The sequence below is a fragment of the Amycolatopsis sp. NPDC102522 genome, from assembly GCF_055584485.1.
Genome location: NZ_JBVJLY010000007.1, coordinates 55,398 through 166,960, shown reverse-complemented (window position 1 = coordinate 166,960; position 111,563 = coordinate 55,398). Strand labels below are relative to the sequence as shown.

The following is a 111,563-nucleotide window of genomic DNA, read 5'->3' as shown; positions in this document are numbered from 1 at the left end:
GCTCTGGGCCCGGACACCGGCGGCGAGCGGTCCGCCAAGGTCTGGCGACGGCACGCGGAAGCGCTGCTTTCGGTCGACGGCACGCTGGACGAGGTCGTCGACGCGATCGACAAGGCCTGGGAGCTGGTCGAACACACCGAGGCGAGTTCCGCGCGGGCCTGGGTGCTCGCCACCAGGGCGGGGATCCTGCGGCTGACCGACAGGCACGACGAGGCGCTGCAGTGCGCGCTGGCCGCGGTCGCCGACGCCAAGGCGGTCGGCGCGGGCGGGGCGGAGGCGGCGGCGCTGGTCTCGCTCGGGACGCTGGCCGATTCGGCGGGCGACATCGAGCAGGCACGGGAGCGGCTGCGCCAGGCCGAGCGGAAGGCCAGGGACTCCGGCGCGCTCAACGGTGAACTGCGGGCGCTGCACTTCCTCGGGCTGAGCTACGACGACAGGGCCGAGATCCACTCCGCGCTGAAGTACTACGCCAAGGGCATCGCGCGCGCCAAGGAGACCGGGCTGACCTGGAGTTCGTTCGGGGTCGAGCTGCGGACCAAGCACCTCATGCTGCGATACGTCAGCGGGGACTGGCCGGAAGACGACGACGCCGGCCGCGCCGCCCGCGGTGTCTCGAGCGTCGTCGCCGGGCGGTTCCTGGGGATCTGGGCGCAGTTCGTCGTCGCGCGCGGCCGGTTCGCCGACGCCGACAAGATCCTGCCCAGCCTGCATCGGCACTGGAGCGCGGATTACTCGATCGCGCTCGCGTCGGGGGACGCCGCCATCCAGCTCGCGTCCTGGCGGGGAGACCACGCGGGCGCGGTCCGGCAGGCTCGCGAGCTGATCGACTGGCTCGAAGAGGTCGAGCCCGCGGTGCTCGGCGGGATCCGGATCAGCGTGCACGGCCTCGCGGCCGCCGTCGCGCAAGCGGCCGGGGCCCGGGTGCGCGGGGATCTGGCGACGGTCGAGGCCGCCGTGGAATCGGGGGAGAAGCTGCTCGCCCACGGGCGACGCTGCGCCGAACTCGGCATCCCGCGTTCGGTGTCACTGGGCCCGGAGGCGCTGGCTTGGCTCGCCCGGCTGGAGGCGCTCGGCAGCTGTCTGGGCGGCGCGGGCGACCCGGCGTTGTGGGCGAAGGCCGTCGAGGCGTTCGGGTACGGCGCGGTGTACGAGCAGGCCATGTGCCGCCTGCAGCACGCGAAGTCCCTGCTGGCTTCCGACGGTGACACCGCGCTCGCCACGTCGGAGCTGCTGGCCGCGCACGCGGTGGCCGATCGGCTGGGCGCGTGCCCGCTGCGCGAGGCCGTCCAGGAACTCAGCCACCGGGCGCGTGTCGAGCTTCCCGGGGCGCCCGCGGCGCCGCGCCGCGACGTCGTCGACCCGCTCACCGACCGCGAACGGGACGTGCTGGAGCGCGTCGCGCTCGGCCGGACCAACCGGCAGGTCGGCGAGGAGCTGTACATCAGCGAGAAGACGGTGAGCGTCCATCTCTCGCGGGTGATGGCGAAACTCGGCGCGAGCCGCCGGGCCGAGGCCGTCGCGATCGCCTACGACCGGGGCCTCTTGGCCGCGCCCACCTCTTCCTAGCCGCTCGGGTCAGCGGCGCGGGAGGCGGCGAAGCGCCTTGAGGCTCAAGCTCAGGCTCCGTGCCCACAGCTTCGGCGGGATGCCCCGGCCCGGGCGCAGCGGCATCCCGCGCTGCACCGCGATCGCCTGGGCTTCGGTGTACTTGAGCAGGCCTTCGGCACCGTTGCGCCGCCCGACACCGGACTCCTTCATCCCGCCCATCGGCAGTCCCACGGTGCCGAAAGTCGCCGCGAAGCCCTCGTTGACGTTGACGGTTCCCGCCTTCAGCCGCGCCGCGACCTCCCAGCCCGCCCGGCCGTTGCGTGACCACACGCTCGCGTTCAGCCCGAACTTCGTGTCGTTCGCGCGCTCGATCGCCTCGGTGACGTCGGTGTAGCCGTAGATCGACACGACCGGCCCGAAGGTCTCCTCGGCGAACAGCTTGACGTCCTCGGTGACGTCGGTGAGCACGGTCGGCTCGTAGAACAGCGGGCCGAGGTCGGGCCGGGCCTTGCCACCGGTGAGCACCTTCGCGCCCTTGGACCGGGCGTCCTCGACGTGCGCCGACACCGTCGCCAGCTGGTCTTCCGAGGTCAGCGAGCCCATCTGTGCCTGGTAGTCCAGCGCGCCCCCGAGCCGCAGCGCGGCCGTCTTGGCGACGAAGGCCCGTGTGAACTCTTCCCGGATCGACTCGTGGACGTAGATCCGCTCGACCGAAACGCACAGCTGGCCCGCGGAGGAGAAGCACGCGGTGACAGCGCCCGTCGCGGTCTTGGCGACGTCGGCGTCGGGCAGCACGATCATCGGGTTCTTCCCGCCGAGTTCCAGCGAGTAGCTCGTCAGCCGCTCCGCCACCCTCGCGGCGAGGCCCTTGCCCGTGGGCGTGGACCCGGTGAAGCACAGGTAGTCCGACTCCTCGACCAGCGCGTCGCCGATCCGCGAACCCCGGCCGAGCACGATCTGCCAGACACCGGCGGGCAGCCCGGCCTCCTCGGCGAGTTCTTGCAGCCACAGCGCCGAGAGCGCGGTCTGGTTGTCCGGCTTCTGCACGACGGCGTTGCCCGCCGCGAGCGCGGGCAGGACGTCCATCGCGGTCAGCGCGAGCGGGTAGTTCCACGGCGAGATGATCCCGACGACGCCCTTGGGGTGCCGGAGTTCGCCGACCTTCGTCAGCACCGGGATCAGCCCGGCGGCGCGACGCGGCGAAAGAATCTTCGCGCTGTGCTTGCCGTAGTAGGCGGCCACGAGCGCGGTGGCGCTGACCTCGTCGAAGGCGTCCATCCGGGCTTTGCCCGCCTCGATCTGCACGAGGTCGAGTGCCTCTTCCTGGCGCTTCAGGACCAGGTCGTGCAGGCGGATCAGGATGCGCTGGCGCTCTTCGACCGGACGTTCGGCCCACGAGCGCTGTGCCTCCCGCGCCTGGTCGAACACGGCGCGGACGTCGGCGTCGGTGGCCTGGGGGAGGGTCGCGATCGGCAGACCGGTGAACGGGGCGCGCATCTGGACCGGCGCGGAGTCCTCGCCACCCACGACCCGCCGCACGAGCCGTTCCGCCCTGGCCACGGCCGGAGCGCCGGGGAGGCCGCCGATGGTGGCCGATCCTTCGGTGTGCTGGCCCGCGCTCGCCGGTGTCGTGCTCGTCATGCCGTCTCCGTTCCATGCCGCGTGGAGCCGGGAGGTGCCACGCAGAGCCCAGGTGTTACCGACGAGTACAGCATACTGCCGGTATGGAGACTGTCCACCGACGATGTGAATAAGTTTCACGTATTGTCGGGTTGAGGCGGATTGTCGAGGGACGGGCGCAGGATGTCCTGCTGCTGCAACGCCGACCCCGCGGGCGGAGTCGGCGGTGACGGCGGTTCGTAGGCCTGCGGTTGCTGCGGAAAGTGCTGCTGAGGGGCCGCGGGCGGGTAAGTGGTGTAGGCGACCGGGTAAGGGGCCTGCTGGGGCGCCGCGGGTTCACGCCGGTTGGCCACGATCGCCAGCCCGATGGTGAGCAACGCCACGAGCCCGCCCGCGAGCAGGATCCAGAATCCGCTCCCCGTCCCGTAGCGCGAGACGAACCGGCCGGTGTCCTGCCCGAAGCTCAAGCTCGCCGCGATGTCCATGCCGAGCATCCAGACGCCGACCGCGGTCCCCGCCCCGCCGGCGACCAGCAGCGTCCTCGACGTCGTCGCGGCGGGCGAACCCGAACTCCGCCGGTACGAGGCGAAACCCACCGCGGCCCCGGCGAACAACGTCAGCGCGGCGGCGGACAGCGGGATGCCGTAGCGGGCGACATGGGTCTTGTCGTAGAACTCCTTCTCCTCCGCCGACGGTGCGATGTCGAAACTCCGCGTCCAGCCGGTCTCGGCGAACTTCGACACCGGCTTGCCGTCGGAGAGCTGCTCATAGGTCGACTGCGGAAGAAAGGTCGCGACGAGTACCAGCAGTCCGGCGAAAACCCCCATCATCGCGGCGAACAACCGGGGGAGCCGCGCGTCCGACGGCGGTCGTGAGGCCGCGACGGGAATTTGGACGGGCTGCATTGCGCCGAACGGGCCAGTGGGTTGGTACGGCTGCTGCTGCGGCGCGCTCATGGTCGGCTCCTCCGCCGGTTTTGTTGTCCAGCAAGGAATTCCACCACGGATCGGCCGTCGAGATAAGTGTCACCTGTGCTCTGGTCAAGGCCTTTCTCGCGTGCTACGCGTTTTTGGCGTTCGGCGCCTAGGCCGGAAGTTTCGGCCAGGCGACCGCGGCCAGCTCCCTGGCGATGCCGCACGCGTCCGGTGCCTGCACGGCGAGAACGGCGTGCTCGACCTTGTCCGCGAGGGCGCCCGGGCCGGCGATGTGGCCGGTGAGCACCGTGCAGCCGCCGGAGACCTCCTGCACGAAGGACTTACGCCCGGCCAAAGTCTCTTCGAGAACCGCGGCCGAGGCCTTCGGGCGCGGGCCGAGGCCGAACTCCAGCCGGACGAGCCGTTCCCCGTTCGGTTCGCTCCACAGGCATTGGTGCCGGGACAGATCGCCCTTCCCGGAGACCGCGGCACCCAGCCGGGCGGACACCTCGGCGTCGGACCACAAGGCGGAGCAGGCGTCGAGGCGTGCCAGTGATTTTCCGAGGTAGTCCAGATGGTTCGCCTGCTTGCCGGCCGCGAGAGCGCGGGCGGCGCTTTCCGCGGTTTTCGTCGCCACGTCGAGCGCAGGGGATCCGGTGGCTTCGCGGGATTCGAAGAACGTGCCGACGCGCAACGACGAGTCGTCGGCGAAGAGCAGATGGAGCACGGGCTGGCCCTGGAGGTCCGAGCGGACCAGGCGCAGGCCGCGGGGGAGTGCCGACTCGGCGACCGGGGTGGCGCCGGCGAGACGTTCTTTCGCCCGGTCTTCCGGGAACCCGAAACTGATCAGGGCGTTCCCGGCCCGGAACGAGCAGGCGCCCATGCTGAGCGTCGGTGTGGACTCCAGTCGCCGGGTCTTCCCGATTTCGGGGAAGTCCAGCAGGCCGCAGAAGTCCACGGTCGTGGGATCGCCGAGCGCCGCGCTCAGCGTCAAGGGTTCCGAAGGCAGAGGTGCCGGAGCGGGCGGCGGCGTGGCCGCGCAGCCGGTCAGTGCGAGAACGGCCGCGGTCAGTACGGCGAACGCCGTCGATCTCCCCATGGCCGAAGCCTACGGGGCGGCGTTCTCGTACAACATCACCGCGACCCGCTTCCATTCGTCGAGCAATTGCCGCCGCCGCTTCGGATCGCCACCGAGTTCGGCGTCCAGCGCCAGCCCTCGGGTGAGGTTCACGGTCAGCCAGAACAGGATCTCCGCGCGTTCCTTCGGCAGGTCCCCGGCGACCGCGGTGATGTGTTCCAGCGTCGAACGGCCCAAGGCCTTGTCGACCGGGCGGATCGCCTCACGCAGTTCGGGGTCGGTCCGTGCCGCGACCCACAGCTCCGTGGCGGCCGTGGACAGCGTGCCCGAGTAGCCCTCCCACAGCAGGTCGATCGCCGCCGCGACCCCCGAAGCGCCGCCGGGGAGTGCCGAGATCGACGTCGCGAGCCGTCCTCGCAGCTTCTCCGTCAGATGCTCGACGGCGGCGGCCATGAGTTCGGCCTTCGCGGAGAAGTGATGTTGCACGGCGCCCTTCGAGACCCCGGCGCGGGCGCAGATCTCCTGGACCGAGGTGCGCGCATAGCCGAGGTCGACCAGGCAGTCGATGGTCGCGTCGAGCAGGGCGGTGCGGGTCTGCTCGCGCCGCTCGGCCTGGGTGCGGTGCGTCCTGCCGATCACGCTCACCGGACCTGACCCCCTTTACGTGCAACTCGGTACGGATGTACATTCCGAATGGAACTTACATCCTAAGCGTCATGTTTTCCAGGTCCGATCAGGAGGCGTTGGCCGTGCCCTTGCAGATCCAGAAGAGTTCGTGGAGCACGACGGAGCTCGAAGACCTCCGGGACCTTGCCCGGACCTTCTGCCAGAAGGAACTCGCCCCGAACCAGGAGCGCTGGGCGGCGGAGAAGAAGGTCGACCGCGAGCTGTGGACGAAAGCGGGCGAGGTCGGCCTGCTGGCACTGTCCATCCCGGAGGAGTACGGCGGTGGCGGCGGCACGTTCGCCCACGAGGCCGTGCTCTACGAAGAGCAGGCCCGTTCCGGCGACAGCGCCTGGGGCGTCACCGTCCACAATGGAATCGTGGCGCACTACCTGCTGGAGTACGCCAACGAGGAGAAGAAGCGGGAGTGGCTGCCGAAGTTCGCCTCCGGTGAGATGGTCGGCGCTGTCGCGATGACCGAGCCCGGGACGGGTTCGGATCTGCAGGGCATCAAGACCCGCGCGGTGCGCGACGGCGACCACTACGTGATCAACGGCGCGAAGACGTTCATCACCAACGGTTTCCACGCCGACCTCGTCGTCGTGGCGGTGAAGACCGACCCGGACGCGGGCGCGCAGGGGGTCTCCCTGATCGCCGTCGAGACCGACACCCCGGGCTTCAGCCGCGGCCGCGTCCTCGACAAGATCGGGCTCAAGGGCCAGGACACCGCGGAGCTGAACTTCGACGACGTCCGGGTGCCCGTCGCCAACCTCCTCGGTGACCAGGAGGGGCTCGGCTTCATCCAGCTCATGCAGCAGCTGCCGCAGGAACGGCTGATCATCGCCGTCACCGCGGTCGCCGGGATGGAGGCCGCGATCGACCAGACCATCGCCTACACCAAGGACCGCCAGGCGTTCGGCCGTCCGATCTACAACTTCCAGAACACGAAGTTCAAACTCGCCGAGGCCGCCACCGAGGCCGCGGTGTCGCGCGCGTACCTCGACCAGTGCATCGAACGGCATCTGCGCAAGGAACTCGACGTGCAGGGCGCGGCGATGGCGAAGCTGTGGACCACCGAACGGGTCAACAAGGTCGTCGACGACTGCCTGCAGCTCTTCGGCGGCTACGGCTACATGTCCGAGTACCCGATCGCGCGCGCGTGGGCCGACATCCGGATCTCCCGGATCTTCGGCGGCACCAGCGAGATCATGAAGGAAATCATCTCCCGCACGCTCTGAGAAACCGTTGGCGCAGAAAGGAAAGACGTGGCGAAGAAGGCCGGTCCGCTGAGCGGGCTCAAGGTCGTCGAACTGGCCGGGCTCGCCCCGGCGCCGTTCGCCTGCACGATCCTCGCCGATCTCGGCGCGGAGGTCGTCCGGATCGACCGGGCGACACCGGGCAACGACGTCATCGGCTTCCCGAACGATCCGCTCGCCAGGGGCAGGCGGTCGATCGGGATCAACACCAAGACCCCCGAGGGGGTCGAGCTGGTGCTGAAACTCGCCGACGACGCCGACGTGCTCATCGAGGGTTTCCGTCCGGGCGTGGCCGAGCGGATGGGGATCGGGCCGGAGCAGGTCCACGCCCGCAACCCGCGGCTGGTCTACGGCCGGATGACCGGCTACGGCCAGGACGGCCCGCTGGCGACCGTCGCCGGGCACGACATCAACTACCTCGGCATCTCCGGCGCGCTCGAACCCATCGGGCACGCCGGGCAGCGGCCGGTGGTTCCGCTCAACCTCGTCGGCGACTTCGGCGGCGGTGGCCTCCTGCTCGCGATGGGGGTGCTGGCGGCGCTGTTCGAACGCCAGTCCTCCGGCATGGGACAGGTGGTCGACGCGTCCATGGTGGACGGCGCGGCGCTGCTGACCACCAGCCTGCACGGGCTGCTGGACTCCGGGCTGTGGCCGGGCGGGCGCGGCGAGAACATGCTCGACGGCGGTGCGCCGTTCTACGACACCTACGAGACCGCTGACGGCAAGTACGTCGCCATCGGCGCGATCGAGATGCGGTTCTGGGGCGACCTGGTGAAGGTGCTCGGCCTCGATCCCGAACAGATCCCGGTCCACGTCGACAAGAACGAGTGGCCGAAGCTGCGCGAGATCGTCGCCGAGGCCGTCGTGAAGCACACCCGTGACGAACTGGTCGCGAAGGCCGAGGGCACCGACGCGTGCCTGACGCCGGTGCTCGCGCCGGGGGAGGCGCCGTCGCATCCGCACAACGTCGCGCGCGGCACGTTCGTCGACGTCGGTGGCATGAAGCAGCCCGCACCCGCGCCGAGGTTCGACCGCACGCCGGCCGAGACACCGGAACCGCCGCGGCCCAAGGGCGGCGACACCGCCGAGGTCCTCGCGGAACTCGGGGTGGACGCCGACGGCCTCGAACGGCTCAAGGCCGCGGGCGCCATCGTCTAGGGACGTTCCGGGCCGGGGCCGAGATCGGACCGCAGCATCGAATAGAGGATGTGGTCGCGCCAGGCCCCGTCCCGGAACCCGTAGCCGCGCAGCACACCCTCCCTGGTGAAGCCCGCCTTCGTCAGGGAGCGCTGCTCGGCGGCGTTGCCCGCCTCCGTCGACGCCTCGACCCGGTTCATCTGGGTGTGCGCGAAGAGGTAGCGGACCAGCAACCGCTGGGCCTCGGTGCCGTAGCCGTGGCCGCGGGCCTCGGGGATGAGCACGAGGCCGGCGTTCCAGCAGTACGACGTCGACCCGGTCCTGGTCTTGTGCCACGAGACGAAACCGAGCCGCCGCCCGTCGAGCTCGATCATCAGCATCCCGTTGTCCGCCGCGAGCATGCCGGTCTCGGTCCAGCGGCGGCGCAGGAAATGCGGGTCGTGCCAGCCGTGCCACTCGAACGTGCCCGCGGCCTGGGGATCGTTCGTGAGTGCTTCGAGCATCGGCAGGTCGCCTTCGGACACCGGTCTGAGCGCGACTCCGGTTTCGGTCATCCGACAGACATTAGGGCCGGAGGCCGCCAAAGCTGCCGTGACGCCCCGCGCCGTCACTGAACCGGCTGGCGCCTTCGACGGCCTCTTCGGCGAGCCCGCCGCCTGCCAGCGCGTTCGAGAACTCGGCCCGCATCGCCTCGTCCTCGGTGAGCCCGTACTGGCCGTACGCGGACGTCCGGTCCGCGCGCAGGCAGGCTTGCGGGAACGCGGCCAGGTCACGCGCCAGGGCTTGCGCGGCCGCCAGGGCCTCGCCGTCGGGCACGACCCGGTTCGCCAGCCCGATCGCGAGCGCCTCGGCGGCGTCGACCGGCCTTCCGGTGAGGATCAGGTCCATCGCCCGCGAATGCCCGATCAGGCGGGGGAGGCGCACCGTGCCGCCGTCGATCAGCGGCACACCCCAGCGGCGGCAGAACACCCCGAAGACGGCCGTGCTGTCGGCGACGCGCAGATCGCACCACAGCGCCAGCTCCAGGCCGCCCGCGACGGCGTGCCCGCGGACAGCGGCGATCACCGGCTTCGACAGCGTCATCCGCGTCGGCCCCATCGGCCCGTCACCCACCGGATCGAGTGAGTTCGAGCGGTCGGTTCCGATGGCCTTCAGATCGGCTCCGGCGCAGAAAGCGTCACCCGAACCGGTGAGGACGGCGACCGCGGCCTCTTCATCGGCGTCGAAGGCGCGGAACGCGTCCGCCAGCGCGGCCGCGGTCGGCCCGTCCACCGCGTTGCGGGATCCGGGCCGGTTCAGTGTGACCGTCGTCACCGGCCCGTCCCGGTGGACGAGAACGTTTTCGCTCATCGATCGCTCCCTCGGGGAAACCGGGTGGGCAACAAGGCCCGAATTTCCTTAAAGTGGTGACAAAGTCCGCAGTGCGCGCGGAGTCATCGTCTGGACACTACGGTGTGATGGGATGGAGCCATGTCGCCCGGCTTGAAGAAATTCGTTGTGATCGCTGTCGTCGCGCTCGTGCTCTTCTTTCTGATCAGCAAGCCGACCCAGTCCGCCGACGCCGTCCACACCGCGCTCGGCTGGCTCCGGTCCGGTGCCGAGGCCATCGTGACGTTCGTGCGGAGCCTCTTCTCCTGACCTGCCGCCCACTTCCACCGGTGTCCCTGACGACGCCGGTGATCACCGTGCGCATTCACCAGCGGTTATCACTCTGAGTCACCCACCTCGGATTTCGGTCAGCCGACTCGACCATCCGGGTGGATTGCCCCCGAAAACCCGCTGGTCGACGAATTCGTGCCCTGGAAGCTCTGGCGGAATAGACCTCCGCGCCCCTACGGTGCTCACATTGCGTGATCGGTTGGTTCGCCAGACGCCGGAGCCGGCCTCCTGGGGATGCGTTTCCGCAGGTGCAAGCCCCAGGCAGCGGAAACTTTCAGCCGGGCAAGTAAGTCAGGACTTGTCAGTCGGGGAATCATGAGGAGGCAGGGATGACCGGAGATCCCGGAGTCGATGCGTTGATCCGGCAGTGGGCGGCCGAGCGTGAGCAAACCCCGGAGGAGCAGGAGACGGACAGGATCGCGTCCGCGTGGCTCGCCGACGCACCCCGTCAAGCTCCCGGTATCCCCGGTCAGCGGCAGCAGTCCGGCCAGGCGCGCTGGGCGCCGGTCGAAGCCGCCGACCCCGGCTATCTCGACGCCATGAGCAGCCGTCTTCCGGACGTCCCGCGTGACCTGCTCGTCGCCGCCGCGGGCTGGTGGCAGATGGTCGGCGGCGTCGCCGAGGCCGAAGCCTGGTGGGACGCCGGCATCAGCCCGCTCGACCAGCGCGCTCTCGACTACCGCGCGGCCGGGCTCTCGCCGTCGGACCTGAGCCGTCGTCTCGGCCCGATGACCGTTTTGCAGCACCTTCGCCGCGGCAGCGCCCCCGCCTGGTGCGTCGCACGGCTGGCGAGGCAGCAGAAGTCCGCTTGACGAGAACTTCTCGCACGCGCGGGTGAACCGGCGTGGCAAGGGCGATCTCGGCTACCGCGTAACGCTAACCTGCGCGGGCTCGTTGTTCGAGCATCGGTCGTGATCGCCGCCCACGCTGGAGGACTCGCTTCGTGCGCACCACCCCGGAAAACGACGAACTCGTCGCCGACCCGGCCACGCCCGCTCCGCCACGCCGCGGGGTGGGCGCCGCCGTACTCGGCAGGCTGGTGATCGTGCTGGCCGTGCTCGGCCTCGCCGGGGGCGGGATCTGGCTCGTGACCAAGGCGTCCGCGCCGGTCGCGAGCCCGACGACGATGGAGATCCCCGCGCTGCAGGTCAAGGCGGCGGACGTCAAACCCGGCTCGATCGCCCCGGTGAACGCCACCCTCGCGGGTGGCGGCACCCAGCAGACCACGCCGCAGCAGGTGCAGCCGAAACCGGGCAAGGATCCCCTGGCCACCTGGTCCGAGCGGGCGGCGCAGGCCACCGGCATCCCGGCCAGGGCGCTGCTCGCCTACGGCAACGCCGAGCTGGCGATGCGCCAGATGCAGCCGAACTGCAAGATCTCGTGGGCCACCCTGGCGGGTATCGGCCGGATCGAGTCGAACCACGGCCAGTACGGCGGCGCCGTCCTCGGCCAGGACGGACGGCCGTCGAAGCCGATCATCGGCGTCCCGCTCGACGGGTCGCCCGGCGTCAAGGCGATCGGCGACACCGACGGCGGCCAGTTCGACGGCGACGCGGCCGTCGACCGCGCGGTCGGCCCGATGCAGTTCATCCCCAGCACCTGGCGCCGCTACGCCGCCGACGGCAACCGCGACGGCGTCGGCGACCCGCAGCAGATCGACGACGCTTCGCTGGCCGCGGCGCGCTACCTGTGCGTGAACAACCGGGACATGTCGGCCGCCTCGGGCTGGTGGCAGGGAATCCTGTCGTACAACAACTCGACCGAGTACGCGCAGAAGGTCTTCGGGCTGGCGGACGACTACGCGAAGGGCGTGGCCGCCTCCAAGTGACCTGACGGGCGTGGTGACGGCGCCCCGGGACAGCCGGGACCAAGGTCCCGAGCGCCCAGGTCGGCGAAGTTTCGCCCCGCGCCCAGTGCTAGCGTCGATGTGTGCCCGCTTCGTCCGTCGCCCTGCGCCGTCTCGGCATCGCCGGCGTCTGCCTGGTGAGCCTGGCGCTGTGCTGCGGGCTCGCCTGGTGGCAGTGGGAGCGGTTCTCCTCGGCCAGCGGGACGTTCCAGAACCTCGGCTACGTCCTGCAGTGGCCGCTGTTCGGGCTGTTCCCCGCGTTCATGTTCTGGCGGATCCGCACACTCCGCCGTCGCGCCGCCGAGGCCGACGCCCAGGAGGCGGTGGCCGAGACCGCCGTCCCCGAGGTGCCGACGCCCAGGCAGCGGCGCGCCCCGGCCCCGCAGCCGCCCGAGGACGACGAGCTCGCCGCCTACAACCAGTACCTGCGCGAACTCAACGCCCGCGACAAGTAGTCCCCAGAGAGGTTCGAGACCCTATGACCACCCGAACTGACGACGCCGCCCCGGCCCGCCCGGTCTCGCTGGGCGGACCGCTGATCCGGTTCCGCGTCGCGGCGTACGCCACCGGTGTGGCCCTGCTCGGACTGGTCGTCGAGATGGTGCTGCAGTACGTCTTCGGTGTGGAACTTCCCCAGTTCGTGAAGATGATCCCCATGGTCCACGGCGGGCTCTACCTGATCTACCTGCTGCTCGCGGTCGACCTCGCGATCAAGGCCCGCTGGTCGATGAAGGGCACCCTGCTCGTGCTGATCGCCGGCTGCATCCCGTTCTTCTCCTTCGTGATGGAACGCAAGGTCACGCACAAGATCCAGGCGGGCGCGAAGCTCTAAGCGGTCCGGCGCCGGAAGCTCAGCGCCACCAGGAACGACAGCGCCGTGACCACGGCGGCGGCGGTGAAGGCCGCGGTCATCCCGTCGACGGTGGTCTCCGCCGGGTTCCCCGACGGCGTCCGTGTCACCGCGCCGAACACGGTGATCAGGATCGCCAGCCCCAGTGTCGCCCCGACCTGCTGCAACGTCTGCAGAGCCCCGCCCGCGGCACCCGCGTCGTCGGTGGGCACCGTCGCCATGATGATCACGCTCAGCGGGGAGAACGCCAGTCCCGCGCCGACGCCCATCAGCAGCATCGGCCCGAGCAGATGCGAGAAGTACCCGCTGTCGGTGGTGAGGGTGGTCAGCCAGACGACCCCGCCGGTCATCAGCGCGGTCCCGGTCAGCGCGAGCGGTTTCGGCCCGAACCGGGGGAGCAGCTTCGGGATCAGCCTGCTGAGCCCGAACATGCAGACCGCCATCGGCAGGAACGCGAAGCCGGTCTCCAAGGCGGCGAAACCCGCGATGTCCTGCAGGAACTGGGTCAGGAAGAAGAACATCGACATCATGGCCATCGGCCCGAGGAAGAAGTTGACGTAGGCCGCGGCGCGGTCGCGTTCGGCGAACAGCCGCAACGGGATCAGCGGTTCGCTCACCCTGGTCTCGATGGTGACGAACGCGGCCAGCAACGCCAGCCCGGCGGCGAGGGAGCCGAGGGTGATCGTGTCGCCCCAGCCGTTCGAGGCCGCGTGGGTGAAGGCGAACACGAGCGAGCCGACGCCGAAGGTACCGGTGAACGCGCCGGGAAGGTCCAGCCGCGCGCGCCGTCGAGGCGGATCGGCGACGTACCGCGAGGTGAGCAGGACGATCGCGAGCCCGAACGGGACGTTGATGTACAGCGCCGCGCGCCACGAGACCCATTCGGTCAGCAGCCCGCCGAGCAGCAGGCCGATCGCGAAACCGCCGCTGGACATCGCCGAGAACAGCGCCAGCGCGCGCACCCGGGCTTTGGCTTCGGTGAACGTGCTGGTGATCAGCGCCAAGGTGCTCGGCCCGGCGAGCGCGGCGCCGACGCCTTGCGCGACCCGGGCCGCGATCAGCATCTCCGCCGAACCGGCGAGGCCGCCGAGCAGGGAGGCGGCGGTGAACACGGCCGTGCCGACGACGAACATCCGGCGTCGGCCGAACAGGTCGCCCGCCCGTCCGCCGAGCAGCAGCAAGCCGCCGAAGACGAGGCTGTACGCGGTCATCACCCAGGACAGGCCTGTCGCGGTGAAGCCGAGTTCGGACTGGATGCGGGGGAGCGCGACGTTCATCACCGTCGCGTCGAGGATGAGCATGAGCTGGCAGGTCAGCACGATCGGGAGGACCAGCCGGTGCGGAGGCGGTGAGGCCACGGCCGTCTCCGGCCTAGGCTCGGTACGCAAGGATCGCTCGGTCAAGGAATACTCCAAAGACGTAACGAGATGAAGCGGAGAGACTCTCCACTTGAGGTCGTGAGCGATGATATGGAGACTGTCTCCGCTTACGCAAGTGAATTCGGAGAACGTCTCCGTTTTCGTCGCCCGAGGAGGTGCAGATGGACACGGCCGATCCGGCCCGCCCCATGCGCGCGGACGCGCGGCGCAACTACGAGCGCATCGTGGCCGTCGCGAAGGAGGCCTTCGCCGCTGACGGCGTGGACGTGCCCGCCGACGACATCGCCAAACGCGCCGGGGTCGGCGCGGGCACGTTGTACCGGCACTTCCCGACGCGCGACAAACTGATCGAGGCCGTCTACCGCGACGAGATCGACGGGCTGGCGCAGCAGGCCTACGACCTGCTCGAAGAGCTGCCGCCCGGGAAGGCGCTCGAGACGTGGCTGGCCACGCACGTCATCTACGTGGTCGAGAAGCACGGGCTCGCGATGACGCTGAAGGCGTCCGTCGACGCCGGGTCCGAAGTCTTCGGCTGGTGCCAGTCACGGCTGCGGGCCGCGGCCGACACGATCGTGAAGGCGGCTCAGGACGAGGGCGTGATCCGGCCCGATGTCGCCGGCGTCGACATCCTGCGGCTCGGACACGGGGTGGGCTCGGCCGCGAGCAAGGCTTCGCCCGAGGACACCCAGCGGCTGCTCACGATCGTGCTGGACGGCCTCCGGACGCAATGAAAGGTCCTTTCCTTGCGAATTTCGCAAGGAAAGGACCTTTCATAGCGCGCGCGTCAGGGGAGTCAGGAGCCGATCCCGGTCAGGGACCGCACCTCCATCTCGGCGTGCTTGACCGGGTCGGCCTTCGACCGGCCGACGAAGGTGCCCACGATCCCGCACAGGAACGAGAACGGGATCGACACCAGGCCCGGGTTCTTCAGCGGGAACCAGTGGAAGTCGACGCTCTTGATGATCGAGTCCGCGGAGCCGGACATCACCGGCGAGAAGAACACGAGCACCAGGCTCGCGATCAGCCCGCCGTAGATGCCCCACAGGGTGCCGGTGGTGTTGAAGCGTTTCCAGAACAGCGAGTACAGCAGCGTCGAGAGGTTCGCCGACGCCGCGACGGCGAACGCCAGCGCCACCAGGAACGCGATGTTCTGCCCGTTCGCCAGGATGCCGCCCACGATCGCGAACGCCCCGACGGCGACCGCGGTCAGCCGGGCGACCCGGACCTCCGCGGCCGGTTCCGCCTTGCCGCGTTTGAAGATGTTCGCGTAGACGTCGTGGGCGAAGGAGGCCGACGCGGTGATCGTCAGTCCTGCGACGACGGCGAGGATGGTCGCGAACGCCACCGCCGAGACGATGCCGAGCAGGAGCGTGCCGCCGATGTTCAGCGCGAGCAGCGGCGCCGCCGAGTTCTCCCCGCCCGGCGCGTTCTTGATCGTCTCCGGGCCGACCAGCGCGGCCGCGCCGAAGCCGATGACCAGGGTGCAGAGATAGAAGACGGTCATGCACGCGGTCGCCCACACCACCGAACGCCGCGCCTCGCGCGAATTCGGCACCGTGTAGAAGCGCATCAGCACGTGCGGGAGCGCGGCGGCACCGAGGACCAGTGCCAGTGCCAGCGAGACGAAGTCGAGTTTCGTGACCTCGCTCTTGCCGTACGAGCCGCCCGGCTGCAGCAGTTCGTCGCCGAGCGGGCTGTTGTCGGCGGCGGCCGAGAGCAGGTTCGAGAAGCTGAAGCCGAACTTGCCGAACAGGAACACGGTGATCAGGGCACCGGTCAGCAGCAGGATGGTCGCCTTGATGATCTGCACCCACGTGGTGCCCTTCATCCCGCCGACCAGCACGTACAGCACCATGACGACGCCGACGACGCCGATCACCAGCGCCTGGCCGATGCCGCCGTGGATGTCCAGCAGCAGTGCCACCAGCCCGCCGGCGCCCGCCATCTGCGCGAGCATGTAGAAGAAGGAGATCACCAGTGTCGACGTCGCGGCCGCGGCGCGGACCGGGCGCTGCTTCATCCGGAAGCTCAGTACGTCGCCCATCGTGAAGCGGCCGGTGTTGCGCAGCAGTTCCGCGATCAGCAGCAGGTCGACCATCCAGGCGACGAGGAACCCGATCGAGTACAGGAAGCCGTCGTAGCCGTGGATCGCGATCGCCCCGGCGATACCGAGGAACGACGCCGCAGAGAGGAAGTCACCCGAAAGTGCGATGCCGTTCTGTCGTCCGGTGAAGGCGCTGCCCGCCGCGTAGTAGTCCGAAGTGGACGAATTGCGTGTACTGACGCGGTACACCACATACAGGGTGATCGCGACGAACAGCGCGAACACCGCGATGTTCAGGGCCGGGTTGTTGTCGGCGATGCTCATCGCTCACCCGCCTCGACCGAGGCCCTCAGCTGCTCGACCTGTGGGTCGAGCCGCTTGTTGGCGAACTTGAGGTAGGCGATCGTGATCAGGATCGTGCTGGCGAACTGGCCGAGCCCGAGCAGGATCCCGACGTTGACCTCGCCCCACACCTTCTGACTCATGAAGTCGTGCGCGTAGGCCGCCAGCAGCACGAACGTCATGTACCAGGTGAAGAACAGCAGGCTCATCGGGAACACGAACCGCCGGAAGGTCTTGCGCAGCGCGACGAATTCCTTGCCGTGCTGGATCCGGTCGAAGTCCGGGCCGGTGCTGCGCGGTGGTGGGGGAGCGGACTGACGCCCGCGGACGAACAGTGCGGGCATCTGCCCGGTGTCCTCCAGGGCGTTGCTCGCCGCGAAAGGACGCGCGACGTCGGGCATGGGTTCCTCCGGGGCTTGCTTGCATCCGTGGCGCGGTACGGGAGCGCACATACTAACTGCGGCTTCACGCGTGCTGAATAGGCGACCCCGCTTCCACGACAGTGGGTGCCGGTATTCGTTTTCGCGTCGGAATAGTGTTCCCGGAATTCGTTTCGGTCGAAATGATCCGGCTTTTCTCACTCGTATTAGTGAGGCGGATTGTCACGCGCGGTCGTCGCCCAAACGGCCCACTGCGGCAAACGATGGACGACGACCACGCTGTGTCGCTCATATCGGTGACAGATCGTAGTTTCGCTTCCCGGGCGGGACGGGCTTCGCTACCGTGCGCGCCACCCCGTACCGGCGACGATCTCCCGGTTCACCGGGTGTCCCGAAAGAAATCACCACGTCGGGCGACATCTTGCCGACGTGGGCGACAAGGCCACAACATCGGGCACATATTTGGGCTTGACCCACCCGTTGGGGGCACGGAAAGTAGTTCGACCGGGCGACGTAGCTACCGTACGTAGGCTGATCGGGTGATGAGGGCACCCTGTGTATCGACGCAAGTTGTAACCGGAATTCCCTCGTTTGTGACGCGCGGACGGATTTCGGGCCTTGTACATCGTTCGGGCGTGCACTTTTCGCTGGTCAGAACCCGTGTACTCGACAGAATTGACGGCACCCGGATTGGTGTACGATTCTTTGGCCCGGCTGACCCGCAGTGATCGATTGGCAAAGAAAAGTTGATCTCGACGACCATGCACTTCGCAGGTTGCGACCTGCACGTGCAGGTGCAAGACCTCCCGAAGCGGACCGGTGTTCCTGGGGACACCCGGATCGCCGGACGGGGCCCCTCGCGTCGCGATCGATCACGTGGTCAGGCCGGGGCCGAGTTCTCCGCAGGCAGGCGCCTCGCGGGAACGGACGCCTCAGACCGTGCCAGGACGCCGGACAGGGAGTCACCTACGTGACCGTTGCAGGAGAAGGCCAAGTGCCGGTCGGGGAGCTGCTGGGACGCACTCCCCGGCCCTCTCGATGGGCCACCGGCTGGCGTGCGCTCGTGCGCTGGCGGGACTGGAGCCTGCCGGTGAAGCTGTCGGCCGTGACGCTGGTGCCGATCCTCATCGCGCTCGCGCTCGGCATCGCCACCATCGCCGGCCAGGTCGGCCGTTCCGACGGCTACCAGCGGCTGGACCGGCTCGTCGCGCTGAGCGGGCAGATCCGCACCCTCGCCGACGGGCTCGGCCGTGAACGCACCCAGTCCGCCGCCGGGCTGACCGCCGGCACCGTCGGCGGGACCCTCGAACTCGGCTCGGCCCGCGCCGACGTCGACACCGCCATCCCGCTTTACGGGGCCGCCGCGTCCAGAGCCGTCGAGAACGAGCCTTCGCTCAACCAAGCGCGCGACGCCGCGGCCGTCCAGCTGGACAAGCTGGCCGACATCCGGCAGCGGGCCTCCGCCGGGCAGCTCGATCCCGTCCAGGCCATCGGCGAGTACACCGACATCACCACCGCGCTGCTCGCCCTCGACACCGCGTTGTCCGCGGGCGCCAGCGAAAACGTCCTCGGCGGCACTCCCGCCGCGCTGCACGATCTCGCCGTGATGAAGGAACAGCTGTCGCTGAGCCAGGCGCTGGTCTCCTTCGGCATCGCCCGGTCGAGCCTCGCGCCGAGCGAGCTCGACTTGCTGCGCACCGCCGAACTGCGGCTGTCCGACCGCCTCACCGACTTCCGTGCCGCCGCTTCGGCACAGCAGCGCCAGGAGTTCAGCGCCGCCGTCAGCGACGCCGCGATGGAAAACCGGGACAGGCTCGCGAAAACCGCCCTCGGCGAACAGGGCACCCCGGCCACACAGGCGTTCCGCACGATGTCCGCGCAGGGCTGGACCGACGCGTCGACCGCCGTGATCACCAAGGTCGGCGAGGTCGCGAACAAGTTCGGCGGCGAGACGAGCGCGGTGTCGGCCGAACTGGTCGACGAGGCCAGCAGCGGCGCGGGCCTGCTCGCGGTCCTGCTGTTCGGCGCGATGGTGCTCGCCGTCGCCGTCGTCTTCCTCATCACCCGCCAGTTGCTCCGCTCGCTGAAGGTGCTGCGCGCCAGCGCCCTCGACGTCGCCGAGAAGCAACTGCCCGACGCGGTCCGCAACATCCAGGAGGGCCGCTCGCAGGGCACCGACGTGCACCCTGTCCCGGTCGGCGGCGACGACGAGATCGGCGAGGTCGCCAGGGCCTTCGACAAGGTGCACCACCAGGCGCTGCGCCTGGCCACCGAGCAGGCCTCGATGCGGACCGGCTACAGCAACGTGTTCGTCAACCTCTCCCGCCGCAGCCAGAGTCTCGTGCAGCGGCAGCTGCAGCTGATCGAGCGGCTGGAGCGCGACGAAGAGGACGCCGACCAGCTCGCCACGCTGTTCCAGCTCGACCACCTCGCCACCCGCATGCGCCGCAACAACGAGAACCTGATGGTCCTCTCCGGCGCCGAGCCGGGCAGGCGGTCCGGTCAGCCGGTCTCCGCCACCGACGTGGTGCGCGCGGCGGTGTCCGAAATCGAGCAGTACCAACGGGTCACCGTGCAGAACCCGCCGCCGGTGCGGCTGGTCGGGTACGCGGCCAACGACCTGATGCGCCTGATCGCCGAACTGCTGGACAACGCCACGGCGTTCTCCGCCCCGGAAACCCACGTGACCGTCGCGACCAGGCTCGTCGACGACGGCTCGTTCGGGATCGACATCCTGGACAAGGGCATCGGGATGAACGAGGCCGAGGTCGCCGAGGCCAACACCCGGCTCACCGAAGCACCCAACATCGACCTCGCCACCTCGCGCCGGATGGGCCTGTTCGTGGTCGGGCGGCTGGCCAGCAGGCACCGCATCGGTGTCTCGCTGCACGGCGGCAAGGACATCGTCGGCGTGCGCGCCACCGTCTCGGTCCCGGCGGACCTCGTGATGGTCCCGCCCGGGGGAGATCCCGGCCCCGCCACCGGCCCGATCACCCAGCGCCTCGCGCCGCTGCCGCCGCAGCAGCCGGGCGGCCTGCCGCGCCGTCAGCGTCCCGCGACGAACGGCTCGCGGCCCGCGGCGCCGAGTGTTCCCTCGCAGGGCGGCGAGCGCTGGCCGTCGGCGAACGATCTGGCCGGTCACACCAAAACCGGGGTGAACGGGCACAGCAGGACACAGGAGCCGCGGCCGCCGTCGAATCTGGAGATCTCGGGAACGGCGCTGTTCAGCCCGATCCCCCAGGACGAGACGACATCGCCGCCCGCGCAGCCGCCTGCCCCGCTGCCGCGACGGCCGGAACCCGAGCCCGAGCCGGTCGCCAAGGAACCGGAGAAGCCCGACGCGTCCGCGCCGGCTTCGGCGGAAGGCGAGCTCCCCAGCGGCAAGGAACTGTTCGAGGCCAAGAACAGCACCACGCTGAGCGAATGGTGGAGCCAGGCGACCACGCCGCCCCCGGCCGCTCCGACGGCGCCCACCGGGCCCACAGCGCCCACGGCGTCGGAGACGACGCCGATCTTCGACGAGATGCTTTCGGCGTGGTTCCGTTCGCCCGCGCCCGCTCCGGAAAAGCCCGCGGTCAAACCCACGGGCAAGGTGGAGAAGCCGGGGAAGAAGGAGCCCGAAGAGAAGAAGACGGCCGAGCCCGCTCCCGCCGCGGAAGCCGGTTCCGCCACCGAGCAGGAAGCCCGTAACTGGGACTTCGCCAGTGACAAGGCCTTCCGCACAGTCCAGGAGGTCTCCCAGAACGCCCCGTCGACGTTCACCCAGGCCGGGTTGCCGCGCCGTCGCAAGGGCGAGCAGCTCCTGCCGGGCAGCGCGGCGTCGTCGGTCCCGGCCGCCCAACCCGACACCAAGTCGGAACTGCCGGTCCGCGACCCGGTGAACGTGCGCGGTCGCCTGAGCAGTTTCCAGCAGGGCGTCCAGCGAGGCCGCAAGGAGGCGGCGGACAAGGCGGCGCCTGCCACCGCGCAGCTCCCCGCCACCCAGCCGGACACGGCACCCGAGCCCGCTCCGGCGCCCGAGCCCGCGAAGGCGGTGCAGTCTTCGGAATCGGTGGAGCCGTCGGAGACGGTCTCGCGTCCGGTGGCATCGCCCGCCGCGTTGCCGAGCCGGAAACCCGGCAAGAAACCGCAGGCAGCGACGCCGGAACCGGAGCCGGTCGCCGCCACCGAGAAGACCGATGCCTGGAACTTCGGCTCCGACGAAGGCTGGAAAGCCGCCCAAGCGGTGTCCCAGTCCGTGCCGTCGAAGATGACTTCGGCAGGATTACCCAGGCGCCGTCGCGGGGAGCAACTGCTCCCGGGCAGCGTGGGACCTCCCGCCGGGGCGGTCACCCCCCGACCACAGCGGGACGCGCACGACGTGCGCGGTCGCCTGAGCAGTTTCCAGCAGGGCATCCAGCGCGGACGGCACCACACAGCCCAGGCGACCGAAGCCAACCACGAAACCCTGGAGGGTGAATGAATTCGCCGAACCCGGCCCAGCCCCAGCAGAACCAGTTCGGGTGGCTGGTGAACGACTTCGCCGAGCGGGTACCCGGAGTGGCGCACGCCGTGGTCGTGTCGGCGGACGGCCTCCTGCTCACCGCGTCCAGCAGGCTCCCGCTGGACAGGGCCGATCAGCTGGCCGCGGTCGCGTCCGGCCTGGTGAGCCTGACCCAGGGCGCCGCCCGCTGCTTCGAGGCGGGCGCGGTCAACGAGACCGTCGTCGAGATGGAACTCGGCATCATGGTGCTGATGTCGATCAGCGACGGTTCCTGCCTGGCGATCCTCGCCGCCCCGAACTGCGACATCGGTCAGGTCGCCTACGAGATGACGATGCTCGTCGACCGCGTCGGTCAGATCCTCACGCCGGAGCTCCGCGCACAATTGCAGGGCGCCGGTGGGTCGCTGATCGGCGAACCGGTGGGATGATGTCCCGATGAGCACCGGATCCGGATCCTTCGGCGAACCGCCGGGGACGGGTGAATACCAGCCTCCGTACGCGGGGGCTGCTCATGCTGCCGGTTCACGGGACGACGGCACCTTCGCCGACGTCTTGAACGGCTTCACCCTGGATTCGGGCCGTGGTCGTCGGAAGCGCAAGAAGAACAAGCAGTCCGAAGATGCCTCTGTTCCCCAAGCGGGCGGAGCACACGCCGCCGGGGAATCGGCAGTCCCGCAGCCGACCGATCAAGGAGACCGCGTGACCTCACTTGCCTCTCCACCCGACAGCGGCGCAGGCGCCGTCGGGCCGAGACCAGGTGGTCTTTTCGACCCGGGTCCACCCAGTGGCGAGTTCATCATGCCCGCTGTCTTCGAGCAGGCGTCGTCGCCGTTCGAAGAGACGGCGATCGTCCGTCCCTATGCCCTCACCGGCGGCCGGACCAAGGCGAACTACGCTCTCGAGCTGGAGACCCTGATCTCCACCAAGGACCACGTCGCCGCGGGTAGCCTCCCCTCGGTGGTCATGGAGCAGATCGAATGTATTTCGATCATCGAGGAGTGCCGGACCCCGCGTTCGGTCGCCGAGATCGCGGCGACCCTGCGCGTACCACTGGGTGTGGCACGCGTGCTGATCAGCGACGCGGCGGACGCGGGACTGGTCAGCGTGCACAAGACGATTTCGGGCAATGACGGCGCCGAGGCACATCTGGTGTTGATGGAAAGGGTTTTGAGTGGACTCCGTCGGCTTTAAGGCACCGCGGGACACCGCGCCCCCGACCATGACATCCGCGAAGATCGTCGTGGCGGGTGGCTTCGGTGCGGGTAAGACGACCTTCGTCGGTTCGGTGTCGGAGATCGTCCCGCTCACCACCGAGGCGATGATGACGGACGCCAGTCGGGGGATCGACAACCTCGACCAGACGCCCAACAAGTCGACCACCACGGTCGCGATGGACTTCGGCAGGGTCTCCCTGGACGCGGACCTGATCCTCTACCTGTTCGGCACGCCCGGGCAGCAGCGGTTCTGGTTCATGTGGGACGACCTCGTCCGCGGCGCGATCGGCGCCGTGGTGCTGGCCGACACGCGACGGCTGGCCGATTCGTTCGCGCCGATCGACTTCTTCGAGGACCGGGGCCTGCCCTACATCGTCGGGGTCAACACCTTCGACGGCGTCCTCGAACACGACATCAACGACGTGCGTGAAGCGTTGTCGATCGACCCCAACATCCCGATCGTCCGCTGTGACGCCCGGGAACGGGAGTCGACGAAGCAGACGCTGATCACGCTGGTCGAGTACGCGATGCGGCAGTGGATCGCGTTGCGCGCGAGCAACTCGAGGTGATCCCGACGGCGGCAGCGTAGGGGCTGCCGCCCCGGTTTCACGCCAGTTCGTAGGTCAGCAGGACCGCGCGCCCGTCGAACGTGCGGGTGCCGGTCAGCCGCAGGTCCGTCCGGGCGACGCCCCGGAACACCTGCTTGCCGCCGCCGAGCACCACCGGGTGCACGACCACGTGGATTTCGTCGACCAGACCGCGGTCGGCGAGCGCGGTGGCCAGCTCGGTCCCGCCCGTGAGCAGCAGATCCTTGCCGGGCTTGGCCTTGAGATCGGTCATCCGTTCGGCGAGGTCACCGCCGACGACCTCGGTGTTCCAGTCGGCCTTTTCCAGGGTCCGCGAGAAGACGATCTTCGGCGTCTTCCGCCAGATCGGCGCGAAGTCCAGGTCGTGCGGGTGGTCCGACAGCGTTTCCGCCTGCGGCCAGAACGACGACATCATCTCCCAGACCCGCCGCCCGTAGACGAAGGTGTCGGCGCGGTCGACCAGTTCCTTCGAGTGGCCGGACAGTTCGGGGCCCATCGCGGGCCAGTCGAACTCGCCGTCCGGGCCCTCGATGTGGCCGTCGACCGAGGTGTGGACGAAGTAGACGAGCTTGCGCATGGGGTGATCCCTCTCGGTGTGGCGCCCGCTTCCCGGGCGCCGGACACCGAGGGGTCGGAGCGGGTCCCGGGTTCTCGACACGGCTTGCCCGCATTCAGAGGACTAAACGCGGTACTCGTCGTGCCGCTTCCACCAGTGGCCCGGACCGTCCGTCCCGCGGCCGGACTCCTCCCAGGCCTCCTGCCGCCCGAGCGGCGTCAGATCCAGGTATCGCAGCGTCCCCACCAGCTGGTCCCCGCCGCGATCCGTGGTGAAGTAGGTCCGGTACACCTCGTCGCCGTCGCGCAGGAAGACGCTGATGCCGAACCCGCCGTCGATGCCGCAGTCCGGGTTGAAGCCGTCGAGGGTCGAGACCCACGGGACGGTCCAGCCCATCCGCTCCTTGTACCGCTCGATCTCGGGCAAGGTCGCCGGCGCGACCACGGACAGCGTGGTGTCGCGGGCGTGCAGATGGGCGAGGTGGCCGATGTTGTCCACGACCATCGAGCAGCCGGGGCAGCCCGCCTTCTGCCCGGGAGCGAGCATGAAGTGGTAGACGATCAGCTGACGTCGTCCCTCGAACAGTTCCAGCAGCGTGACCCGGCCCTGGGGGCTTTCGAATTCGTACCCGCCGTCGAAGCGGACCATCGGCAGCCGTCGCCGTTCGGCGGCGACCGCGTCCGCGGCCCGGGTGAGCTCCTTTTCCTTGGCCAGCAACGCTTCCCGCGCGATCTGCCAGTCTTCTCGCGAGACGATGTCCGGCAGCGTGGTGGTCTCAGTCATTCTTGTCGCCTTTCCGCAGCTCGGCCAGGTGCTGCTCCATCCGGTCGAAGCCGCCTTCCCAGAAGTGCCGATAACGTTCGACCCAGTCGGAGACCTCGCCGAGCGGGGCGGCCTCCAGTCGGCAGGGCCGCCATTGCGCCGTCCGGGTCCGGCTGATCAAGCCCGCGCGTTCGAGGACCTTCAGGTGTTTGGAGACGGCCTGGAGGCTGACTGGAAAGGGCTCGGCCAGCTCGTTGACGCTGGCCTCGCCGGTGGAGAGACGGGCGAGGATCGCCCGCCGGGTGGGGTCCGCCAAGGCGGCGAACGTGGCGCTGAGCTGATCAGTGGTCATCGCTGCTCAATCAATCGGTTGTTTAACCTTTTGGTTGAATATACTGGTGCGAGTTGATCTGTCAAGGACTAGTGAGAGCGCCATCACGCAAGTGGGTGGGTTTAAAACAGTAGGAAGTCCTAGTATTTTGGAGAGATGAGCAGCGACCTGCACCGGCCCGTGAACCCCGTTCGGTTCGTGACGGCGTCGAGCCTTTTCGACGGGCACGACGCGTCCATCAACATCATGCGGCGCATCCTGCAGTCGCAGGGCGCGGAGGTCGTGCACCTCGGGCACAACCGGTCGGTCGACGAGGTCGCCACCGCGGCCATCGCCGAAGACGTCCAGGGCGTGGCCATCAGCGCCTACCAGGGCGGGCACGTCGAGTACTTCAGCTACCTGGTCGAGCTGCTCAACGAGCGCGGCGCGGGGCATATCAAGGTGTTCGGCGGGGGCGGCGGCGTCATCGTCCGCGAGGAGATCGACCTGCTGCACTCGCGGGGTGTCGCGCGGATCTTCTCGCCCGAGGACGGCTACGAAATGGGCCTCCCGGGCATGATCAACCTGATGATCAAGGCCTGCGACACGGATCTGTCCGCGCAGTCGCCGGGTTCGCTGGACAAACTGCTTTCGGGTGACATCCCGGCGTTGTCCCGCGTCATCACGCAGCTTCAGCGCGAGGCGCTGCCGCAGGACTGGCTCGACAAGATCGCCGAGACCGCCAAGTCGCGGACCGTGCCGGTCCTCGGCATCACCGGAACGGGTGGTTCGGGCAAGTCGTCGCTCACCGACGAGCTGATCCGCCGGTTCCGGCTGGACCAGGAGGACAAGCTCCGCATCGCCGTGCTCGCCGTCGACCCGTCGCGCCGCAAGGGCGGGGGAGCGCTGCTCGGCGACCGCATCCGGATGAACTGCCTCGACGGCAGCCCGGTGTACTTCCGCTCGCTGGCCACCCGGACCACCAGTGGCGAGATCCCCACCGGGCTCTCCGAGTCGATCCTCGCCTGCAAGGCGGCGGGCTTCGACCTCGTGATCGTCGAGACGCCGGGTATCGGCCAGGGTGACGCCGGCATCGTCGACTACGTGGACCAGTCGCTGTACGTCATGACGCCGGAGTTCGGCGCGGCGTCGCAGCTGGAGAAGATCGACATGCTCGACTTCGCCGACGCCGTCGCGATCAACAAGTTCGAGCGCCGCGGCGCCGAGGACGCCCGCCGCGACGTCGCGCGCCAGCTCGTCCGCAACCGTGAGGCGTTCAGCTCCTCGCCCGAGGAGATGCCGGTCTACGGCACCAGCGCCGCGAAGTTCAACGATGACGGCGTCACCGCGCTCTACCAGCACCTGCGCGACACTCTCGCCGAGCGCGGCCTGACCGTCTCGCCCGGCGTGCTCCCGAAGGTCGAGGGCAAGGTTTCGACCGACGCCAGCACGATCATCCCGGCCAACCGGACGCGCTACCTCGCGGAGATCTCCGACACCGTCCGCGGCTATCACACCAAGACCGAGCAGCAGGTCGCCGCGCTCCGCAAGCGTGAGCACCTCGCCGTCGCCAAGGAGGCGCTGGCCGCCGTCGACGCGAGCACCGACGCGCTCGACGGGCTGCTCGCCGCTGCCGAGTCCGATGTGGACGGTGAGTCGACGAATCTGCTGGCGCGCTTCGGCGAGCTCGCGGAGTCCTACCGCGCCGACGAACTGGTCGTGAAGATCCGCGACAAGGAACTGCACACCCAGCTCTGGCGCGACACGTTGTCCGGCAACCGGATCCCGCGCGTGGCGCTGCCGCGCTACACCGAGTCCGGCGAGCTGCTGTCGTTCCTGCGCCGCGAACACCTGCCCGGATACTTCCCCTACACCGCGGGCGTCTTCCCGTTCAAGCGCGAGGGCGAGGACCCGGCGCGGATGTTCGCCGGCGAGGGCGACCCCTTCCGCACCAACAAGCGGTTCAAGCTCCTTTCGGCGGACTCCGAGGCGAAGCGCCTTTCGACCGCCTTCGACTCCGTGACGCTCTACGGGCACGACCCGCACACCCGCCCCGACATCTACGGCAAGGTCGGCACCTCCGGCGTCTCCATCGCGACGCTGGAGGACATGGAGGTGCTCTACGACGGCTTCGACCTGACGTCGCCGAGCACTTCGGTGTCGATGACGATCAACGGCCCGGCGCCGACGATCCTCGCGTTCTTCCTCAATACCGCGATCGACCAGCGCGTCGAGGCGTTCAAGGCCGAGCACGGCCGCGAGCCGTCCGAAGCCGAGGCCGCCGAACTGCGCGAGTGGGCGCTGCGCAACGTCCGCGGCACCGTGCAGGCGGACATCCTCAAGGAGGACCAGGGGCAGAACACCTGCATCTTCTCCACCGAGTTCAGCCTGCGGATGATGGCCGACATCCAGGAATGGTTCATCGACCACGGCGTGCGGAACTTCTACTCGGTGTCGATCTCCGGCTATCACATCGCCGAGGCCGGGGCGAACCCGATCTCGCAGCTGGCGTTCACCCTGTCGAACGGCTTCACCTACGTCGAGAGCTACCTCGCGCGCGGGATGAGCATCGACGACTTCGCGCCGAACCTGTCGTTCTTCTTCTCCAACGGCATGGACGCCGAGTACACGGTGCTGGGCCGGGTCGCGCGCCGGATCTGGGCGGTCGCGATGCGGGAGCGCTACGGCGCGAACGAGCGCTCGCAGAAGCTCAAGTACCACGTGCAGACCTCGGGCCGTTCGCTGCACGCGCAGGAGATGAGCTTCAACGACATCCGCACCACGCTGCAGGCGCTGTGCGCGCTCTACGACAACGCGAACTCCTTGCACACCAACGCCTTCGACGAGGCGATCACGACGCCGTCGGAGAGCTCGGTGCGCCGGGCGATGGCCATCCAGATGATCATCAACAAGGAATGGGGCCTGTCGAAGAACGAGAACCCGCTGCAGGGTTCGTTCATCATCGACGAGCTGACCGACCTGGTCGAAGAGGCCGTCCTGCTGGAGTTCGACCGGATCTCCGAACGTGGCGGCGTACTCGGCGCGATGGAGACCGGCTACCAGCGCGGCAAGATCCAGGACGAGTCGATCCTCTACGAACGCCAGAAGCACGACGGCACGTTGCCGATCATCGGCGTCAACACCTTCCGCAACCCGCACGGCGGCGAGAACGACGTCGAGGTCGAACTGGCGCGGGCGACCGAGGACGAGAAGGTGTCGCAGCTGCACCGGCTGGAGGACTTCCAGCACCGGCACCACGCCGACGCGCAGGTCGCGCTCAAGACGCTGCGCGAGGCGGCGACCCGGGGCGGGAACCTGTTCGGCGTGCTGATGGACGCGGCGCGGGTGTGCTCGCTCGGTCAGATCACCGAGGCGTTCTTCGAGGTGGGCGGGCAGTACCGGCGCAACGTCTAGGGTGCGTTTCACAAGTCTGTTCGCGGTCTTCGCGCCCAGGTGTCCCCTGACGGCACGGGCGGATGCGCCCGAGTACAAACCCGGTACGAGGGCGATCCGCCCGCACCGTCAGGAGCCACCTGGATCACGAAGCCCATCGAACAGACTTGTGAAACATGCCCTAGCGGCGCGGGAATATCGCGCGGCGTGTTCGGGTAGTTGCTGAACATGCAGATCGGAATCGCCACCTTCATCACCGACGAAGGCATCAGGCCGGACGTCCTCGCCGCCGCCGCCGAGGAGCGCGGGTTCAGCTCGCTCCAGATCGCGGAGCATTCGCACATCCCGGTCAGCCGGGAATCGCAGTATCCGGGCGGTGGCGAGCTGCCGCGCGTGTACTACCGGACGCTGGACCCGTTCGTCGCGCTGACGGCGGCGGCCGGCGCCACGTCGAACCTGAAACTGGGCACCGGGGTCGCGCTGCTGCAGCAGCGCGACGTCATCCACACGGCGAAAGAGGTCGCCTCGCTCGACCTCGTCTCGCGGGGCCGGTTCATGTTCGGCGTCGGCGTCGGGTGGAACCGGGAGGAAATGCGCAATCACGGCACCGACCCGAAGACGCGGGGCGCGCTCGTAGACGAACAGCTCGCCGCGCTGAAGGAGATCTGGACCAAGGACGAGGCCGAGTTCCACGGCAAGCACATCGACTTCGACCCGATCTTCGCGTGGCCGAAGCCGGTGCAGAAGCCGCATCCGCCGATCTACATCGGTGGCGCGGGGGAGAAGGCGCTCCGGCGGATCGCCGCCTTCGGTGACGGCTGGCTGCCGCACGCCCACACCCCGGCCGAGGAACTTCGCCGGGCGCGCCAGTGGCTGGCCGACCAGGGCCGGAGCGACGTCAAGTTCTCGGCGTTCGGTGCCTCCCCGGAAGAGGACGCGTTGAACAACCTGGTGGAGGGCGGCGTCGACGAGGCCACCTTGTTCCTGCCGACCGAGCCCGAAGCGGCCACACTGGAACGACTCGACCAGTACGCGAAGGTCGCTGAGAGCTTTCGAAAGGGGCAGCAGGCGTGACTGAGGTTCAAATCGGCTTGGCCGCGGCGCTCGAGCAGTTCTCGCCGCGCGAGTCGATCCGGCTGGCGGCGCTGGCCGAACAACACGGGTTCTCCGGCCAGATGGCCGCCGACCACTTCCAGCCGTGGGTCCCCCAACAGGGTGAAGCTTCCTTCGTCTGGAGCGTGCTCGCCTCGCTGGCGGAGAACACCACCGGCGACCTCGGACCGGGCGTGACCTGCCCGTCGTTCCGGCTGCATCCGTCGATGGTCGCGCAGGCCGCGGCGACGCTGGAGGCGACCTACCCGGGTCGGACCTGGCTCGGCATCGGCTCCGGTGAGGCGCTCAACGAGCACGTCATCGGCGGCTACTGGCCCGAGGCGCCCGAGCGCGTGCGGCGGATGTTCGAGGCGCTCGAGGTCATCCGGAAGCTGTTCACCGGCAAGGACGTCAAGCACAGCGGCGAGTTCTTCAAGCTGCACACCACCCGGCTGTGGACGCTGCCGGACGAGCCGCCGCCGATCTACATCGCGTCGGCGGGCCCGTACACCTCGCGCAAGACCGGCGAACTCGCGGACGGGCTGATCACGCCGGGCGCGTCGATCGAGAAGCTGGCGGGGATCCTCGACAACTTCGGCACCGGCGCGCGCAAGGCGGGCAAGGACCCGGACTCGATGCCGAAGCTGCTGCAGGTGCACCTGTCGTGGGCCGAGGACGACGAGACGGCGTGGGCCAACGCGATGGACCAGTGGCCCAACGGCGGCATGAAGTTCCCCAAGGCCGACATCCGCTCGCCGTTCGACTTCGCGCAGATGGCGAAACTGGTACGGCGTGAGGACTTCGAGGGCCGCATGGTCGTCTCGTCCGACCCGGACGTGCACCGCGCGGCACTGCAGAAGTACGTCGACGCCGGCTTCAACCGGATCTACGTCCACAACGTGGGCCGGAATCAGGACGAGTTCATCGAGACCTTCGGCCGGGACGTGCTGCCGAAGCTGACCGCGTAACGCGCCTGAAGTACGTGAAGGACTCCTTCATTGCGCCTAGCGCAGTGAAGGGGTCCTTCACGTACTTGGGGGAGGTGTGAAGGTCGAGTTTCTTCGGCTGAGTCGCGGGAAGGGGTCCTTCACGGACCGAACCTGCGATCAACCGCAGCCAGAATCCGGTAGGTACCTAAGACACCCTTGGTTCTAGCCGTCCTTGCCACTCGCGAGGTTGTCAGACGTTCTTGTCCAGCAGCAGGTGCACCGAGAGCTCCAGCCGGTTCGCGACGTCGGCGGCGGAGGCGCGGCGGGTCACCCAGGCGACCAGGTTCGCCATCCAGACGTCGGCGATCACGTGGAAGATGTCGCGATCGGCCTCGGTCGGGTCTTCGATGCCCATGGCCTTGGCGAACATGTTCTCCATCAGCCGCCCGACCTGCTCGACCTCGGCGGCCGCGGTGGTGTCGGCGAACATGAAGGCGCGGACCATGGCCTCGGTGAGGTGCGGGTCTCGCTGCATCAGCCGGGTGTTGCGGCCGAGGACGACCATGAGCCGCTCGCTCGGGGTGTCGCCGGGGATGGTCGCGCGGTCGAGTTTCTCCTGCGCGCGCTCGAATTCCCTGGCCAGCCCGGAAACCAGCAGGTGGATCTTCGAGGGGAAGTAGCGGTACAGCGTGCCGAGCGCGACGTCCGCCTTCTCGGCGACAGCCCGCATCTGGACCGCGTCGTACCCGCCCTTCGCGGCGAGCGTCAGGGTCGCGTCGATGATGCGGCGCCGCCGGTCGCGTTGTGCCGCGGAGCCGAGTTCCTCGCCGCCCAGAGCGGAGAGACCGTTGCCGCTTCGCGCCTTCGCGCTCGTGGGCGCCTTGGCCTTCCCTGGCATCGCCACGTCCCCCTTCATCGAACGATCTTCGTAACTTGTTCCACTTTCCCCGCGTAGCGTACCTAAGCGGACGAACTGTTCAAGACGTGACCCACTGGGCAAGAAACTGTAACACGTTCTACACTCGCGGGTAGGTCTGCGAGGAGGTCCCACCCGTGTCGATCGCGCTCACCGAGGAACAGGCGGCGCTGGCCGCGTCGATCCGGGCCTGGGCGGCTTCCGCCCGCCCCGTCGACGCCGTCCGGAGCGGCCGGATCGCGGAACCGCCGCCAGGGCTGGCGGAACTCGGCCTGTTCGGCGTGGCGATTCCCGAAGACGTCGGCGGAGCCGGCGGCACGCTCGCCGATCTGGCCGCCGGGCTCGCCGAAGCGGCCGAAGCGCTCGTGCCCGGTCCAGTCCTCGGGACGGCGTTGGGTGGTGCGCTGCTCGCGACGGTTCCCCAGGCCGCCAAGGAGATCCTGCCCGGTCTCGCGGACGGGACCGAACGGCTGTCGGTGGTGCTCGGTCCGGGTTTCCGCGTCTCCGGTTCGGTCGTCGACGGCGAGTCGGGTCCGGCTCTCGACGTTCACCCGTCGGCGTGGACGCTGGTCTCCGACGGCGACGTCTCCGCGCTCATTCCACCCGGGACGTCCGGAGTGGACATCGAGGAGTGCGACCCGTTCGACGTGTCCCGGCCGGTCGGTCGTGTCCGGTGCGCGAAGGTGCGCCCCGAAGCGGTTTTCGAGGCGCTTCCCGTTGACGCCTACGCCGCCACGCTCGGTGCCGCCGAAGCCGCGGGGATCGCCCGATGGTGTCTTCGGACCGCTGTCGAGTACGCGAAGGTGCGAGAGCAGTTTGGCCGTCCCATCGGGTCTTTCCAAGCGATCAAGCATCTGTGCGCGGAGATGCTCTGCCGTGCCGAAGCCACCGACGCGCTCGCGTGGGACGCGGCGAGGGCGGCCGAAGACCCCGCGCAGCACGCCCTGGCGGCGGCGGCCGCCGCGGCCAGGGCGCTCGACGCGGCCGTGGCCAACGCGAAGGACTGCATTCAGATCCTCGGCGGGATCGGCTTCACCTGGGAGCATGACGCGCACTTCTACCTGCGCCGCGCCGTGGCCCTGCGGCAGTGGCTCGGCGGGTCCGCCCGCTGGCGCCGCCGCGCCGCCGAACTCGCGCTGCGCGGCGACCGCCGTACGTTGAGCGTCGAGGTCGGGGAAGACGCCGGACTCCGTGACCTGGTAGGGGAAATCGCCGCCCTGCCTGAGCCGAAACGACGCGTCGCGCTGGCCGATTCGGGCCTGCTGGCCCCGCACTGGCCCGCGCCGTACGGCCGGGGCGCCACGGCCGCCGAACAAGTGCGGATCGACGCCGCCCTCGCCGGTGCGGGCGTCCGCCGCCCCGATCTGGTCATCGGCGCCTGGGCCGTGCCGACGCTGCTGGAACACGGCTCCCCGGCCCAGCGCGAACGGTTCGCCGCGCCCACCTTGCGCGGCGAGATCACCTGGTGCCAGCTGTTCAGCGAGCCCGAGGCGGGCTCCGATCTCGCGTCACTCCGCACGACGGCCCGGCGTACCGACGGCGGCTGGCTGCTGAACGGCCAGAAGGTGTGGACCTCGCTCGCGCGCGAAGCCGATTGGGCGATCTGCCTGGCGCGCACCGATCCGGACGTGCCGAAACACAAGGGGATCACCTACTTCCTCGTCGACATGACCGCCGAGGGGATCAGCACGCGCCCATTGCGCGAGATCACCGGCGACGCCGTCTTCAACGAGGTGTTCCTCGACGACGTCTTCGTCCCGGACGACATGGTGGTCGGCGAGGTCGACGGCGGCTGGAGGCTCGCGCGGACGACGCTGGCGAACGAGCGCGTCGCCCTCGGCAGCGGGTCCGCGGTGGGGGAGGGCGTCGAAAACCTGCTCGCCACCCTCGGCGATGACGCGGATCGGGAGCGGCTCGGCGCACTGATCGCCGACGGGAGCGCGTGTTCGGTCCTGGACCTGCGGGCGACGCTGCGGCGACTCGATGGGCAGGACCCGGGTGCCGAGTCGAGTGTGCGCAAGCTGCTGGGTGTCCGGCATCGGCAGGTGGTGGCGGAGTTCGCGCTGGAGGCGCTCGGCGACGACGCGCTCGTGGCCGGTGACCCCGCGCAGCACGAGTTCCTGCTGACCCGGTGCCTCAGCATCGCGGGCGGTACCACGCAGGTGCTGTTGTCCTTGACGGCCGAGCGGCTGCTGGGACTTCCACGGTCCTGAAAGTCCCGGTCACGGCCGTTTCGCGTGCTATGAAAGGCCCGTTACTCGCAAATTTTGCGAGTAACGGGCCTTTCATAGCACCGCCGCCGGCCCGCTGTCGGTCCCGTGCTCTAGCGTGCGGGGCGTGGAGTTCGGCACAGGAACCCAAGCCACCTTCGTCCCCTCGGATCCCCCGCGGGACGGTGTACTGGCGCTCTGGGGAGACGGCACAGCGGGTGACACCGCGATCGAACTCGTGCTGCCGGTGGGAAAGGTCTTCCGGCGCACGAAGGTCGACGCGGCGCTCGTCCCGTTGTCACGTGCGATTCCGCGGCTGCTGACAGCGGACGGCGAGCTGAGCCCGGCCATCGCCGCGTGGTCGGCCGTCGCCGAGGCCGGGGTGAACCTCATCGCCCGCGGCAGGCTGCTGCCCGCGGCGTCACCCGGCGGGGTGGATTCGTGGCGGGTCGGCCCGCTCGACGTCGCCGACGAGGAGATGCTGCGCGGGCTCGCCGCCGCGTTGCCGCCCGAGGCGCACGCGCTGCCGTTGTCCGGGCTGAAGCGGATCCGGCTGCACTCGCCGGAGTCGTTGATCCGCGCGTTCTGGGACGCGACGGCGGACGTGCTGGTCCGCACGCCCGCCGCGAGCGTCGCGGCGGGCGGTCCGGCGTTCGCCTCGGCCGAGCCGACGCTGGTCGGGCCGGACGGTGCCGCGTGGCTGGCGGAACTGAGCGCCCGGCAGGCGCAGGGCGCGCACCTCGTCCTGCGCATGGAGGTGCACGAGCCCGAGAGCCCCGACGAAGAGCCCGCTTTCGCGGCCGTTCTCGCCGTGCGAAGCGCCGTCGATCCGAGCTTGATCGTCGAAGCGGCGACACTGTGGGACGCGCCCGAAGCCATCCTGGAGCGGATGGGCGAGCAGGTCGAGACGCAGTTGCTGCTCGGTCTGCGCCGTGGCGCCAGGGCGTGGGCGCCGCTCGGCCGCATCCTCCAGTCGGCCGCGCCGACCGAGCTGGCGCTGGAGTACGAAGAGGTCGTCGACCTGCTGACCCACGGCGACGCGGCGCTGGGTGGCGCCGGCATCGAGGTGCAGTGGCCGAAGGATCTGTTCGCGAACGAGCTCAAGGCGAAGGCGAGCGCGACGCAGGCCCCGGGCAGTGTCACCGGTCCCACGTTCACGCTCAAGAGCCTGTTGCAGTTCCGCTGGCGGCTGAGCCTCGGGGACGAGGAGCTCACCGACGCCGAGGTCACCGCGCTCGCGGAGGCGAAAAGGCCGCTGGTGCGGCTGCGGGGCAAATGGGTCAAGGTCGACGCGCGCCTGATCGCGAAGGTGCGCGCTCATCGCACGAAGAAGCTGTCCGGGGCCGAGGCGCTGGCCGCGGCGCTCACCGGCGAGCTGGAGCTGGACGGCGAGAAGGTCGAGTTCACCGCCCCGTCGGCGGTGACGGGCCTGCTCCAGCGCATCCGTGACAGCGCCGCGGAACCGATCGAGCAGCCCGCCGAACTGAAGGCCACCCTGCGGCCGTATCAGAAAGCGGGTCTTGCCTGGCTGGCGACGATGACCGAGCTCGGCCTCGGCGCGTGCCTCGCCGACGACATGGGGCTGGGCAAGACGATCCAGCTCATCTCCCTGCATCTGCACCGCCGTCCGCGCGGGGAGGGGCCCACGCTCGTCCTGTGCCCGACGTCGTTGCTGGGCAACTGGGAACGCGAATTCGCCCGGTTCGCGCCGGACATCCCGGTACGCCGGTTCCACGGCGGTGGGCGGCATCTCGACGAGGTCGCGCCGGACGAGGTCGTGCTCGCCACGTACGGCGTTCTCCGCCGGGATCGCGCGGCACTGTCCGAAGTGGACTGGGGGATGATCGCCGCCGACGAGGCGCAGCACGTCAAGAACCCGCTTTCGGTCACCGCCAAGGAACTGCGGAAGATCCCGGCCGCCGCGAAGGTCGCCCTGACCGGGACACCGATGGAGAACCGGCTCACCGAACTGTGGTCCATCATCGACTGGACGACGCCGGGTCTGCTCGGCTCGCTCGACGGGTTCCGCCGCAAGGTCGCCCGTCCGATCGAACGCGACCGGGACCTCGCCGCGACCGAACGACTGGCCGCGACCGTGCGGCCGTTCCTGTTGCGCCGCAAGAAGACCGACCCGGACATCGCCCCCGAACTCCCGCGCAAGACCGAGACCGACCGGTTCGTCCCGCTCACCGCCGAGCAGACGACGCTGTACGAGGCCGTGGTCCGGGAGAACCTCGCGATGATCCGCGAGCTGGACGGGATGGCACGGAGCGGACAGGTGCTCAAACTGCTCACCGAACTCAAGCAGATCTGCAACCACCCGGCGCAGTACCTCAAGGAACCCGGTGCGCTGCACGGCCGTTCCGGCAAGCTCGCCGCCTTCGAGGAACTACTCGACGTCATCCTTGACGAGGGCGACAGCGTGCTCGTGTTCAGCCAGTACGTCCAGCTGTGCCGCCTGCTGGAGAAACGCCTGGCCGAACGCGGGCTGCCGGCGATGCTGCTGTCCGGGTCGAGCACGCCCAAGGCGCGGGAGGAGATGGTCGCCCGGTTCCAGGCGGGCGAGGTTCCGGTGTTCCTGCTTTCGCTGAAGGCGGGCGGCGTCGGGCTCAACCTGACCAAGGCCACCCACGTGATCCACTACGACCGCTGGTGGAACCCGGCGGTCGAGGACCAGGCCACCGACCGCGCGTACCGGATCGGGCAGGACAGGCCGGTCCAGGTGCACCGGCTGATCGCCGAAGGCACGCTCGAGGAGCGCATCGCCACGGTGCTGGAGACCAAACGCGGGCTGGCCGACGCGGTCATCGGCGCGGGAGAGAACTGGATCACCGAACTGTCCGACGACGAACTCGCCGACCTCGTCCGGCTCGGGGAGACCTGATGCCCGGCGCGACCGGACGGAAACGGCGCACCTTCGGCAACACCTGGTGGGGCGAGGCGTGGGTCGAAGCCCTGGAAGACCGCGCCAAACTCGACCCGAACCGGCTGCCGCGCGGGCGCACGTACGCGCGCAAGGGGACGGTCAGCAAGCTCGTGGTCGGCGTGGGCGAGGTGACGGCCTGGGTGCAGGGCAGCCGGGCGGTGCCGTACCGGGTGACCATCCACATGCGGGCGTTCACCGAGGCACAGTGGGAGAGCCTGCTCGGCATGGCCGGTTCCCGGCTAGGACACGTCGCCGCCCTGCTCGACGGCGAACTGCCCGGTGAGCTGGCCGAGGACGCGCGGGCCGCCGGCGCGGACCTGCTGCCCGGTCCCGGTGACCTGCGCCCGAAGTGTTCGTGTCCCGACAGCGCGAACCCGTGCAAGCACGTCGCCGCCGTGTACTACCTGGTCGCGGACGAGGTCGACACCGATCCGTTCGTGCTGTTCCTGTTGCGCGGCAGGCCGAGGGAAGCCGTCCTCGCGGAACTGCGGGCCCGCCGGGCCCCCGCGAGCGAGCCGGGCAAGCGGGTGCGTGCCCCCGCCGCGCCCGGGGTGGACCCGAAACGCGCCTACACCCGGCGGATAGCCGCACTGCCGCCGCGACTGGCCGTCCCGGGCACGGTCGGCCCGCCCGCGGTCCTGGACCTCGATCCGCCGCATCGCACGGGCTGGAGCAGTGACACGTTCGCGGAACTGGCCGCAGACGCTGCCGCGCGGGCCTGGGAACTGCTGGTCATGGGGCCCGAGCGCGAGGCGGAGCTGTCGTTCGAGGAAGACCTGGCGCGCCGGGCGGCGGCGGTCGATCCAGGCATGGTCGCCGAACTCGCGGAGGCCGCCGGGGTCGGGGTGCGGGAGCTGGCTGTCTGGGCGCAGGCGTGGCGTGAGGCGGGCCGTGGCGGGATGGCGGTGGTCCGGGAGGTCTGGCCGCCAGGGCAGGCGCCGCTCGCGCAGGCCAAGGCGGACCTCGTCGAATCGGGTCTGCCGGGTGCGCCGAAGATCTGGCGGAACCGGATCACCCAGGGCGGCCTTCAACTGCGCTACGGCCGTGACGAACGCTGGTACCGCTTCGTGCGCGACGGCGAGGGCTGGCGGGTCGACGGCCCGCCGTCCACGCGGCCGACGGACGTGATCTACCCGCCCTAGACCCGCCGCGTTTCGTCCTCTGGTTGCGGTCCTTGCTCGTGCAACTACCGCAATTGCGCCGGTGGGTGGGTCCGGTGACTCCACTCCAGGAACCGCTCCACCCCGCGGACCACGTGCGCGCTGCGGATCGAGGGGAAGACGTCGAAGGCGTGCTGCGCGCCGGAGATCTCCGCGTACGCGACTTCCCGCTGGGACTTCTCCCGTAGACGCCGCACGAATTCGCGGGCCTCGCCCACCGGCACCAGCGAGTCGTGGACGCCGTGGATGACGAAGAACGGCGGCGCGTCCTCGGTGATCCGGTCCAGCGGCGACGCCGCGATGTAGTCGTCGAGGAAGTGCACCGGATCCCTGTCCGCCTCGAAGACGTGCCGGGCGATCAGTGTCTTCAGCCGGGTTTGGCTGGAGCGCCGCCCGCTTGTCGCGGCGAAGTCGTACACGCCGTAGTGCGGGGCGCACGCCTGGATGCTCGTGTCCGCTTCGGTGAAGCCGGGCTGCAGTGCCGGGTCGTTCGCGGTCAAGGCCAGGAGCGCCGCGAGGTGCCCGCCCGCCGAACCCCCGGTGACGGCGACGAAGGACGGGTCGCCGCCGTAGGACTCGGCGTTGTCCCGGATCCACGCCAGCGCGCGTTTCGCCGCGACGATATGCGCCGGCCAGCGGGCGGCGGGGGAGAGCGGATAGTTGATCGCGAAGCAGATCCAGCCGCGTTTGGCCATGTGCAGCATCAGCGGCAGACCCTGCTGGTCCTTGTTGCCGATCACCCACGCGCCGCCGTGCACCTGCAGCAGGATCGGCGCGCCGGTGACCGGCTCGCGCGGGGCGTAGACGTCGAGCAGGAACCGTTTCCCGCCGGGCGCGTAGGCGATGTTCCGGGTCCGCCGGACCTCCGGGTCGCGCATGCGGAACGGCATGGCCAGCTGGCCCCAGGGGGTGGCGAGGTCGGTCGGGCTCGGCGGGTGCCCGAGTTCGCCGGCGTAAGCCTCGCCGATGCCTTCGGCCAGCGCTGTCTCGATCTCGTCGCGGGCTCGCTGGGACTGCGTGATCAGCGCGCCCAGTCCGGCCGCCGACGCCGCCGCGAGCGCGAGTCCGGCCTTGCTCGATCCGCCCCGGTGCCGAGCGACGTGTGCCGCCGCGTCGGCCGCGGTGAGCGCGAGCAGATGCGGGGCGAGCTCCCCGGTGAGCCAGCCCGCGAAGAACGCCGGGACCGCCGTCCGGGCACCTCTCGGCGGCTTCAGCGCGTTCGCGGTGAGCGCGAGCTGGAGTGCCTGGCGGACGACGAAACTCGGCTGCATGGGCACCGATCCTACCGTCGGGTGACCGCCTAGAACCGGTTGCAAAGTTCACTTAAGGTGATTCTTATGCAGAGATTGAGCGGTCTGGACGCGAGTTTCCTCTACTTGGAGACACCGGCCCAGGTCCTGCACGTATGCGGGCTGCTCACGTGCGACGGTTCGACCATGCCCGGCGGCTACGACTTCGAGCGCTTCAAGGAGAAACTGGCCGAACGGGTCCAGTTGATCCCGGCGTTCCGGCGCAAGCTGCACAATCCACTCTGGAACCTGACGCATCCGGTCTGGGTCGAGGACGAGGATTTCGACCTCGAGGCCCACGTTCACCGGATCGGCGTCCCCGCGCCCGGTGACCGGCGCGAACTGGCCGAGCTGTGCGCCCACATCGCGGGACAACGGCTGGACCGCGCGCAGCCGCTCTGGCAGCTGTACGTCATCGAAGGCCTGGCGGACGGCGGGATCGCGGTCCTGCTGAAGATGCACCACGCCAGCGTCGACGGGGTCAGCGGCGCCAGTCTGATCACCTATCTCGCCGGCCTCGAACCGGACGCGCCGCCGCCGGAGATCGCGCGTGACGATCGCCACAACGGGGGCGTTCCCGGCAGGCGCGCGTTGCTCGGCGCGGGGCTGACGTCGTTCGCGAAACGCCCGGTGGAGGTGGTGAAACTTCTCCCGGACCTGCTCGAACTGGTGCCGAAATGGCTCGGTAAAGCTTTGCAGGGCAAGGGAATGCCGGTTCCGTTCACCGCGCCGCGCACGTCGTTCAACGGGACGATCACGGCGCACCGCAGCGTCGCGTACACCTCACTTGACCTCGACGAGGTCAAGCGGATCAAGAACGCCTTCGGGGTGACCGTCAACGACGTCGTCCTCGCGGTCGTTTCCGGCGCGCTGCGCCGTTTCCTGCGCGAACGCGGCGAACTGCCGGAAGATCCGCTGGTGGCGACCGTGCCGGTGTCGGTGCACGGACGCACCGAACGCGACCACGGCAGCAACAAGGTCTCGGCGTTCTTCGCGTCGCTGCCCACCCATCTGGAGGATCCCGCCGCGCGGGTGTTCATGCTCGCGGAGTCGAACAGGCTCTCCAAGGACCACCACCACGACATCCACGCCGACATGCTCGGAGACTGGGCCCAGTTCTCGGCGGCGACCATGTTCGGCCTCGCGGTGCGCGCGTATTCCGCACTGCGCCTGGCCGAACGGCATCCGGTGGTGCACAACCTGGTGGTGTCCAATGTGCCCGGCCCGCCGCTGCCGCTGTACCTGCTGGGCTGCCGGATCACCGGGCTCTACCCACTCGGCCCGGTGTTCCACGGCGCCGGGCTCAACGTCACCGTGCTGTCCAACGCGGGCCGGGTCGACGTCGGCCTGCTCGGCGCCCGGGAACTCACCGGAGACCTGTGGCCGCTCGCCGACCACTTCCCCGGCGCTCTCGAGGAACTGCTCGAAGCCACGCCCTGAGCTTTCGCGCCGCCTCCGTTTCCCGTGGGGGTTGCCGTCCGGGCTCCTTCCGGTTAAGACTAGAACAGGTTTCAGTATTGTGCCCGTTCGCCCCGGTGAGGAGCCAGTGTGGACTTCCAGTTCGACGAGACGCAGACCGAGGTCACCGCGCTGACCGCGCGCGTGCTCGGCAAGGAGCGCGAGCCCGCGGACACGTGGCGCGCGCTCGCCGACGCCGGTCTGCTCGCGCTGGCGCTGCCCGCCGAACTCGGCGGTGACGGCCTCGGCGTCGCCGAAGTCGCCTTGGTGCTGACCGAACTCGGCCGCGTCGCCTCGCCGACTCCCGCGCTGGCGTCGCTGGCCTTCGGTGTCCTGCCGGTCGCGGCGCTCGGCGGACCGGATCAGCGTGCGTCGCTGCTCCCGCCTGTCGCCGCGGGTGAATCCGTGCTCACCGCCGCGCTGCACGAACCTTCCGCGCCGTTCACCACCCGGCCCGCGACCGTCGCGGAATCGGCCGGGGACTGGCGGCTGAGCGGGGTCAAGGTCGGTGTGCCGTTCGCGGCGGAGGCCACCCGGATCCTCACGCCCGTCTCGCTGCCCGGCGGTACCGGCGTCTTCCTGATCGATCCGCGGGCCGACGGCGTGACACTGACCCCGACGAGAACCTCTTCCGGCACACCGGACTACACGGTGACGCTGGACTCCGTGATCGTCACCGACGCCGATCTCCTCAACGGGCACGGCCCCGGCGAGTCGATCGCGACGCTGCACCGGTTCGCGCTCGCGGGCACCGTGGCGTTCGGCGACGGACTGCTCGCCGGCGCGCTCGCGCTGACCACCAAGCATGTCGGCGAACGCGAGCAGTTCGGGCGCCCGCTGGCGGCGTTCCAGGCGGTGGCGCAACAGATCGCGGACGTCTACGTCGCGTCGAGGACCGTCCAGCTGGCCGCGCGTTCGGCGGTCTGGCGGCTCGCGGCGGGGCTCGACGCCGAAGCGGAACTCGACATCGCGGCGTACTGGCTGGCGGAGGAGGCGCCCGAGGCGCTGGCCGTCTGTCATCACCTGCACGGCGGGATCGGCGTGGACGAAACGTATCCGCTGCACCGATTCTCGTCGGCGGTCAAGGATCTGGGACGAACGCTCGGCGGCGCCTCGCATCGGCTGGCCGCCTTGGGCGAACTGGTGGCGGGGTGATGATGCTGATCGAACTGACCGCGGCGCAGCAGCAGCTGCGAACCGAACTGCGCAAGTACTTCGCCGGACTGGTGAGCGCCGACGAGCGGCGCGCGATGCTGCGCGAGCGGCACGGCCCGGTGTACCGCGAGATCGTGCGGCGGATGGGCCGTGACGGCTGGCTCGGCGTCGGCTGGCCGGAACAGTACGGCGGCCGGGGTTTCGGCGAGATCGAGCAGCACCTCTTCGTCGACGAGGCCGCTCGGGCCGACGTCCAGCTGCCGTCGGTGACGCTGCAGACCGTCGGGCCGACGTTGCAGGCTTTCGGCACCGAGGAACAGAAGTCCCTGTTCCTGCCCAAGATCCTCGCGGGCGAGGTCCATTTCGCCATCGGCTACACCGAGCCCGACGCGGGAACGGACCTCGCGGCGCTGCGGACCACCGCCGTGCGCGAGGGTGACGAGTACGTCGTCAACGGCCAGAAGACCTTCACCACCGGCGGTCATGACGCCGACTACCTCTGGCTCGCCGTGCGGACCGCGCCCGACGCGCCGAAACACAAAGGCATCTCGATCCTCATCATGGACACCCGGGATCCGGGCTACTCCTGGACGCCGATCATCACCTGCGATGGCGCGCACCACGTGAACGCCACCTACTACTCGGATGTCCGGGTGCCCGCGAACATGCTGGTGGGCAAGGAGAACGAGGGCTGGCGGCTGATCACCACCCAGCTGAACCACGAACGCGTCATGCTCGGCCCCGCCGGGCGCATCGGCGGTCTCCACGACCGGGTCCGCGACTGGGCGGCGTCCCGGAAGACCCCGGACGGCACACCGTTGCTCCAGGTTCCCGACGTCCGCGGCGTCCTCGCGGAAGCCCTGGCGACCGCCAGGGTCAACGAACTGCTGAACTGGCAGGTCGCGGCCTCGTCGGCGACCGGACCGGTGGCGGTGGCCGATGCGTCGGCCACCAAGATCTTCGGTTCCGAACGCATCCAGCGGCTGGCCAGGAGACTGGAGGAGATCGTGGCGCGACACGGCGATCAGGCCGACGCCGAGACCGCGGACCTGGCACGGTGGCTGGACGTGGTGGCCAAACGCAATCTGGTGTTGACCTTCGGCGGCGGCGTCAACGAGATCCAGCGCGAGCTGATCGCCACCGCCGGGCTCGGATTGCCGAAGGTGCCCCGATGAGCATCCAGGAAGCGGCCGAACGTATCGCCGCACAAGGGGAGTCCGCGCCGAGGGCCGCCCGCGACGCTGTCAACCAGGCGATGGTGAACAACTGGGTCGAAGCCATCGGCGACCGCAACCCGGTGTACGTCGACGAAGAGTTCGCCGCCAAGAGCGTCCACAAGGGACTTGTCGCGCCGCCCGCGATGGCGCAGGTGTGGACCATGGGCGGGCTGCACTGGACCAGGGCTTCGGACGACCCGCTCGGTGCGATGATGGAGGTGCTCGACGAGGCCGGGTTCACCTCGGTCGTCGCGACCAACTCCGACCAGAACTACTTCCGCTACCTCCGCCACGGTGAACGGGTCGAGGCGACGGCGAAGCTGGAGAGCGTCGTCGGGCCGAAACGCACCGCGCTGGGCGAAGGCTGGTTCGTGACCACGAAGACCACCTGGTACGTCGGCGACGAGGCCGTCGCGGACATGGTGTTCCGGGTGCTGAAGTTCCGTCCGCCGGGTGCCGAGCCTGTCAAGCAGGCCGCCCCGGTCCTGCGGCCGGTGATCAGCAAGGACACCGAGTTCTTCTGGGCAGGCCTGCGCGAAGGTGAACTGCGGATCCAGTGCTGGGGCGAGACCCTGCGGCATCCGCCCGGCCCGATGCCGCCGGACGGCGACCTCGACGCCAAGCCTGACCACGTCGTCGCGTGTGGCCGCGGAACGGTCTACAGCTACGTGGTGCACCACCATCCGAAGGTTCCCGGCAAGGACGTGCCGTTCGTGGTCGCGCTCGTCGAACTGGAGGAGGGCGTCCGGGTGATGGGCGAACTGCTCGACGCCGACCCCGAAGCCGTCCACATCGGACTCGCGGTGGAAGCCGCTTTCGTGAAGGTCGACGAGGAACTGACCTTGCCCGCTTGGAGGGTCGCGCGATGAAGGACTGTGCCGTCGGCACCGAGTTGCCGCCGCTGACGATCGAGGCCACCCCGACCTTCGTGGTGAGCACCGCGCTGGCGACCCGGGACTTCCAGGACGTCCACCACGATCGGGACGCCGCCGTGCAAAGGGGATCGAAGGACATCTTCCTCAACATCCTCACCGACACCGGCCTGGTGCAGAAGTTCGTCACCGACTGGGCGGGACCGGAGGCGTTCGTGCGGTCGATCAAGATCCGGCTCGGCGTGCCCTGCTACGCCTACGACACCCTGACCTTCACCGGCCGGGTCACGGAACGGGACGGTGCCGACGTGGTGATCGCGGTGTCCGGTGTGGACAGTCTCGGTGAGCACGTGGTGGGTACCGTGGCGCTCACGTTGGGAGGCGAGTGATGACCCTGTCCGGACGGGCGGCGATCGCCGGGATCGGTGCGACCGAGTTCTCGAAGGATTCCGGGCGCAGCGAGCTGCGACTGGCGGCGGAAGCGGTTTCGAGCGCGCTGAAGGACGCCGGGCTCTCGCCGTCCGATGTGGACGGTCTGGTGTCGTTCACCATGGACGGCAACAGTGAGATCGCCGTGGCGCGGGAACTCGGTATCCCCGAACTCAAGTTCTTCAGCCGGATCCACTACGGCGGCGGCGCTGCCGCGGCGACCGTGCAGCAGGCCGCGATGGCCGTCGCGACCGGCGTCGCGGACGTCGTCGTCGCGTACCGGGCCTTCAACGAACGGTCCGGGATGCGGTTCGGGCAGGTGTCCTCGGCCGCGGCGGGGCAGGTGAACTCCTCCGGCGTCGACAACGCGTTCCACTATCCGATGGGGATCGCGACCCCGGCCGCGACCGTCGCCATGCTCGCCCGGCGCTACATGCACGAGTACGGCGCGACCAGCGAGGACTTCGGCCGGGTGGCCGTCATCGACCGCGCCCACGCGGCGACGAACCCGAAGGCGTGGTTCTATGGCAAACCGATCACCCTCGAAGACCATCAGGCGTCCCGCTGGGTCGCCGAACCGCTGCACCTGCTCGACTGCTGCCAGGAGAGCGACGGCGGGGTCGCCCTGGTGATCACCAGCGCGGAACGGGCGCGCGACCTGCCGCACCGGCCCGCTGTGATCGCGGCGGCCGCGCAGGGGAGTGGTCCGGACCAGTACGTGATGACCAGCTACTACCGTGACGACCTCCCGGCGCTGCCCGAGATGGGCGTCGTGGGGCGGCAGCTGTGGGCGCAGTCCGGACTCGGGCCCGGTGACATGGATCTCGCCGTGCTGTACGACCACTTCACCCCTTATGTCCTGATGCAGCTGGAAGAACTCGGCTTCTGCGGGAAGGGCGAGGCCAAGGACTTCATCGGCGGCGGCACCCTCGAACTCGACGGGAAACTCCCGCTCAACCCGCACGGCGGGCAGCTGGGGGAGGCCTACATCCACGGGATGAACGGGATCGCCGAAGGGGTCAGGCAGCTGCGCGGTGACGCCGTCAACCAGGTCGACGGAGCCGCCCGGGTGCTCGTGACCGCCGGCACCGGCGTACCTACGAGCGGACTGGTCCTGACCGCGGGCTGAGATCACCCCGATGCCCGATGGTGTACTAGTGCGCCACCTGCGACGGTGGGAGGAACCGGCCAGGAGGGTGACATGTCTGGACCACTCGTTGTCGCGTGGACCCTGACCGCGGTGTTCGCCGCGCTCGTCCTGCCCTGCGTGCTGAGGCTCGTCCGGCTGGACTACGGGCGCCACGGCGCGGCGGTCCGCAACGGTGACCTGGCCGAGCTCCTGCTCGTCGTCGCCATGGTCGCGATGCTGTCGCCGGTGGGCGGCCCGATCCCCGCCGCGGGCTGGCAGGCGGTGCTGGCGCTGACCGCGGGCTGGTTCGCCGTCTCGTGGTGGAAGGGGCGGCGGTCCGGGCACACCGCTTGTGGGCACCACGCCGTCTCCGCCGTCGCGATGCTGTTCATGGTGACTTTCATGCCGCACAGTGCGGTTTCGCACGGTCCGTGGCTGGTGATGTCCGGCCCCGGCGGCACTTCGGCGCTGTGGCTTTCGCTGGTCTTCGGTGTCGTGGCCGCGTATTTCGCGGTGGACGCCGTGCGCGCCGGTGTCCTGGCGGCCCGGGGTACCAGGGAATCGGGTACCGGCGGCGAATCCGGTCAGGTGTCGCGGCGCGTGTGCCGGGTCATCATGGGCGCCGGGATGGGCTACATGCTGGTCGGCGCGGCCCTCTGAAGCCGCATTCAGAGGACTAAACGCGGCTGATCCGGCGGACGACGCCTGCCTCGGCGCTGCCGGCGTCCGGCAGGTCCTCGGCCGGATTGTCCGCGGCCCACTTGCCCGCGTTGGCGATGTCCTTGTCGAGCGCGGCGATCAGCGCCTCCGACGACGGATACGCCTTCTGCTCCCGCAGGTGGTGCCCCAGCCACACGGTCAGCACCTCGCCGTAGAGGTCGCCGCCGAAGTCCAGCAGATGCGCCTCGACGAGCCGGTAGCCGTCCGCGCCGTAGTACGTCGGCCGCCTGCCGACCGAGACCGCGGCCGCGATCCGGGTGCCGTCGGCGCGTTCGGCCCAGCCCGCCCACACTCCGTCGCCGACCTGGCCGTCTTGGTCGCGCAGCGCGATGTTGGCGGTCGGGAAGCCCAGTTCCCGGCCCCGCTGATCGCCCTTCTCCACCTGGCCACGGACCACGAAGTACTCCGCCGTCATGCCGCCCCCGTCCTTGCTTTCACGAAAGCCATGAATACCACGCCTCGCACCCGAGGTCGACCGCCGTCCACGCCACGGACAGTGTCCACTGTGTACTCGATCACGTAGTGACGAGCCGGTATCCCAGGTCGAGTTCCGTCCGGCCCAGCAATCCGACGTGATGCCGGTGCCAGTGCCCGTCGGCGAGATCGGCGCGCAGCCTGCCGACGGCGTCGGCGACGACGTTCTGGTCCAGCAGTGCCACTCCGGACATCCCCGCGCGCACACGCTCGGACAGGTAAGCCTCCGGCCTGCGCCAATACGCGCCGAGGAACCCGTCGACGCAGTCCGAGGGCACCGGCAGCGGAGCGACCGCGGGGGTCTCGCCCGCCGCGCGCAGCTCCTCGACGACCCTGTCGAGACAGGCCAGCCGGCTCTCGTGCTCGGCGATCTCCGGCAGGTAGTCCCGCACCAGCCAGAACCGGGCGAACACCGCCTGGTCCCAGGTCACGATCACCTGGCGACGGGACACGCGCCGCAGCTCGGCCAGCCCGGCGGTCACGTCCGTCCAGTGGTGGACGGTGAGCACCGCCAGTCCGACATCGAAGGCGCCGTCGGGGAAGGGCAGTCCTTCCGCGCAAGCCTGGACGGCGGGGGCCGCGGCGCCCGGACGCTGCGCGATCATCCGCCGCGACGGCTCGACAGCGATCACGTCGCGGTCTTCCGGCTCGTAGGAACCGGCTCCGGCGCCGACGTTGACCACCGAGCGCGCGTCTCCGAGAGCGGCTGTCACCGCGGCCGCGATCCGGGGGTCGGGGCGTCTCGACCGCGCGTAGTCCCGGCCGAGTTCGGCATACGGGTCGGAGATCAAAGGGCGCACCCGGTCGAGTTTAGCCAGAGCCGCTACCTGCGGGTACGGTTATTCAGTCTGTCGTGGTCAAGAAAGTGTCGGAAAGAACAGGCGCCTCGTCCCGGTCCGGTGCCGTCGTGGTGACGAGCAGTCCCGCGGGCTCACGCCAGACGCGGGTCCGCAGCGGTTCGCCGGGGAAGACGACGCCCGCGAACTTGGCGGAGAACGAAGCGACGCGGGAGGTGTCGCCGTCGAGGCACTCGTCGGTGACGGCCTTCGCGATGACGCCGTAGGTGCACAGGCCGTGCAGGATCGGCTTGTCGAACCCGGCCGCCGCGGCGAACGAGGGATCGGCGTGCAGGGGATTGCGGTCCCCGCAGAGCCGGTAGAGCAGCGCCTGCTGCGGCAACGTCGGCGTGTCGATGACCGCGTCCGGCTCCCGCGACGGGAGTTCGACACGATCGGACGGACCGCGTTCGCCGCCGAAACCGCCCTCGCCACGGGCGAAGATGCTCGACCGGAGCGTCCACAATGGAGTCCCGTCGGAATCGGTGGCGACGGTCTCGTTCACGATCACGGCCGCCTTGCCCTTGTCGAAGACGTCGACGATCCGCGTCCGGGCCACGGCCTTGCCCGAGGCCGGGATCGGCCGGTGCGCGATCACTTCCTGCTTGCCGTGCAACACCTTCCCGAGGTCCACCTCGATGCCGGGGAAGGACACCGCGGGCGGCTCGAACACGCGCAGGTTCGCCGCCACGGTGGCGAACGTCGGCAGCACCTGAAGGCCGTCCTCGTAGGTGTAGCGCAGCTCCCGCGGGCTCATCGGATCCGCGCCGGCGCCCAGCGCCAGGTGATACAGCTGCACGTCGGACGCGGTCCAGGCGAAGCTCACCTCGCCGAGGTCGGCGCCGATCGCGACCGAAGGATCGATGGGCACGAAGAACTCCTACTCGTAGGTGACGGTGACCTCGTCGGTCAGCGGCAAGGACTGACACGCCAGCACGATGCCTTCGGCGATGTCGTCGCCGTCGAGGACCTCGTTGTGCAGCATCTTCACCTCACCGGAGGTGATCCGGCAAGCGCACGCGCTGCACTGGCCCTCGCGGCAGGAGTACGGCGCGTCGAAACCCTTTTCCAGCAACAGGTCCAGCAGTTTCGTCCGGCGCGGCCAAGCGAGGTTCTTGGTCTCGCCGTCGAGGGTCACCTCGACAGCGGCCGGGGTTTCGGCCTCTTCGACGGCGACGGGCTCGGCCACCTCGAACGGGTTCCCGCCGAGGGACAGGAAACGCTCCAGATGGATCCGCTTACGCGGCAGCCCGAGGTCCTTGAGCACCGTGCGCGCGGCGTCCATGAACGGGCCAGGGCCGCAGATGAACGCCTCGTGCGCGGTGTACGGCGCCACCAGGGCCCGCAGGTGCGCCTCGGACGGCAGCCCCTGCAGGCTCTCCAGCCAGTGCACCACGACCAGCCGATCCGCGTGTTCGGCGGCGAGGTCCGCGAGCTCCCGCGCGAAGATCACCGAACCCTCATCGCGGTTGGCGTAGAGCAGCACCACCTTGCCGGTTCCGTGCTCCAGCGCGGACTTGAGGATCGACATCACCGGAGTGATGCCGCTGCCGCCCGCGAGTAGCAGGAAGTCCTCGTCGAGCGACGCGGGGCTGAACACCCCGGCCGGCGGCAGGACCTGGACCTCCTGTCCCGCCTGGAGATGGTCGCAGAGCCAGTTCGACCCGTAGCCGTCGGCGGTGCGCTTGACGGTGACCTGGACGCGGTTCTCGTGCGGCGCGCTGGAGAGCGAGTAGCAGCGCGCCACCGATCCGGTCCGCTCGCTCGGCACCCGGACGGTGAGGAACTGCCCTGGCGTGTAAGCGAAAACGGAGGCGTGCTCGGCCGGGATCTCGAACACGATCGAGCGCGCGTCGGCCGTCTCGGTGATCACCTCGGCCACGGTCACGGTGACGGGACCGCTCATTCGGGCACCTCCAGCAGGCCGTCCTTCAAGGCGATCTCGATGCTCTCGCTGAGATTGCCGCAGGTGTCGAGCAGTGCCGTCTGCGCCCCGGAAGCCTTCTGCTCCGCGAACACCGGGCAGCTCCGGGACGCGTCGCTCGTCCACTGGATACTGGTGTGCTGCATGCTGTTCTTCTTGACCAGCACACAAGTCCCGCACGAGCGGCAGCTCAGCGGCCGCAGCCCGGCGGTGAGGAACTCGACGGTCTCGGGCTTCACACGCCGGCCTCTTCCGCCTGCTGCCTCGCCAGGTTCTCGGCCACCTCCGCCGCCCAGACCTCGTTGGCGCGGCTGGTGTCCACTTCGAACTCGAAGCGCTGCGTCATGTCCTCGGTGACGTCGGCGGCGTCCACATAGAACTGGTCGTACCAGCGGCGAAGCTGGTAGACCGGGCCGTCCTCCTCGCACAGCAGCGGGTTGTCGATCCGGGTCTTGTTGCGCCAGATCTCCACGTCCTGAAGGAAGCCGACGCCGATGCCCTTGGCGAACTTCCCGGCGATCTTGTCCGCGTGCTCGTCCGAAACGCCCTCGAACTTCTTCACGCTCACGCCCCACTGGAGCATGAACGAGTTCTCGGTGACCGGGTAGTGGCAGTTGATCAGCACGTTCTCGATCTCGAAACCCTGGTACGTGTTGAGCAGCGTGTTGATCATGTACGACGGGCCGAAGTACGACGCCTCCGACCGCAGCAGGTTCTCCTCGCCGCCGTAGTTGGACGCCATTCCCTTGTCCGGACGGCCTTTCGTGTTCAGGTACTGGGTGGCGATATGCCCCTCGAACACGTTCTTGAAGTAGGTCGGGAAGGCGTAGTGGATGTAGAAGAAGTGCGCCATGTCGACCATGTTGTCGATGATCTCGCGGCAGTTGGAGCCCTCGATCAGCACCGAATCCCAGGTCCAGTTGCTCCACTCGCCGGTGAACACGCCCTCGATCCGCGGGATGACGACGTCCTCGGGCGGCGGGTTGCCCTCCGGGTCGTGCCAGACGAACAGCTGCTTGTTCTCCTCCAGCACCTGCCACGTCTTGGTCCGCGCGCGGAGCGGAACCCTTTTGGCGTAGGGGATCGACACGCATTTGCCGTTGCCGTTCCAGCGCCAGTCGTGGAACGGGCAGGCGATCTCGTCGCCCTTGACCTCGCCCTGGGTGAGGTCGCCGCCCATGTGACGGCAGTACCCGTCGAGCACGTTCAGCTTGCCGGACGAATCGGCGAAGACCACCAGTTTCGTCCCGAACGCCGTGATGGCGTGCGGCTTCCCGTCCCGGAACGACTCGGCCAGGCCGAGACAGTGCCAGCCGCGCGCGAACCGCGAAGGGAGCGCGCCCGCGTCGATCTGCCGTACGGATTCCGTCGTCATCGGCTGCCTCCCGCTTTGGTGTGATCTTGCTTCGCGAGATGCTCGGCCGCAAGGTAGCCGAACACCATCGCCGGGCCGATCGTCGCGCCGGGGCCGGCGTAGGTGCGGCCCATCACCGCCGCGCTCGTGTTGCCCGCCGCGTAAAGTCCGTCGATCACCGACCCGTCTTCGCGCAGGACACGCGCGTGCGGGTCGGTCCTCAAACCGCCCTTGGTGCCCAGGTCGCCGGGCACGATCTTCACCGCGTAGTACGGCGCGACGTCCAGCGGTCCCAGGCTCGGATTGGGCTTGTTCCGCGGGTCGCCGTAGTAGTGGTCGTACGCGCTGCGCCCGCGGTGGAAGTCCTCGTCCACGCCGCTCTTCGCGAAACCGTTGAACCGCCGCACGGTGGCCTCCAGCGCGTCGGCCGGGACCTCGATCCGCTCGGCGAGGTTCGCGATCGTGCTCGCTTTGACCGCGATGCCCGCTTTGAACCAGCGGCCGGGCAGCGGCTGGCGCGGGCCGAGGCCGGTGAACATGTATCGGTTGCGGTTGCGCTGGTCGAACACCAGCCAGGTCGGGATGTTCTCGCCGGGCCCGTCACCTTCGCCGTACATCGCGTGCACGGCCTCGACGTAGGGTGCCGACTCGTTGACGAAGCGCTCACCCCGCGAATTGACCATCAGGCAGCCGGGCCGCGAGCGCTCGGCGAGCGCGAACCACGGGCCGCCGGTCAGCGGGATGGACGGGCCCCACCAGGCGTCGTCCATCAGGTCGACGGCCGCGCCGAGTTTGAGCCCGGCGCCGATGGCGTCGCCGGTGTTGGCTTCGGCGCCGACGGTCCAGTCCGTGCCGATGGGCGCCCGCTGGTACTTGACCCGCATCTCCTCGTTGCGCTCGAACCCGCCCGCGCCGAGGACGACGCCGAGCCGCGCGCGGATCAGCTTCTCCTCACCCTCGTGGCGGACGACGACGCCGATCACACGATCGCCCTCGACCTTCAGGTCCACGAGCGGCGTGTTCAGCCAGACGGGGACATTCGCCTTCCGCAGACCCTCGCGCAGTCCGGCCGCAAGCGCTTGCCCCATGGAAAGCAGCCGCTGACGGCGGATCCGGCCGACCAGCCAGCGCCCGCCGAGGCCGAGGACGCGGAGGAGGCCGCGCGGATGCCGGGCGAGCAGGCTCAGCCACCGGTAGTCCGCCTGGGTGATCGGGACGCCCAGCGGGGGAGCGCTGTACGGCGGCTCCAGATTCGCCAGCTCGGGCCCGAGCAGGTTGCCGTCGAACGCGGCCGGTTCGACCGACCGTCCGCCGGGCCGTCCGCCGGGGGCCTCCGGGTGGTAGTCCGAGTAGCCGCGGACCCAGCGGAAGCGCAACGGGGTCTTGTCGCAGACGAAGGACAGGACCTCGGGGCCGCGGTCGAGGAAGGCCGACCGGAGTTCCGCCGGGACGACGTCACCGACGATCGACTCGAGGTATTCGCGCGCCCGCTCCGGGGGTTCTTCGATCCCGGCCGCCCGCAGCGCGTGGTTGCCCGGGATCCAGACGCCGCCGCCGGACCGGGCTGTCGAGCCGCCGAAGTGGGCGGCCTTCTCCACGACCAGGACGTCGAGTCCCCGATGGGCTGCGGACAGTGCGGCGGTCATCCCGGCGGCACCACTGCCCGCCACGATCACGTCGTACTCCATACGCCCCTCACCTGAAACACGTTGTAGGAAGCATGTAGCGGCATCTTCGCTGCTCCAGTCACCATAGACGAGAACGTGTTCTAGTTCTAGGGTGGGGTCATGGACTCCCTCGTCGCGGATGTGGTGATCGTGGGCTTCGGGGCGGCCGGCGCCTGTGCGGCGATCGAAGCCGCCGACGCCGGAGCCAAGGTGCTCATCCTGGAGCGGTTTTCCGGCGGTGGCGCGAGCGCCGTCAGCGGAGGTGTCGTCTACGCCGGTGGCGGGACGGCGCAGCAGCGGGACGCGGGCGTCGACGACAGCGTCGACGCGATGTACGACTACCTGCGGCTCGAAGTCGGCGACGTCGTCTCCGAGGAGACACTTCGGCGGTTCTGCGCGGGCAGTACCGAGATGGTCTCCTGGCTGGAAGGCAACGGCGTCCCCTTCGAGGGCAGTCTCTGTCCCTATAAGACGTCGTACCCGAGCGACAAGCACTATCTGTACTACTCGGGCAGCGAGGCGGCGGGCGGCTTCCGCGACGCGGCCAAGCCGGCGCCGCGCGGACATCGCGTCAAAGGCCCGGGGACCTCCGGAAAGCTGCTGATGAAGCGCCTGGCCGACGCCGTCCGGAGCCGTGGCGTCCAGGTGCTGCCGCAGACCGCCGCTCGAAATCTGATCGTGGACGCCGATGGGGTCGTGACCGGCGTCGTCGTGTCCACTCTGCGGGATGCTCCCGCTCGCGTGAGGGCGGCACATCGGAAGCTGGCCGCGTACGCCGCGAAACCGGGGATCTACGTGCCGTCGCTGCGGAAGTCGCTGCATCGGCGGGTGGAGCGGATCGAACGCCGCTATGGTCGTGAGCTGCGGATTTCCGCGTCGCGCGGGGTCGTTCTCGCGGCGGGCGGGTTCATCGCGAACCGGGAGATGGTGCGCGAACACGCGCCCGCGTATCGCGGCGGCCTGGCGCTCGGGACCTCCGCCGACGACGGATCCGGGATCCGGATGGGGGTCGAGGCGGGCGGGGCCACCGCGGAACTCGGGCGGATCTCCGCCTGGCGGTTCATCACCCCGCCGTCGGCGTTCCTCGGCGGCCTGCTCGTGAGCAAGACGGGCGGCCGGATCATCGACGAATCCCGGTACGGCGCGGCCGTCGGCGAACGCATGATCACCGAGCATGAAGGGCGTGGCTGGCTGCTGGTCGACGACGCCATCGTCCGGGAGGTCAAACGGGACGCGCGCGGGCAAAGTCAATGGTTCCAAGGGCTCCAGGTGCGCTTCCTGCTGCGGCAGCGCGTTGTCGCGGGTTCGCTCGAAGAGGTCGCGCGCAAGGCCGGTGTGGATCCTGGCGGGCTGGTCGCCAGCGTCGAGGCCTCGCGCTCCGGTGCGGATCCGACGGGCAAACCCGCGGAGTTCGCGCGTCCGCTGGATCAGGCGCCGTACTCGCTGATCGACGTTTCGATCAAACCGAACCTCGGCTATCCGTGCCCGATGCTGACGCTGGGCGGCTTGGTGGTGGACGAGGAAACCGGCGCCGTACGTGCGTCTTCCGGCGCTCCGATCCGCGGTCTGTACGCGGCGGGGCGGACCGCGGTGGGAATCTGTTCTAGGTCCTACGTGAGCGGCCTTTCGCTGGCCGACTGCGTGTTTTCCGGCCGCCGTGCGGGGCTGCACAGTGCCCTCGACCGGGGATCGGTCGACAAAAACGAGAACGTGTTCTAGTCTTGGATCCGGTTCACGGAGTATGGCGAGAGAGGGAACGCATATGAGCGAGCACGCCGCGCAGGACGTGATCGCGGGGATCCGGGAGCTGCTGCCGGTCCTGCGGGAGCGGGCGCAGGAGGCGGAGGACGCCAGGCGCGTTCCCGAGGAATCCGTCAAAGCCCTGCAGGAGACCGGTTTCTTCAAGCTCCTGCAGCCGAAGACGTTCGGTGGCCTCGAAGCCGACCCGGTCAGCTTCTACACCGCTGTCAAACTCGTCGCGAGCGCGTGCGGGTCCACGGGCTGGGTCGCCTCCATCCTCGGCGTCCACCCGTGGCACCTCGGCTTGTTCGAGGCGCAGGCGCAGCAGGACGTCTGGGGCGACGACGTCGACGTCCGCATCTCCTCGTCGTACGCGCCGATGGGCAAGGCGGACGTCGTCGACGGCGGCTACCGGCTCAGCGGGCGCTGGAGTTTCTCCTCCGGCTGCGACCACGCGACCTGGGTGCTGCTGGGCGGACCCGTGTTCAAGGACGGCAAACCCGTCGACTTCTGCACCTACCTGGTGCCGATCTCCGACTACACGATCGAAGACGTCTGGGACACCGTGGGCCTGCGCGGCACCGGGTCCAACGACATCATCGTGAACGACGTCTTCGTCCCGAAACACCGCGCGCTCAGCTTCATCGCGACGTCGAAGTGCAAGACGCCCGGGCAGGAGATCAACCCCGGGCCGCTGTACAAGATGCCGTACGGTTCGGTGCATCCGAGCACGATCACCGCGCCGATCATCGGGATGGCGCAGGGCGCCTACGACGCGCACGTCGAGTACCAGGGCAAGCGGGTCCGCGCGGCGTACGCGGGCGAGCAGTCCAAAGAGGACCCGTTCGCCAAGGTGCGGATCGCCGAGGCGGCGAGCGAGATCGACGCGGCCTGGCTTCAGCTGACGCACAACATCGACGAGCTGTACCAGCTGGCCTGCAAGGGCGAGAAGCTGCCGTTCCCCACGCGGCTGCGGGTCCGCCGCGACCAGGTCCGCGGTACGGAACGCGCGATCTTCGCGATCGACAGGCTCTTCGAGAACTCCGGCGGCCGCGCTTTGAAGGCCGGAACCCCGATCCAGCGCTTCTGGCGTGACGCCCACGCCGGCCGGGTGCACGCGGCGAACGACGCCGAGCGCGCGTACGTCATGTTCGGAACCGGCGCCTTCGGGCTGCCCGTCGAGAATGCGATGGTCTGATGACCGAAGGCAAGTATCTCACTGTCCAAGGCGGACTCAAGCTGCATTACCACGAAGCGGGCGTGGAGCACCCGGAGACGGTGATCCTCCTGCACGGTGGCGGTCCCGGCGCGTCGGCGTGGAGCAACTTCGGCCGCAACCTGCCGGTGTTCGGCAAGAACTACCGGACGCTGGCGATCGATCAGCCGGGGTTCGGCCGCTCGGACAAACCGACCGAACATCCGCAGTACTTCCGGCACAGTGCGGACGCCGTCGTCTCGCTGATGGACGAACTCGGCATCGAGCGGGCCCATTTCGTCGGCAACTCGCTCGGCGGCGGGGCTTCCGTACGGCTCGCGCTCAACCACCCGAAACGCGCCGGACGGCTCGTGCTGATGGGTCCGGGCGGGCTGAGCGTGAACCTGTTCGCGCCCGATCCGACCGAGGGCATCAAGAACCTGGGCCGGTTCAGCGCCCCGCCGGGGCCGAGCCGGGAGAAGCTCGAAGCCTTCCTGCGGATCATGGTGCACGACCAGTCACTGATCACCGAAGAACTGATCGACGAGCGGTTCGCCGCCGCGAGCGCGCCCGAGTCCCTCGCCGCGATGAAGGCGATGGGCAAGTCGTTCGCCCAGCCCGATTCCTACGAAGAGGGCATGCTGTGGCGTGAGGCGCATCGCCTGCGCCAGCGGGTGCTGCTCATCTGGGGCAGGGAGGACAGGGTCAATCCGCTCGACGGCGCCTTGCTCGCGCTCAAGACGATCCCGCGTGCCCAGTTGCACGTGTTCGGCGGCTGCGGGCACTGGGCGCAGCTGGAGAAGTTCGACGAGTTCAACCGGCTGGCACTCGACTTCCTGGGAGCCTCCTGATGGGTATCCGTTCGCTCGCCTACCTGCGCATCGAAGCCACCGACATGGCCGCGTGGCGCGAATACGGGCTGAAGGTCCTCGGCATGGTCGAGGGTTCCGGCACGAATCCCGAGGCGCTCTACCTGCGCATGGACGACTTCCCGGCGCGGCTGGTGGTCTTCCCCGGTGAACACGACAGGCTCGCCGTGGCGGGCTGGGAGGTCGCCACAGCCGGCGAACTCGACGAGATCCGGGACTCACTCGACGCGCACTCCGTGCCGTACAAGGAAGGCACTCCGGATCAGCTGGCCGATCGCCGGGTCGACGGCCTGGTGTCCTTTGAGGACCCTTCGGGCAATACCCTCGAAGTGTTCCACGGAGTCGCGTTGCAGCATCGGCGCGTGGTGAGTCCGTACGGGCACAAGTTCGTGACCGGTGAGCAAGGTCTCGGGCACGTCGTACTGTCCACACACGACGATGACGCGTCCCTGCGGTTCTACCGTGACGTGCTCGGATTCCGGTTGCGGGACTCGATGAAACTGCCGCCGCAGATGGTCGGCAGGCCCGCCGACGGTGCCCCGGCCTGGCTGCGGTTCTTCGGCTGCAACCCGCGTCACCACAGCCTCGCGTTCCTGCCGATGCCGACTCCCAGCGGCATCGTGCATCTCATGGTCGAAGTGGAGAACACCGACGACGTCGGCCTCTGCCTCGACCGGGCCATCCGCCGGAAGGTGCCGATGTCGGCCACCCTCGGGCGGCACGTCAACGATCTGATGCTCTCGTTCTACATGAAGACCCCCGGCGGCTTCGACGTCGAATACGGCTGCGAGGGGCGGCAAGTGGACGACGAGAGCTGGATCGCCCGAGAGAGTACGGCGGTTTCCTTGTGGGGACACGACTTTTCAGTCGGCGCACGTCCGCCGGGTCAGTCGTGACCCCGGTGACGGATGTCAGCCCTGACAGCGCAGCAGAGATCGACGCCGCGCGGTTCCGCTCGGTGCTCGGGCACTTCTGCACCGGCGTCGCCGTGGTGACCGGGCACGACGGCACGGCGCCGGTGGGCTTCGCGTGCCAGTCGTTCGCGGCGCTCTCCCTGGATCCGCCGTTGGTGCTTTTCTGTCCCGCCAAGGCTTCCCGGACGTGGGCGGTGCTCGCCGAGTCCGGGCGGTTCGCCGTCAACGTGCTCTCCGAGGCCCAGCAGGATGTCAGCGCGCTGTTCGGCGCCCGTGGCGCGGACAAGTTCGCGTCGGTCGACTGGACGCCCGCGCCGTCCGGATCTCCTTTGCTGACAGGGGCTTTGACGTGGATCGACTGCACGCTCGAAGCCGTGCACGAGGCGGGTGACCACTACGTCGTCGTCGGCAAGGTGACCGCGCTCGGGGAACCTTCCGATGAACGCCCGCTGCTGTTCCATCGCGGGCGGTACACGGTGACCGAACCGGTGACGGACGCACTCGCGGCGCTCATGCCGTGGCCGCGTCCCGATGATTGGCTTTGACTAAAAACTGGATAAACGAAAAAATGTAAAGCTGTCCTTTCCGGTTGCTTCCGCTTAGCGTTTTCGGCGGAAGCTCACCAAGGAACGGGGACAGCAACGTGAATTCTCGCAGACTGGCCGGAATCGGGTTGGCCGCCGCCGTCGTCACGGTCTTGGCAGGCGTGACGCCGGCGCAGGCCGCCGAAGGTACGATCGTCGGCGCCGGCGCGGACGGCAGCATCGCCGACAGCTACGTCGTCGTGCTCAAGGACGGCTCCGCCGCCGACAAGCCTTCGCTGGCAAGCAAGTTCGGCGGCACCATCGGACGGCAGTACACGCAGGGCATCAGCGGTTTCTCGGTGGCGCTGCGCGAGCGGCAAGCCAAGCGCCTCGCGGCTGACCCGGCGGTCGCCTTCGTGGAGCAGAACAAGGTGCTGCGCGCCGAAGCGACGCAGACGAATCCGCCGTCGTGGGGCCTCGACCGCATCGATCAGCGCAATCTTCCGCTGGACAACAAGTACACCTACTCGACCACCGCGTCGAATGTGAACGTGTACGTTCTCGACACCGGAATTCGCGCCACGCACACCGATTTTGGTGGCCGGGTGAAGCAGGGATACGACTTCGTCGACAATGACACGAACGCGGACGACGGTTACGGTCACGGCACGCATGTCGCGGCCACGATCGCCGGTGCGAAATACGGTGTCGCCAAGGGTGCTTCGCTGTATCCGGTGCGGGTCCTCGGGTCCGACGGCAGCGGTACGACGGCGGGCGTGATCTCGGGCGTCGACTGGATCACCAAGAACGCCAAGAAGCCCGCCGTGGCCAACGCCAGCCTTGGTGGCGGTGCGTCGACCGCGCTGGACACCGCGGTGCGGAACTCCATCAAGGCGGGTGTCACCTGGACGGTCGCCGCTGGTAATTCCAACGTGAACGCCGCCAACACCTCGCCCGCCAGGGTCACCGAGGCGCTGACGGTCGCCGCGTCGGACCGCACCGACCGCCGCGCTTCCTTCTCCAACTACGGTTCCGTGATCGACCTGTTCGCGCCGGGTGTCGCGATCACCTCGGCCTGGAAGGACAACGACACCGCGACCTACACCGGTGACGGTACTTCGTTCGCCGCTCCGCACGTGGCCGGTGCCGCCGCGCTGTACCTGTCGTCGCACACCGGCGCCACCGCGGCGCAGGTGGCTCAGGCGCTGATCAGCGCTTCGACTCCGGGGAAGGTCACCAACCCCGGTAGCGGTAGCCCGAACCGCACGCTCTACGTCGGGTAGGTTCCCTCGGTGGTGGCTCGGTCCCGGCGTGGCGCCGGGACCGAGCTTTTCCGTCCGCGTGGCCGAGGCGGGCCGAGAAGCGACCGCAAAGCCGACGGCGGCAAGGACAACAGCTGTTCGAGCTCGGCGAGCGCCCGGAGGGATTCCGGGCGTTCCGGTCTGCGTCTGCCGGACTGCCAATGGCTCAGCGTCGGCACACTGATGGAGACGCCGCGCACTTCGAGGCGGTGGCGGATCCGGTCCAGCGGGAGCCCACTGGCCGTGATCGCCGCGCGCAACGCTCGCGGGAACGGTTCTGGATGCAGGGTGGCGCCGGGGAAGATCTTCGGGGGCGTCATGCACTGAAAGTAAGAAGCCGTATCTGGAGTGTCAACGACGTCCGGTGGCCGTCTCAGCCGGTGAACCCTCCGAAAGTCGGATCGGCTCACCCGCTTCGTGCAGACTGCGCAACGCGAGCCGGTACGACTCGATGAGCCCCGTCTCGTGATACGGGACGCCGATTTCCTCGCAGTATCCTTGGACGATGGGCCGGGCGCGGCGAAGACGCGGCGACGGCATACTCGGGAACAGATGGTGCTCGATCTGGTAGTTGAGCCCGCCGAGCGCGACGTCGATGATCCTGCCGCCGCGGACGTTACGGGACGTGAGCACCTGCTTGCGAAGGAAGTCGAGTTCGGTGTCACCGGACAGGATCGGCATACCCTTGTGGTTGGGCGCGAAGATCGATCCCATGTAGACGCCCCACAGTGCTTTGTGGATAACGAAGAACACGAGCGCCTTGCCGGGGGAGAGGACGAGGAGCAGCGCGCTGAAGTAAAGCGCGAAGTGCGCCAGCAGCAAGGCCGCTTCGATCCAGCGCCCCCGGATGCCCGGCTTCGCCACCGCGCGGATACCGGAGACGTGCAGGTTCAAGCCTTCGAGGGTGAGCAGCGGGAAGAACAGGAACGCCTGGTAGCGGCCGATGAACCGCGGAATCCCCTTGCTGGCCCTCGCCTGCTCCTTCGACCACACGAGGATGTCCGGATCGACGTCGGGGTCGAGGTCCTCGTGGTTCGGGTTCGCGTGGTGGCGGGTGTGCTTGTCCATCCACCAGCCGTAACTCATGCCGACACCGAGATTGCCCGCGATCCGGCCGGCGATCTCGCTCGGACGGCGGGTCCGGAACACCTGGCGGTGTGCGAGATCGTGCGACAGCAACGCGATCTGGCCGAACATCACCGCCTGGAAGACGGCGATCCCCAGCTGCCACCAGGAGTCCCCGATCGCGAAGAAGGCGATCCAGCCGGCGACGAAGAGGGTGGCGACCAGGCCGATGCGGAAGACGTAGTAGCCGGGACGGCGGTCGAGGAGGCCCGCTTCGCTGATGCGGCGGGACAGGCGGGCGAAATCGCTGCCTGTGCGGAGGTTTGCGGTCACCATGGTGAGTCTGGACCAGGGGCGGGGTCAGATGAATGCGGCGCGCCGGTGGGTCGGTGCGGGGGCTGGCCCTACCCTGTGGCCGGAGCCCCTACCAGCGTGAGAGACGCGTGGATGTGGTAGCTGCGGGTCGCGTGGTCGCACGAGGAGTGCCGGTGAGTTCTCGGCGTCCCGGATCGACGGCGGCGAGTTCGAGCGGGCATGGAACAAGGTCCTCGGTGGGCGCGAGGACTGAGGGCCGGTGGCGTGTGGTCACAGAGCTTGCCCTTGTTCTCGATCTGGAGGTTCTCCCTTCGCCTACGAAGCGCTCATCGCCTACATCCGGGCCCGGCAGGCCGAAAGGGCAACACCCAGCCCCAGTTCTGGCTTCTGCGCGATCTGTCGGCGAACGACATTTCGCCCGATGGCAGGGGAATGGCCTTGGCTGAACTGCAGGAGGCGATGGCTTCTTACCTTCGCCCCGAGGACGACTTGGCGGCGGAGGCCGAAAGGAGGGAGGCTCTGTCATCCGCGCCGCCCTCCACGACGGCATCGACGATGTGGACTACGTCACAACAGTGAAGGTGCTCCAGCAGTTGACCCGCAATGGGGCGGGACGGGGGCCAGGCGCGGCCATCCGTGACCACATCTCGAGCGCAGGATAGTTGTCGATTCGGGTGCTCGGGCGGGCGCGGGGTCCTTGGCGGTGAACGCGCGGAACGACCCTGCCTCGCTCCTGGCAGTCGAACGCATGTTCGAGTATGATCATGGGCATGACCACAACTCTTGCTTTCAATCCGAAAGCCGCTCGTCTTCTCGATTCCGCCTACGACGAAGAAGTCTCGCTTCGGCAGGCACAGGGTCGTCAGGTGCGGTTCATAGCCGAGTTCGTCGCCGTGGGTGGCTCGCGAAGATCGGTGACCGAGGAGGTCGCCTTGTGCTTCTCGGTCTCTCGCAACCAAGCCTTCCTGCTGGTCGAAACTTCCTGTGCGCTCGTGGCGCGCTTGCCGAACACGTTGGCAGCACTGGAAAACGGCGACATCGATCTGTACAAGGCATCGAAGGTCAGTCAGCTGACCCGCGAGGTCTCGGACGAGGTCGCCGCACAGGTGGACGCGTTCATGGCCAAGCGGCTCGCCAAGCGTGACGCCGGGGCGATCCGTAAATCGGTGAACGGTGCGGTGCAGAAGTTCGACAGGACGGGCTACAAGAAACGGGCGGAAAAGAAACGCGCGCGACGGCATATCTCGCTGGAACACGAAGACGAGACAATGTCGACCCTCTCCGGTCTTCTGCCGTCCGAGGTGGCGAGCTCGATTTACGCGTCGATGAGCCGCGCCGCGCAGGCGCGCCGGGCGCAGGACAAGTCCCGGACCCTGGATCAACATCGCGCGGACGTGTTCGCCGAACGGCTACTGGCTGAGGACGGTCACGGAAAGCCTCGCGCGCACATCCACGTCTACGTCGACTTCCTGACCCTGGCCGGCGCTCGCGACGATCCCGCGACCCTGGCCGGTTACGGGCCCATCCCCGACTGGCTCGTGCGGGAGATCGCCTCCGATCCCGGCTCGACCTGGTCACGGCTGATCACCGACCCCGCCACCGGCCAACTCCTGGAAGCCGGTGCCGACAAGTACCGGTCACCGGCCTCGCTGGCCCGGTTGATCAAGGCGCGGGACCGGGAATGCACCCATCCCGGCTGCCACCGTCCGGCGGAGTTCTCCGAGATCGACCACATCGTCCCCAGGGCGCGGAACGGCAAGACCGACCACCACAACTGTCACGGTTCCTGCAAGATCCACAATCTGCTCAAGGAGGAACCCGGCTGGTCCGCGGCGCCCACCGGCAACGGCGGCATGACCATCACCACCCCGTCCGGACGCACCTACGACGCGACACCGGAACCACTCCACGACCCACGACCCGAGCCGGAGGACGACATCCCGCCCTTCTGACCGGCACGAACGTCCTCACAGCCGCCAGGATGCGCGACACCGGGTGGCTTGGAACCCGCGTGACGGGGCGGTCGTGAATGGCGTCGTGTTCGGAGCGACCGCCACTCACGACTCGCACGACCTTATGAGGCTCCACTAGCCTCCCGAGCCGCATCGAAAGGAGCCCGATCGAAGATGATCCGCAGTTCCACGACCTTCCCCTCCCGCACGGTCAGCATCTCCGCTCCAGGAGCGCTCGCCACCGGATAGGTCGCCGTGTCGTACATCAGCAGTGCCGTCGTCTCGTCGCCGAACGCCGAAAGCAGGGTCGAGCCGGTCAGGATCTCGGTGAACGGGCCCATGAACCCGCGAAACGCCTCCGCGCCGGAGAGCGGCCCGGCGGGCGTGTGGCAGACGATGTCGTCGGCGACGTAGGTCATCGCCTTCTCGAAGTCCTTGCCGGTCCACGCCTGGTGGTAGGCGAGCGCGACGTCCAAAGCCGGACTGGTCATGATGGTTCCTTTCGTCGATCTTCACCCCGTCAGACACCACCCCGGCCGGAAACGGAACGGTGCGCCGCGAAAAAGGTCGTGACAGGATCGGCCCGTGGGCATCGGGACAACGGACGAGTGGGGCTTTCGCGAGCTCACCGGCACCTATCGGCATGAGCTGCACCTGCACTGTTACCGCATCCTGGGCTCTCTCACCGAGGCCGAGGACGCCGTCCAGGAGACCCTCTTGGCGGCGTGGCGCGGACTCGACGGTTTCGAAGGCCGCTCATCGCTGCGCACCTGGCTGTACCGCATCGCCACCAACCGCTGCCTCAACGCGCTGCGGGACGCGGGCCGCCGCCGACCACCGGAGCCGGTGCCGCCGTTCGACCCGCCGGAGCCCAGCCGCCGCGGCGAGGTGACCTGGTTGCAGCCGTACCCGGACGAGCTCCTCGAGCGCGTCGCCGACAGCAACCCCAGCCCCGAAGCGCGCTACACCGACAGGGAGGCGATCGAGCTCGCCTTCGTCACAGGTCTCCAGCTTCTCCCGCCGAGACAAGCCGCGGCACTTGTCCTGCGGGACGTCCTGTGCTTCCCCGCCGGGGAGGTCGCGGGCATGCTCGGCACCACCGAAACCGCGGTCAAAGGGATCCTCCAGCGCGCCCGCGCCTCGCTCGACAAGCATCGCGACAGCGCCAGGCACCGGCCCTCGTCCCAGGAACGCGAGCTGACCAAGCGGTTCGCCGACGCTTTCACGGCGGGCGACCTCGACGGCGTCATCGGCGTGCTCACCGACGACGCGTGGCTCGCCATGCCCCCGGCGCCGCACGAGTACCACGGCCTTGAAGCGATCGCTGGTTTCCTTCGCGTCAGCATGGCCGTTCCAGTCCCCGAGGGGTTCGCCATGACGCCGACGCGGGCGAACAACCAGCCCGCGTTCCAGTGCCGTCACGGCGAAAGCCCCGCCGGGCTGATGGTCCTCACGATGGACGGCGACCGGATCCGTGCCCTTACCCGGTTCCTGGATCAGAAGTAGCCCGTCAGCCGGCGACAGAGCGTGCCGACAGAGTGCGCCGGCGCGCCGGTCCACGAAGGACCGTCCATCCACCCGATCTCCGCGGGCGTTCCTCGGTGCCGCGCGAAGACGTGCTGATGGAAGTGCGCGACACTCCGCCCGGCGATGGCCGAGAACACGTGCTCCGGAGCCAGTTCCGCCCGCAGGCCGCGAGCCGCGCACCAGGCCGCCCGCGAAACCGCCGCGACCTCGTCCGGGGTCAGCTCGTCGAGTGCGGCCACGTGCCGCCGGGTCTCCACGAACAGATAGCCGGCGAACTCGCCCGGGCGGTGCGACACGATGACCAGGTCGTCCGCCCAGATGACCAGCCCCACCAGCGGGCCTTCGCCGCGGTGCTTGGCACAGATCGCACAGTCCACCGGCTCACGACACCTGCGGTCGCACCCGCCCCAGGTGCTCGCCAGGCGACCCGAAAAGCTGCGCCGCCCCATAAGCCCGCTTGAAGTAGCGGTGCGCCGGATGCTCCCAGGTGATCGCGATCCCGCCGTGCAGCTGGATCATCTCGCCCGCCACCGTCGCCAGGGCCTCCGAGCAGTGCACCTTCGCCACCGCGGCCAGCCGGCTCGACTCCGGAGCCGCGTAGGCCGCGGATCGGGCGGTTTCCACCAGGACGTGGAGGTCCGCCATCCGATGCTTGAGCGCCTGGAACCCGCCGATCGGCCTGCCGAACTGGTGCCGCTGCTTGCTGTACTCCACCGTCAGCTCGAAAGCGCGTGCGGCGGCCCCGGCCTGCTCGGCGGCCAGGACGGCGCACGCGACGTCGCGCAGCGCGCCGAGGTCGACAGGGCCGAGCAGCCGGGCAGGGACGTGATCGAAGGTCACGCGGGCCAGCCGTCGCGTTTCGTCCATCGCCGGAGTCCGGACACAGTGAGCCTCGGCGACCTCGTACAGCGAGCCGCCCGCCACCACCAGGAGGATCTCGGCCTCGTCACCGTGGAGGACGTAGTGCGCCTCGCCCTCCACAACGGAGTCGGCGGAGTCGACGACACGGCAGGCCGGCGCGTCCCAACGGCCGTCGGCGTCGGTCCAGGCCACCGCGCCGACCACACCTTCGGCGAGGCGGGGGAGCAGACGTTCGCAAGCCTCGTCGTCGCCGGTGGCCAGAATCGCGTGCACGGCGAGCACGGCCGAACCGAGGAACGGGACGTCGGCGAGCACCCTGCCCAATTCCTCGGCGACGACCTGCAGGTCCGCCGTCCCGGCGCCGAGCCCGCCGAACCGCTCGGGAACGGCCAGCGCCGCCACACCGATCTGTTCGCACAGCTCCGGCCAGGGATCCGCTTCCCGGTCCAGCAGTTTCCGGACGCTGTCCCGCAGCGCGTCCTGCTCGGCGGTGAACGTCATGCCAGCACCCGCTCCCGGTGGAACCGCGGCGTGCCCCAGGCGCCGACCAGCGCGCGGACCCTGGTCAGCCGCAGGCCGAGCGCGTGTTCCGCGGTGTAGCCGATCGCGCCGTGCACCTGCAGCCCGGTCCGGGCGGCGAGATGCGCGGCGTCGCCGCACGCCACCTTGGCGGCCGAGACATCGCGTGGGTCCAGGGTGACGGCCGCGCCGAGCAGTAGCGGTTCGGCCAGCGCGAGCCCGGTCGCGACGTCGGCGAGCAGGTGTTTGACCGCCTGGTAGCCGCCGATCTCCCGCCCGTACTGCTTGCGTTGCGCGGCATACGCGACGGACGTGTCGAGCAGCCACCGTCCCGCGCCGAGGAGGTGCGCGGCGGTGGCGAGGCAGCCCAGTTCGAACGCGCGGTCCGCGTCGAGCGCCCGGCCGAGATCGTCTCCCGTCACTGGCGGGAACAGTCGCCGCGAACCGTCCACAGAGGACAAGAGAGCGCCGGGAGTGAACGCGCGGAGCCTGCCGTTCTCGACGGTGAGACGCGCGTCGGCGACGTCGGAATCCAAGGCGTACGGGACATGTGGCGCGAACGCGACCGACGCCAGCGTTTCGCCGGACGCGACGGAGGTCAACAATTCGTCGTCCAGCAAGGACGGCAGCACGGCCACGGTGTCGGTCCACGGGCCGGGAACGCAGTGGTATCCGAGCCGTTCGAAGCCGACGGCCAGATCGACCGGGGTGGCACCGAACCCGTCGTACTTCTCGGGCACGGCCAGCGCGGTCACCCCGAGCTCCGCCAGCCGCCGCCAGATCTTGAGACCGGGGCCGTGATCGCCGCCCGCCCAGGACCGGTTGGCCGAGTCGGTGTCCACACCGGACAGCAGATCGTGCAGGCTCGAGGAGAACTGCTCCTGCTCAACGGAAAGCGCGAACCTCATCGAGCCCCCTTCGGCAGGCCGAGCAGCCGTTCGGCCACGATGGACCGCTGGATCTGATCGGTCCCGCCGTAGATCGGGCCCGCCAGGGAGAACAGCCAGCCGTCGCTCCAGCGGCCCCGCAGCTCGGCGTCCGGGCCGAGTACGTCGAGCGCGGTTTCGTGCAGGGCGACGTCGAGATGGGACCAGAACAGCTTGTTGACACTCGATTCCGGCCCGAGCTCGGCGCCGTCCGCGAGGCGGGTGACCGTCCCGAGGGTGTACAGCTGGTAGGCCCGCGCGCCGATCCACGCGTCGGCGACCCTGTCTGCGGTGTGCGCGGGGCGTCCGCTGTCCTGCCAGAGCGAGACCAGCCTGTCCGCCGCCGCGAGGAAGCGGCCGGGGCTGCGCAAAGACAGGCCGCGTTCGTTGTTCGCCGTCGTCATCGCGACCCGCCAGCCCTCGCCCGACGTGCCGATCACGTCCTCGTCGGGGACGAAGACGTCATCGAAGAAGATCTCCGCGAAGCCCGGTTCGCCATCCAGCTGAGGGATCGGCCGGACGGTGACGCCTTCGGCCCGCAGATCCACCATCAGATAGGTGAGTCCCTTGTGCCGAGCCGAATCCGGATCGCTGCGGAACAGGCCGAAGGCCCGGTCGGCGAACGTCGCCCGCGAACTCCACGTCTTCTGCCCGCTGACCCGCCAGCCACCGTCGCAGCGGGTCGCGGTGCTCCGGAGAGCGGCGATGTCGCTGCCCGCTTCGGGTTCCGACCAGGCCTGCGCCCAGACCTCTTCCGAGCGCGCCATCCTCGGCAGGATGCGGCGCTGCTGTTCTTCCGTGCCATGGGAGAACAGCGTGGGCGCGAGCATGAAGATGCCGTTCTGGTTGACCCGCAGGGGCGCACCCGCCGCGTAGTACTCCTCCTCGAACAGCACCCACTCCAGGAGACTCGCGTCCCGGCCGCCGAACTCGCGCGGCCAGGAGACGACCGACCAGCGGGCGTCGGCCAACCGGGATTCCCATTCGCGATGCTGAGCGAATCCTTCGGCGGTGTCGAACGACTTCAGCGGCTCGGCGGGAACGTTCGCGGCGAGCCAGGCGCGGGCCTCGTCGCGGAAGGCGAGCGTGCGCTCGTCGAGATCGAGATCCATCACGAGGTCCTGTTCGCGTCCCGCATCGAGCGCGCGTCCTGCCCGCCCAGCGAGTCACCGCCGGACATCTCGGCGTTGTGCGCGTGCGCGAAGTGATGCAGCCCGAACACGGAGTCCATTCCGGACCGCAGACCCATCAGGTCTTCGGCCTGGTTGACGGCCTTCTTGGCGAGCGCGAGCCCCATCCGCGGCATCACCGCGATCTTCTCCGCCAGCGCCATGGTCTCGGTTTCGAGGTCGGCGCGGGGGACGACGCGGTTCAGCATTCCCCATTCCTTGGCCTGCTGTGCCGTGAAACGTTCACCGGTGAACAGCACTTCCTTGGCCGCGCGCGGACCCAGGACCCAGGGGTGCGCGAAGTACTCGACGCCGGGAATCCCCATGCGCACCACGGGATCGGCGAAGAACGCGTCGTCGGAGGCGACGATCATGTCGCACACCCACGCCAGCATCAGCGCGCCCGCGATGCACGCGCCCTGCACACTCGCGATGGTCGGCTTCGGGATCTCGCGCCACCGGCGGCACATGCCGAGGTAGACCTCCGACTCGCGCGCGAACCGCTGGTCACCGCCCTCGGTGCCGACGTGGTCCCACCACAGGACGGCCTTGCGCTCGAAGGAGACGTCCACGTCGCGTTCCGGCGTGCCGATGTCGTGCCCGGCGGAGAAGTGCTTGCCCGCCCCGGCCAGCACGATCACCTTGACCTCGGGATCGTCGACGGCGCGGCTGAACGCGGCATCGAGCGCGTAGGTCATCGCCGAGTTCTGCGCGTTCCGGTACTCCGGCCGGTTCATCGTGACGACGGCCACCGGCCCGCGTCGCTCGTACTCGACGGTCATCCGTTCTCCTCCCGCAACACGCGTTTCAGTACCTTCCCCGACAGGTTCCGCGGCAGCTCCGCGACGAAGTCGACAAATCGAGGAATCTTGTAGTTGGCCAGTTCGGCCTTGCACCGGGCCAGTACGTCCTCTGTGGACAGTTCGGCTCCGGGGCGCAGCCGGACGAAGGCCTTACCGACTTCGCCGAGCCGCTGGTCCGGCACGCCGACGACGGCGGACTCGGCGACGCCGTCCAGCCTGCTGAGCACCTGCTCGATCTCGGCCGGGTAGACGTTGAACCCGCCACAGACGTACATGTCCTTGATCCTGTCGACGATCTTCAGGTAGCCGAGTTCGTTCAGCACGCCGACATCGCCGGTGTGCAGCCAGCCGTCCGCGTCCACGGCCGCCGCGGTGGCCTCCGGATCGTCGAGATAGCCGAGCATCACGTTGGGCCCGCGCAGCAGGACCTCGTCGTGTTCGCCGAGCCGTACCTCGAAGCCCGCCGTCGCGCGGCCGGTGTAGTTCGCCACCAGTTTCGCGTCGTCGCCGGGGCGCGACATCGTCGCCACGACGGCTTCGGTGAGCCCGTACGCGGTGAGCACGGTGTCGAAACTCAGTTCCGTCTGCATGCGTTCGACGAGGGTGACCGGCACCGTGGCGGCCCCGGTCACGGCGAGCCGCAGGCTGGACAGATCGTGGTTGGCGCGCTCGGGCGCGTCCAGCAGCACCTGGTGGATCGTCGGGGCGCCGGGCAGCACCGTGACGCGCTCGGTTTCGATGAGCCGCAAGGTTTCCCGGACGTCGAAGGTGCGCTGCGGCAGGATCGTGGCCCCGCGCAGCACGGCCGCGACGATGCCCGCCTTGTATCCGAAGCTGTGGAAGAACGGGTTGATCACGAGGTAGCGGTCTTCCTCGGTCAGTTCGCCGCAGTCCGCCCAGGCGTCGGCGACGCTCAGCGTCTGCCCGTGGCTGCTCATCGCGCCCTTGCTGCGGCCGGTGGTCCCGGAGGTGAACAGGATGTCGCTGACCCCGTCCGGTTCCGCGGGGCTGGCGAAATCGCTGTCGAGACCGGCGAGCGCGTCCCATTCGGTGACGCCTTCCACCGGTTCCTCGATGCCTTCGACGGGGACCCGCAGCACCGTGCCGGGCACCGCGGAGCCGAGGTCGGCCAGCCGGTCCGTGCCGAGGAACGTTCCGGTGATCACCAGCGCCGAAACCCGTGCACGTTCGAGCACGTCGATGGTTTCGCGGGCGGTGAACCGGGTGTTGACCGGGATCAGGGTCGCGCCGGCGTACAGCGCGCCGAGCCCGGCGACGACCCAGTGCCAGGTGTTGGGGGAACAGATCGCGACCCGTTCGTGGCCCTCGAAGAACCGCGCCGCCTGCCGCACCCGCCGCGCGAGTTCGGCATAGGTGAGCCGGACTTCGCCGTCGACGAGTGCTTCCCGTTCGGCGAAGCGCTCCGCAGCCCTGTCGAGAGCCGCCGGGATGGTCCCCTTCGACATCGAGCCTCCCTAGCAAGTGCTTGGTAGGGTAGCCTACGCAGCAGGCTCTGGTTTGGCTAGAGGAGGCACGTGTGGCTCAGGACGGTTTCCGCGACCGTGTGCGCACCTGGCTGGCGGACAACCTGCCGCCGGAACTGCGTGGTTTGGGCGGTCCGGGGCGCGAACACGAAGCCTTCGACGAACGGGTGGAGTGGGAACAGCGCCTCGCCGCGGCGGGCTGGACCTGCGTCGGCTGGCCGGTCGAGCACGGCGGGCAGGGCGCGACGCTGGAACAACAGGTCGTCTTCCACGAGGAGTACGCGAGAGCGGGCGCTCCGGCGCGGGTGAGTCATCTGGCCCAGGAACTCTTGGGCCCGACGCTGATCGCGTTCGGTACGCCGGAGCAACGGAAACGGTTCCTGCCGCCCATCGTGGCCGTCGAGGAACTGTGGTGCCAGGGCTATTCCGAACCGGGCGCCGGGTCCGATCTCGCCGCGGTGTCGACCACCGCGACCCTCGAAGGCGACGAATGGGTGCTGAACGGCCAGAAGGTGTGGACGTCGCTCGCGCACGTGGCCGACTGGTGTTTCGTCCTCGCCAGGACCGAGCCCGGTTCGAAACGCCACAAAGGACTGTCCTATTTGCTCGTCCCGATGCGGCAGCCCGGCGTCGAGGTCCGGCCGATCCAGCAGCTCACCGGGACGTCGGAGTTCAACGAAGTCTTCTTCGACGGCGCCCGCACGGCGAAGGACCTGGTCGTCGGCGAACCCGGCGACGGCTGGCGGGTGGCCATGGGCACCCTCGCCTTCGAACGTGGCGTCGCGACGCTCGGGCAACAGGTCGGCTTCCGCCGGGAACTGGAAGAAGTCACCAGGATCGCGCCGGTCGACCCGGTGATCGCCGAGCGGATCGACCGTGCCTGGGTCGGCCTGGAGGTCATGCGGGCACAGGCGATCCGCACCCTCGGCGACTCGTCACCCGGCGTGGCCGAAGTGTCCAAACTGGTCTGGGCGAACTGGCACCGTGACCTGGGAGAGCTGGCGATGCTCATCCGCGGCGCGCGGGGCATGCTCGCGGAAGACGGGCTCGACGCCTGGCAACGGCTCTTCCTCTTCACCAGGGCCGACACGATCTACGGCGGCTCCAACGAGATCCAGCGCAACGTCATCGCCGAGCGGGTGCTTGGCCTGCCAAGAGAGGTGCGACCGTGATTCCGGTGCCGAAGTACCCCGAGGGGGCGAATCTCCTGCGGGACAAGGTGGTCGTGGTGACGGCGGCGGCCGGCACCGGGATCGGTTCCGCGGTGGCGAAACGCGCGCTCGAAGAGGGCGCCCGCGTCGTGATCAGCGACTGGCACGAGCGGCGCCTCGGCGAGAAGGCGGCCGAACTCGGCGACGTCCACGCGATTCCCTGCGACGTCACGCAGGAGGACCAGGTGCGGGCGCTCATCGACGGGGCCGCCGCGCACTACGGCCGGATCGACGTACTCGTCAACAACGCCGGCCTCGGCGGCACGAAGTCCATAGTGGACATGGCAGACGAAGAGTGGGCGCGGGTCATCGACGTGACGCTCAACGGCACGTTCCGCGCGACGAGGGCCGCGGTGAACCGGTTCATCGAACAGGGCGGCGGCGGGGTGATCGTCAACAACGCGTCCGTGATCGGCTGGCGCGCGCAGGCCGGGCAGGCGCACTACGCCGCCGCGAAGGCGGGCGTCATGGCGCTCACCCGCTGCGCGGCCGTCGACGTCGCCGAACACGGCATCCGGGTCAACGCCGTCGCGCCGAGTCTGGCGATGCATCCGTTCCTGGCCAAGGTGACCAGCGAGGAACTGCTCACCGAACTCACCGCGCGCGAGGTCTCGGGGAGGGCGGCGGAACCCTGGGAAGTCGCGAATGTGATGGTGTTCCTCGCCAGTGAGTACTCGTCGTACCTCACCGGCGAGGTCGTGTCCGTGAGTTCCCAGCATGCGTGAGGTACCGATGAAAGCCAGCCCAGGGTCCCGCCGCGCCGAACTGCTCGCCCTCGCGGCGAAGCTGTTCGCCGAGCGCGGTTACGTCTCCACCACCGTGCGGGACATCGCGGACGCGGCGGGAATCCTTTCGGGCAGCCTCTACCACCATTTCGACTCGAAGGAGTCGATGGCCGACGAGATCCTCACCGTATTCCTCGACGAACTCTTCGGCGCCTACGCCGAGATCGTCGCGGAAGGCAGAGGCCCGCGGGAAACGCTCGAAGCCGTCGTCGTGGCGTCGTTCGAATCCATTCACCGGCGGCCCGCCGAGGTGGCGATCTACCAGTCCGAAGCGAAGCACCTGATGCAGTTGCCGCGTTTCGACTACCTCACCGACCGCAACACCGAATTCCGCAAACTGTGGAACGCGATCCTCACCGACGGCATCGCGGCCGGCGTGTTCCGCGAAGACCTCGACGTCGAACTCACCTACCGGTTCATCCGCGACACCGTCTGGGTGGCGGTGCGCTGGTACAACCCCGACGGATCGCTGAGCGCGGACGACGTTGCGCAGCAGTACCTCGGGATCCTCCTGGACGGCATCGCGACGAAGACAAGGAAGCGCCGTGGCTGAAGCATATGTTCTTGACGCGGTCCGGACCCCCGTCGGCAAACGCGGGGGAGCGCTCAGCGGCGTCCACTCCGCCGACCTCGGCGCCCACGTCATCCAGGCCGTCGTCGAACGATCGGGTGTCGACGCCGACCTGGTCGACGACGTGATCCTCGGCTGCTGCGACACACTCGGGCCGCAGTCGGGAAACATCGCGCGGACGGCGTGGCTCGCGGCGGGCTTCGGGCACCACGTGCCGGGCGTGACGATCGACAGGCAGTGCGGTTCGAGTCAGCAGGCCGTGCACTTCGCCGCGCAGGCGGTGCTGTCCGGGACGATGGACCTCGTGCTCGCCGGAGGCGTGCAGAACATGAGCGCCATCCCGATCGGCGCGGCGATGCTGGCCGGGCGCGAGTACGGGTTCGAGGACCCCTTCTCCGGCTCGAAGGGCTGGCAGGAGCGCTACGGCAGCGTCGAGGTTTCGCAGTTCCGCAGCGCCGACATGATCGCCGAGCACTGGGATCTGACCCGCGAAGCGATGGAGGAGTACGCCTTCCGCAGCCATCAGCGCGCGATCGCGGCCGTCGACGAAGGCCGGTTCGCCGCCGAAACCGCGCCGTTCGCCGGTGTGGGCCTGGACGAAGGACCCAGGCGCGACACCAGCCTGGAGCGGATGGCCGGGCTGAAGCCGCTCAGTGAGGGTTCGCGCATCACCGCGGCGGTGGCCAGCCAGATCTCGGACGGCGCCAGCGCGACACTCATCGCGTCGGAGAAGTTCGTCGAGGAACACGGCCTCACCCCGCGCGCCAGGATCCACCATCTTTCGGTGCGGGCGGCCGATCCGGTGTGGATGCTCACCGGGCCGATCCCGGCGACCGCGCACGCGCTGCGGAAAACCGGGCTGCGCATCGAGGACATCGACCTGTTCGAGGTCAACGAGGCGTTCGCGAGTGTCGTCCTGGCGTGGATCGAGGAGACGGGCGCCGATCCGGACCGCGTCAACGTCAACGGCGGCGGGATCGCGCTCGGCCATCCCATCGGGGCGACCGGGACGAAACTGTTCGCGACCCTGCTGCACGAACTCGAACGGCGCGGCGGCCGCTACGGACTGCAGACGATGTGCGAAGGCGGCGGGACGGCGAACGTCACGATCATCGAGCGGCTTTGACGCTCTGCCTGCTCCAGACGATGAGCGCCGACGCGCTGAAAGCCGCGCCGAGCAGGCAGACACCGGTCCAGCCCGCGACGGCGTAGACGGCTGTCGAGCCGATGGCGCCCACGCCGCTGCCGACGGAGTAGAAGATCATGTACCCGCCGATCAGCCTGCTGCCGGCGTCCGGCCGGAGCGGGTAGATCAGCGTCTGGCTCGTGACGTGCACGGCCTGGACGGCGAGGTCGAGCAGGATCGCGCCCGCCACCAAGGCCCACAGTGACGCGCGTGTGAAACCCAAGGGCACCCACGACAGCAGAAGCAGGCCCAGTGCCAGACCTGTCGTCCGCTGTGCGCGGCCGCGGTCCGCGAGCCGTCCGGCCGGTGCCGCCGCCAGCGCGCCCGCCGCCCCGGCCAGCCCGAACGCGCCGATGGCGGTGTGCGACAGGCCGTCCTCGCTGAGCGGCAGGGCGACGGAACTCCACAGCGTGCCGAACGCGGCGAAGATCAGCAGCGCGAGCGTTCCGCGCGTCCGGAAGACAGGCTCCTCGACGAAAAGCGACAGCGTGGACCGCAGCAGCCGTCCGTAGCTCAGGTCCTTTCCGGTCGAGGAGGGAAGCACGCGGTACAGCACGATCGCGATCAGCACGGTCACGCCCGCGGACGCGACGTACACCGCGCGCCAGCCGGCGAGGTCGGCCAGCGTGCCGGACACCGTGCGCGCGAGCAGGATCCCGAGGACGACGCCGGTCGTCACGAGGCCGACCACCCGGCCGCGTTCGGCGGGGGCGGCCAGCGACGCGGCGAACGCGACCAGGAGCTGGGTGACCACCGCGAGCACGCCGATCGCCGCCATCCCGGCGAGCAGCACCACACCGTTCGCGGCGGTCGCGGCGACCAGTTCGGCGATCGCCAGAAGCGCCAGCAGCCCGGCGACGAGCCGGCGCCGGTCGAGCAGGTCGCCGAGCGGGACCAGGAGGAACAGGCCGAGTCCGTAGCCGAGCTGCGTCAGCGTGACGATGCCGCCCACGGTCGACGCGGCGATCCCGAGGTCGGCGCCCATGGTGACGAGCAAGGGCTGGGCGAAGTAGATCGTGGCGACGGCCGTCCCGGCGGCCACGGCGAACAACAGGACGACTCCGCGACGCACGAACCCTCCAGATGGTTTCAACTTGCTACCACTGGCGACGGTAAGGCATTCCGGTAGTAAGATGCAACCATGGTGAAGCGGACGACGTTCGACGAAGCTCCGTGCCCGGTGGCGCGCTCGGTCGACACGATCGGCGACTGGTGGTCGCTCCTGATCGTGCGGGACGCCTTCGACGGCGTCCGCCGCTTCGGTGAGTTCCAGCGCAGCCTGGGCGTCGCGAAGAACATCCTGTCCGCACGGCTGCGGGCGCTCGTCGGGCACGGGGTGCTCGACGTGGTCCCGGCTTCGGACGGGAGTACTTACAGCGAGTACGTCCTGACGGCCAAGGGGCGCGACCTGTTCCCGGTGATCGTCGCGCTGCGGCAGTGGGGCGAGGCGCACTTCTTCGCCGAGGGCGAGCCGCGGTCGGAACTGGTGGACCGCGACGGCGGGCATCCGCTGCGGGGGCTCGAGATCCACGCCTCGGACGGTCGCGTCGTCGGGCCGGAGGACACCGTGGTGGTGAAGGCGCCGGTCTCGTGAGCGGCGAGGACGTTGCCTTGCCCGCCAAGAGAACCCTCCTGGCCACTCACGAGACCGACGCCTGATCGGCACAGGGCTTGAGGGTGGGGACCCGGCCGGCTTCGGGTGTCGCGAAAGCCACTTTCGGGACGTGTGATGTCTTGAAAGTGGCTTTCAGGACATCCGGAGTGACGGGTCGGGGCGGGGCTCTGTGCGGATGCGTCCCAGCGTGTTGCGAAAGCCACTTTCACAACGTTCAAGGTTGCGAAACATGGCTTTCGCAACCCCTTCCCGGAGCATGCGCCGAGGCAGGCGTCGGCGCTTGGTCACCCGGCCACTCACGAGACCGACGCTTCATAGACCGACGCTTCATAGATCGGGGCTTCATAGATCGGGGCCCTCCCAGGTGAGTCCTGCCTGGAAGGGCCCCGACCGGATGCGGGGAGCCTGAAGGATGGTTCCCGACGGAGCCCGAATCACCGTCGGTCCCGGATCCTCCCGGCGCCCCAAGGGGTGGCGGTGGGTGCGGAGGCCCGGCTGCCCACCGCCACCTGAGGGGACCGCGGCCGCCGCGCGCGGCCCCGGTCCGGTCGCGAACCCGGGTCACCCGGCGGGAACGCGAGCCCAGGGCATCTCCTCCTGTGCGGGTACGGCCGCGGTCGGGGTGTCGGACAGGAAGTCGCGCTCGAACGGGGCGAGGATGTCCTCCCCGATCGGCGTCGGCTCGGCGCCCGTGGCACTGGCGGCGAACGAAGGCTCCGCGGCGGGAGCGGGGGCGGGGAACACCGGCTCGGGCACCGGCAGCCGCCGGTCGAGTTCGGCGGCCCAGTGGATCATCGCCTTCGGCCGGTCCCAGCCCGCCGCGCCGACGAGCCTGCCGTCGCGGACGAAACCGGTGACCCCGTCGGAAAGTTCGATCGTGTCCTTGCCCAGCGACGGCATCCCGACGGTCTGAAGCCGCGCGTCGTACAGGGACGACCAGGCGCGGGGGAGCGGGGTGTACGGCCGCGCGTTGCCCCGGCCCAGCATCAGGCTTTCCGCCGCCGCACGCCCGGATTCGACGCCGTTCATCCAGTGCTCGACCCGGCGCGGGGTCTCGTCGATCCGCAGATTCGGCCATTTCGCCACGTCGCCGGCGACCACGACGTCCTCCGCCCCGACGGCGAACAGCGCGGGATCGCACAGGACACCGTCGTCGATGGTCAGTTCCGAGCCGCGCAGCCAGTCAACGGCGGGCACGCTGCCGATCGAGAGCACCACGCAGCTGGCCACCAGGAACTGGTTGTTGGTCAGGTGCAGCCCGACCGTCTCCTTGGTGCTGATCCAGTTCCGTACCTCGGTGTTCATCGCCAGCTTGGCGCGGTGGTGCTGGTGTTCCTTGGTGAGCGCCGAGGCGATCCGCTCCCCGAAGCGGTGCAAAGGCGCCTTCGCGTGGCCGATGAGCGTGACGTCGCGGCCCATGTACCGCATCGACGCGGCGAACTCGTTCCCGATCAGGCCGCTGCCGATCACCACGACGGATTTGTTGCTGTTCCCCAAAGCCCGCCGGACGGCCAGTGAATCCTCCACGGTGCGCAGCACACGGACCCGCGGGTCGTGGCGCGGCGAGCCGGGGAGATGGCGGGGGTAGACCCCGGTCGCGACGATCAGGCCGTCGTACCAAAGGGATTCCCCGCCCGGCAGGTGCACCGTGCGTTCCTTGGTGTCGAGCCAGGTCGCGCGGGTGCCGAGCCGCCAGTGGACGTCGAGGTCGAGGTATGGCTCCAGGCTCGCGGCCACCGGTTTCACCCCGCCGGTGACGAGTTCTTTCGACACCATCGGCCGGTGATACGGCTTGCGCGGCTCGTCGCCGACCAGCACGATCTCGCCGTCGAAGCCGAGTTCCCGCAGGCGTTCCGCGGAACGGAGCCCGGCGACGCCCGCACCGACGATGACGATCCGGTCTCCGTCACTCATCGTCGTACGCTCCTTCTCCCTTGACTCTGATGGCTTGTTTCGGGCAAAGCCTGGCCGCGGAAATGGCCTGGTCCAAGCCGTCCCGATCGATCATCCGGCGGATGCGGAGCTTGCCGTCCGGGCCGATCTTGAACGTGGCCGGTGCTTCCATCTCGCAGAAGCCGAAGATCTCGCACCGCTCGTTGTCGACGCTGACACGCGTGCCGCGCCGGACGCTTCCGAAGATCATTTTTCGTTTCTCCAAGTCTTTCGTTCCCCGTCAGACCAGTTCCTCGACCAGGCCCAGCCGTTCCAGGTACCGGGTGGGCGTGAACCGCAGGGTGGTCAGCAGGACCGCCGGGACCAGCAGGGTGATCCCGCCGAACCACAGGAGGCCGAGGTGCCCGTTGGCCATGGCACCGAAGAACGAGTGCAGTGCCGTGATCGCGACCGCCGGATAGGCGAGCCGGTGGATCCACAGAAAGCGCCGGTAGGAACTGAACCGGCTGATCCCGCCGGTCAGCGAGACGGCGATCATGACCTCGAGCCCGATGACGCCGAGTTCGTGGCGCGCCAGCGTGCCCGGCAGGAGCGGGATCGAGATCTGCGCCAGGGTGAAGCCGTCGGGCAGGAACAGGAACGACATCGCGTGCACGACGCCGAACGACAGCGCCAGGATGCCGAGCACCATATGCGAGTTGCGCAGCGCCTTCCGCCCGGTCAGCGATTTGATCCAGCCGGTCGCGGTGAACACGCCCCAGCACAGGGTCAGGCACATGAAGCCGTACGAGATCCGGGCGGAGGTCTGCGCCATGCCCTTGATACCGGGGTCCGTGTCCGTCTTCTGGGTCAGGACGAGCACCACCTCGGACCACTGGTCATACATGGGTCGCTCCTGGGGCACTGGGAACCGGTTCCGGTTCGTCGGCGGCCGCGCGTTTGCGGGTCCGGGTGTTCTTGCTGCGCAGGGTCCGGACGGCGAAGAACAGTCCACCGCCGAGCACCACCGCGAGCAGCAGGCCGAGGGCGAGGTCGCCGAAACCGACGTCCATCGCGGCGTTGGCCGTGTTCGACTGGGGTACCGGGGCTTCCGGCATCAGCGACTGGTCGACGAGACCGGTGCTCTCCAGCAGGGTCATATGCCGCAGCACGGCCTGGTTGGCCGTGGTGGCGTAGTCACGCACGACGTCGTTGCGGGTGCCGACCCTGACCTGGGAGATGATGGGGAACAGCACGCCGTGCGCGTACCGGAGCCGGTTGGTGAAGATCCGGTCGAACTCGGTGTCGTCGCGGGCGGCCTTCATCTCGCCGAGCCACGCCGACTGCTGGTCCGACGGTTCGCGAGGCAGGGTGATGCCGAACTTGTCGGCGATGGCGTGCGTCGCGGTGTCGAGCCTGCCGTGGTCGATCATCAGCGTCCGGCCGACTTCGCGGACCCGCTTGCTCTTCCCGCGTTCCTGCGCCCACATCCCGGCGGGCATCTCCCACAGCCCGGCCAGTTTGACGTTGACGATCAGGTTCTTGTCCGCCGCGCTGAGCTCTTGGGCGTGCGCGTCACCGGCGGGACCGAGGAGTGTCACCGCGGCCGTCGTCAGCAGGACGATCAGCGGGCGGGAGAATCGGGGGAGGTCAGATGCCGAGGTCATCGGCCTGCCAGGTGTCCGCGGTGAGCAGCACTTTCGTGCCGTCCGGTTTGATCGGGAACCACGCGTCGTCGGCGCCCTGCCCGCCGGTGTTGCCGGGCATCGCGTCCTTCGCGTTGCGGTAGAGCGGCCAGCCCGCGAGGGTGACCTGCTCGATGCCGTCGCCCCTGGTCACGGTGCCGACCAGTGCGCGGTTGATCCCGGTCACCACGAGGTCGCCGTCGGCCTTGGCGGGAATCCAGGTCTGCGAGCAGGTTTCGACGCAGTTCGACTTGGGCGGGTTGACGGTGTCCTTGTCGTAGCGGTAAAGCGTGAAGCCGTTCGTGTCGGTGACGATCGGTCCGAGGTCGAACAGGATCGCCGCCGTGACACCGGGGGCCGGTTCGGCCGCGGGGTCGGGCATTCCCGGCATCTGCGCCACGCCGGCGGCGGGGGCCGCGCCGGGAGAGCCGTTCGGTCCCGCGGTACCGGTGGTGCAGGCCGCGGTCAGCGCGATCGCGGACAAGGTGAGGGTCAGAGGTATGACCGAGCGTGACACGGGGTTCACGGAAATCCTCCTGTCGGGGCAGAGGAGAACGCCATCGCCGCGGGGAGATGGTGTGCAGGCAGGTTTAATTCCACTGTGGACAGTCAAACCGGACGTTCAAGCCGGACTCTCATGATCCACAGTGGATTCGGCGATGCGGGGGACAGCGCCGGGTCGGGGTCTTCGGTAGGGGATACGGTCACGAGTCGGAAACGGTTCAAAAAACTTTGCCACGCTCGGTGAACCGGACAGGAACAGTTTTGGTACTGGACTTATCGCCCCTGATCCCACAAAGATGTGCCGCGTGGGACGCCACTCTCGGATACTGCAGCCAATAGTCGATCATGAACCCGCTTCGAACGGGCATGACGACCTCATCAGGGCGTTGTACCAGGAGTTCGGATCGAGCCTGATGGCGTTCGTGCTGAAGCTGACCGGCCACGATCGCCAGTGGGCCGAGGACGTGGTCCAGGAGACGCTCATCAAGGCGTGGCGCAACGCCGGCAAGCTCGACCGGCAGCCGGAAATGCTGCGCGCCTGGCTGTTCACCGTGGCCAGGCGCATCGTCATCGACGGCTGGCGGAGCCGGAGCGCCCGCCCTCAAGAGGTGGAGGAACTCGAGTCGGATTCGATCGGAGTGCCGGACGAATCGGAGAAGACGCTCGCGGCCATGATCGTTTACGAGGCCCTGCGCAATCTCTCCCCGGAGCAACGTGAAGCCGTCCAGCAGACCTACCTGCGTGACCGCACCGTGAACGAGGTCGCGGCGACGCTCGGGGTTCCGCCGGGTACGGTGAAATCGCGGATCCACCACGCTGTGCGCGCGCTGCGCAGGGCGCTGCAGGAGCGGGGGTGAGCGAGGTGTCCGGAGAGCCGCACACGGATATCGCCGCCTACGTGCTGGGTGTCCTCGGCGAGGAGGACCACGCCCATTTCGAGGCGCATCTGCTGGAGTGCCCCGAGTGTCAGGTCGAGCTGGTGGAGATGTACCACCTGCCCGACATCCTCGACATGGTCAAGAAGAGCTGGCCGGATCCGCCCGTGAAGGGCCCCGGGCCGCGGGTGCTGCGAATGCTGCTCGCGGACGCCGCCAAGGCGGGCCGTCGTCGCAAGGTCATCCGGCTCGCGACGGCCGCCGCCGTGCTCGTGCTCGTCGTCGGCGGACCGCTCACCGTTCTTTCGCTCACCGACCGTGAACCGGTCATCACGCAGGCCGCGCCCACTGTCGTCACCTCGGTGGTGCCGTCGCCCGCGCCGCTGTCCCGCGAGGCGGGCCCGGACGGCGGCGCCGCCCCCTTCGGCTGGTCCGAGGCGGGCAACGCGGTCGCCGCCGAAGTCACGGTCCAGGACAAGGAGTGGGGCAGTGCGGTCGAGCTCGAACTGCGCGGCCTCATCGGGCCGATGACCTGCCAGCTCTTCGCCTACTCCCACGGCGGAGACGCCTACGTCGTCAACAACTGGAGCGTGCCGTCCAAGGGATACGGCGTTCCCGGCTCCCCGGATCCTCTCGTCGTCACCGGTTCGACGGCGTTGCGGAAGGCCGACATCGAACGCTTCGAGGTGCACAAGCAGGACGGCACCGTACTGGCCGTCGTGCGCCGGTAGTCTTATAACGGAAAGATAACGGCGAAATCGCTTTTTGAACCGTCCGCCGTTCGGAACCGTATCTCCCAGTAGCCGGATGGATATTCGGCAAATGCGTGGCTCATGCCCGGACATGAGTTTTCGACGTGTTCGGAAACGAATGAGGTGAGCAAATCAATGGCACGAAATCAAGGGCGCCACCGTATCGCCCGCAGGACCAAGATCGCGACCGCGTTGCTGGGCCTGTCGATCGCGGTCGGCGGACTGGTGGTGGCCACCACGACCGGCGACTCCGACCGCGCTTCCGCGGACGAGGTGGACAAGTCGCAGTTCGTGGACATCACCAAGGTGCGGCCGAACGCCGACAAGGCGAAGCCGGGCCGGAACGCCTCCACAGGCTCGTTCACCGTCGACTGCGGCAAGAACGAGAACGGGCACTTCAATCCCGACAACTTCATCGCGCAGCCGGGTATCCGCAATGGCGCCCAGCATCTGCACGATTACGTCGGGAACCTTTCCACGAACGCGGATTCGAACAACGACAGCCTGCTGGGCGCCGGTACCACCTGTGAGAACGGCGACGAATCGACGTACTTCTGGCCGGTGGTGCGCATCGACACCGGGCAGGAAGACGAAGCGCGGCAAGGTCAGCAGAACCAGAACCAGAACCAGAACCAGAACCAGAACCGCGGCGGCGACCGGAACCGGCAACGGAACCAGGGCGACGACGGGCAAGGCCGAGACCAGAACAAGGCAGGCCAGGACAACGCCAACCAGAACAACGGCGACCAGGACGACCAGCAGAACAACGATCAGGATCAGGCCCAACTGGACGAGCCGAACGCGAACAACGAACTCGCCGGCAACGACGGCGAGATCCAGCGCCCAGCGACCGTCGACATCACCTTCAAGGGCAACGCCCAGGAGAAGGTGAAGGAGATGCCGAAGTTCCTCCGGATCCTTTACGGTGACGCGAAGGTGACCACGAACGGTCCCGCCAACGCGCGGGAAAGCTGGACCTGCACCGGTTTCGAGGACAGGGTCATCAAGCAGTATCCGATCTGCCCCGGCGGCAGTGACGTCAAGCGGGTGCACACGTTCCCGAGCTGTCTCGACGGCAACAACATCGACAGCGAGAACCACCGGGACCACATCAAGTATCCCGATGAGAATGGCGAGTGCGCCAACGGCCTGACCGCGGTCCCGGAGCTCACCATCTCGCTGACCTACAAGATCCCCCGGGACATCCAGGTCAACGGTCAGTACAAAGTGGACTCTTTCCCCGAAGAGGACCACAACCCCTTCTCCGACCACGACGATTTCGCGAACGTGATGTCGAACCAGATCATGGGTCGCCTCGTCGACTGCGTCAACGAAGGTCGCAAGTGCCGCGAATGAGGCGCTGAGCGACCACCTCAGACGTCCTCGGCTCACTCCGACGGCCGAGGCGGTTCAACGGAAAGCCAGAACCGGCGAACAGGAGGAAAATACTCCGGCCCGGCGGGTCCCCCCTACACCTCACCCACCCGCCGGGCCGGCCCTACTCGAAAAGATCGACACAACTGAAGAACGCTCCGCCAGCGTTTTACCCGCCCTGCCGACGGCTTCCCGAGGGAAGTCGCCGTCAGGGCTCTTTTCGGTAGGTTGGCGACATGGGTGAGCAGAAGGACCGCATGCTGCGCGGCGAGCTGTACCGGGACAACGACCCCGAGCTGGTCGAGGACCGCAGGCGCGCGCAGGCGCTTGTGGACCGTTTCAACGGTACGGGCGCCGAGGAGACCGGTGAGCGGGACACGATTTTGCGCGAGCTGCTGGGAAACTCGGTGAGGGTTCCTGGATCATGCCGCGCTTCCAGTGCGACTACGGCTATCTGATCGAGATCGGCGCCAACAGTTTCCTCAACTACGACGCCATCCTCCTCGACTGCGCCCCGATCAAGATCGGCTCGGACTGCTCGATCGGCCCGCGCTGCCAGCTGCTGACAGCGCTGCATCCCATGGAGGACCACGAGTCGCGGCGAGCCCGCTGGGAATCGGCCGCGCCGATCACCATCGGGAACAACGTCTGGTTCGGTGGTGGAGTCATCGTCTGCGCCGGGGTCACCGTCGGAGACGACACGGTGGTGGGTGCGGGCAGCGTCGTCACCCGTGATCTGCCGTCGAAGGTGTTCGCCGCGGGCAACCCGGCCCGCGTCATCCGGGAGCTTTGAGGCTCACTGGTCCACCGGCGTGATCCGGGTGCGCCGGCTGTGCTCGAACACCATGGAGGTCCGCACGTCGGCCACCTCGGAGCGCTCGGTCAGTTTGTCGATCACGAAGGCGTAGAGGCTGTCGTTGTCGGGGACCGCGACGTGGAGGATGAAGTCCTCGGTCCCGGTGGTCACGTAGAGCCCGACGAGGTCGGGCAGCGCGTTGACCCAGTTCCGGAAGCCTTCGATGTTCCGCCGCGAGGGCGGGCGCACCCGCACCGCGATGAGCGCCTGCACCCCGCGGCCGATCGACGGCAGGTCCACGTCCAGCAGTGCGCCGCGGATCACGCCGCGCTCCCGCAGGCCGCGGGTGCGGTCCAGCGCGGTGGTCGGCGAAACCCCCACCGCGGCGGCGACTTCGCGGTTCGTCTTCCGTGCGTCCGACTGCAATTGCGCCAGGATCGCCTTATCAAGTTCGTCCAGTCGCGCCATCTCGGACCTTTCACCGTATTAAGTACGAACACGGTGGACTCTACTCGTATGTCCTCATAGCTTGGCCTTGTTCATCCGTTGATGTGAGCAGGAGTCCAGCTGAATGTCCGAGTACGGTACGGCCATCGGGTTCGCCCCCGACGAGATCGACTTCACCGCGTCCACCCGATCGGCCAGGTTGAAGTGGGTCATCGTGGTCAACAGCGAGCTGCCGCCCGGTCGCGCGGTCAACGCGGCGGTCTGCACCGCGGTCGCCACCACGAGGGCCGTGACCGGTCTCCTCGGCGACGAAGCTGTCGACGCCGATGGCGAGCACTACACGGGCTTGCCGTGGGTCGGCTGCTCGATCCTGACCGCCGACGCCGAGAAGCTGCGGGCCGTCCGCGCCAAGGCCGCGGCCTCGCCGGGCTGCCACGTCGCCGACATGCCCGGGGTCGCCCAGCAGATCCGCGTCTACACCGATTTCCTCGCGACGATGAAGGAGATCCCGACCGAGGAGATGGATTTCTGCGCGATCGGCATCGTCGGCCCGCGCAACCGGATCGACAAGCTGGTCGGGAAGCTGGCCCTGATGGCGTGAGCCTCAGCCGTCGAGGAGATCCCGCAGCGCTTCGGTGAACTGGGCGGGGTTCCGCTGCGGCGCCAGATGCGCTCCGGGCACCTCCGTGAACGGCAATCCCAGCTCCAGCGCGAGGACCTTGGCGGGCTGGTAGTGGTAGTGCCCCCGGCTGCCGACGCCCGCGACGGGGAAGATCTCGGTGGTGCTCCGCCGGAGCGCCCGCAGGTCGGGAAGGTAGTCGAGGATCTCGGCCAGCTCGCGGCCGAACAGCCGCTTCCAGTCCTCCTCGTTCGGCAGCCGGATCGCGCGCAGTTCGGGCAGCGCGGCACCGGCGATCCCGTCGGTGAACCGCTTGAACGCCCCCATCAGGTCACCGGCCTGCGCGAGCCGCACCTGCGCGTTGGCCTCGTCGAGCCAGCCGAGCGCGTCCGGGAGCAGCTGGACGGCGGGGGGTTCGTGCGCGACCAGGACGTTCGCCGCGTCCGGGTGGCGGGCGACGAGGTCGAGACCGATCAGGGCGCCCGCGCTGGTCCCGAACACGCTCGCCGGCCCGCCGCAGACGTGCTGGAGGACGGCGTGGGCGTCGTCGGCCTGCTTCGGCACGCTGACCGGGCCGGTGCTGGTGTCGGTGCTGCGGAAATGGCCGCGCCGGTCGTAGGTGACGACGGTGTAGTCGTCGGCGAGCAGCTTCGTCATCGCCCGGAAGGTGTCCGCCGAGCCCAGCCCACCGGCGATCAGGAGCAGAAGCGGCCCTTCGCCGGTACTGCGGACGTACAGCTCACCGTCCTCGACCGGACAACGACTCTCCGAGATCATGGCCGAAGTCAAGCACAGCGCGCTCGGTCCTTCACCCGGAGCCCAGCCGCCGCAGCGCGTCGGTGGCGTCGGCCACGATCGTCTCGATCAGCTCGCCGACCGCCGGCAGGTCGTCCAGCAGGCCGACGACCTGCCCGGACGCCAGTACTCCGGCGCTCCGGTCGCCCTCGACCAGCCCGGCGCGCAACAGCATCGGCGTGTTGGCGGCCATCAGCACCTGGGACCACGTCCGGTCCCCGCCGCGTTTCATCCGCAGCCCTTCGGTGGCCAGCGAGCGCCACGACAGGCCGCTCAGTTTCCGGAACTTCGCGGCGTTGCGGGCCGCCCTGGCGAGCCCGCTCACCGGACCGGCGGATTCGAGCTGGTCGACCAGCTCCGTCCGGAGGACGCGATGCGGCATCCCGTCCACCTTGCGGGTGACGACGGTGCCGTTGAGGTCACGGGCGAGGTACGCCTGCTTGATCTCGTCGGGGACGGTGCTTTCCTTCGTCAGGAGGAACCGGGTGCCCATGGCGACCCCGGCCGCCCCGTAGGCGAGCGCGGCGGCCAGCCCCCGGCCGTCGAAGAAGCCGCCCGCCGCGACCACCGGGATGTCGACGGCGTCCAGCACCGACGGCAGCAGCAGCGTCGTCGCGACCCCGCCGGTGTGCCCGCCGCCTTCGCCGCCCTGCACGATGACGGCGTCGGCGCCCCAGCCCGCGACCTTCTCCGCGTGCCGGGCCGCGCCGACCGAGGGGACGACGAGGACGCCGTTGTCCTTCAGTCGCGCGATCATGTCCTTCTTCGGCGCGAGCGCGAAGGAGGCGACCTTGACTTCCTCGGTGACGAGCAGTTCGACCCGGCGCTGGGCGTCTTCCGCGTCCGCGCGGAGATTGACCCCGAACGGCCGGGACGTGCGGCTTTTGACCTCCTTGATCGCCGCCGCCAGCTCGTCGTAGGTCATCGTCGCGGAGGCGAGGATGCCGAGGCCGCCCGCTTCCGCCGTCGCGGACACCAGCCGCGGCCCGGCGACCCAGCCCATGCCGGTCTGCACGACCGGATGCCGGATCCCGGCCAGTTCGGTCAGCGCGGTCTTCACGACGGGACTTCCTTGTCCCGCAAGGACTTCGGATCCAGGCTGGTCCGGATCAGGAGCAGCTCGGACTCGGTCGGCAGCCGGGTCTCCGTGACGCCGTCGGTGCTCAGCGGGAACGACGTCGCCTCGACGACCTCGTCCACGGAAACCCCCGGGTGCACGGAAACCAGCCTCGGGGCGTGGTCTTCGCCGCCGAAGTCGAGGACGCCGAGGTTGGTGACGACGCGGTGGACGTCGTGGTACCGCAAGCCTGCTTCGCGTGCCCTGGCGTAGCCGACGCCGGACACGATGTCGACCTGATCGACGAAGACCCGTTTGCTGTGCCGGGGAACCCAGTAGCTCGTGCGGTGATTGGCCGTGTTGCCCGGCCCGCCTCGGACGCCGAGAAGCTGCTTCTTCGGCTGGGCATGGTCGCCGATCGCCGAGATGTTCTGGTTTCCTTCGCCGTCGATTTGGTTGGCGCCCATCACCACATGGCGTTTTCCGCGCGGTACCACGGTGTCGAGGACCTTGCGGAACGGCTGCCAGCCTTCGACGACGGCGTCGGGGGTCATCAGGTACGCCTCGCCGTCGGACAGCACGATGTCCGGTTCGAACGTCAGCCTGGCGAGCCTGGCGCCCAGCGACGGGATGAAACCCATGGGACTCACCACGATTTCGCCGTCACCGCGGAACAGTTCGGCGCAGGCGACGACCGCCACTTCGGCACGACTGAGGTCACTCATGCGGACTCCCCGAATTCGGCGACGGCCTTCTGGTACTGCGCTTCGTCCCCGGACAGGAACCTGTCGACGAATTTCGGCCACGCGTCGAGATCCTTGGCGGCCTCGGCGTAGTGACGCTGGAAGCGTTCGTCGCGCCCGTAGTCCGGGGCGGCGGTGGTGAAATGCGCGCCGTTCGGCGTTTCGGCGACCCCGGTGACGAGCATCCGGCTCAGCAGCAGGCTCTGCACCGGCCCCGCCTCGGCGAGCTCGGCCGTCTCCACGATCTTTTCCGTGGACACGTAACACTTGTCGGCGGCGAGCGCGAACAGTTCGTCGAAATACGGATCCGGTCCGAGGTACTGCGCGTTGCCCCGCGCGTCGGCGCGGTTGAGGTGGACGAAGGCCACGTCGAGGTCGAGCGCGGGCACCGCCAGAAGTTCTTCGGCGTCGTCGTACGGCGAACGGACTGTGCGCAACGACGGGTTCAGGTCCATGACACCGGAGCCGAGGCCCGCGCGCGTCGGCAGGAACGGAAGTCGTTGCGCGGCGGCGGAAAGACCGGTCCCGAAGACACCTTCGTCGTACTCCGTGACGGTGATCGACCCGGTTTCCCGCGCCCGGGAGAACCACGGGTCGTACGGGATCGTGTCCAGGGTGACGAAACCGAAGACGAGATGCTTGATCTTGCCCGCCGACGCCAGCAACCCGACGTCCGGGCCACCGTAGGAGACCACAGTGAGGTCCTTGACCGGCGAGCGCAGGAGCGCGCGCACCAGCGCCATGGGCTTGCGCCGGGAGCCCCAGCCGCCGATCCCGATCGTCATGCCGTCCCTGAGTTCGCCGACGATCTCGTCCGGCGTCATCCGCTTGTCGGCCATCACTTCCCCTTACCGTCCAGGAACTCCTGGCGCGCGCCGTCCGAGACGCCCGCCAGGTTGAGCTCGAAGGTGAATCCCTGCTCGAAGCGGTAGCTGCGGTGCACGGGCTGGACGTCGATGCCGTTGATCGCCTGCTTCGCGGCGCGGATCACGCGGGTGTCCTTCGCCGCGATCTGCCGCGCCACGCCGAGCGCGGTCTCGTCGAGGTCGTCCCGCGAGACCACGGCGTAGACCGAACCGTGGTGGTGCAGCTGAGCCGCGGTGATCGTCGAAGCCGTGTAGTACAGCGCCCGCATCAGATGCTGGGGGACCAGCCGCGCGAGATGGGTCGCCGCGCCCAGCGCGCCGCGATCGACCTCGGGGAGCCCGAAGGTCGCGTCGTCGCTGGCGATCACCACGTCCGCGTTGCCGACCAGGCCGACGCCGCCGCCGAGGCAGAAGCCCTGCACCGCGGCGATCACCGGGACCGCGCAGTCGTACACGGCGGAGAACGCCGCCGCGCAGCCCTCGTTCGCGCCGATCAGCGCGCCGTAGCCCGGATCGCGCTGGATCTCCTTGATGTCGACCCCGGCGTTGAACCCCCGGCCCGCCGCGCGCAGCACCACGACATGCGTCTCGGGATCACGCCCGGCGTCGGTGACGGCCGAGGCGAGGGCGAACCAGCCCTTCACGTTCAGCGCGTTCACCGGGGGCGCGTCGACCGTGACCACGGCGATGCCGGGCTCCGGTGAGTGGGTGGAAACGGTCATCGGGCACCCTCCACAGCTACCAAACCTAGCATTTGCTTGGTACGTTAGCAGGACGTCCGGCCCGGGTATAGCGACCGTGAAGGAGGACCGGCATGACACTCGAACTCCGGCTCGACGGTGCCTTGGTGCTGGTGACCGGTGGGGTACGCGGCGTCGGCGCCGGTGTGACCAGGGCTTTTCTGCGGTCCGGCGCCGAAGTCGTCACCTGCGCCCGCACCGAACCCGAGCGGCCTGTGTGCGCCGAGGACAAGGCGTCGACGTTCATTTCCTGCGACGTCCGCGACGCGGGAGAGGTCGACGCGCTCATCGAGGAGATCGTCCGGCGGCACGGCAGGCTCGACGTCGTGGTCAACAACGCGGGCGGCGCGCCGTACGCCGAGACGGCGGACGCGTCGCCCCGGTTCCACGAGAAGATCGTCGCGCTGAACCTGCTGGCGCCGTTGACCGTCGCCCGCGCGGCGAACGCGATCATGCAGCGTCAGGACGGCGGCGGCGTCATCGTGAACATCAGCAGTGTCAGCGCGACGAGACCGTCGCCGGGGACGGCGTCCTACGGCGCGGCGAAAGCGGGGCTGGACAACCTGACAGCGACGCTCGCCGTCGAGTGGGCGCCGAAGGTACGGGTCAACGCGCTCGACGTCGGCATGGTGCGGACGGAACACTCGCATCTGCACTACGGCGACGAGGCGGGGATCGCGGCCGTGGGCGCGACAGTCCCGTTAGGACGGTTGGCCGAACCGGACGAGATCGGTTCCTGCGCGGTGTTCCTGGCTTCTCCGCTGGCCTCCTATGTCAGCGGTGCCTGCCTGACCGTGCACGGCGGGGGAGAGCTGCCCGCTTTCCTCGCCGCTTCCCATTCCGAGGCAAAAGAACGAAAGGAGCCGGTGTGAGCGGGATCGCCGACGGCCGGATCGTGGTCGTGACCGGGGCCGGTCGAGGCATCGGGCGGGCGCACGCGCTCGCGTTCGCCGCCGAGGGCGCGCGGGTGGTGGTGAACGACCTCGGCGCCGGGATCGACGGCAGCGGCGGATCGGCGGGCCCGGCGCAGGACGTCGTCGACGAGATCGAGGCGCTCGGCGGCAAGGCGGTGGCGAACACCGACGACATCGCGTCCTGGGACGGGGCCGCGGCACTGGTGCGGACCGCCGTCGAGACCTTCGGCGGGCTGGACGTCCTGGTCAACAACGCCGGGTTCCTGCGCGACAGGATGCTGGTGAACCTCGGCGAGGACGAATGGGACGCCGTCATCCGCGTCCACCTGAAGGGGCATTTCGCGCCGACGCGCCACGCCGCCGAGTACTGGCGAACGGAAGCGAAGGCAGGCAGGACGCGGGCCGCGCGGGTGATCAACACCAGCTCCGGCGCCGGCTTGCTCGGCAGCGTCGGACAGGGGAACTATGCGGCCGCGAAGTCCGGGATCCTGGGGCTCACGCTGGTCGCGGCGACCGAATTCGGGCGCTACGGCGTCACGGTGAACGCGATCGCCCCGGCCGCCCGCACCCGGATGACCGAAGAGGCGTTCGCCGACGACATGGCCGCCCCGGAAGCCGGTTTCGACGCCATGGCACCGGAAAACGTGTCGCCGCTGGTGGTGTGGCTCGGCAGCGAGGAGTCGTCCGGGGTGACCGGGCGGGTGTTCGAGGTCGACGGCGGACGCGTCTCGATCGCGCAGGGCTGGCGGCACGGCGCGGTGCGGGACAAGGGATCGCGGTGGTCGCCCGCCGAACTCGGCCCGGTGGTGGCCGAACTCCTGGCGGAGGCTCCGGTCCCTGAAGCCGTCTACGGGGCTTAGGCGTCCCGCGTGAGGTCGCGGGTCTCGGGCCACGGCTGGAACCCACCCGACTTGTAGGTCGTCACGGCGGCGACGTTGGAACTGGGCGTGTTCACCGTCGCGCTCGACGAACCGAGGTCCTGGAGCGCGGCCGCCGCGGCGATGGTGATCGCCCGGCCGTACCCGTGGCCGCGCTGGTCCTGGTGCACGCCCATCGGTTCGAGCAACCCGGGCTTGCCGGGGCCGGCCGACCACACGGCCACCGCCGCGACGGCGGTGCCTTGGCCGTCATAGCCGAGCAAGCACCGGGCATCGGCATACGGCGCCCCGGCCGCCAGCGTCCGCCACTTCTCCGCTGTGAACGTCGAGCCGGTGAACGACGCCCCGATAACGTCGGCCCACGCGGCCGCCAGGTCCGCTCCGACAGTCTCGATCCGCAGGTCCGGAGCCTTCACCGGCTCGGTGAGGTCGAGGCTCAGCGGCGTCCACGGCTCCTCCTCGTCGACATGCCAGCCGTGCCCGGGCAGCAGGTCCTGGAGCAGCGCGTCCATCGGCGCTTCGACGAAGACATTCCCCTCGGGCAGGACACCGCGCTCCGGCGTGGCGACGTCCTCGGCCACTCGCCGCGTCAGTTCCTCGTCCCGGCGAACGTCCGGCGCGGTCGTGAGCCGCAGGAGGTCTGCTCCGTCCAGGAACCCGACGGCGAGGATCCGGCCGTCCCGGCGCCAGATCCGGACGGCCGCGGCCGTCTCCTCCGGCCCCTTGCGCCAGAACCAGCCGAGGTCACCGGGATGCAGCTGCCACGCCATCCCTTCGGACTGCCAGTCCCGCAGCGCGGCCACGGCCTCGTTCAGCCCGTCCAAGCCCGGCTTCTCCATGGTGATCGCCATGCCCGTGATCACACACCACTCCGTAATCGTTCGCATCCGGTTTTCGGCGAGGCCAAGATGAGGGACGTGAAGTCACTTCAGCGCCGCCTCTGGGAGGCGGTCGAGCCGCTGCACGCCGTCGTCTACTTCGCGCCGGAAACGGCGGCCGCGGCCAAGGCGGCAGGCCTGCCGAGCTGGTGGATGGGCTACTTCGCCGGCCGGGTCGCGCCGCTCGGGCCGCTACCGGAACCACCGGTGACCGCGATGCTCTTCGGGTTCGCCCCGCGGATGGTCGCGCGATCCCTGCCCGACGCGTGGAAGTACGCCGAGCCCGCCGTCTTGCTGCGGAGCCGGATGGACGCCGTCGAGGAGGCCTTGAACCGGATCCTGCCCGCGGACGCGCCTTTCGGCGAACTCGCCGACCTGCTCGAACAAGCCGTCACGGGCTGCGATTACGCGGCAAGGCCGTTGGCTGCCGCGTGGTCTTCGGTCGCTCGGCCCGCCACACCGATTGGGCGGAGCTGGCTCGCGGCGACTGTGCTGCGCGAGCATCGCGGGGACGGTCACGTGCTGTCCGCCGTCGCCGCCGGGCTGCGCGGGCTCGACACCACGCTGACCCACATCGGCAGCGGGGCGGTGACGCGCGAGGTCATCCAGGTCAATCGAGGCTGGTCCGACGAAGACTGGGAAGAGAGCGTCGCGCGGCTGGCCGGACGAGGTGTCCTCGACGGCGACCTGAAGCTCGCCGACGCGGGAATCGTTCTGCGCCAACGGATCGAGGACGACACCGACCGTCTCGCCACCGGCCCTCTCGACGCGCTCGGTGAGGACGGCGCCGCCGAGCTCGTACGGATCGCCGTGCCGTTGAGCCGCCGGATCTTCGACGCCGGAGCGATCCCGCTGCCGAATCCGATGGGGGCGCCGCGGCCTTGATTCTCGAAACTGTCGGACCCCGGTGGGACGCTGTTCCGCATGGCGACGTGGCAGCAGTTCAGTGAAGAGGCACCCGCGCTGGCGGAAAAGATCAAGGAGCGGTTCACCGCGGAGAAGTCGCACGTGCTGGCGACGGTCCGGCGGGACGGCTCGCCTCGGGTCAGTGGCAGTGAGGTCGATTTCCGTGAACAGGACCTGCTGATCGGTTCGATGATCGGCGCGATGAAGGCGAAAGACCTGCAGCGCGATGCCAGGTTCGCGATCCACGCCGCCTCGGCGATCGACGAGGGCGGCGCGGACGCGAAGGTGGCGGGAAAGGCCGTCGAGATCACCGATCCGGCGGAGGTCGCCCGCCTGCAGGGCGACGACGGAGAGGCCCACGTGTTCCGCCTCGACCTCACCGAGGTGGTGCTGACCTGGGTCGAGGGCAACACCATCTATTTCGACTTCTGGAAGGAGGGCCAGGGGAACAAACGGCTCGCGAGGCCGGACAACGGTCCGGTGGTCGAGGTCGCCTTGGGCTAGAGAGGGAAGGCAAAGTGTCTTGTCTGGTGGGGTGAAGGGGACTTCCCCTCACCCGAGATCATCTGCTCGCGCGTGCGGGTGGCCGTGAGTGAAAAGTGTCGTTAGAACGACCCGAAACACTCACGACTCCCGGGGTCCGGACATGCCACGTTCGCCGTACCTGTCGCTAGATCCGTTCGATGATGGTCCCGGTGGAAAGCGCGCCGCCGGCGCACATCGTCACCAGCGCGGTGCTCGCGTCCCGGCGTTCCAGTTCGTGCAGCGCCGTGGTCAGCAGGCGGGCGCCGGTGCTGCCGACGGGATGCCCGAGCGCGATCGCGCCACCGTTCACGTTGACCTTGTCCTCGTCGGGCCGATGCACCCGTTGCCACGACAACACGACCGAAGCGAAAGCCTCGTTGACTTCGAAGAGGTCGAGGTCGCCGATCGCCATCCCCGCCTTCGCCAGGACACGTTCGGTCGCCTGCACGGGACCGTCGAGGTGGTAGTACGGCTCCGCGCCGACCAAGGCCTGCGAGACGATCCGCGCCCGCGGCTTGAGGCCCAGTGCCTTGGCCCGGTCCGAGTCCATCAGGAGGAGCGCGGCGGCGCCGTCGGAGATCTGCGAAGACGTGCCTGCGGTGTGGACGCCGCCTTCGAGGACGGGCTTGAGCTTGGCGAGGCCTTCGACGGTCGTCTCGCGGAGACCCTGGTCGCGGTTCACCAGCCGCGTCTCGCCGGTCGGCGTGCCGTCCTCGCCGAGTACGGGGGCCTTGACAGCGACGACCTCGCGGTCGAAGCGCCCCGCCGCCCACGCGGCGGCGGCCTTGGCCTGCGACGCCGTCCCGAACCGGTCGACGTCCTGGCGGGTGATCCCGCGGCGTTCCGCGATCCGCTCGGCCGCGCCGTACTGGTTCGGCATGTCGATCGACCACGATTCCGGTCGCGGCGTGCCGATGCCTTCGCCGCGGTTCGCACCCAGCGGTACCCGGCTCATCGCCTCGACGCCGCAGGAGACGCCCGCGTCGATCGCCCCGGCCGCGATGAGCCCGGCGATCAGATGCGTCGCCTGCTGCGCGGAGCCGCATTGGGCGTCGATGGTGGTCGCGCCCGTGGTCTCGGGGAGCCCGGCGTGCAACCACGCCGTCCGCGTGACGTTGCCCGCCTGCTCGCCCGCCTGGGTCACGGCACCGCCGATCGCCTGTTCGACCAGCGCGGGATCCAGCCCCGCGCGTTCGAGCAGGGCGCGCTGCGCGGCGCCGAGGATTTCGGCGGCGTGCAGACCCGCCAAGTGGCCCCTGCGCTTGCCGACAGGGGTGCGGACCGCCTCGACGATCACCGGACTACCCACGTTCGCCTCCTGGGAAAACACCGTTCACTACCAAAAAAGTAGAACACGTTCTTGATTTGAGCAAGTCGCCCCAGGGTCGGCCCGATTTTGATCGTTGGTCCCGGTTGCTGCTTCTTGCTGGGACTCCATGATCGGAGCCGGTTGAGTTAACAGGTTTCACTAAACCTCTTCACGTGACGGACGCCATATGCTTCAATCGGGTCTAGAACGTGTTTCATTGGCGAACCGCGTAGGAGGTAGCCCGTGGCCGCTCCCCTGATCCCCGCCGGTTTCGATTTCACCGATCCGGATCTGTACGCCACCAGACTGCCTCTGGCGGAGTTCGCGGAACTCCGTCGCACGGCACCGGTCTGGTGGAACCCTCAGCCGCACAACACCGCGGGCTTCCGCGATGACGGCTATTGGGTGGTCAGCCGGCTCGAAGACGTCAAGGCGGTTTCGAGGGACAGCGAGCTGTTCTCCTCCCGGGAGAAGACCGCGATCATCCGGTTCGACGAGCACATGACCGACGACAGCCTCGAAGCCAACCGTCTTGTCCTGCTCAACATGGACGCCCCGCAGCACACGAAGCTGCGGCGGATCGTGTCGAAGGGCTTCACGCCGAGGTCGATCGCGAAGCTCGAAGACACCCTGCGCGACCGCGCGGAGCGGATCGTCAGCGAGGCCAAGAAAAAGGGTTCCGGCGATTTCGTCGTCGACGTCGCGTGCGAACTTCCCTTGCAGGCCATCGCCGAACTGCTCGGCATCCCGCAGGAAGACCGGCTGAAGATCTTCGACTGGTCCAACCAGATGGTCTCCTACGACGACCCCGAGTACGAGGTCGAACCGCTCGCGGCGTCCGCGGAGATCGTCGGCTACGCCTGGAACATGGCCGAAGAGCGCCGCAAGTGCCCGATGGACGACATCGTCACGAAGCTGGTGCAGGCCGACGTCGACGGCGAATCGCTGGCCTCCGACGAATTCGGGTTCTTCGTCATCCTGCTCGCCGTCGCGGGCAACGAGACGACGCGCAACGCGATCACCCACGGCATGAAGGCGTTCCTCGACCACCCCGATCAGTGGGAGCTCTACAAGAAGGAGCGGCCGAAGACCGCGCCGGACGAGATCGTCCGCTGGGCCACCCCGGTGGTCGCCTTCCAGCGCACCGCGACCAGGGACACCGAACTCGGCGGGCAGCACATCCGCAAGGGTGACCGGGTCGGGATGTTCTACAGCTCCGCGAACTTCGACCCGGACCACTTCGACCAGCCGGAGAAGTTCGACATCCTCCGCGAGGACAACCCGCACGTCGGCTTCGGCGGCACGGGCTCGCACTACTGCATCGGCGCCAACCTCGCGCGCCTGGAGATCGACCTGATCTTCAACGCCATCGCCGACGTCATGCCGAACATCAGCGAGGTCGCCCAGCCCGATCGGCTCCGGTCGAGCTGGCTCAACGGGATCAAGCACTACCAGGTCCGTTACGCCTGATCGGCCCGAAGCGAGACGGTGGGGCACCATAGGGCGATGGGTCCCCACGTTCAGGTCGACGTCGAAATGTCCTTCCGGGTCACGAAACCCGGCCCCGCCGCGTTCGTGGTCGCGCTCGCCGGCGGGGCCGACCAGGAGGAGTTCGCCTATCCCGCGCCGCCGCGCCAGGTGGCGTTCGAGCACGGGACCCGCGCCCAGGTCCTCGACCTTCCGGAAGGCGAGCATGTCGTGCGGTACCGGGCCGAACGCGCGCTCGGCCCCGCCGAGCCCGAGCGCGTCGGCATGGAAGACCTCATCCGCTACACCCGGCCCAGCCGGTACTGCCCCTCGGACCGGATGGGCGGGCTCGCGCTTTCGCGCTTCGGTGGTCTGCCCGACGCGCGCACCCAGGTCGAGGCGATCGTCCGGCACGTGGGCGAACACCTGTCCTATGTGGTCGGTTCCGGTTCGCCGACCGACGACGCCGTCGACACCTACCTCGCCGGGGAAGGGGTTTGCCGCGACTACGCGCACGTCTGCATCTCGCTCTGCCGCGTGATCGACATCCCCGCGCGGTTCGCCGCCGTCTACGCGCCAGGACTGTCCCCAATGGACTTCCACGCCGTGTTCGAAGCCGCGATCGACGGCCGCTGGTACGTGTTCGACGCGACCGGCCTCGCGCCGCGGCAGAGCCTGAGCCGGATCGCGACCGGCCGGGACGCCTCCGACACCGCGTTCCTCTCCACCCTCGGCTGTGAGCTGGACTTTCTCGGCAACGCCGTACTGGCGACAGCGGGCCCGTCGCTGCCGGAGGACGACGGCTCGGAGCTGATCGCGCTCGCCTGATCGCGTGTTGCGCACGAGCCGTGACCTCGCTGAGGTAGACATTGGCGTGTGAGGGAGAAGCGAACACCGACGAAATGGAAGCGGCTGCGTGCCCGCTACCGCTGGCTGGACCATCTGGCGCGGGCGGTGAACCGCTACGTCGAGTACGGCGGTTACCACTACGTCGCGTCGATCACCTATTTCAGCCTGTTCTCGCTGGTGCCCATCCTCATGGTCGCGGTGTCGGTGGCGGGGTTCGTACTGGCGAGCCAGCCGCAGCTGATCGAGTCGATGCTGAACGCGATCACCGGAACCCTGCCCGGCGGCCTCGGTGACAAGGCGGGGGATCTGCTCACCGGGTTCGTGGAACAACGCACCAGCGTCGGCCTCATCGGTCTGATCATCGGGTTGTACTCAGGCTGGAACTGGATGAACTCCCTGCGGGACGCGCTCACCGCGCTGTGGGGCCAGAACCGGTCGGATCTCCCGCTGCTGCGCACGATCGCCGCGGACCTGCTCGCGCTGCTCGGTCTTGCGTCCGCGCTGCTGGTCTCCTTCGCCATCACCATTTCCGGGTCCGCGCTCGGCCGGTACCTGCTCGGGCTGGCCGGAGTGGACGACACCGCCTGGGGGCACAATGTGCTGTCGGCGATCTCGATTCCCTTGGCGCTGCTGGCCAACTGGCTCGTGTTCCTCTGGGTGCTCACCCGGCTGCCCCGGAAACCGGTCGGGGTCCGCAGCGCGATGCGCGGCGCGGTCGCGCTGGCGCTGGGTTTCGAGCTGCTGAAGCAGGCCGGTGGGATCTACCTGCGCTTGATCGGGAATTCGCCGACCGGGGTCGCGTTCGGGTCCATCATCGGTCTCATCTTCTTCATCTCGCTGGTGGCCCGGATGCTGGTGTTCGTCACGGCGTGGACGGCGACCGCGCGGGACGCGCCGGCGGACCCTGTCCGGCCGCCGCCCCCCGTGGTGGTCCGGCCCGTGGTGGCGGCGCCCGACCGGCACGGCCTCAAACCGGTGCTGGTCGGTGCGGTGACCGGGGTGGTCGCCACCCTGGCCGCGCAACGCCTCCGGCCCCGCCGCCGCTCCTGACACACTGCAATGAAGGACGCTTTCATAGCAAAATTTGCTATGAAAGCGTCCTTCATTACGCGAGCTCGGCTCAGGAACCGGGTTTGGCCGACCCCACCACCCACATCGAGAAGAACTGCGAACCGCCGCCGTACGCGTGCCCGAGCGCGATCCGGGCGCCATCGACCTGGTAGTCCCCGGCCCGGCCCATCACCTGCTTGGCCGCCTCGGAGAACCGGAGCATCCCGGACGCGCCGATCGGGTTCGACGACAGCACGCCGCCGGACGGGTTGATCGGCAGCCGTCCGCCGAGCGCGGTCTCACCGGCCTCGGTGAGCTTCCAGCCCTGGCCTTCCTCGGTGAATCCCAGGTTCTCCAGCCACATCGGCTCGAACCACGAGAACGGCACGTAGATCTCGGCGGCGTCCACTTCGGACAGTGGGTCGGTGATCCCCGCGTCGCGCCACAACGCGGCGGCGGCATCACGGCCTGCCTGCGGGTTGACCTGGTCGCGTCCGGCGAACGTCGTCGGTTCGGTGCGCATCGCGGTCGCGTGGATCCACGCCGCACCACCGGGAACGGCGTCGCCCGCGGCCTCGTCCCCGATCACCATCGCGCAAGCGCCGTCCGAGGACGGGCACGTCTCGTCGTAGCGGATCGGGTCCCACAGCATCTGCGAGGCCTGCACCGATTCCACCGTGATGTCCGGCTGCCGCAGGTGCGCGTAGGGATTGAGGGCACCGTTTCGCCGGTCCTTGGCCGCGACGATCGCGCCGATGTGGTCGGGTGCGCCGGACCGCCGGATGTAGGAGCGCACGTGCGGCGCGAAGTAGCCGCCCGCGCCGGCGCCCACCGGCATCTGGAACGGCGGCAGGATCGAAAGTCCCCACATCGCGTTCGACTCGGACTGCTTCTCGAAGGCCACCGTGAGGACCCGTTTGTGCACACCGGCCTGCACCAGCGAGGCCGCCACGAGCGCGGTCGACCCGCCGACCGAACCCGCGGTGTGCACGCGCAGCAACGGTTTCCCGTTCGCGCCGAGCGAGTCGGCGAGGAACAGTTCGGGCATCATCACGCCCTCGAACAGGTCCGGCGCCTTGCCGAGGACGACGGCGTCGATGTCGTCCCAGCCGGTCTGCGCGTCGAGCATCGCCCGGTCGATGGCCTCCCGGAGCAGTCCGGGCATGGACACGTCGGTGCGTTTGGCCTTGTGGTGGGTCTGGCCGGTTCCCAGTACGGCCGCGAGGTGCTTCACGAGAGGACCTCCAAGGTCGCGACCAGGTTCTGCTGGAGGACGGGGCCGCTGGTCGCGTGGGCGAGGGTCTTGCGCGCGCTGCCGTCGAGGATGCGGTTCGCTGCCTCGCCTATCCGCGCCAGCCCCGCCGAGAACATCGGATTGCCGGTCAGGACCCCGCCCGACGGGTTGATCCGCACCTGTTCGCCGAGGCCCAGTGCCTCGCGCAGGATCAGTTCCTGGTGGGTGAACGGCGCGTGCAGCTCGGCGAGTTCGACGCCGTCGAGGTCGAGCGCCCGTCCGGCGGCCACTGTGGACGGTGACCGCGTGAGGTCCCGCACGCCGAGCGCGGGGGAGTCGACCCGGTGCTCGATGCCGGTGATCACGGCTGGGCTGTCGACGAGGTCCGCCGCCCGCTCGGCCGAGGCGAGTACGAGGACGGCGGCGCCGTCGGTGACCGGAGCGATGTCGTGAGCCCGCAAGGGATCCGCGAAGTACGGGGCTTCCAGGAGGTCGGCGACCTCAACGGTTCCGGAGACCTGGGCGGCGGGGTTCCCGGCGGCGTCGGCGCGGCTGCGCGCGGCGACCTCGGCGAGGTCCTTTTCGGACCAGAGCCCCGCTTCTAGACCCAGCCTCGCCTGGATCCCGGCGACGCTCACCGAATCCGGCCACAGCGGCGCGACGACGTACGGGTCCATCTGCAGGGCCAGCACCCGCCGCAACTGCCCGGCGGAAGACTTGCCGAAACCGTAGACCAGCGCGGTCTCGACCTCGCCCATCCGGATCTTGAGCCACGCCTCGTACAACGCCCAGGCGGCGTCCATCTCGACATGCGACTCGTGGATCGGCGGGAAGGCGCCGATGGCGTCGACGGCGGCGATGAACGAGAACGCGCGGCCGGCGAGGTAGTCCGAGGACCCCGAGCACCAGAACCCGATGTCCTCTTTGGACAGACCAGTTCGTTCGAAGACCTCGGCGAAGATCGGCACCAGCATTTCCACGCCGTTGGTGGTACCCGGGGTGCTGCGGACGTTGGGGGCCTGCGCGAAGCCCACGACAGCTACATCTGGCACGGTGGTCCTCACAGATGGTGGGCGAAGGATTCGTACGGCGCGTCGGGCTCGCCGGTCGGCGCGAAATGGTCGATGTTCTCCAGCGACGTCCACCACGCGTCCCGCGGTTTCCAGGTGGCGCGCACGCGCATGCCCATCCGGACGTCGGCGGCGTCGCAGCCGAGCACCAAGTGCAGGAACGCGATGTCCGCGCCGTCGAGCAGGATGTACGCGGCGACGTACGGCGGTTTGATCTTCTGGCCGAGGAACGGCACGTTCACGATGCAGAATGTGGTGACGATGCCGGTGTCGGGCAGTTCGACCTCGTCGGTGGTCGGGACACCGTCCGTGGGGCAGGCGCCGCGCGGCGGGATGTAGACCTTCTCGCAGGACGGGCAGCGCTGGCCGATCAGCTTCCCTTCGGCGAGCCCGCGCAGGTACCGGCTTTCCTCCGGCGACGCGGAATGCTCGTAGCGCAGGTGGATCGGTGTGATCACCACGCTGACCGGCGCGTCCTCCTCGCGTTTCGCGATCGGGGGAGGCGCTTCGGTGGGTTCGGTGTCGGGGCCGTCGGCGGGGACGAAGTAGGCGATGTCCCGGATGTGGCCGACGGTCTCCTCGGCCCACCGGATGCGCACGCGCTGTCCGGTGTGGACGTTCGAAGGAGTGCCCGCGTCAACGGCGTGCAGGATCGCGGTGTCGGCGCCGTCGAGTTTGACCAGCGCCCACGCGAACGGCCGCGACAACGGCTGGCCGTCGAGCGGTTCGGCGATCCAGGACCAGGAGACGATCTCGCCCTCGGAGGCCACCGGCACGAATTCGGACAGTGCTTCGGCGGTCACGGGATCGTATTCCAGTGGTGGCACGTGGACGCGGCCGTCACTGCCCCGGACGCCTTCGACACGGCGCTCGCGCAGGGCGTTGACGAACCGGCCGAGCACCGGGCCGACCGAACGCGTGTAGTCGAAGCCCACGTTGAGCGGGGCCGACAGCGGGAGTTCAGGTGCGCTCACGATCAGAGTGAAACACGTTCTCGATTTTCCGGCAAGGCACGTCATCTGGGCCGTGCTGGCGGTTGCTCTTGAGTGGAACGCGTTCTAGATTCGCGGGTATGTCGACTGCCACCGGGACACTTGGGGTCTGGAACATCGCCGCGCAGGAGCCGGAGCGGGTCGCGCTGGTCGATCCGGACGGCCGCTCGATCGGCTACGGCGACCTCGCCGCGAAAGCGAACGCGTACGCCCGGGGCCTGCAGGCCCTCGGGCTCGAGGCCGGGGACGTGGTCGTCGTCCTGCAGCCCAACGGCGACGAACTCGTCGCGGCCTATTTCGCCGCCATCCAGTCCGGCCTGTACATCGTCGTGGTCAACTGGCACCTGGTCGCGCCGGAGGTCGCCTACATCCTCGCCGACAGTGGCGCCAAGGCCTTCCTCGCGCACGAACGGTTCGCCGACGTCGCGATCGCCGCCGCCGACGAAGCCGGGATCCCCGAGCGCGGCCGGTTCGCCGTCGGCGACGTCGAGGGCTTCCGCCGGATCGAGGAACTCGGGTCCGGAGAGGGCGATGGCCGCCCGGAGCAGCGCACCGCGGGCTCGCCGATGCTTTACACGTCGGGGACCACGGGGCGGCCCAAGGGTGTCCGGCGACCGCTGTCCGGCGCCGACCCCGACTCCGTCCCCGGCGCGTCCACATGGTTCTTCGGGATCTTCGGGCTGGCACCGCACGACGAGCACGTGCACCTGTGCGGCTCGCCGCTCTACCACACGGCGGTGCTCAACTTCGTCGCGATTTCCCTGCAGCTGGGCCATACCGCGGTGCTGATGGACCGCTGGGACGCCGAGGACATGCTGCGCCTGATCGACCGGCACCGCGTCACGCACAGCCATATGGTCCCGACCCAGTTCCGGCGCCTGCTCGGGCTGCCGGACGACGTCCGCGCGGCCTACGACCTGAGTTCACTGCGCGTGATGATCCACGGCGCCGCGCCGTGCCCGCTGGAAGTCAAACGCCGGATGCTCGACTGGTGGGGCCCTGTCGTCACCGAGTACTACGCGGCCACCGAAGGCGGCGGCACGGCGATCTCGGGGGAGGAGTGGCTGAAGAAGCCGGGTTCGGTGGGACTGCCGTGGCCGGGTTCGACGATCAAGATCCTCGACGACGAGGGCGCGGAACTGCCCGCCGGCGAGACCGGCACGGTGTACATGAAGATGGGCGACTCGAAGTTCGAGTACCACAAGGACCGGGCCAAGACGGACAAAGCGCGGGTCGGGGACCTGTTCACCCTCGGCGACGTCGGGCATCTCGACGAAGACGGCTACCTTTTCCTGCACGACCGCAAGGCGGACCTGATCATCTCGGGCGGCGTCAACATCTACCCGGCGGAGATCGAAGGCGAGCTGGTGATGCACCCGAAGATCGCCGACATCGCGGTGTTCGGTGTCCCGCACGAGGACTGGGGCGAGGCGATCAAGGCCGTCGTCCAGCCGTCGGACGGTGTCGAGCCTTCGGACGAGCTGACCGCGGAGATCCTCGAGTACGCGGCCGCGCGCCTGGCGAAGTTCAAGCTCCCGCGTTCCGTCGACTACTTGCCCGAGCTCCCGCGTGACCCGAACGGGAAGCTCTACAAGCGCAAGCTCCGCGACCCGTACTGGGAGGGTCACCGCGCCCCCTGACGCAATTGGTCGCCTACTTGCGATGGTCTTCCGTCGCAAGTAGGCGACTAGTCGCGTGGGGTCAGCGGCCCCGGAAGACGGGCTTGCGCTTCTCGGCGAAGGCGCGCGGGCCTTCCTTCGCGTCTTCGCTCGCGAAGACCTCGATGCCGTACTGGGCGTCGAGCTTGAAGGCCTCTTCCTCGTGCATGCCTTCGGTGTCACGCATCGTCTTGAGGATCGCGCGGACGGCCAGTGGTCCGTTCGCGGCGATCTTGCCCGCCAGTTCCAGAGCCTTGTCCAGGGCCGTCCCGTCCGGTACGACGTGCCCGATCAGGCCGATTTCCAGCGCCTCGGCCGCGGTGATGTGCCGTCCGGTCAGCAGCAGGTCGGCGGCGACGGTGTACGGGATCTGGCGGGGGAGCCGCACGGCCGAACCGCCCATCGGGAACAGGCTCCACCGCGCCTCCGACACCCCGAACTTCGCGCTCTCGCCCGCGACGCGGATATCGGTACCTTGCAGGATCTCTGTCCCACCGGCGATCGCCGGGCCTTCGACGGCCGCGATCAGCGGCTTCGTGAGCCGCCGCCCCTTGAGCAGGCCCTCGATCTTGCTGGGGTCGAAAGTGCCCTTTGCGAACGAGTCGGACGGCGAGTTCTTCGACATCGACTTGAGGTCCGCGCCCGCGCAGAACGCGCCGCCCGCGCCGGTGAGGACGCAGCACCGGACGTCGTCGTCCTCGTCGACCCGGTTCCACGCCTCGACCATGATCCCGAGCATCTCGCCGCTGAGCGCGTTGCGGGCCTCGGGCCGGTTCATCGTGACCACGAGGGTGTGGTCGATCTTTTCCACCAGCGCGTGCGCTTCGCCCACCACGTCTTTCAAAGTCCCAGCCTCCGTCGAAAGAGCGGCCATTGCCCGGAACGATAACATGTTCTACTTTGGGGAAGTGGCACTCAATATCGCGGATCTACTCGAGCACGCCGTCGACGCCGTGCCGGAGCGCATCGCGGTCGTCTGTGGCGATCGGCGGGTCACCTTCGCCGAACTGGAAGAGCGCGCCAACCGGCTGGCGCATCACCTCGCCGCACACGGCGTGGGACCTGGATCCCACATCGGTGTCTATTCCCGGAACTCGATCGAGGCCCTGGAATCGATGATCGCCGCGTACAAGCTGCGCGCGATCGCGGTCAACGTCAACTACCGCTACGTCCACGGCGAACTGCGGTACCTGTTCGACAACGCCGACCTCGTGGCGCTGGTCCACGAGCGTCAGTATTCGGACAAGGTCGCCGCCGTCCTGCCGGAGGCGCCGAAACTGAAACACGTTGTCGTTGTCGACGATGGAAGCGACGGCGACTACTCGTCCTACGGCGGCGTGGGCTACGAAGAAGCCCTCGCCGAAGGCTCGCCCGAGCGTGACTTCGCCGAGCGCAGCGCCGACGACATCTACATCCTCTACACCGGCGGGACCACCGGATATCCCAAGGGCGTCCTGTGGCGTCACGAGGACATCTGGCGCGCGCTCGGCGGCGGCATCAACTTCGTCACCGGCGAGTACGTCCCGGACGAATGGGCGCTCGCCGAACAGGGCAAGTCGGGCAGCCTGGTCCGGCTCCCCGCCGCGCCGCTGATCCACGGCGCCGCGCAGTGGGCCGCGTTCGGCGCGCTGTTCACCGGCAGCCCGGTCGTGTTCGTCCCGCGGTTCGACGCGCACGAGGTCTGGAAAGCCGTGCAGGAAAACAAGGTCCAGGTGCTCACCATCGTCGGCGACGCGATGGCGCGGCCGCTGATCGACGCCTACCGCGAGGGCGACTACGACGCGTCGTCGATCGTCGCGGTGTCGAGTCACGCCGCCCTGTTCTCCCAGTCGGTGAAGCAGGAATTCCTGGCGCTGCTCCCGCACGTGGTGATCACCGACGCGATCGGGTCGTCCGAAAGCGGGTTCACCGGCATCGGCATGGTCAGCAAGGACAGCGATCATTCGGCCGGGCCCCGGGTCAACTTCGGCAAGGACGCGATCCTGGTGGACGACGACGGCGCGCTCGTCGATCCGAAGCCGGGGGCGATCGGGCTGATCGCGCGGCGCGGGCACGTCCCGCTCGGGTACTACAAGGATCCCGCGAAGACCGAGAAGATCTTCGTCGAGGTCGACGGCAAGCGGTACGTCGTCCCGGGTGACTACGCGCGCTACGAGGACGACCTCACGGTGACCCTGCTCGGCCGGGGATCACAGTGCGTGAACACCGGCGGCGAGAAGGTGTACCCGGAAGAGGTCGAGGGTGCGCTGAAATCGCATCCGGACGTCTTCGACGCGCTCGTCATCGGCATCCCCGACGACAGGCTCGGCCAGCGGGTGGCCGCGGTGATCCAGCCGAGGACCGGCAAGGAACTGGACTTCACCGCGCTCGAAGCGCATGTGCGGACCGAGATCGCCGGGTACAAGGTGCCGCGCACCCTGTGGCTGGCCGAGGAGATCGGCCGGTCGCCCAGCGGGAAACCGGACTATCCCTGGGCGGAGCGCTACGCCGCCGAGAACGAGCCCGTCACCACCCAACCGGCGTAAGGAGTTTCATGCGGACGTCGCGGATTTGGACACCACTGTGCGACCGGCTCGGGATCGAACTGCCGATCGTCGGGTTCACCCCGTCCGAACACGTCGCCGCGGCGATCAGCCGGGCGGGCGGGCTGGGCGTACTGGGCTGCGTGCGGTTCAACGACGCCGCCGAACTCGACTCCGTCCTGTCCTGGATGGACGAGAACACCGGCGGCAAACCGTACGGCGTCGACATCGTGATGCCCGCCAAGATCCCGGCCGAAGGGACGTCGATCGATCTCGCGAAACACATCCCGCAGGGGCATCGCGACTTCGTGGAGCGGACGCTGCGCGACCTCGCGGTGCCGCCGCTGCCGGACGACACCGACGAACGCGCGGGAGTGCTGGGCTGGCTGCATTCGGTCGCCCGGGCGCATGTCGAGGTCGCGCTGAAACACCCGATCCGGTTGATCGCCAACGCCTTGGGGTCACCGCCGGTGGACGTCATCGAGCAGTGTCACGCGAAGGGTGTACCGGTCGCGGCGCTGGCGGGCAAGGCCGAGCACGCCGTCCGGCACGTCGAGAACGGCGTCGACATCGTTGTGGCGCAAGGGTACGAGGCGGGCGGGCACACCGGCGAGATCGCGTCGATGGTCCTGCTGCCCGAGGTGGCCGACGCCGTCGGCGACCGTGTCCCGGTGCTCGCCGCCGGCGGGATCGGCTCGGGCAGGCAGGTCGCGGCGGCGCTCGCGCTGGGCGCGTCCGGGGTGTGGATGGGCTCCTTCTGGCTCGCCACCGAGGAATACCTCCAGACCATGGGGGATTCCGAGGCGATGCAGCGGGCGCTGGTCGCGGCGGGTTCGTCCGACACCGTCCGGACGCGGATCTACACCGGCAAACCGGCGCGGCTGCTCAAGACGCGGTGGACCGAGGCGTGGGCCTCGCCCGACGCACCGGAACCGCTGCCGATGCCGCTGCAGAACCTGCTGGTTTCCCACGCGCACAACAGGATCCACCACGCGGCGGATCCGAGTGTCGTCTCGATGCCGGTGGGGCAGATCGTCGGTCGGATGGACCGGGTGCGCCCGGTCGCCGACGTGATCGCGGAGCTCGTCTCGGGGTACGAAGAGGCACTGTCGCGTTTGGACAAGACCCGCTGACACTGTGCCGTCCTGACACTGTGCCGTTCGCGGACCGAAAGAAGAAAGCCCCCTCCACCACGCCGTTGTGGTGAAGGGGACTTTCAGCGCATGCCGTGCGACGAAAACTACAACCCGGCGGCCGCGTTCTTGATCGCGGTCGCGAAGGTGCTCACCTCGGCGTAGACGCCGGGAGCGCGCGGCCGCGCGCAGCCTTCGCCCCAGCTGACGATGCCGACCTGGATCCAGGCGTTGGCGCTGTCGCGACGGAACATCGGGCCGCCCGAGTCACCCTGGCAGGTGTCGACGCCACCGGAGCTGACGTTGCCCGCGCAGATCTCGGCGTTGTCGATCAGGTCGGCGTAGCTGCCGCCCTGCGCCTTGCAGGTCGCGTCGGAGACGAACGGGACGTTGGCCTTGAGCAGGTAGCGCTGCTGTGCCCCGCCCTCGGACGCGGCACCCCAGCCGGCGACGGTGAACGTGCCGCTGTTGTTCGCCGTCGTGGTCGCGATCGGCAGCGTCGCGATGCCGGTGACCGGGCTCGCGAGCTTGATCAGGGCCCAGTCACCACCGGTGGCGGTGGGGTAGGTCGGTGACCGGTGCACGTAGGTCGACTTGACCTTCTTGGCCGAGCCGCTCTGCAGGTCCACGACGCCGAGCGTGGCGGTGATGCTCGTGTTGGCCCCGGTGCGCGACACACAGTGCGCGGCCGTCAGCACGATCTGCGAGGTGTAGAGCGCACCACCGCAGCCCATGGAAAGCCTGACCATCCAAGGGAATTCGCCCTGAGCGGCCCGGGTTCCGCCGACCACGTCGGTGGACGGCGGCTGTGCGGCCGCGGCTTGCGGAGCCGTGGCGAGGCCCGCCAGGGTTCCGGCCGCCGCGACGGCGATCAGGGTCTTTTTGAGCAGGCTGAACCGACGCTTGATGTCCAAGGGTTCATTCCTTCCGGCTGTCCACAGTGGAGGCAGGGGGACTGACTGCGGCCATCTGACTACAGCAGGTGGGCATATGCCGGGACAACCGACTTTCTTCGGATCTTTCGGCCGATGGTGGTGATTAACGGACGTTCGATGCGAATTGCCGACGAAGGACGTAGCCCAGAGCGCCTAACGCCAGTACTCCGGAACCGGCGAGCGCCGAAACCGCCGGAAGGCTGAACGCGAGCACCGCGCAACCGAGCAGGCCGAGAGCGGGGATCACCGGACGTTTGGGTCGCAGGGTCAGCGCGCTGGCATTTGCCACGGCGTAGTAGGCGAGTACGGCGAAGGACGAAAAGCCGATCGCGCCGCGGAGGTCGAGGGTGCTCGCGAGCAGGGCGACGACGACACCGACGGTCACCTCGGCCCGGTGCGGGACGCCGAAGCGGGGGTGCACGGCGGTCAGATAGCGGGGGAGGTGACCGTCGCGCGCCATGGCCAGCGTGGTGCGTGAGACGCCCAGCACGAGCGCGAGCAGGGAGCCCAGCGCGGCGAGCACGGCGCCCACCCGCACCGCCGGGGTGAGCCAGGACCAAGACGACCTCTCGACACCCTCCGCGATCGGGTCCGGGCTTTGGCCCAGCAGCTCCGGCCCGAGGTGACGCAGCAGGACGAAAGCGAGAACCGCGTAGACGACGAGCGCCAGCCCGAGCGCGATCGGCACGGCGCGGGGGATGGTGCGCGCCGGATCGCGGACCTCCTCGCCCAGCGTCGCGATCCGCGCGTACCCGGCGAAGGCGAAGAACAGCAGGCCGGCGGCCTCGAGCACACCGCCGAGGCCGGGTGCGGCGGAGAGGCCCGGCGACCCGGCTCGCGGCGTGCCGCCGAAGAGCATCGCCACGACGGCCAGCGCCAGGATCGTCAGCGTGACGGACACGATCAGCCTGGTCGCGAAAGCCGAGCGCTGGACGCCGCGATAGTTCAATCCGGTCAGCGCGGCCACGACGGCCACCGCGAACACGCTCCGCCACGGTTGGCCGAGCCCGGGTGCGGCGTAGGTGACCACGGTCAGGGTCATCGCCGCGCAGCTGGCCGTCTTGCCGACCACGAAACCCCAGCCGGCCAGATAGCCCCAGAACTCGCCCAGCCGTTCGCGTCCGTAGACGTAGGTCCCGCCGGAAACCGGGTACAGCGCGGCCAGCCGGGCCGACGACGTCGCGTTGCAATAGGCGACTACGGCGGCGATGGCGAGCCCGGCGGGGAGCCACGCTCCCGCGGCGCGGGCGGCCGGGGCGAACGCGACGAAGACCCCCGCCCCGATCATCGAACCGAGTCCGATGAAGACCGCGTCGCGCGTACCGATCCGCCGAATGAGTGTGCCCTTTTCGTCCACGAGTGTGAGCGTGGCATGAACACTTCGTTCGGGTCAGTACAGGCATGGGGGAACCGGCCTAAGATCTGGATCGTGAAAGCGCGTTCGCCCAGAGTTCATCCGCCCGCAGACGGCCCGGTTCGGGACGGAATTCCCGAGCACGGCCGCATTCCCCGCTATTACGCGGTCAAAGTCGATCTGCTCGACGTGATCTCCGAATTAGGTCAAGGATCGGTACTTCCCACGGAGAGGGAACTGTCGGAGCGATTCGAGGTTTCCCGCGCGACGGTCCGCCAGGCCGTCGGCGAACTCGTGCTCGAAGGCCGTCTCAGCAGGCGGCAGGGGAGTGGCACGTACGTCGCGGGGCCCAAGCTCGTTCAGCCACTCGCCTTGGTGAGTTACACCGAAGGGCTCAGGAGGCAAGGCATTCGGCCGGGCCGGAATCTGATCTCTTTGGAACGCCGTGACGCTGGTCCGTCGCTGGCTTCGGAACTGGAAATCGATCCCGACGACGACGTCATCCACATCGAGCGGGTGCTGCTCGCCGACGACGAGCGGGTCGGGCTGGAATCGACCTATCTCACCGCCGCGCGATTCCCGACGCTCATGGATGTGTTCGATCCCACACAGTCGCTGTACGCCTGTTTGCGGGAAAGGCTCGGCGTGGTCTTCGACGGCGCGGAGGAGCGGGTCGAGACCGTGCTCGCCACCCCTCGGGAGGCTCTGCTGATCGGGACGAACCCGGCCCTGCCGATGCTGCTGATGCACCGGACCTCCTGGGGGACCGACGGCGTCCCGTTCGAACGCGTCCGGTCACTGTTCCGGGGCGACAGGCTTTCCTTCGAGACCCGCCTGGGCCGCGTGGAGTGATCCCTTCCCGCATTTAAGTCCTCTGGATGCGGTACTTGCGTTTTCAACGATCGCAGGCAGAGGGCGAAACGGGGCGTAATGTAACGCGAAGGTAACAGGTCTGGTCCACATTTCGGAGGGCCTTCACCTGGAGTTAGGACGACGGTCACGGAGCGTTGGCGCTGGCAAGCGAGCGTCTGCGGTGTGCGAATCCTCATCATCGGCGGCGGAGTGCTCGGCACCCAGCACGCCTGGCAGGCCGTCGAACGCGGCCACGACGTCGTCCAGATCGAACGCGAACCCGAGGCCCGTGGCGCGTCCGTGCGCAACTTCGGGCTGGTCTGGGTCGGCGGCCGCGCCAGTGGCCACGAACTGGAGACGGCCGCGCGGGCGCGGGTGCTGTGGGAGCGCATCGGGGAGCGCGTCGCAGGGATCGGCTTCCGGCCGAACGGCTCCCTCACCGTCGTCCGCACGGAGGCCGAACTCGCCGTCGCCGAGGCCGCGGCCGCGAGCACGGAGGACCGCGGTTTCAAGCTGCTCGACGCCGCCGGGACCCGAGAGCTGAACCCGGCCCTGCGCGGCGACTTCCTCGGCGCGCTCTGGTGCGCTCGCGACGCCGCCGTCGAACCGCGCGTCGCCCAGCCCGCCCTGCGCGCCGAACTGGCGAAATCCGGCCGCTACACCTGGGTGCCCGGCCGCGAGATCCGCGACCTGATCGATCGTGGCGTCGTCGACGACACGGGCGAGACCCACGAAGGCGACGTCGTCGTGCTGTGCACCGGCGCCTGGACCGGTGGCCTCGTCAAGGAACTCGCCGGGCCGGCCCCGGTCCGCCGGGTGCGGCTGCAGATGGCCCAGACCGAGCCGCTCGGGGAAACCCTCACCACCACGGTCGCCGACGCGGACAGCTTCCGCTACTACCCGGCGTACCGCGGCGAGGCGCTCGACAGGCTCGACGCGGGCCAGCCGCAGGGCGAGATCGCCAAGGCCAACGCCATGCAGTTGCTCATGGTCCAGCGCCTCGACGGCTCGCTGACCATCGGCGACACCCACGAGTACGACGAGCCGTTCTCCTTCGACACCACCGAAGACCCGTACGACCACCTGGCGGAGGTCGCCGGGGCGCTGCTCGGGCGGCCGCTCCCGCGCATCGCCCGCCGCTGGGCCGGGGTCTACGCCCAGACCACCGACACCTCCCGGATCGTCCACCGCGCCCGCGTCGCGGACAACGCCTGGCTCGTCACCGGGCCGGGCGGCCGCGGCATGACCTGTTCCCCCGCCATCGCCGAAGACACCGCCGAGGAGCTGTCATGGTGAACACCGAACTCGTCGTCCTGGACATGGCCGGGACCACCGTCGCCGACGACGGCCTGGTGATCCGCGCCTTCACCGCCGCGATCGCCGCCGCCGGAGTGTCCGAAGAGGACAGCCGGTACCCCGGAATGCTCGACTACGTCGTCGAAACCATGGGGCAGTCCAAGATCGTCGTCTTCCGCGCCCTGCTGGACGGCGACGAAAGGCTGGCCCAGCACGCGAACACCGCCTTCCAGGACGCCTACGGCAAGCTCGTCGCCGACGGCCACTGCGAGCCGATCCCCGGCGCCGAAGAAACGATCCAGGAGCTGCGCGCCCAAGGCGTGAAGGTCGCGCTCACCACCGGTTTCGCCGCGAGTACCCAGAACGCCATCCTGGACGCGCTGGGCTGGCACGGCCTCGCCGACGCCGTACTGGCACCGGGCGAGGGCGTTCGCGGCCGCCCGTTCCCCGACCTCGTCCTCGCCGCCGCGCTGCGGCTCGAAATCACCGACGTCCGCCGGATCGCCGTCGCCGGTGACACCCCTTCGGACGTCCAGACCGGGCTCTCCGCCGGTGCGTCGATCGTCGCCGGAGTGCTCACCGGATCGGCGAAGAAACCGGAACTCGACGCCGCCGGCGCCACCCACGTCCTCGAATCCGTCCGCGACCTCCCCGCCCTGCTGTCCTAAAAGGAGCTTTGACGACATGAAGAAACTCGCGGCCGCAGCCCTCGCCGGGCTGCTCACGATCACCCTGGCCGCCTGTGGCGGAACCGCCGGCGGCGCGTCCGGCGACCAGACCGTCACGATGTACACAGTGGACGGTCTTGAGGACTGGTACGCCCAGCGCGTCGAGGAGTTCAAGGCCAAGACCGGCATCACCGTCCAGGCGGTCACCGCCGGATCCGGCGAGGTCGCCTCGCGGGTGGAGAAGGAGAAGGCCAACACCCAGGCCGACATCCTGGTCACGCTCCCGCCGTTCATCCAGCGGGCCGCGTCGCAGGGCCTGCTCGCCGCCACGACGCCGTCCGGGATCGACCAGGTCCCCGCCGGGCAGAAGGACGGCCAGGGCCGCTACTTCGCCGTCATGAACAACTACCTCAGCTTCATCCGCAACCCGCAGGCCTCGCCCAAGACCTGGGACGACCTGCTCGCACCCGCGCTCAAGGGCAAGCTCCAGTACTCCACCCCCGGCGAGGCGGGCGACGGCACCGCTGTCCTCCTGCAGCTCCAGCACGTCCTCGGCGAACAGGGCGCGCTCGACTACCTCGCGAGGCTCGAAGCCAACAACGTCGGCCCGTCGTCCTCCACCGGCAAGCTGCAGCCGAAGGTGGCCAAGTCCGAGATCCTGGTGGCCAACGGCGACGTCCAGATGAACCTCGCCTCGATCGAGAAGAGCGGCGGCTTCGAGATCTTCTTCCCCGCCGACGCGCAGGGCAAGCGGTCCACGTTCGCGCTCCCGTACTACGCCGGTCTCGTGAACAACGCGCCGCACGCCGAGAACGCCAAGAAGTTCCTGGACTTCCTGCTCTCGCCCGAGGTGCAGGGCAAGGCCGTCGACGCCTTCGGTGCCCCGTCGCGGACCGACGTCACGCCGTCCGGACCGAAGGCGGACAAGGTGAAGGCCGCCCTCGACGGCGTCGAGATCTGGCAGCCGGATTGGGACGCCGTCCTCGCGAAGCTCGACGCCGACCTCGCCGCGTACAAGAAAGCCGTGGGCCGATGACCCCGGCGGTCGAGTTCCGCGGGGTGTCCGTCCGGTTCGGACAGACGACCGCCCTCTCGCCACTGGACCTCACCGTGGCGAGAGGGGAGACGCTGGCGATGCTCGGCCCGTCCGGCTCCGGCAAGTCGACGGCCCTGAAAGCCCTCGCGGGTTTCGTCGTGCCGAGCACCGGCCGGGTCCTGCTCGACGGCGAGGACGTCACCGGCCTGCCCCCGCACCGGCGCGGCCTCGGCGTGGTCGTCCAGAGCTACGCGCTGTTCCCGCACATGCGGGTCGAGGCCAACGTCGCTTTCGGCCTCAAGGCAAGGAAAACGTCTCGTGCGGAGACCGCGAGCCGGGTCGCCGAGGCGCTGGAGCTGGTCGGGATGGGCAAGTACGCCCGGCGCTACCCGCGTGAGCTTTCGGGCGGACAGCAGCAGCGCGTCGCGCTCGCACGGGCCCTGGCGATCCGGCCGCGGGTGCTGCTGCTGGACGAACCACTGTCCGCTTTGGACGCCGCCCTGCGCGAGGACATGGTCGCGGAACTGCTGCGGCTGCGGGCGGAACTGCCCGACACCACGCTGATCTACGTCACCCACGATCAGGGCGAGGCGCTGGCGCTG

108 protein-coding genes and 1 pseudogene (2 of these 109 cut by a window edge) are annotated in these 111,563 nt (G+C 69.0%); 59 read left to right on the top strand and 50 right to left on the bottom strand.

Annotated features, from left to right (window positions below; genetic code table 11):
- A protein-coding gene (locus ACZ6YV_RS19140) for a helix-turn-helix transcriptional regulator (protein ID WP_465510860.1) crosses the window boundary here: on the top strand, window positions 1-1,566 show its 3' portion. 1,458 nt of this gene lie to the left of the window's left edge; only the last 1,566 of its 3,024 coding nucleotides appear in the window; the start codon falls outside the window, past its left edge; its stop codon occupies window positions 1,564-1,566.
- A gap of 9 nt (window positions 1,567-1,575) precedes the next feature.
- Here ACZ6YV_RS19140 and ACZ6YV_RS19135 read toward each other — a convergent pair whose 3' ends face one another.
- From ACZ6YV_RS19135 to ACZ6YV_RS19120, 4 genes are all read right to left on the bottom strand, one after another.
- Window positions 1,576-3,189, bottom strand: a complete 1,614-nt coding sequence (locus ACZ6YV_RS19135; RefSeq protein WP_465510859.1) for a succinic semialdehyde dehydrogenase — start codon at window positions 3,187-3,189, stop codon at window positions 1,576-1,578.
- A 116-nt stretch (window positions 3,190-3,305) separates the two neighbouring features.
- A complete protein-coding gene (locus ACZ6YV_RS19130; RefSeq protein ID WP_465510858.1) occupies window positions 3,306-4,124 on the bottom strand; it encodes a hypothetical protein in 819 nt (272 codons plus the stop codon).
- 127 nt (window positions 4,125-4,251) lie between these two features.
- Window positions 4,252-5,181 carry a hypothetical protein gene (locus ACZ6YV_RS19125; RefSeq protein WP_465510857.1) on the bottom strand — a complete coding sequence of 310 codons (930 nt, stop codon included), beginning with the start codon at window positions 5,179-5,181 and terminating at the stop codon, window positions 4,252-4,254.
- A gap of 9 nt (window positions 5,182-5,190) precedes the next feature.
- Window positions 5,191-5,805: a TetR/AcrR family transcriptional regulator gene (locus ACZ6YV_RS19120; RefSeq protein ID WP_378240540.1), complete on the bottom strand. Its 615-nt coding sequence runs from the start codon at window positions 5,803-5,805 to the stop codon at window positions 5,191-5,193.
- 104 nt (window positions 5,806-5,909) lie between these two features.
- Between ACZ6YV_RS19120 and ACZ6YV_RS19115 the strand changes: the two genes are divergently transcribed.
- The gene (locus ACZ6YV_RS19115; RefSeq protein WP_465511026.1) at window positions 5,910-7,061 is read left to right on the top strand and encodes an acyl-CoA dehydrogenase family protein; all 1,152 of its coding nucleotides are present in this window, start codon (window positions 5,910-5,912) and stop codon (window positions 7,059-7,061) included.
- Between the two features lie 27 nt (window positions 7,062-7,088).
- Window positions 7,089-8,237, top strand: a complete 1,149-nt coding sequence (locus ACZ6YV_RS19110; RefSeq protein WP_465510856.1) for a CaiB/BaiF CoA transferase family protein — start codon at window positions 7,089-7,091, stop codon at window positions 8,235-8,237.
- Here ACZ6YV_RS19110 and ACZ6YV_RS19105 read toward each other — a convergent pair.
- Entirely contained in the window at window positions 8,234-8,770 is a 537-nt protein-coding gene (locus ACZ6YV_RS19105; protein WP_465510855.1) for a GNAT family N-acetyltransferase, read from the bottom strand. The two genes, ACZ6YV_RS19110 and ACZ6YV_RS19105, sit on opposite strands and share 4 nt — an antisense overlap.
- A 10-nt stretch (window positions 8,771-8,780) precedes the next feature.
- Window positions 8,781-9,566: a crotonase/enoyl-CoA hydratase family protein gene (locus ACZ6YV_RS19100; RefSeq protein WP_465510854.1), complete on the bottom strand. Its 786-nt coding sequence runs from the start codon at window positions 9,564-9,566 to the stop codon at window positions 8,781-8,783.
- A gap of 132 nt (window positions 9,567-9,698) precedes the next feature.
- On the opposite strand from ACZ6YV_RS19100, the gene ACZ6YV_RS19095 reads away from it, so the two are divergent.
- From ACZ6YV_RS19095 to ACZ6YV_RS19075, 5 genes are all read left to right on the top strand, one after another.
- On the top strand, window positions 9,699-9,854 hold the full coding sequence (locus ACZ6YV_RS19095) for a hypothetical protein (protein WP_191254788.1): 156 nt from the start codon (window positions 9,699-9,701) through the stop codon (window positions 9,852-9,854).
- Between the two features lie 350 nt (window positions 9,855-10,204).
- Window positions 10,205-10,687, top strand: a complete 483-nt coding sequence (locus tag ACZ6YV_RS19090; RefSeq protein ID WP_364204251.1) for a helix-turn-helix transcriptional regulator — start codon at window positions 10,205-10,207, stop codon at window positions 10,685-10,687.
- A 131-nt stretch (window positions 10,688-10,818) separates the two neighbouring features.
- The gene (locus ACZ6YV_RS19085) at window positions 10,819-11,703 is read left to right on the top strand and encodes a lytic transglycosylase domain-containing protein (protein WP_465510853.1); all 885 of its coding nucleotides are present in this window, start codon (window positions 10,819-10,821) and stop codon (window positions 11,701-11,703) included.
- 101 nt (window positions 11,704-11,804) lie between these two features.
- Window positions 11,805-12,176 carry a hypothetical protein gene (locus tag ACZ6YV_RS19080; RefSeq protein WP_465510852.1) on the top strand — a complete coding sequence of 124 codons (372 nt, stop codon included), beginning with the start codon at window positions 11,805-11,807 and terminating at the stop codon, window positions 12,174-12,176.
- A 23-nt stretch (window positions 12,177-12,199) separates the two neighbouring features.
- On the top strand, window positions 12,200-12,553 hold the full coding sequence (locus tag ACZ6YV_RS19075; protein ID WP_465510851.1) for a DUF3817 domain-containing protein: 354 nt from the start codon (window positions 12,200-12,202) through the stop codon (window positions 12,551-12,553).
- Here ACZ6YV_RS19075 and ACZ6YV_RS19070 read toward each other — a convergent pair.
- Entirely contained in the window at window positions 12,550-13,929 is a 1,380-nt protein-coding gene (locus ACZ6YV_RS19070; protein ID WP_465510850.1) for an MFS transporter, read from the bottom strand. The genes ACZ6YV_RS19075 and ACZ6YV_RS19070 overlap by 4 nt on opposite strands.
- A 182-nt stretch (window positions 13,930-14,111) precedes the next feature.
- On the opposite strand from ACZ6YV_RS19070, the gene ACZ6YV_RS19065 reads away from it, so the two are divergent.
- Window positions 14,112-14,681, top strand: a complete 570-nt coding sequence (locus tag ACZ6YV_RS19065; RefSeq protein WP_465510849.1) for a TetR/AcrR family transcriptional regulator — start codon at window positions 14,112-14,114, stop codon at window positions 14,679-14,681.
- Window positions 14,682-14,743: 62 nt separating this feature from the next.
- Here ACZ6YV_RS19065 and ACZ6YV_RS19060 read toward each other — a convergent pair whose 3' ends face one another.
- Both ACZ6YV_RS19060 and ACZ6YV_RS19055 read right to left on the bottom strand, forming a co-directional pair.
- The gene (locus ACZ6YV_RS19060; protein WP_465510848.1) at window positions 14,744-16,318 is read right to left on the bottom strand and encodes a solute symporter family protein; all 1,575 of its coding nucleotides are present in this window, start codon (window positions 16,316-16,318) and stop codon (window positions 14,744-14,746) included.
- Window positions 16,315-16,737: a DUF485 domain-containing protein gene (locus ACZ6YV_RS19055; protein ID WP_465510847.1), complete on the bottom strand. Its 423-nt coding sequence runs from the start codon at window positions 16,735-16,737 to the stop codon at window positions 16,315-16,317. Before ACZ6YV_RS19055 ends, ACZ6YV_RS19060 begins: the two co-directional genes overlap by 4 nt.
- Before the next feature lie 973 nt (window positions 16,738-17,710).
- On the opposite strand from ACZ6YV_RS19055, the gene ACZ6YV_RS19050 reads away from it, so the two are divergent.
- Genes ACZ6YV_RS19050 through ACZ6YV_RS19035 form a run of 4 tightly spaced genes read left to right on the top strand, consistent with a single transcriptional unit; the run spans window position 17,711 to window position 22,982 of the window.
- Complete coding sequence (locus ACZ6YV_RS19050; RefSeq protein WP_465511025.1) at window positions 17,711-21,178, top strand: sensor histidine kinase; 3,468 nt, start codon at window positions 17,711-17,713, stop codon at window positions 21,176-21,178.
- Window positions 21,175-21,627: a roadblock/LC7 domain-containing protein gene (locus ACZ6YV_RS19045; RefSeq protein ID WP_378244808.1), complete on the top strand. Its 453-nt coding sequence runs from the start codon at window positions 21,175-21,177 to the stop codon at window positions 21,625-21,627. The genes ACZ6YV_RS19050 and ACZ6YV_RS19045 overlap by 4 nt, the downstream gene beginning before the upstream one ends.
- 7 nt (window positions 21,628-21,634) lie before the next feature.
- On the top strand, window positions 21,635-22,390 hold the full coding sequence (locus ACZ6YV_RS19040; RefSeq protein WP_465510846.1) for a DUF742 domain-containing protein: 756 nt from the start codon (window positions 21,635-21,637) through the stop codon (window positions 22,388-22,390).
- A gap of 28 nt (window positions 22,391-22,418) precedes the next feature.
- A complete protein-coding gene (locus ACZ6YV_RS19035) occupies window positions 22,419-22,982 on the top strand; it encodes a GTP-binding protein (RefSeq protein ID WP_101606490.1) in 564 nt (187 codons plus the stop codon).
- A gap of 37 nt (window positions 22,983-23,019) precedes the next feature.
- Here the strand turns inward: ACZ6YV_RS19035 and ACZ6YV_RS19030 are convergent, their stop codons facing one another.
- From ACZ6YV_RS19030 to ACZ6YV_RS19020, 3 genes are all read right to left on the bottom strand, one after another.
- Window positions 23,020-23,577 carry a dihydrofolate reductase family protein gene (locus tag ACZ6YV_RS19030; protein ID WP_465510845.1) on the bottom strand — a complete coding sequence of 186 codons (558 nt, stop codon included), beginning with the start codon at window positions 23,575-23,577 and terminating at the stop codon, window positions 23,020-23,022.
- Window positions 23,578-23,679: 102 nt separating this feature from the next.
- Window positions 23,680-24,339, bottom strand: a complete 660-nt coding sequence (locus tag ACZ6YV_RS19025) for a DUF899 domain-containing protein (protein WP_465510844.1) — start codon at window positions 24,337-24,339, stop codon at window positions 23,680-23,682.
- Window positions 24,332-24,670, bottom strand: coding sequence for an ArsR/SmtB family transcription factor (locus ACZ6YV_RS19020; RefSeq protein WP_465510843.1), 339 nt, complete (start codon window positions 24,668-24,670; stop codon window positions 24,332-24,334). Before ACZ6YV_RS19020 ends, ACZ6YV_RS19025 begins: the two co-directional genes overlap by 8 nt.
- Before the next feature lie 135 nt (window positions 24,671-24,805).
- Here ACZ6YV_RS19020 and icmF point away from each other — a divergent pair, with 135 nt between their 5' ends.
- From icmF to ACZ6YV_RS19005, 3 genes are all read left to right on the top strand, one after another.
- Window positions 24,806-28,042 carry a fused isobutyryl-CoA mutase/GTPase IcmF gene (gene icmF, locus ACZ6YV_RS19015; protein ID WP_465510842.1) on the top strand — a complete coding sequence of 1,079 codons (3,237 nt, stop codon included), beginning with the start codon at window positions 24,806-24,808 and terminating at the stop codon, window positions 28,040-28,042.
- 207 nt (window positions 28,043-28,249) lie between these two features.
- Entirely contained in the window at window positions 28,250-29,095 is an 846-nt protein-coding gene (locus ACZ6YV_RS19010) for an LLM class F420-dependent oxidoreductase (protein ID WP_465510841.1), read from the top strand.
- Window positions 29,092-30,081, top strand: coding sequence for a TIGR03557 family F420-dependent LLM class oxidoreductase (locus tag ACZ6YV_RS19005; protein ID WP_465510840.1), 990 nt, complete (start codon window positions 29,092-29,094; stop codon window positions 30,079-30,081). The genes ACZ6YV_RS19010 and ACZ6YV_RS19005 overlap by 4 nt, the downstream gene beginning before the upstream one ends.
- Before the next feature lie 211 nt (window positions 30,082-30,292).
- Here the strand turns inward: ACZ6YV_RS19005 and kstR are convergent, their stop codons facing one another.
- Window positions 30,293-30,940: a cholesterol catabolism transcriptional regulator KstR gene (kstR, locus tag ACZ6YV_RS19000; RefSeq protein WP_039796120.1), complete on the bottom strand. Its 648-nt coding sequence runs from the start codon at window positions 30,938-30,940 to the stop codon at window positions 30,293-30,295.
- A gap of 155 nt (window positions 30,941-31,095) precedes the next feature.
- Between kstR and ACZ6YV_RS18995 the strand changes: the two genes are divergently transcribed.
- From ACZ6YV_RS18995 to ACZ6YV_RS18985, 3 genes are all read left to right on the top strand, one after another.
- Window positions 31,096-33,171: an acyl-CoA dehydrogenase family protein gene (locus ACZ6YV_RS18995; protein ID WP_465510839.1), complete on the top strand. Its 2,076-nt coding sequence runs from the start codon at window positions 31,096-31,098 to the stop codon at window positions 33,169-33,171.
- Window positions 33,172-33,286: 115 nt separating this feature from the next.
- Window positions 33,287-36,052: a DEAD/DEAH box helicase gene (locus ACZ6YV_RS18990; RefSeq protein ID WP_465510838.1), complete on the top strand. Its 2,766-nt coding sequence runs from the start codon at window positions 33,287-33,289 to the stop codon at window positions 36,050-36,052.
- Window positions 36,052-37,236 (top strand): SWIM zinc finger family protein, encoded by a 1,185-nt coding sequence (locus tag ACZ6YV_RS18985; protein WP_465510837.1) that lies wholly within the window; start codon window positions 36,052-36,054, stop codon window positions 37,234-37,236. Before ACZ6YV_RS18990 ends, ACZ6YV_RS18985 begins: the two co-directional genes overlap by 1 nt.
- A 44-nt stretch (window positions 37,237-37,280) precedes the next feature.
- Here ACZ6YV_RS18985 and ACZ6YV_RS18980 read toward each other — a convergent pair whose 3' ends face one another.
- Window positions 37,281-38,525 carry an alpha/beta hydrolase fold domain-containing protein gene (locus ACZ6YV_RS18980; RefSeq protein ID WP_465510836.1) on the bottom strand — a complete coding sequence of 415 codons (1,245 nt, stop codon included), beginning with the start codon at window positions 38,523-38,525 and terminating at the stop codon, window positions 37,281-37,283.
- Window positions 38,526-38,591: 66 nt separating this feature from the next.
- Between ACZ6YV_RS18980 and ACZ6YV_RS18975 the strand changes: the two genes are divergently transcribed.
- The 7 genes from ACZ6YV_RS18975 (at window position 38,592) to ACZ6YV_RS18945 (ending at window position 45,463) form a co-directional block, all read left to right on the top strand.
- Window positions 38,592-39,983 carry a WS/DGAT/MGAT family O-acyltransferase gene (locus ACZ6YV_RS18975; RefSeq protein ID WP_465510835.1) on the top strand — a complete coding sequence of 464 codons (1,392 nt, stop codon included), beginning with the start codon at window positions 38,592-38,594 and terminating at the stop codon, window positions 39,981-39,983.
- A 108-nt stretch (window positions 39,984-40,091) separates the two neighbouring features.
- Window positions 40,092-41,156, top strand: a complete 1,065-nt coding sequence (locus tag ACZ6YV_RS18970; RefSeq protein WP_465510834.1) for an acyl-CoA dehydrogenase family protein — start codon at window positions 40,092-40,094, stop codon at window positions 41,154-41,156.
- Window positions 41,157-41,158: 2 nt separating this feature from the next.
- Complete coding sequence (locus ACZ6YV_RS18965) at window positions 41,159-42,331, top strand: acyl-CoA dehydrogenase family protein (protein ID WP_465511024.1); 1,173 nt, start codon at window positions 41,159-41,161, stop codon at window positions 42,329-42,331.
- Entirely contained in the window at window positions 42,328-43,242 is a 915-nt protein-coding gene (locus ACZ6YV_RS18960) for a bifunctional MaoC family dehydratase N-terminal/OB-fold nucleic acid binding domain-containing protein (protein WP_465510833.1), read from the top strand. Before ACZ6YV_RS18965 ends, ACZ6YV_RS18960 begins: the two co-directional genes overlap by 4 nt.
- Window positions 43,239-43,634 (top strand): MaoC family dehydratase, encoded by a 396-nt coding sequence (locus ACZ6YV_RS18955; protein ID WP_465510832.1) that lies wholly within the window; start codon window positions 43,239-43,241, stop codon window positions 43,632-43,634. The genes ACZ6YV_RS18960 and ACZ6YV_RS18955 overlap by 4 nt, the downstream gene beginning before the upstream one ends.
- A complete protein-coding gene (locus tag ACZ6YV_RS18950) occupies window positions 43,634-44,803 on the top strand; it encodes a lipid-transfer protein (protein WP_465510831.1) in 1,170 nt (389 codons plus the stop codon). Before ACZ6YV_RS18955 ends, ACZ6YV_RS18950 begins: the two co-directional genes overlap by 1 nt.
- Before the next feature lie 72 nt (window positions 44,804-44,875).
- On the top strand, window positions 44,876-45,463 hold the full coding sequence (locus ACZ6YV_RS18945; protein WP_465510830.1) for a DUF5134 domain-containing protein: 588 nt from the start codon (window positions 44,876-44,878) through the stop codon (window positions 45,461-45,463).
- A gap of 16 nt (window positions 45,464-45,479) precedes the next feature.
- On the opposite strand, the gene ACZ6YV_RS18940 is transcribed toward ACZ6YV_RS18945, so the two are convergent.
- The 7 genes from ACZ6YV_RS18940 to kstD all read right to left on the bottom strand — a co-directional run bounded on the left by ACZ6YV_RS18940 (window position 45,480) and on the right by kstD (window position 51,799).
- Window positions 45,480-45,938 (bottom strand): riboflavin kinase, encoded by a 459-nt coding sequence (locus ACZ6YV_RS18940; RefSeq protein WP_465510829.1) that lies wholly within the window; start codon window positions 45,936-45,938, stop codon window positions 45,480-45,482.
- 100 nt (window positions 45,939-46,038) lie between these two features.
- Window positions 46,039-46,788 (bottom strand): class I SAM-dependent methyltransferase, encoded by a 750-nt coding sequence (locus ACZ6YV_RS18935; protein ID WP_465511023.1) that lies wholly within the window; start codon window positions 46,786-46,788, stop codon window positions 46,039-46,041.
- A 52-nt stretch (window positions 46,789-46,840) separates the two neighbouring features.
- On the bottom strand, window positions 46,841-47,704 hold the full coding sequence (locus ACZ6YV_RS18930) for a MaoC/PaaZ C-terminal domain-containing protein (RefSeq protein ID WP_465510828.1): 864 nt from the start codon (window positions 47,702-47,704) through the stop codon (window positions 46,841-46,843).
- A gap of 9 nt (window positions 47,705-47,713) precedes the next feature.
- Window positions 47,714-48,739: a 2Fe-2S iron-sulfur cluster-binding protein gene (locus ACZ6YV_RS18925; protein WP_465510827.1), complete on the bottom strand. Its 1,026-nt coding sequence runs from the start codon at window positions 48,737-48,739 to the stop codon at window positions 47,714-47,716.
- Complete coding sequence (locus tag ACZ6YV_RS18920) at window positions 48,736-48,996, bottom strand: hypothetical protein (protein WP_350583845.1); 261 nt, start codon at window positions 48,994-48,996, stop codon at window positions 48,736-48,738. The genes ACZ6YV_RS18925 and ACZ6YV_RS18920 overlap by 4 nt, the downstream gene beginning before the upstream one ends.
- Complete coding sequence (locus ACZ6YV_RS18915; protein ID WP_465510826.1) at window positions 48,993-50,132, bottom strand: Rieske 2Fe-2S domain-containing protein; 1,140 nt, start codon at window positions 50,130-50,132, stop codon at window positions 48,993-48,995. The genes ACZ6YV_RS18920 and ACZ6YV_RS18915 overlap by 4 nt, the downstream gene beginning before the upstream one ends.
- The gene (kstD, locus tag ACZ6YV_RS18910) at window positions 50,129-51,799 is read right to left on the bottom strand and encodes a 3-oxosteroid 1-dehydrogenase (protein WP_465510825.1); all 1,671 of its coding nucleotides are present in this window, start codon (window positions 51,797-51,799) and stop codon (window positions 50,129-50,131) included. The genes ACZ6YV_RS18915 and kstD overlap by 4 nt, the downstream gene beginning before the upstream one ends.
- A gap of 99 nt (window positions 51,800-51,898) precedes the next feature.
- Here kstD and ACZ6YV_RS18905 point away from each other — a divergent pair, with 99 nt between their 5' ends.
- The 6 genes from ACZ6YV_RS18905 (at window position 51,899) to ACZ6YV_RS18880 (ending at window position 58,303) form a co-directional block, all read left to right on the top strand.
- The gene (locus ACZ6YV_RS18905) at window positions 51,899-53,497 is read left to right on the top strand and encodes an FAD-binding protein (RefSeq protein ID WP_465510824.1); all 1,599 of its coding nucleotides are present in this window, start codon (window positions 51,899-51,901) and stop codon (window positions 53,495-53,497) included.
- Window positions 53,498-53,540: 43 nt separating this feature from the next.
- Entirely contained in the window at window positions 53,541-54,716 is a 1,176-nt protein-coding gene (gene hsaA / locus ACZ6YV_RS18900) for a 3-hydroxy-9,10-secoandrosta-1,3,5(10)-triene-9,17-dione monooxygenase oxygenase subunit (protein WP_465510823.1), read from the top strand.
- The gene (hsaD, locus tag ACZ6YV_RS18895; RefSeq protein WP_465510822.1) at window positions 54,716-55,564 is read left to right on the top strand and encodes a 4,5:9,10-diseco-3-hydroxy-5,9,17-trioxoandrosta-1(10),2-diene-4-oate hydrolase; all 849 of its coding nucleotides are present in this window, start codon (window positions 54,716-54,718) and stop codon (window positions 55,562-55,564) included. Before hsaA ends, hsaD begins: the two co-directional genes overlap by 1 nt.
- Complete coding sequence (hsaC, locus tag ACZ6YV_RS18890; RefSeq protein ID WP_184902493.1) at window positions 55,564-56,478, top strand: iron-dependent extradiol dioxygenase HsaC; 915 nt, start codon at window positions 55,564-55,566, stop codon at window positions 56,476-56,478. Before hsaD ends, hsaC begins: the two co-directional genes overlap by 1 nt.
- Window positions 56,475-57,041, top strand: a complete 567-nt coding sequence (gene hsaB / locus ACZ6YV_RS18885) for a 3-hydroxy-9,10-secoandrosta-1,3,5(10)-triene-9,17-dione monooxygenase reductase subunit (RefSeq protein ID WP_465510821.1) — start codon at window positions 56,475-56,477, stop codon at window positions 57,039-57,041. Before hsaC ends, hsaB begins: the two co-directional genes overlap by 4 nt.
- 98 nt (window positions 57,042-57,139) lie before the next feature.
- Complete coding sequence (locus tag ACZ6YV_RS18880) at window positions 57,140-58,303, top strand: S8 family peptidase (protein ID WP_465510820.1); 1,164 nt, start codon at window positions 57,140-57,142, stop codon at window positions 58,301-58,303.
- Here the strand turns inward: ACZ6YV_RS18880 and ACZ6YV_RS18875 are convergent.
- Window positions 58,291-58,641 (bottom strand): transcriptional regulator, encoded by a 351-nt coding sequence (locus ACZ6YV_RS18875; RefSeq protein WP_465510819.1) that lies wholly within the window; start codon window positions 58,639-58,641, stop codon window positions 58,291-58,293. The genes ACZ6YV_RS18880 and ACZ6YV_RS18875 overlap by 13 nt on opposite strands.
- 31 nt (window positions 58,642-58,672) lie before the next feature.
- Window positions 58,673-59,722: a fatty acid desaturase family protein gene (locus ACZ6YV_RS18870; RefSeq protein WP_465510818.1), complete on the bottom strand. Its 1,050-nt coding sequence runs from the start codon at window positions 59,720-59,722 to the stop codon at window positions 58,673-58,675.
- A gap of 749 nt (window positions 59,723-60,471) precedes the next feature.
- Here ACZ6YV_RS18870 and ACZ6YV_RS18865 point away from each other — a divergent pair.
- The gene (locus tag ACZ6YV_RS18865; RefSeq protein ID WP_465510817.1) at window positions 60,472-61,653 is read left to right on the top strand and encodes an HNH endonuclease signature motif containing protein; all 1,182 of its coding nucleotides are present in this window, start codon (window positions 60,472-60,474) and stop codon (window positions 61,651-61,653) included.
- Between the two features lie 122 nt (window positions 61,654-61,775).
- Here the strand turns inward: ACZ6YV_RS18865 and ACZ6YV_RS18860 are convergent, their stop codons facing one another.
- Window positions 61,776-62,144, bottom strand: coding sequence for a nuclear transport factor 2 family protein (locus ACZ6YV_RS18860; RefSeq protein ID WP_465510816.1), 369 nt, complete (start codon window positions 62,142-62,144; stop codon window positions 61,776-61,778).
- A 94-nt stretch (window positions 62,145-62,238) separates the two neighbouring features.
- On the opposite strand from ACZ6YV_RS18860, the gene ACZ6YV_RS18855 reads away from it, so the two are divergent.
- A complete protein-coding gene (locus tag ACZ6YV_RS18855; RefSeq protein ID WP_465510815.1) occupies window positions 62,239-63,159 on the top strand; it encodes an RNA polymerase subunit sigma-70 in 921 nt (306 codons plus the stop codon).
- On the opposite strand, the gene ACZ6YV_RS18850 is transcribed toward ACZ6YV_RS18855, so the two are convergent.
- The 6 genes from ACZ6YV_RS18850 to ACZ6YV_RS18825 are packed head-to-tail and all read right to left on the bottom strand — an operon-like array spanning window position 63,150 to window position 68,924.
- On the bottom strand, window positions 63,150-63,557 hold the full coding sequence (locus tag ACZ6YV_RS18850; RefSeq protein WP_465510814.1) for an HIT family protein: 408 nt from the start codon (window positions 63,555-63,557) through the stop codon (window positions 63,150-63,152). The two genes, ACZ6YV_RS18855 and ACZ6YV_RS18850, sit on opposite strands and share 10 nt — an antisense overlap.
- 4 nt (window positions 63,558-63,561) lie before the next feature.
- A complete protein-coding gene (locus tag ACZ6YV_RS18845; RefSeq protein ID WP_465510813.1) occupies window positions 63,562-64,542 on the bottom strand; it encodes an acyl-CoA dehydrogenase family protein in 981 nt (326 codons plus the stop codon).
- Window positions 64,539-65,468, bottom strand: coding sequence for an acyl-CoA dehydrogenase family protein (locus ACZ6YV_RS18840; protein ID WP_465510812.1), 930 nt, complete (start codon window positions 65,466-65,468; stop codon window positions 64,539-64,541). Before ACZ6YV_RS18840 ends, ACZ6YV_RS18845 begins: the two co-directional genes overlap by 4 nt.
- Window positions 65,465-66,598 (bottom strand): acyl-CoA dehydrogenase family protein, encoded by a 1,134-nt coding sequence (locus ACZ6YV_RS18835; protein WP_465510811.1) that lies wholly within the window; start codon window positions 66,596-66,598, stop codon window positions 65,465-65,467. Before ACZ6YV_RS18835 ends, ACZ6YV_RS18840 begins: the two co-directional genes overlap by 4 nt.
- Complete coding sequence (locus tag ACZ6YV_RS18830; protein ID WP_465510810.1) at window positions 66,598-67,437, bottom strand: enoyl-CoA hydratase; 840 nt, start codon at window positions 67,435-67,437, stop codon at window positions 66,598-66,600. Before ACZ6YV_RS18830 ends, ACZ6YV_RS18835 begins: the two co-directional genes overlap by 1 nt.
- A complete protein-coding gene (locus tag ACZ6YV_RS18825) occupies window positions 67,434-68,924 on the bottom strand; it encodes a FadD3 family acyl-CoA ligase (protein ID WP_465510809.1) in 1,491 nt (496 codons plus the stop codon). The genes ACZ6YV_RS18830 and ACZ6YV_RS18825 overlap by 4 nt, the downstream gene beginning before the upstream one ends.
- A 71-nt stretch (window positions 68,925-68,995) precedes the next feature.
- Between ACZ6YV_RS18825 and ACZ6YV_RS18820 the strand changes: the two genes are divergently transcribed.
- The 4 genes from ACZ6YV_RS18820 to ACZ6YV_RS18805 are packed head-to-tail and all read left to right on the top strand — an operon-like array spanning window position 68,996 to window position 72,635.
- Window positions 68,996-70,114: an acyl-CoA dehydrogenase family protein gene (locus ACZ6YV_RS18820; protein ID WP_465510808.1), complete on the top strand. Its 1,119-nt coding sequence runs from the start codon at window positions 68,996-68,998 to the stop codon at window positions 70,112-70,114.
- Window positions 70,111-70,878 (top strand): SDR family oxidoreductase, encoded by a 768-nt coding sequence (locus ACZ6YV_RS18815; protein ID WP_465510807.1) that lies wholly within the window; start codon window positions 70,111-70,113, stop codon window positions 70,876-70,878. Before ACZ6YV_RS18820 ends, ACZ6YV_RS18815 begins: the two co-directional genes overlap by 4 nt.
- A 7-nt stretch (window positions 70,879-70,885) precedes the next feature.
- On the top strand, window positions 70,886-71,491 hold the full coding sequence (locus ACZ6YV_RS18810) for a TetR/AcrR family transcriptional regulator (RefSeq protein WP_465510806.1): 606 nt from the start codon (window positions 70,886-70,888) through the stop codon (window positions 71,489-71,491).
- Complete coding sequence (locus ACZ6YV_RS18805) at window positions 71,484-72,635, top strand: acetyl-CoA C-acetyltransferase (RefSeq protein ID WP_465510805.1); 1,152 nt, start codon at window positions 71,484-71,486, stop codon at window positions 72,633-72,635. Before ACZ6YV_RS18810 ends, ACZ6YV_RS18805 begins: the two co-directional genes overlap by 8 nt.
- Here ACZ6YV_RS18805 and ACZ6YV_RS18800 read toward each other — a convergent pair.
- Window positions 72,619-73,767, bottom strand: a complete 1,149-nt coding sequence (locus ACZ6YV_RS18800; protein ID WP_465510804.1) for an MFS transporter — start codon at window positions 73,765-73,767, stop codon at window positions 72,619-72,621. The genes ACZ6YV_RS18805 and ACZ6YV_RS18800 overlap by 17 nt on opposite strands.
- A gap of 69 nt (window positions 73,768-73,836) precedes the next feature.
- Here ACZ6YV_RS18800 and ACZ6YV_RS18795 point away from each other — a divergent pair, with 69 nt between their 5' ends.
- The gene (locus ACZ6YV_RS18795; RefSeq protein ID WP_465510803.1) at window positions 73,837-74,289 is read left to right on the top strand and encodes a winged helix-turn-helix transcriptional regulator; all 453 of its coding nucleotides are present in this window, start codon (window positions 73,837-73,839) and stop codon (window positions 74,287-74,289) included.
- Between the two features lie 582 nt (window positions 74,290-74,871).
- Here ACZ6YV_RS18795 and ACZ6YV_RS18790 read toward each other — a convergent pair.
- Genes ACZ6YV_RS18790 through ACZ6YV_RS18770 form a run of 5 tightly spaced genes read right to left on the bottom strand, consistent with a single transcriptional unit; the run spans window position 74,872 to window position 78,393 of the window.
- Window positions 74,872-76,224, bottom strand: a complete 1,353-nt coding sequence (locus ACZ6YV_RS18790) for an NAD(P)/FAD-dependent oxidoreductase (RefSeq protein ID WP_465510802.1) — start codon at window positions 76,222-76,224, stop codon at window positions 74,872-74,874.
- On the bottom strand, window positions 76,217-76,453 hold the full coding sequence (locus ACZ6YV_RS18785; RefSeq protein ID WP_378236681.1) for a ferredoxin: 237 nt from the start codon (window positions 76,451-76,453) through the stop codon (window positions 76,217-76,219). Before ACZ6YV_RS18785 ends, ACZ6YV_RS18790 begins: the two co-directional genes overlap by 8 nt.
- A gap of 30 nt (window positions 76,454-76,483) precedes the next feature.
- On the bottom strand, window positions 76,484-77,089 hold the full coding sequence (locus ACZ6YV_RS18780) for a ferric reductase-like transmembrane domain-containing protein (RefSeq protein WP_465510801.1): 606 nt from the start codon (window positions 77,087-77,089) through the stop codon (window positions 76,484-76,486).
- Window positions 77,082-77,849: a DUF4142 domain-containing protein gene (locus tag ACZ6YV_RS18775; protein WP_465510800.1), complete on the bottom strand. Its 768-nt coding sequence runs from the start codon at window positions 77,847-77,849 to the stop codon at window positions 77,082-77,084. Before ACZ6YV_RS18775 ends, ACZ6YV_RS18780 begins: the two co-directional genes overlap by 8 nt.
- Window positions 77,833-78,393 carry a hypothetical protein gene (locus tag ACZ6YV_RS18770; protein WP_465510799.1) on the bottom strand — a complete coding sequence of 187 codons (561 nt, stop codon included), beginning with the start codon at window positions 78,391-78,393 and terminating at the stop codon, window positions 77,833-77,835. The genes ACZ6YV_RS18775 and ACZ6YV_RS18770 overlap by 17 nt, the downstream gene beginning before the upstream one ends.
- A gap of 283 nt (window positions 78,394-78,676) precedes the next feature.
- Here ACZ6YV_RS18770 and ACZ6YV_RS18765 point away from each other — a divergent pair, with 283 nt between their 5' ends.
- The 4 genes and pseudogenes from ACZ6YV_RS18765 to ACZ6YV_RS18750 all read left to right on the top strand — a co-directional run bounded on the left by ACZ6YV_RS18765 (window position 78,677) and on the right by ACZ6YV_RS18750 (window position 82,165).
- A complete protein-coding gene (locus ACZ6YV_RS18765; protein ID WP_034317190.1) occupies window positions 78,677-79,228 on the top strand; it encodes a sigma-70 family RNA polymerase sigma factor in 552 nt (183 codons plus the stop codon).
- Window positions 79,225-79,977, top strand: a complete 753-nt coding sequence (locus ACZ6YV_RS18760) for an anti-sigma factor family protein (RefSeq protein ID WP_465510798.1) — start codon at window positions 79,225-79,227, stop codon at window positions 79,975-79,977. Before ACZ6YV_RS18765 ends, ACZ6YV_RS18760 begins: the two co-directional genes overlap by 4 nt.
- 156 nt (window positions 79,978-80,133) lie before the next feature.
- Entirely contained in the window at window positions 80,134-81,354 is a 1,221-nt protein-coding gene (locus ACZ6YV_RS18755; protein ID WP_465510797.1) for a DUF1996 domain-containing protein, read from the top strand.
- Between the two features lie 254 nt (window positions 81,355-81,608).
- Window positions 81,609-82,165: pseudogene (locus tag ACZ6YV_RS18750) on the top strand (sugar O-acetyltransferase).
- 3 nt (window positions 82,166-82,168) lie between these two features.
- On the opposite strand, the gene ACZ6YV_RS18745 reads toward ACZ6YV_RS18750, so the two are convergent.
- The gene (locus ACZ6YV_RS18745) at window positions 82,169-82,636 is read right to left on the bottom strand and encodes an Lrp/AsnC family transcriptional regulator (RefSeq protein ID WP_465510796.1); all 468 of its coding nucleotides are present in this window, start codon (window positions 82,634-82,636) and stop codon (window positions 82,169-82,171) included.
- A gap of 103 nt (window positions 82,637-82,739) precedes the next feature.
- Here ACZ6YV_RS18745 and ACZ6YV_RS18740 point away from each other — a divergent pair, with 103 nt between their 5' ends.
- Entirely contained in the window at window positions 82,740-83,216 is a 477-nt protein-coding gene (locus ACZ6YV_RS18740) for a DUF2000 domain-containing protein (protein WP_465510795.1), read from the top strand.
- Window positions 83,217-83,219: 3 nt separating this feature from the next.
- Here the strand turns inward: ACZ6YV_RS18740 and ACZ6YV_RS18735 are convergent, their stop codons facing one another.
- From ACZ6YV_RS18735 to ACZ6YV_RS18715, 5 genes are read right to left on the bottom strand one after another with little or no spacing between them, the layout of a single operon-like run.
- On the bottom strand, window positions 83,220-84,011 hold the full coding sequence (locus tag ACZ6YV_RS18735) for an alpha/beta fold hydrolase (protein ID WP_465510794.1): 792 nt from the start codon (window positions 84,009-84,011) through the stop codon (window positions 83,220-83,222).
- Between the two features lie 31 nt (window positions 84,012-84,042).
- Window positions 84,043-85,089, bottom strand: a complete 1,047-nt coding sequence (locus ACZ6YV_RS18730; RefSeq protein WP_465510793.1) for an NAD(P)H-dependent flavin oxidoreductase — start codon at window positions 85,087-85,089, stop codon at window positions 84,043-84,045.
- Window positions 85,086-85,811 (bottom strand): CoA-transferase subunit beta, encoded by a 726-nt coding sequence (locus ACZ6YV_RS18725; protein WP_465510792.1) that lies wholly within the window; start codon window positions 85,809-85,811, stop codon window positions 85,086-85,088. Before ACZ6YV_RS18725 ends, ACZ6YV_RS18730 begins: the two co-directional genes overlap by 4 nt.
- Window positions 85,808-86,668 carry a CoA transferase subunit A gene (locus ACZ6YV_RS18720; RefSeq protein WP_465510791.1) on the bottom strand — a complete coding sequence of 287 codons (861 nt, stop codon included), beginning with the start codon at window positions 86,666-86,668 and terminating at the stop codon, window positions 85,808-85,810. Before ACZ6YV_RS18720 ends, ACZ6YV_RS18725 begins: the two co-directional genes overlap by 4 nt.
- Window positions 86,668-87,417 (bottom strand): enoyl-CoA hydratase family protein, encoded by a 750-nt coding sequence (locus ACZ6YV_RS18715; RefSeq protein ID WP_465510790.1) that lies wholly within the window; start codon window positions 87,415-87,417, stop codon window positions 86,668-86,670. Before ACZ6YV_RS18715 ends, ACZ6YV_RS18720 begins: the two co-directional genes overlap by 1 nt.
- A 92-nt stretch (window positions 87,418-87,509) precedes the next feature.
- On the opposite strand from ACZ6YV_RS18715, the gene ACZ6YV_RS18710 reads away from it, so the two are divergent.
- Both ACZ6YV_RS18710 and ACZ6YV_RS18705 read left to right on the top strand, forming a co-directional pair.
- Window positions 87,510-88,307: an SDR family oxidoreductase gene (locus ACZ6YV_RS18710; RefSeq protein ID WP_465510789.1), complete on the top strand. Its 798-nt coding sequence runs from the start codon at window positions 87,510-87,512 to the stop codon at window positions 88,305-88,307.
- On the top strand, window positions 88,304-89,209 hold the full coding sequence (locus ACZ6YV_RS18705; RefSeq protein WP_465510788.1) for an SDR family oxidoreductase: 906 nt from the start codon (window positions 88,304-88,306) through the stop codon (window positions 89,207-89,209). Before ACZ6YV_RS18710 ends, ACZ6YV_RS18705 begins: the two co-directional genes overlap by 4 nt.
- On the opposite strand, the gene ACZ6YV_RS18700 is transcribed toward ACZ6YV_RS18705, so the two are convergent.
- Entirely contained in the window at window positions 89,206-90,078 is an 873-nt protein-coding gene (locus ACZ6YV_RS18700) for a GNAT family N-acetyltransferase (protein WP_465511022.1), read from the bottom strand. The genes ACZ6YV_RS18705 and ACZ6YV_RS18700 overlap by 4 nt on opposite strands.
- Window positions 90,079-90,135: 57 nt before the next feature.
- Here ACZ6YV_RS18700 and ACZ6YV_RS18695 point away from each other — a divergent pair, with 57 nt between their 5' ends.
- Together ACZ6YV_RS18695 and ACZ6YV_RS18690 are read left to right on the top strand one after the other, a co-directional pair.
- Entirely contained in the window at window positions 90,136-90,990 is an 855-nt protein-coding gene (locus tag ACZ6YV_RS18695) for an SCO6745 family protein (protein ID WP_465510787.1), read from the top strand.
- Window positions 90,991-91,029: 39 nt separating this feature from the next.
- Window positions 91,030-91,515, top strand: a complete 486-nt coding sequence (locus tag ACZ6YV_RS18690) for a pyridoxamine 5'-phosphate oxidase family protein (RefSeq protein ID WP_465510786.1) — start codon at window positions 91,030-91,032, stop codon at window positions 91,513-91,515.
- Window positions 91,516-91,681: 166 nt separating this feature from the next.
- Here the strand turns inward: ACZ6YV_RS18690 and ACZ6YV_RS18685 are convergent, their stop codons facing one another.
- Complete coding sequence (locus ACZ6YV_RS18685) at window positions 91,682-92,845, bottom strand: steroid 3-ketoacyl-CoA thiolase (protein WP_465510785.1); 1,164 nt, start codon at window positions 92,843-92,845, stop codon at window positions 91,682-91,684.
- Window positions 92,846-93,088: 243 nt separating this feature from the next.
- On the opposite strand from ACZ6YV_RS18685, the gene ACZ6YV_RS18680 reads away from it, so the two are divergent.
- From ACZ6YV_RS18680 to ACZ6YV_RS18670, 3 genes are read left to right on the top strand one after another with little or no spacing between them, the layout of a single operon-like run.
- Entirely contained in the window at window positions 93,089-94,315 is a 1,227-nt protein-coding gene (locus tag ACZ6YV_RS18680; RefSeq protein WP_378236659.1) for a cytochrome P450, read from the top strand.
- Between the two features lie 36 nt (window positions 94,316-94,351).
- Window positions 94,352-95,140: a transglutaminase-like domain-containing protein gene (locus ACZ6YV_RS18675; RefSeq protein WP_465510784.1), complete on the top strand. Its 789-nt coding sequence runs from the start codon at window positions 94,352-94,354 to the stop codon at window positions 95,138-95,140.
- A gap of 48 nt (window positions 95,141-95,188) precedes the next feature.
- Entirely contained in the window at window positions 95,189-96,211 is a 1,023-nt protein-coding gene (locus ACZ6YV_RS18670) for a YhjD/YihY/BrkB family envelope integrity protein (protein ID WP_465510783.1), read from the top strand.
- A gap of 70 nt (window positions 96,212-96,281) precedes the next feature.
- Here the strand turns inward: ACZ6YV_RS18670 and ACZ6YV_RS18665 are convergent, their stop codons facing one another.
- Genes ACZ6YV_RS18665 through ACZ6YV_RS18655 form a run of 3 tightly spaced genes read right to left on the bottom strand, consistent with a single transcriptional unit; the run spans window position 96,282 to window position 99,534 of the window.
- The gene (locus tag ACZ6YV_RS18665; RefSeq protein ID WP_465510782.1) at window positions 96,282-97,445 is read right to left on the bottom strand and encodes a thiolase domain-containing protein; all 1,164 of its coding nucleotides are present in this window, start codon (window positions 97,443-97,445) and stop codon (window positions 96,282-96,284) included.
- The gene (locus ACZ6YV_RS18660) at window positions 97,442-98,497 is read right to left on the bottom strand and encodes a thiolase domain-containing protein (RefSeq protein ID WP_465510781.1); all 1,056 of its coding nucleotides are present in this window, start codon (window positions 98,495-98,497) and stop codon (window positions 97,442-97,444) included. Before ACZ6YV_RS18660 ends, ACZ6YV_RS18665 begins: the two co-directional genes overlap by 4 nt.
- A gap of 8 nt (window positions 98,498-98,505) precedes the next feature.
- Window positions 98,506-99,534 carry a Zn-ribbon domain-containing OB-fold protein gene (locus ACZ6YV_RS18655; RefSeq protein ID WP_465510780.1) on the bottom strand — a complete coding sequence of 343 codons (1,029 nt, stop codon included), beginning with the start codon at window positions 99,532-99,534 and terminating at the stop codon, window positions 98,506-98,508.
- A gap of 53 nt (window positions 99,535-99,587) precedes the next feature.
- Between ACZ6YV_RS18655 and ACZ6YV_RS18650 the strand changes: the two genes are divergently transcribed.
- Window positions 99,588-101,147: an acyl-CoA synthetase gene (locus ACZ6YV_RS18650; RefSeq protein ID WP_465510779.1), complete on the top strand. Its 1,560-nt coding sequence runs from the start codon at window positions 99,588-99,590 to the stop codon at window positions 101,145-101,147.
- Between the two features lie 61 nt (window positions 101,148-101,208).
- On the opposite strand, the gene ACZ6YV_RS18645 is transcribed toward ACZ6YV_RS18650, so the two are convergent.
- On the bottom strand, window positions 101,209-101,997 hold the full coding sequence (locus ACZ6YV_RS18645) for a crotonase/enoyl-CoA hydratase family protein (protein WP_465511021.1): 789 nt from the start codon (window positions 101,995-101,997) through the stop codon (window positions 101,209-101,211).
- 76 nt (window positions 101,998-102,073) lie between these two features.
- Here ACZ6YV_RS18645 and ACZ6YV_RS18640 point away from each other — a divergent pair, with 76 nt between their 5' ends.
- Together ACZ6YV_RS18640 and ACZ6YV_RS18635 are read left to right on the top strand one after the other, a co-directional pair.
- Window positions 102,074-103,690, top strand: a complete 1,617-nt coding sequence (locus ACZ6YV_RS18640) for an acyl-CoA synthetase (RefSeq protein WP_465510778.1) — start codon at window positions 102,074-102,076, stop codon at window positions 103,688-103,690.
- A gap of 23 nt (window positions 103,691-103,713) precedes the next feature.
- Entirely contained in the window at window positions 103,714-104,820 is a 1,107-nt protein-coding gene (locus ACZ6YV_RS18635; protein ID WP_465511020.1) for an NAD(P)H-dependent flavin oxidoreductase, read from the top strand.
- 107 nt (window positions 104,821-104,927) lie between these two features.
- Here ACZ6YV_RS18635 and ACZ6YV_RS18630 read toward each other — a convergent pair whose 3' ends face one another.
- On the bottom strand, window positions 104,928-105,734 hold the full coding sequence (locus ACZ6YV_RS18630) for a S1 family peptidase (RefSeq protein WP_378236650.1): 807 nt from the start codon (window positions 105,732-105,734) through the stop codon (window positions 104,928-104,930).
- 124 nt (window positions 105,735-105,858) lie between these two features.
- Complete coding sequence (locus ACZ6YV_RS18625) at window positions 105,859-107,112, bottom strand: APC family permease (RefSeq protein ID WP_465510777.1); 1,254 nt, start codon at window positions 107,110-107,112, stop codon at window positions 105,859-105,861.
- Window positions 107,113-107,184: 72 nt separating this feature from the next.
- Here ACZ6YV_RS18625 and ACZ6YV_RS18620 point away from each other — a divergent pair, with 72 nt between their 5' ends.
- The 5 genes from ACZ6YV_RS18620 to ACZ6YV_RS18600 all read left to right on the top strand — a co-directional run.
- Complete coding sequence (locus ACZ6YV_RS18620; protein ID WP_378236648.1) at window positions 107,185-107,961, top strand: GntR family transcriptional regulator; 777 nt, start codon at window positions 107,185-107,187, stop codon at window positions 107,959-107,961.
- A gap of 183 nt (window positions 107,962-108,144) precedes the next feature.
- Complete coding sequence (locus ACZ6YV_RS18615; protein ID WP_465510776.1) at window positions 108,145-109,257, top strand: TIGR03364 family FAD-dependent oxidoreductase; 1,113 nt, start codon at window positions 108,145-108,147, stop codon at window positions 109,255-109,257.
- Window positions 109,251-109,925 carry a phosphonatase-like hydrolase gene (locus ACZ6YV_RS18610; RefSeq protein WP_465510775.1) on the top strand — a complete coding sequence of 225 codons (675 nt, stop codon included), beginning with the start codon at window positions 109,251-109,253 and terminating at the stop codon, window positions 109,923-109,925. The genes ACZ6YV_RS18615 and ACZ6YV_RS18610 overlap by 7 nt, the downstream gene beginning before the upstream one ends.
- A gap of 16 nt (window positions 109,926-109,941) precedes the next feature.
- Window positions 109,942-110,961 carry a 2-aminoethylphosphonate ABC transporter substrate-binding protein gene (locus tag ACZ6YV_RS18605; protein WP_465510774.1) on the top strand — a complete coding sequence of 340 codons (1,020 nt, stop codon included), beginning with the start codon at window positions 109,942-109,944 and terminating at the stop codon, window positions 110,959-110,961.
- Window positions 110,958-111,563: the 5' portion of an ABC transporter ATP-binding protein gene (locus tag ACZ6YV_RS18600; RefSeq protein WP_465510773.1), read on the top strand. The gene runs 456 nt beyond the window's last position; 606 of the gene's 1,062 nt are visible here — the first part of the coding sequence; it begins with the start codon at window positions 110,958-110,960; the stop codon falls past the right edge of the window. The genes ACZ6YV_RS18605 and ACZ6YV_RS18600 overlap by 4 nt, the downstream gene beginning before the upstream one ends.

What these genes read in the sequence shown, in the direction of transcription:
- ACZ6YV_RS19135 (WP_465510859.1), bottom strand. Translation starts at nt 3,189, where the DNA reads ATGACGAGCACGACACCGGCGAGCGCGGGCCAGCACACCGAAGGATCG.
- ACZ6YV_RS19130 (WP_465510858.1), bottom strand. Translation starts at nt 4,124, where the DNA reads ATGAGCGCGCCGCAGCAGCAGCCGTACCAACCCACTGGCCCGTTCGGC.
- ACZ6YV_RS19125 (WP_465510857.1), bottom strand. Translation starts at nt 5,181, where the DNA reads ATGGGGAGATCGACGGCGTTCGCCGTACTGACCGCGGCCGTTCTCGCA.
- ACZ6YV_RS19105 (WP_465510855.1), bottom strand. Translation starts at nt 8,770, where the DNA reads ATGACCGAAACCGGAGTCGCGCTCAGACCGGTGTCCGAAGGCGACCTG.
- ACZ6YV_RS19100 (WP_465510854.1), bottom strand. Translation starts at nt 9,566, where the DNA reads ATGAGCGAAAACGTTCTCGTCCACCGGGACGGGCCGGTGACGACGGTC.
- ACZ6YV_RS19090 (WP_364204251.1), top strand. Translation starts at nt 10,205, where the DNA reads ATGACCGGAGATCCCGGAGTCGATGCGTTGATCCGGCAGTGGGCGGCC.
- ACZ6YV_RS19075 (WP_465510851.1), top strand. Translation starts at nt 12,200, where the DNA reads ATGACCACCCGAACTGACGACGCCGCCCCGGCCCGCCCGGTCTCGCTG.
- ACZ6YV_RS19065 (WP_465510849.1), top strand. Translation starts at nt 14,112, where the DNA reads ATGGACACGGCCGATCCGGCCCGCCCCATGCGCGCGGACGCGCGGCGC.
- ACZ6YV_RS19060 (WP_465510848.1), bottom strand. Translation starts at nt 16,318, where the DNA reads ATGAGCATCGCCGACAACAACCCGGCCCTGAACATCGCGGTGTTCGCG.
- ACZ6YV_RS19055 (WP_465510847.1), bottom strand. Translation starts at nt 16,737, where the DNA reads ATGCCCGACGTCGCGCGTCCTTTCGCGGCGAGCAACGCCCTGGAGGAC.
- ACZ6YV_RS19045 (WP_378244808.1), top strand. Translation starts at nt 21,175, where the DNA reads ATGAATTCGCCGAACCCGGCCCAGCCCCAGCAGAACCAGTTCGGGTGG.
- ACZ6YV_RS19040 (WP_465510846.1), top strand. Translation starts at nt 21,635, where the DNA reads ATGAGCACCGGATCCGGATCCTTCGGCGAACCGCCGGGGACGGGTGAA.
- ACZ6YV_RS19035 (WP_101606490.1), top strand. Translation starts at nt 22,419, where the DNA reads ATGACATCCGCGAAGATCGTCGTGGCGGGTGGCTTCGGTGCGGGTAAG.
- ACZ6YV_RS19030 (WP_465510845.1), bottom strand. Translation starts at nt 23,577, where the DNA reads ATGCGCAAGCTCGTCTACTTCGTCCACACCTCGGTCGACGGCCACATC.
- ACZ6YV_RS19025 (WP_465510844.1), bottom strand. Translation starts at nt 24,339, where the DNA reads ATGACTGAGACCACCACGCTGCCGGACATCGTCTCGCGAGAAGACTGG.
- ACZ6YV_RS19020 (WP_465510843.1), bottom strand. Translation starts at nt 24,670, where the DNA reads ATGACCACTGATCAGCTCAGCGCCACGTTCGCCGCCTTGGCGGACCCC.
- icmF (WP_465510842.1), top strand. Translation starts at nt 24,806, where the DNA reads ATGAGCAGCGACCTGCACCGGCCCGTGAACCCCGTTCGGTTCGTGACG.
- ACZ6YV_RS19010 (WP_465510841.1), top strand. Translation starts at nt 28,250, where the DNA reads ATGCAGATCGGAATCGCCACCTTCATCACCGACGAAGGCATCAGGCCG.
- kstR (WP_039796120.1), bottom strand. Translation starts at nt 30,940, where the DNA reads ATGCCAGGGAAGGCCAAGGCGCCCACGAGCGCGAAGGCGCGAAGCGGC.
- ACZ6YV_RS18985 (WP_465510837.1), top strand. Translation starts at nt 36,052, where the DNA reads ATGCCCGGCGCGACCGGACGGAAACGGCGCACCTTCGGCAACACCTGG.
- ACZ6YV_RS18980 (WP_465510836.1), bottom strand. Translation starts at nt 38,525, where the DNA reads ATGCAGCCGAGTTTCGTCGTCCGCCAGGCACTCCAGCTCGCGCTCACC.
- ACZ6YV_RS18975 (WP_465510835.1), top strand. Translation starts at nt 38,592, where the DNA reads ATGCAGAGATTGAGCGGTCTGGACGCGAGTTTCCTCTACTTGGAGACA.
- ACZ6YV_RS18965 (WP_465511024.1), top strand. Translation starts at nt 41,159, where the DNA reads ATGCTGATCGAACTGACCGCGGCGCAGCAGCAGCTGCGAACCGAACTG.
- ACZ6YV_RS18960 (WP_465510833.1), top strand. Translation starts at nt 42,328, where the DNA reads ATGAGCATCCAGGAAGCGGCCGAACGTATCGCCGCACAAGGGGAGTCC.
- ACZ6YV_RS18955 (WP_465510832.1), top strand. Translation starts at nt 43,239, where the DNA reads ATGAAGGACTGTGCCGTCGGCACCGAGTTGCCGCCGCTGACGATCGAG.
- ACZ6YV_RS18950 (WP_465510831.1), top strand. Translation starts at nt 43,634, where the DNA reads ATGACCCTGTCCGGACGGGCGGCGATCGCCGGGATCGGTGCGACCGAG.
- ACZ6YV_RS18945 (WP_465510830.1), top strand. Translation starts at nt 44,876, where the DNA reads ATGTCTGGACCACTCGTTGTCGCGTGGACCCTGACCGCGGTGTTCGCC.
- ACZ6YV_RS18940 (WP_465510829.1), bottom strand. Translation starts at nt 45,938, where the DNA reads ATGACGGCGGAGTACTTCGTGGTCCGTGGCCAGGTGGAGAAGGGCGAT.
- ACZ6YV_RS18925 (WP_465510827.1), bottom strand. Translation starts at nt 48,739, where the DNA reads ATGAGCGGTCCCGTCACCGTGACCGTGGCCGAGGTGATCACCGAGACG.
- ACZ6YV_RS18915 (WP_465510826.1), bottom strand. Translation starts at nt 50,132, where the DNA reads ATGACGACGGAATCCGTACGGCAGATCGACGCGGGCGCGCTCCCTTCG.
- kstD (WP_465510825.1), bottom strand. Translation starts at nt 51,799, where the DNA reads ATGGAGTACGACGTGATCGTGGCGGGCAGTGGTGCCGCCGGGATGACC.
- ACZ6YV_RS18905 (WP_465510824.1), top strand. Translation starts at nt 51,899, where the DNA reads ATGGACTCCCTCGTCGCGGATGTGGTGATCGTGGGCTTCGGGGCGGCC.
- hsaA (WP_465510823.1), top strand. Translation starts at nt 53,541, where the DNA reads ATGAGCGAGCACGCCGCGCAGGACGTGATCGCGGGGATCCGGGAGCTG.
- hsaD (WP_465510822.1), top strand. Translation starts at nt 54,716, where the DNA reads ATGACCGAAGGCAAGTATCTCACTGTCCAAGGCGGACTCAAGCTGCAT.
- hsaC (WP_184902493.1), top strand. Translation starts at nt 55,564, where the DNA reads ATGGGTATCCGTTCGCTCGCCTACCTGCGCATCGAAGCCACCGACATG.
- ACZ6YV_RS18875 (WP_465510819.1), bottom strand. Translation starts at nt 58,641, where the DNA reads ATGACGCCCCCGAAGATCTTCCCCGGCGCCACCCTGCATCCAGAACCG.
- ACZ6YV_RS18870 (WP_465510818.1), bottom strand. Translation starts at nt 59,722, where the DNA reads ATGGTGACCGCAAACCTCCGCACAGGCAGCGATTTCGCCCGCCTGTCC.
- ACZ6YV_RS18865 (WP_465510817.1), top strand. Translation starts at nt 60,472, where the DNA reads ATGACCACAACTCTTGCTTTCAATCCGAAAGCCGCTCGTCTTCTCGAT.
- ACZ6YV_RS18860 (WP_465510816.1), bottom strand. Translation starts at nt 62,144, where the DNA reads ATGACCAGTCCGGCTTTGGACGTCGCGCTCGCCTACCACCAGGCGTGG.
- ACZ6YV_RS18845 (WP_465510813.1), bottom strand. Translation starts at nt 64,542, where the DNA reads ATGACGTTCACCGCCGAGCAGGACGCGCTGCGGGACAGCGTCCGGAAA.
- ACZ6YV_RS18840 (WP_465510812.1), bottom strand. Translation starts at nt 65,468, where the DNA reads ATGAGGTTCGCGCTTTCCGTTGAGCAGGAGCAGTTCTCCTCGAGCCTG.
- ACZ6YV_RS18835 (WP_465510811.1), bottom strand. Translation starts at nt 66,598, where the DNA reads ATGGATCTCGATCTCGACGAGCGCACGCTCGCCTTCCGCGACGAGGCC.
- ACZ6YV_RS18830 (WP_465510810.1), bottom strand. Translation starts at nt 67,437, where the DNA reads ATGACCGTCGAGTACGAGCGACGCGGGCCGGTGGCCGTCGTCACGATG.
- ACZ6YV_RS18825 (WP_465510809.1), bottom strand. Translation starts at nt 68,924, where the DNA reads ATGTCGAAGGGGACCATCCCGGCGGCTCTCGACAGGGCTGCGGAGCGC.
- ACZ6YV_RS18810 (WP_465510806.1), top strand. Translation starts at nt 70,886, where the DNA reads ATGAAAGCCAGCCCAGGGTCCCGCCGCGCCGAACTGCTCGCCCTCGCG.
- ACZ6YV_RS18795 (WP_465510803.1), top strand. Translation starts at nt 73,837, where the DNA reads ATGGTGAAGCGGACGACGTTCGACGAAGCTCCGTGCCCGGTGGCGCGC.
- ACZ6YV_RS18790 (WP_465510802.1), bottom strand. Translation starts at nt 76,224, where the DNA reads ATGAGTGACGGAGACCGGATCGTCATCGTCGGTGCGGGCGTCGCCGGG.
- ACZ6YV_RS18785 (WP_378236681.1), bottom strand. Translation starts at nt 76,453, where the DNA reads ATGATCTTCGGAAGCGTCCGGCGCGGCACGCGTGTCAGCGTCGACAAC.
- ACZ6YV_RS18780 (WP_465510801.1), bottom strand. Translation starts at nt 77,089, where the DNA reads ATGTATGACCAGTGGTCCGAGGTGGTGCTCGTCCTGACCCAGAAGACG.
- ACZ6YV_RS18775 (WP_465510800.1), bottom strand. Translation starts at nt 77,849, where the DNA reads ATGACCTCGGCATCTGACCTCCCCCGATTCTCCCGCCCGCTGATCGTC.
- ACZ6YV_RS18755 (WP_465510797.1), top strand. Translation starts at nt 80,134, where the DNA reads ATGGCACGAAATCAAGGGCGCCACCGTATCGCCCGCAGGACCAAGATC.
- ACZ6YV_RS18745 (WP_465510796.1), bottom strand. Translation starts at nt 82,636, where the DNA reads ATGGCGCGACTGGACGAACTTGATAAGGCGATCCTGGCGCAATTGCAG.
- ACZ6YV_RS18740 (WP_465510795.1), top strand. Translation starts at nt 82,740, where the DNA reads ATGTCCGAGTACGGTACGGCCATCGGGTTCGCCCCCGACGAGATCGAC.
- ACZ6YV_RS18735 (WP_465510794.1), bottom strand. Translation starts at nt 84,011, where the DNA reads ATGATCTCGGAGAGTCGTTGTCCGGTCGAGGACGGTGAGCTGTACGTC.
- ACZ6YV_RS18725 (WP_465510792.1), bottom strand. Translation starts at nt 85,811, where the DNA reads ATGAGTGACCTCAGTCGTGCCGAAGTGGCGGTCGTCGCCTGCGCCGAA.
- ACZ6YV_RS18720 (WP_465510791.1), bottom strand. Translation starts at nt 86,668, where the DNA reads ATGGCCGACAAGCGGATGACGCCGGACGAGATCGTCGGCGAACTCAGG.
- ACZ6YV_RS18715 (WP_465510790.1), bottom strand. Translation starts at nt 87,417, where the DNA reads ATGACCGTTTCCACCCACTCACCGGAGCCCGGCATCGCCGTGGTCACG.
- ACZ6YV_RS18710 (WP_465510789.1), top strand. Translation starts at nt 87,510, where the DNA reads ATGACACTCGAACTCCGGCTCGACGGTGCCTTGGTGCTGGTGACCGGT.
- ACZ6YV_RS18700 (WP_465511022.1), bottom strand. Translation starts at nt 90,078, where the DNA reads ATGGCGATCACCATGGAGAAGCCGGGCTTGGACGGGCTGAACGAGGCC.
- ACZ6YV_RS18695 (WP_465510787.1), top strand. Translation starts at nt 90,136, where the DNA reads ATGAGGGACGTGAAGTCACTTCAGCGCCGCCTCTGGGAGGCGGTCGAG.
- ACZ6YV_RS18690 (WP_465510786.1), top strand. Translation starts at nt 91,030, where the DNA reads ATGGCGACGTGGCAGCAGTTCAGTGAAGAGGCACCCGCGCTGGCGGAA.
- ACZ6YV_RS18675 (WP_465510784.1), top strand. Translation starts at nt 94,352, where the DNA reads ATGGGTCCCCACGTTCAGGTCGACGTCGAAATGTCCTTCCGGGTCACG.
- ACZ6YV_RS18655 (WP_465510780.1), bottom strand. Translation starts at nt 99,534, where the DNA reads ATGACGTGCCTTGCCGGAAAATCGAGAACGTGTTTCACTCTGATCGTG.
- ACZ6YV_RS18650 (WP_465510779.1), top strand. Translation starts at nt 99,588, where the DNA reads ATGTCGACTGCCACCGGGACACTTGGGGTCTGGAACATCGCCGCGCAG.
- ACZ6YV_RS18610 (WP_465510775.1), top strand. Translation starts at nt 109,251, where the DNA reads ATGGTGAACACCGAACTCGTCGTCCTGGACATGGCCGGGACCACCGTC.
- ACZ6YV_RS18605 (WP_465510774.1), top strand. Translation starts at nt 109,942, where the DNA reads ATGAAGAAACTCGCGGCCGCAGCCCTCGCCGGGCTGCTCACGATCACC.